Raw genomic sequence first — 115,343 nt, 5'->3', positions numbered from 1 at the left:
ATTAGGAATCCACTTTGTATAAAGCCTACTAGTACGCTCACAAACATATCCTTAATAGCCTCTGTATCATTTGTTACCCTAGATACGATGCTACCGGCAGGCGTTTTATCGAAATAGCGCATTCCTAGTCGATGCACCTTTGAAAAGACGTCTATACGCATTTGCTGTATTATCTTTAAGGCAATTTCCTGGAACTTCAATAATTGAAAGTAACTAACTATAATATTTCCTATTTGAATAAAAATATATCCTAGCGCTAGTCCAACAAGTGGACCCGTTGGGAATATTCTAGGAGTTAAATAATTGTCCATAAAGGTTTTAATCAAGTATGGTCCAAGAATATCTCCCGTCACTGTTAATATTAATAGAAACAAGGCAAGAGTAATCGCTTTTTTATGTGGTTTTAGGTAAGTGAGCAGTCTTTTGAGAACTTGCCATTGGTCTTTTCCTGTAAGCACTGGCTGCTTTTCATTCATCAGACACTACCTCCTTTTTCCACAAGTGTTTCTAGTTGCTGTAATTGATACATTTCATAATACATCCCTTTTAGCCTCATTAACTCCTCATGAGTTCCTTTTTCTAAAATAGTACCTTCATCCATTACAATAATTTGATGAGCGTGCTGAATAGCACTCAAACGATGGGAAGTAATAATCGTTGTTTCATCTGTTCGATTTTTCTTCAGTGCTTCTAATATTGCTTCCTCTGTCCTTGCATCTACTGCAGAAAGAGAATCGTCTAGTATAAGCAATTCAGGCTTCATCATAAGAGCGCGTGCTATGGATATGCGTTGCTTTTGTCCGCCCGATAATGACACGCCACGTTCACCGACAATCGTGTTATAGCCATCTGTGAACTGCAGTATATCCTCATGGATATTTGCTAACTTTGCGGCTTCATATACTTCCTCCATTGTTGCCCCAGCATTTGCAAATGCAATATTGCCCGCAACAGTAGTAGAAAATAAGAAGTGATCCTGTGGCACATAACCGATTGCTTCTCGCAGGTTTCTTTTCTTATATGCATCAATGGAATGATTACCATACATGATTCTTCCCTGATAGCCCTCAAACTCTCTCATAAGCAATTTTAAAATTGCTGTTTTTCCTGAACCTGTCTTTCCAACAATCCCAAGCGTTTCACCTTGTTTAAGGGTAAAATGAATGTCACGAAGGGCAACACGATCATCTCCAGTAAACTTGAACTGTTCGATATCAAAGTGAATATCGCCAGCAGGCTTAATCTCTAAAGCCCCAACATGGTCATCAATTTCGATTTCTTCCTCTAGGATATTTCGAATTCGGTCATAGGAAGCTCTCCCACGTTCAACAATGTTAAACAACCATCCGAAAGCAAGCATCGGCCACACCAATAAGCCTAAATACGAAGTGAATGCAAAGAGGTCTCCTACGCTCATCTCTTCTGCCAATATAAAACGTGTTCCGAACACAATCGATAAGAAAAAACACATTCCAACTACTAAAGAAATCGTAGGGTCAAACAGAGAATCCACTTTCGCAACATGCATATTTTTGTCTACAACTTCTTTAGAAAGGTGAACAAAGTCGTCTGTATCTTCTTTCTCTTGTCCAAAAGTTTTAATAACCTTTACACCTGAAATGCTTTCTTGAGCTTTATCATTTAAATTTGAGAAAGCCTCCTGCGCGAAACGGAAACGTTGGTGTAGCAGCTTCCCATAATAACTAGTAGAGATTGCCATCAACGGTAAAGGAAGCAAAGCAATGATTGTAAGTTTCCAGTTAATCGTAAAAGCCATTGCGGCAATTACAAAACCTCCAGTTGCTAAGGAATCAACCAATGTCAAAACCCCTGAACCCGCAGTTTGCTGCACAGCAGACAAATCATTAGTTGCGTGAGCCATTAAATCTCCAACTCTCTTTTTCTGATAAAAGGAAGGAGCCATTTTGGTGAAATGATGAAATAACTTTTCTCTCAATAATCTTGCGAGATAAATGGAAGAACCGAAAATCATAATTCTCCAATAATACCGCAAAACATACATGCCCAAAGCGGCAGCAGCCAAAATTGCAAGCCATTTTATTAAGAATTCGCTTGTCAGCGTACCCTCATGAATCTCATCAACTACTAAACCAATAATTTTTGGTGGAAAAAGCTGTAAAAATGCTACAAAAAGAAGCATTAAAATACCGAATAAGTATTGCTTTTTCCTTTGTTTAAAATACCAACCCAACTCCAAGAATACTTTCACTTTATTTCCCCCAAATTACAAATTAAGACTTTACTAGTTTAGCAAATGTTTGAACATTACGAAAGATGGGAAAACAAAATAATTCGAAATCTGAAATAATTCCAACGAGCTATATTAGAAGCTTTCGATTACGAAAACACAAAAAAAATAATTATGATACATTTAATAAAAACTACTGAAAGGTGGCATAAGCATGTTCAAAGACAAGGTGGTAATTATAACAGGGGCAGCTCAAGGTATTGGTAGAGGTTTGGCACTGGTATACGCGGAAAAAGGAGCTAATGTGGTTTTGGCCGATATCGACGAAACTCTAGGTAAAGAAACGGAGGTTTCATTGTTACAACAAGGTTACTCCTGCCTTTTTATACAGACAGATGTCCGAATTGAAAAGGATGTCATGAATCTAATGACACAAACTACTAGGAAATTCGGCACCATTGACATTCTAGTTAACAACGCTGGTAAGTTTAAGCCCAGCTCCCCTTATGATTTGTCTTTAGAGGATTGGGATGACATTATCAATACAAATTTACGCAGTGTCTTTCTTTGTTCTAGGGAAGCGGCCAAGGTAATGAGAAACAATGAGCATGGTGGCTCAATTGTGTCGATGGCTTCCACAAGAGCGTTCATGTCAGAGCCCAACTCAGAGTCCTATGCAGCCACAAAAGGCGGAATTATTGCATTAACACATTCTCTTGCCAGCTCGCTAGCTCCTGATCATATTATGGTCAATTGTATATCTCCTGGCTGGATCGAAACTGGGAACTATGACAAATTACGAGCAGTGGATCACAGCCAGCATTTCTCAGGCCGTGTAGGAAAACCTAACGACATTGCAAAGGCTTGTATATATCTGACGGACCCATCAAACGACTTTGTGACAGGTATTAATGTGACCGTTGATGGCGGGATGACGAAAAAAATGATTTACGAGGAGTAAATCAAGAGCAAGGAAGACACAGGGAACGTTCTCTATAAAAAATGTATATTCGAGCTACTTCTCTAGCTATGTACATTGCCTATAGAATTCAAAAAGGCAAAAACAATGCCTCTTATGAGATGCCTCATCGTTTTTGCCTAATTGTTTCACGGGACTAGACGCTTACGCTTTTTAAATAGTTTCTAGGTATTGTTTGCTTAAGACAGGATCCGAATATTTAGCCATTCCTGTCTTTACTTTTCTTAATCGCCATTTTTGATAGAATGCTTCGTCTCCCGTAGTCGATTTCAAATGGACACAGGACACATCTCTTAGCTGATAGAACAAACCCTCCATAATAACATTTGCAATTCCTTGCTTTTGAAAATCTTTATGCACAACTACATCATAGATGGCCGCATTAAATACCCCGTCGGTTAACCCTCTTCCAAAGCCGACAATTTGACCTTTCAATACAGCAATTGAGATCACATTGCTAGCTTCATATATTTGCTGAATGACTTCTTTAGTATGCTTTACCCAGCCTACAGATTGGTATACCTCCTTCATTTCATAAACGAAATCGCTTAAAAACTCCCTATGTCTCCTTACATTCACTTTTCAACCTCTTTCCTATAACTAATGAACTCTATTTTTTCACCGTTCATATAATAGAATTCTTTATGAGATGAGATTTTCTGGAATCCATTTTTCTCTAAAACTTTTTGAGAAGGGATGTTATTCGTTGTTGTCTTTGCATCTACTTGGTTAATCTCTTCCCATGAAATAGTCTGCAATAACATTTGCAAGGCCATACTGGCAATACCTTTGCCAGTGTTCACCTCTCCAATTCTGTAGCCTAACTCACCTCTTTTTTGTTTTTTATCAATATCTACTAAATTGATGCGTCCTATAATAGCATTATCTTGTTTGATGAGATAAAAATAAGACTCACCTCTTGCCTGTTCTTCTAGCAAAGTCTTGTTTCTACTATTAAAAATTTCTGGAAGATAGTATTCTTCTCCTCGAGAGGGGACCATCTGTTCAAAATATGCTCTGTTCTTCTGTTCAAAAAGATACAAATCTGTTAAATCATCCAAGCTTAGCATTTCAATACTAATATTCATATAAAACTCCTTTTTGTTGTAGACTAGCTCATTAGCTTACCGATAAAAAGTATGAAAATGACAATAATTGACAATCCTGTAGATACAGCCAGCGTAATAATACCTCTTGTCATCGCCGCCCAGCCCTTTATGTCCTTAAAACCAACAACTGCCAAAACAAAGGTAACTAGTGTTAAGCCGAGCACTATAAACAAGGGATGCCAGCCAAGTATTTGCATGGATAAATTTATCCAATAATTAGAAGATGTCAAGATTAGAATTAGGATTACGGAAATAAGCGCAATGATAAATGAAAAAAGGTTTACATTTACTCGCAAAAGCTAGTCCTTTCCGGTTTTGACTATTTTAGATTCGTTACTGTTTGTATTCGCTCTTTCTCTTCCAGTTTATTGATGTATTCAAAAAATCCTATTTGATTTCCCCATGGGTCTGAAAATGTAGCCCATTTAGCTCCAACTTCCTGTCGGGAATGAATATCAAAATAATCAACACGAAGCTCCTTCATTATTCTTTCACGTTCAACAGTTAGGTCTTTCACTCCTAATCGAAGTGGTCCGCTCCCTTGTGCGGGAACTCCTTCTGAGACTTGAAGCCAGCATCCAGGAATTACCTCCCATTCAACAAATCCACCATGCGGAATAAGATCTGCCTCTTTTTTCAACAAAGTTTTATACCATTTATGACCTTCTTGGAAATCAGAAACTCTAATTTGCACTGTCATCTCAAAAAACATAACTTCCCCTCCATATCAAACGATAAAATTAAAAACATAATTGGCTCGCTCTATCCGATAATCGGTCGGCTTCTTCAGTTAGCCTAAATGCTACTTACTCTTTTTTTCCCATTCACACCAGAAACGCTCGACCCCTGGGTATTTCTCACCAATGCTTGAAACAATAAATCCATAGTTTCTATAAAAGCCAACTGCGTCCTGGTCGGTTTCCGCAGTCAAACGGCTAATTCCCAGTTCCTTCACCACATAGTCCAACATTTTACTTCCTATTCGTTGTTCACGAAGATTTGGAGAAACAGCGATATGTTTGATCTCTGCCTCATTACTAAGTGTCATCTCAATGCCTATACAGGCCACATAATCGTTGTTTCTTTTCCAGCCATATAGCTTTCTTGTCTTAATTTGTTGATAAAGATTATATTCACGTAAAACTTTATCGCTTGAGGTAGCATGTTCAAGTAGGCTAAAAATGTACGGATCAATAGTATCCTCTTCAACTTTATTCATCTAAACACCTATCCTTTGTTGCTCGTAATGAGCGAACGGTTATAAATTTTTTTATCCGGTCATAAATCCTCGCTATCCGGTTATAAAAATTTTTATACGGTCATAAATTCTCGCTATCCGGTCATAAATAAATTCACGCTATGCAGTCAAATCCACTATCATTATTGATTTTGCTCCACGTATTTCAACATCAACCAATTAGTAGTCGGAAACTAGTTTATATAATCTACGAATCGTTTCCATATGTATACCTTCATGATAAAAGCTGAATAAAAGAGCCTCTGTACTAGTATTAAATGTAACGCCCATCTTGTTTGTAAAAGGCTTAGGTAGTGACTGTTCAATTGGAAATGTTTGTTTAATCCTATGTGATTGCTCTACTAGTACTTGAGCAATTTCCTCTAGCGTTGAAGGAGTTTCTCTCCACTCTGCAGGTTTTGTTCCTGCTGCAAAATAGGTTTCATAAGTATCTGGTACACCCATCTCTATCCCTAGCAGCATAAAGCATAACTTTTCTTGGGTATAAGCAATATGCCCAAAATTCCATCGGATGTTGTTGTTAAAGCCATTTGGAATTTCGTCTGCTAGGTTTTCTGGTATTTGCTTGATAGCCTTTAATGTGAGCTCCCGTACTTGATCCATATGTCGATAAAAAATTTTCTCCATTTTAATCCACCCTTACAGTTTTTTTAGTACGCATGCCCTTTAAAATTTTTAACTGCGAGCTGTTCTCCAATTGTTTGTAGTGCTCACTTCCTTTTTCATAGATAGCAATCTTCCCAGCCTCATTATAATGAATTCCCCAACCATAATTTTTAACGAGTGGGGAGGCTCTAAAGCATGCCTTAGATTTGCTGAAAAACTCGCTTCTCTTTTCTTCTAAATTATTCATTTCAATTTGATTTTTTATCAAGTAGGTTAAAAACTGCACATCCTCCTGGGTGTACTCGTATGGATTACGATAAATAAGATCATATTCTATAGAAGCAATTGTTGGCTTATTGTGTTTTGGTGTGGGGACTATTGCAGATATAACTGTCGAGTCCTCTGAAATGGTGATAAAGGTGTTTGCATAGCACATTTCATAGCAGCTCCTATTACGTTTGGTATGGTTTGTTTACTTTATTACTTTTCAGCATAATGATTAGACAAGTAACCCATACGTTGATGGGGAAAAACAGAAGCATGATTAACAATCCATTTGTCTCTTTTAGAAATTCGCTAGGGTTCTGTTGATAAAGAAATATAGAGGCCGACGCTAATAGGATGAAACTCGCTATAAAGTTGGTAATCATGGCCATCTGCCTGTTGCATCTTTTTAAGACAAAAAGGGAGAAAATAGTTACTAGTGAAAAAGAAGCTGCAATTACAGCTATATTAATCAAATACAAAAACATCCCCCCCTTAACTTCTTCCTATATATTCGCCTTTAGCAGTTTAATCACCTTCTCATTTCCAAAGGTTTCCCATTGCAATTTAAATAAAAATAAACTAACTTTATAGAAAAATAGGGAAAGGACTGAAAAAATTGAAATCAAATAAAATTACCTCCCAAGAGGATTTGAAAAAAGCTTTCGCAATTAGAGAAGAAGTATTTGTTAAAGAACAGGGTGTGCCTTTAGAGGATGAATTTGACCAATTTGATACCCTTGCCGGAGATTGTCAGCATATTCTAGTTTTCATTGACAATGTAGCAGTTGGGACAGGTCGCTTAAGAGTAGTAGATGAATTCGGAAAGCTAGAGCGTATTTGTATTCTTCCGCCTTATCGAAAATTAGGATTAGGGAAAGTAATTGTCAAAGCTCTGGAGGATGTTGCGAAAGAATTGAAGGTTTCGAAAGTGAAGCTTCATGGTCAAACCCATGCTGAAGGATTTTATACTGGACTTGGATACAAAACAACTTCGGATATCTTCATGGAAGATGGTATTCCTCATATCTTGATGACGAAAGAATTCACCTTAATTTAACTATTCTAAAAATAATGTTATATGTTATAATATTGTTAAATCTGTTTGGAGAAAGGATACAAAAACTCGTATGCCAACTTTTACTTTGTAATGGACCAACTAAATTGGATAGCACTTTCCCTTAAAAACATCTGTTTTAACCAAGGGATTAGTCTGCCCATCTACCATTACAAAGGGACAAGAGCAAACCAGTAGTTTCGTATGCTTTTTGAGGTCCTTTTTGGGGCCTTTTTTAGTGCAAATTAATAACGATCCTGCCAACATCCAAACGGATGCGATTGTTCCTTTATCTTATATGAGGTGAAGGAAATGACCGTTGTATGTCACAATTGGGAAATACTAAAAAAACAAACGATTCGTAGAGAAGTAAAGCACTGTAAAATGTGCGGGAAAAATTCCTTGTTTACTGATACAAATATTCGAAGACATAATTCAAATGGAAAGCATATATACCGTTTTGCCATTTATAAATGCGAAAAAAACCATACCTGGAATAAAAAATTAGATATTTATAAAACTTTTCGAAGACATGAAAGAGTCCATGGACGTGAACCTGTAAACAAAGAAAGCACGTTGACAGAGCTGCCTGTAAATCTTTATATGGAAAAGCTTATATCGGAAGTTCATGTAACGATTAAATCTGTAGAAGGAGTTTATCGAATTGATTTTCTTCTTTCTCAACAAATACCTGACTGGAGCAGAACAGCTGTCGTAGACAAAATAAGAAATGGTTTTATTTTAGTAAATGGTCTATCGATTAAGCCAAGCGCAAAAGTTATGCCGTATGACACCATTATGATCAAGCTGCTCTAACTGACCTTCCCTGTGAGAATATGATTAATTTTCACAGGGTTTTTTTATCGTATTTTCTCTCTAATATTTGTTCATCCTATTTCTTATGACCTCCGAGCAAGCCCGCTCGTTTCACTGCAGTGCCAGCTTCGGTATAGGAAACTGCGCGTAAAATAGCGGTTGAACCATACTTGCTACGCAGATAATCCATCGTCTTTCCAAGCTTGCGTTCCTTCCACTTTCCTTCTTCAAAAAGGCTAAGCTGCATAGAGTTCTCCGGCTCTAGATTAGTGATAGAAATGGATAGCCTTCTCACTGGACTACGGTCATAAAACTCATCAAATATTTTTTCGCAAATTTTATAAATCTTCATAGTCGCATTCGTCGGTTCATCTATGGAGCGTGAACGATTAAATCCTCCCCCAAAAGAGTCTTTACTATAGCCCACTGCAAGATGTATAGTGCGCCCCACCATATTAGCCTCTCTTGCTCGTCTTGCCACATCCTCACACATTTCCAATATGACTGCCATTACTTCTTTTTTTGTCCGGTAATCTCGAAATAACACCTGCCCCTTTCCATAGCTTATCTGGCCGTCTACAATGGGCGCTCCCAGTTCAGAGAGATCTATCCCCCAGGCATGGTGATACAATTGATTTCCCATCACTCCAAATTTATCCTCCAACAACTTCAAGGGAGTTTTTGCTAGCTGTCCTACATTGAAAATCCCCATGTTATTTAGTGTTTTTTCTAAACGAGAGCCAATTCCCCACATTTTACTTAAAGGTGAAACAGGCCATAGCTTTTGTTGAACATCTTCATACGTCCATTTGGCAAAACCTGTTTTTTTGGCATCCAAATCAAGCGCCAGCTTTGCCATAAGCATATTTGGTCCCAGTCCAACAGCACATGGAAGCTGAAACTGATAATGCAAACCGTCCTGTATACGTTTCACCGTGTTCTCAATTGGCCCCCAAAGCCTTTCTGTTCCCCCAAGGTCTGCAAAGCATTCATCCACACTATAGACATGAATCGCTTCACTTGGGACAAACTGATTCAAATAGCGCGTGATTTCCATTGAAACTCGAACAAAAAATTCCATTTTTGGTTTCAACAGATGGATAGAAGGATCGTCTGGTATTTCAAATAACCTCGTCCCGGTCTTTACGCCAAACCTTTTTTTCATTGGAGGAGAAGCAGCAAGCACAATGCTCCCCTTCTGCTCCAAGTTTCCAATAACAGCAATAGGCGTATTCATCACATCTAGTCCTGCTTCTGCCGCTGCACAGCTCGCAAAAAAGCTTCGAATGTCAATGCAAATAATATTTCGATTTTCTAAGCCCTCATACATAAAATCTACTCTCCTCCGAAAGGAACATTCGTTCTTCCTTATTATTATATTGCAAACGTACGTTCTTATTCAATGGTAATGTAGACCATTAGGAAGGAAAACACTTAATCGAATAAATTGAATAAATTCATTACTAATGAGAAACAATTTCAACAGGTAATTGGGACACTAATTCTAATAACAAAATAAAGACAAGCCTAATCACGATATAGGCTTGTCTTTATTAGCAAGATAAAATTTTTACATAGGTTCCTTTTACTGCTCGTTGCAATGCCGTTTGGTTTAATTTTTGAATCTGCTTAGAGCAGTCAGAAGCTCTTACTAAACCATTTTCCGAACAAACTAGAGGATCTATTAGTCTAACCTTCATTTTCTGATGAAAATCATAATTGGTTAGCTCGTCTATCACTTCAACAGAAGGATGAAGCTTTTGAAGAGCATGTTGAATTTCATCATCCTGTGAGCATACTACCAATTGGAGCAACTGATTATCCTCCAAAAGAAAATCCTCTAATGTGATGATTTGTTTATCCAATGCTGCCTTTAAAACAAAAGCTAACTGGTAGTTGCCATATAAATTTAAAGGATTCATAAAGAAATCAATTACTTCCTCATAGTAGACCGATGTAAACCACTCGGCGATTTCTATATTTGGAAGAACCATTTTACCGTCTTTCACGATTAGATTCTGTAAAAAATGTTGAACTTCTTCCATTGAAATATTTCCATAGGTATACAAATCGCGTAATGTGTAATCGACACGATCTGCACATAAATCAGGGGCACTTTGCTCGAGCAAGGACCATCTCGAATCATTAAATAGGATGTCTTTTAAGTTATATCCATATTTAGCTAGGATAGTAGGTATTGAGGAACCGTTAATTATTCTACTATATATTTTTTCATGATAGTCCTCGTCCTTATTTTCCAGAACAAAATCGACGACATGAGAAAAAGCAGTATGTGAAACATCGTGAAGAAGACCAGCAATCTGTTCTTCTAACGAACCCCCTATTTTTTTTACCAGAAGCATGACACCAATGGAATGCTCATATCGAGTGACATTCCATTCTTTCTTTACTAAATAGCTTGCCCCGCCTTGATGTATGCCCTTTAATCGTTGAACAGGCTTACTATTTATTAATTCTTCTAATACTCCATCTATATAAAATTCTCCATATAAGGAATCCACAATAAGCATTGAAGATATCCTCCTTAAGCTCAGACTTTTTGCTTTTCTTTATCCTTATAAAGAAGTTGCATCTTTTCTTGTAGTTGCTGCTGGTTCCATTCAATCATGTCCTCAGACAGAAACGCTACTTTCTTTCTCTTTGGAATTTTGACTTGTCCGTTCACTGCGCGAGTATAGCCCTCTATCATTGCGGAAATTGCCAAGATGAGCAATGCAAAGCATATAGCAGGCCCTAGTGGAAGCCATGGTACACCTTGCAGATATCGGAAAGATGAACCAAAAAGTCCTGCCCATTCATAGGCAATAGACTTTGGAGGATCTCCAAACATAGGGTCATAGCTAACTGCTGTACCTCCAATATACAATTGGAGCAACCCGAGATGCGTAAACACAACTAATGTTTCGACGACTTGTTGTCCATACAAAACGAATAATTTCTCTCTCATCATTGGAAATAGGTGACGGGTAATGATTCTCGGTCGACCAGCCCCTAACGTTTTAGAAGCCAGAATATATTCCTCCTGATAAAGCAGATTGGCCTCGTTGCCTATGAGAGAAGCCACAATTGGTACGGTGATAATGGCCATTAGCACAACCTGGATGATAATTCTCTCCCACACAGTTGTAGAAAATCCCTCCATAGGCTCCCATAGCACTGGGTAAAGCATAAGATAAGAAAAAATGGTCATAGGAATATAATGTAGAGGATCGATAGCGCTATTAATAATGGCCCGTCTCTTCTGCCAATAAGTACCGATTGCAAATCCTAGTGGTACTGCAATAAGCATTCGAACAGCTGCAACTCCCATGGCAGATATAATGGTATATTTTGCTCCAAGCATGATTTTAGCAAACATGTCATAGCCATATTGATCGGTCCCAAGTGGGTGCATCCAGCTTGGGGATAGTGGAGCTGCTTCTATTACTCTGCCATTTTCCATTAAAAAATAAGTTTGTTTCGGATCTGGCCCAAAAATCCACTCAAATATAAAACTGCCTATTAAAAAGAAGGCTAATATAGTAAATCCAAAAACAAAATATGGCTGTCTCCAAACTGATTTCATCTTCATCCGATTGCTCTCCCCTTGTTCAAATGACGTAGAAAATACCACTCGCCAAAACTATAAAGGAGAAACACTGGGAAAAAGAAGCTGCATACCGTGATTAAAAATAACTCTCCTGAAATGTTATTGCTCAAATAATACATAATACCGGGCATATTGAACATTCGTTCAAGAATGAATAAGTTTGAAAGCATGAACCACATAGTCTTTTTTGATTGAAAGAAAATACTAATAACTGCATTTCTAAAAATATGTATAAGTAGAATAGCCAATTTACCGAATCCAAGCGACCTTGCAAGCTCTGCATACATTTTACGTTCTTCAGCCTCGAAAGTAAGCATACTTAAACGATAGAGCTGAACCATTGGTAGAATCATCAGACAAACCACGGGAAGTAAATAAATTTTTTCCCCACCAGTAACAGCTATTTTCAAGAATATACCTGTATGCTTATGGATAATAATGATCAATAGCTGAATAAGCATAATAACCAATATGTCCGGAATCGATTCCAAAAAGAAAAAAACTGTTTTAATACGTTGTCTAACCCGTTCCTTACATAGCATAGTTAGCACTGTAAAAAATAACGCCAACAAAACAGCAACCAGAAGCGCCAAAAATAATACTTCTAACGAATATTGTACAAACCCCTCAATATGCATGCCAGCATATCGGTCCAGAAGTTCTCCTATAGAAAACAAGCCGAGTAAATGATTTCTATATTCTTCCCACCAAAATTCTCCTTGTTGGAAGCCGGTGATTAACAAAGGCAACCCACTAATCAGTAGGATACCAATAAATGCTACAGACAGCTGTAGCATCCATCTCCAAAAAGCCTTCATAAAAAATTCCCACGTTGTCTGAAAATTACGATGAAATTATCATATCACAATAATTAACAAATAAAAGAGAATTTTTAGAAGGTTGATATATTAATAAAGGAGCCTCTCTAATCGAAGCTGCTTCTCTAAATTATAAATGACCGTTATTTCTTTTTCTCCGCAGTTACAGAAAGAATCTTAGATTCTCCCCCATATTCTAATCGAATATTTTTTCTCGCCTCAATTGGAGATTTTGCGGTCACGGGCTTAACTTGAACAACCCCATTCACTTCCATCTCCACTAGAAAGCATTTTTCACCACATCTCATATAAATCCCTCCATATTGTTCATTTACAATGTAGCCAAAAAATAGCTATTAAGCAAAAAATAATGCTGTGATAGAATTTCCTAATAGTTAGATGTGGCTCTTGCCCCCTGTTGTTAAGAACGTTCCTCTGGTTAAGGGGAGTGTTCCTATAACTTATAAGACACTTCCCCCGTTAGGGGTGATTTCTACTCAATTAGAGGACAGATTCAACGTTTTACGTGACACTTCTTAGCACTTTAGGAGTGGTTCTCGACAAGCTCTAGCATTAACTAGCGTTTCCACATTTACTCCTCTGATTTCGAACACCAGTCTATGCAATATTATATTAACATGATTTTGGAAATGAATAACTTGAGGTCTTTTATCCAACTTATTATTACTCTATAACAAAGAAAAAGGTTTTTTGAAAATTCAGTAGAATACATATAAAAGTATCAAAATAATAGTCTAAATTGCTTTGCTCAAGGAGGACTTAATACATATATTATTAAATGGAGGTGACTTCAAATGAAAGAAGTAAAAGAGCAGCTTTTACATAGCTGTAACTATTTAGAGGAATTAGAAATGGAACAATTAAAAAAAGTAATGGAATTTGCTGAAAAAGCACATTTAGGCCAAACAAGGGCCACCGGTGAGCCTTACATTGTACACCCATTGGAGGTTTGTCTTATTTTATCGGAATATAAGGCTGACTTAACCACTCTAGTCTGCTCTTTACTTCATGATGTTGTAGAAGACACAACCATTGACCTGAAGGAAATAGAAAATTTATTTGGAGATGATGTTTCCTTTATCGTGGATGGATTGACAAAGTTCGAAAAAGGAAGCTTTGAAAAGGAAGAGTATAGCGCTATCAATATGGAAAAACTCCTCTCCTACGCTATCCAAGATATACGAATAGCTGCTATTAAGCTAGCGGATCGATTGCATAATATGAGAACCCTGGCCATTAAAAGAACGGAAAAGAAAATTCCCTATTCAAACGAAACACTCCTATTTTTTTCACCTTTAGCAGAAAGAATAGGATTATTTACACTCCAAAGAGAGCTCGAAGAATTAGCCTTTAGCTATTTACATCCGCAGCGTTATAAGCAATTTAAAGAAAAGATAAACAATTACACTAAAGTTTTTGAAGAATCATATAAAGAATTTATTACTAAATTAAAAAAAGAGGATACAACTAACATAATAATAAAATCTAGATGGATTAATATCCCCCTATTTCAAGGATATAATTTGTTAAGTGAGGGATTTTATCTTTCAGATATTTTCACCGTCCACATCACTATCAATTCGCCCTTCAATTGCTATACAGCTCTTGGTCTCGTACATTCCAACTTTGAAACTATGCCAGATCAATTTGTAGACCAGATTGCTATTGAAAAACATCCCTTTATCAAGCAGCTCAAAACTAAGGTAAGGGTAGCTGGAGTCCCTTTGACGATTGTTTTACAAGACCAACAGACCCAATATTTTTACCAAAATGGAATTTTTGCAATCTTAAAATCGATAGACTCCACTACATTGAGCTCGTCCCTATTAGGAAGCTCTATTCCTTTTGCTAAATCCATTGCTAATAATTCGATTGCCTTTTGCGAACTTGTCTCCCTAGAACTTTTTCATAAAGAAATGGAAATATACACACCTAAAATGGATATTATTAGGTTGCCGGTAAATTCTAATATTATTGATTTTGCTTATGCTCTAAACCCGAATATGGCAAGTAAAATGGCCTTTGCTAAAGTAAACGGCAAGGTAAGCTCACTTCAAACGATATTAAAAGACAAAGATATTGTGGAGATTCATATAAAAAATAAAATTACTGCAAATGCAAAATGGCTCCATTTTGTGAAAACCTCTAAGGCAGTCAAAGAAATAACTGATATTGTTAATGATGAAACGAACCATGCATAATAAATACTCCATAAGAGTGATCACTTATGGAGTATTTATTATGTTAAATTGCGATTAACACAACGCTGTTTAACGATTGCTCACCATGAGAAGTTGCCTTTTCTAACATAGAATAATTACTTTGAACCAGTGTGTTTATTTTGATTGATGAATTTTTGAATTTTTCCCTAATCGATTTTGCAAAGTCTATCTCCCATTTCCCGTCCTGCAGAAAAGAAGCATCTACTATTTTTGTGTCTAGTAATTTCCAACCTGCTTCTTTCATTATTTCTTTCAGTTGCTCCTTATGAAATAAATTTTGAATATTGCCCTCGTCATCAAACTGATCAGCATAAATCGCTAAAATGTTGGCTGCATAAAAGTGAGCAAGTTGCTCTTTCATAGACCATTCTAAATCCCATTCAGCGATGCATATGCGTTTAGCAATATGCTTGAGCTTTCTAAAATATGAAAGCAACAAAGCCGGATCCTGAAAATACCAAAGAGAGTGAGAGAGAACGGCTACATCATATTTTCCCTCTATATTCATCTTCAAAAAATCCGCCTCAAAAATAAAGGAAATTCTGTTGCCTATTGGAGAAGCCTTAATAAAATCAGTTGCTTCTCCGAGGGTAATAGGAGCACCGTATTCTCTGCTTGCAATATCGACTGCCTTTACAAATCCTGTTTCCCCTACAGCGTTTGCAAGCGCAACTGTTGTATCACCTTGTCCGCATCCAATTTCTAAAACTCGCATACCCTCTTCAATCTTAAAAGCTTGTACTAAATCTAGACGATGTTTAAGCTGTGTTCGTTGAATAGATTGATCCCCTAATGTTTTCATGTAAGTAAGTAATTCTTCCATTTCTCCCATCCCCCCCAGACTAATAAATGTTACATTTAAACAAATAAATGCTAATACAATTAAATATAATATACTTTAACTACTCTTGATATATTTTTTAAAGGAGGAAAACAATGATCCATCAGTTACTGGATGAGACACGCAACATTAACTATTTTGTTTATTTAACGAACAGATCAGATGCCTTCCCTAAAATAGGTGATAGCTTAAGGGAAATACATACAAATCTGAGAGAAGAAATTTCTATGGGGTATACAGATTTATGGGTACTAAAAAGAGCGGGATTAATCAGCCAGCAAAATGCTTTCTACTTTCCCGAAAATGATCAAAAAGCAGAAGATGAAAGCGACAAGTACCTCCCCGATAAAAAATATATAACATTCACATTCATACAAATTAACCAAGCGACTCCCCCGATGTACCCCAAAACAGATGGAATAGCTGCTCATCTTACTTACGAGGATGCTGAAGATTTTGCTGTTAAGAAAATTGATAAAATGAAACAGAAGTATCCCGAAAGAGAGTTTTATGTTTTATGTGCTCGTTTAGTAGAAAGAAATTATTGGCATTAAACACAAAAGATGAGGCTTAAACAAAAGGAAGCAATCAATAAAGAATGCTCCCTTTTGTTTTGCCATTTATACAAGCGGTGATAATTCTATTTCAATTTCATGGTCTCCTATCGACAGTTTTAAACCATGGACGGATGACTGAGTAACGATGAGTTCACGCATTAGTACGTTTTGCTCCAACATTTGGTGAAAATCCTTAATAATCCTATGCATCTCGTTGTCTGTACGGAGTATAATATCCACTCTCTGCTCTACGGGGAGAAGCAGCTGTTTTCTATAAGACTGTATAGCCCTTATCAGCTCACGCATCCATCCCTCTCGAACGAGTGCTTCTGTTAACTTCACATCTAAAGTAACAGTTGTTTCCCTATTTGTAGCTGAAGCAAAGCCATCCATTACTTTCTTTTCGATCATAACATCTTCCTTTAAAATAAAGGTATCCTCGAACATGATACCTCCTTTTTGAAATAGCTCCGAAACCTGACTAGACACTAGGCCTTTTAAATAATTATTGATAGTGTTGGATTGTTTTCCAAACTTAGCCGCTGATTTTTTAAAATCTAGTTTGACGGTATATGTGAAAAAATCTTCATCACTATCAGCCAAATGTAACTGTTTTACATTTAACTCTTCTTTTATAATACCTTCATATGTGAACCATTTTATTGACTTATTGCTCGTAACAAACAGTTGAGAAAGTGGCTGTTTTACTTTTATAGCCAAGCTATTTCGTATACTTCTTCCTAGCTCTACAACCTGGAGAACCTCCTCCATTTCCTGTTCGAGTGTTTGATCTATAAGCGATTTTTCTGCTTGAGGATAATCCGAAAGGTGAACACTTTTTTCTGTAAGCGATAAATAGATATCATCAGCTATAAAGGGAACAAACGGGGCAAGTAATTGGCTGGTTTTAGTCAAAACTTCGTAAAGTGTTTCATATGCTGCTACCTTATCCTCATCTATCCCACTTGACCAAAAACGTTCCCGAGACCTTCTCACATACCAGTTACTCAACTGCTCTACTAACTTTGCAATATCCCTAGCGGCACTTGTAAATTTATAATCATCTAAATGACTGTTGACTTTGCTGATAGTACTATGCAGGCATGAAATAATCCAATTATCTAATATTGTTTTCTTTACCTGTCTATCGCAAGTCACAATATATTTATCTAATTTCGTATATAAATCATAAAAAAGATAAACATTATCGAGCGTATCAACCAGTTTGGATTTTGCTTCCTGAACAATTTTTTCTGAAAACCGTTTCTCATTCCATGGGGCACTGTCAATTAGTAAAGCCCATCTAAGTGAATCCGCTCCATATTTTTGGATTAGGTCAACAGGATCCAACGCATTCCCTTTGCTTTTAGACATTTTTTGACCGTTCTCATCTAAAATATGTCCAGTGGAAAGCACACGCTTATATGGTGCTTTACCTGTAAATAGGGTAGAAACGGCCAATAAACTATAAAACCACCCTCTTGTTTGGTCAATTCCTTCGACTATAATATCCGCTGGAAACTGCTTGGAAAATAACTCTTTGTTCTCAAATGGATAATGATATTGGGCAAAGGGCATAGAACCACTGTCAAACCATACATCTATTACTTCTGGAGTTCTTTGCATCGGTCCACCACAGGAAGGACAAGATAGCTGAACCTTATCCACATATGGCTTGTGTAGCTCAATATCCCCTAGTACATTTAAAGAATATTTATTTAATTCATCGATCGATTTCGGCACTATTTCTACCTTACAATTATTACATTCCCACACATTAAGTGGTGTCCCCCAATAACGTTTGCGACTGATATTCCAATCCATCATTTGTTCCAAAAAGTTACCGAACCTACCATGCTTAATGTACTCTGGATGCCATGATACAGATTCGTTGTTATCAATTAATATTTCTTTTAGAGCTGTCGTTTGTATAAACCAACTTTCCATTGCGTAGTAAAGGAGTGGGGTGTCACAGCGCCAACAATGGGGATAGCTATGTTCATATTTTTCCTTATGGAATAGTAGTCCTTTATTGGAGAGAAATCGGACTATATCTATATCGCATTCTTTTACAAATCGACCTTCAAATCCTTTTATTGCTGAAGTGTATCTCCCTCTCTCATCCACCACACTGATAAAGGACAAGTCATTTTCCTTTACCACTTTATAATCGTCTTCTCCATAAGCTGGCGCGATATGCACAATTCCAGTACCGCTATCGCATGTGACATAGCTGGCGGTAACTACTTTATGACCAGACTCAACACTCATAAAGTCAAAAAGTGGAGTATAGGTAATGCCTTCTAATTCCTCCCCTCTAAAGGTGGACAGAATCTCATAATCATCTTGCATTACTTTTTCTAACAAAACTTTAGCAAGTATATAAACCTCTTCTCCCTTCTTCACACGAACATATTCCAGCGTAGGGTTAACTGCTAAAGCAACATTTGCTGGTAGCGTCCAGGGTGTGGTCGTCCAACCTAGGAAGTATTCATTCTCTGCATCTGTTAACTTAAATTTCGCTGTAGCCGATAGATCCTTCACCATTTTATAGCCCTGCGATACTTCGTGCGAACTTAAGGAAGTTTGACAACTAGGGCAGTATGGTGATACTCTATGACCTTTTTGTAGCAACCCCTTGTCGTGAATGGTACCAAGGATATTCCATACACTTTCAATATAGCTGTTGCTCATCGTCATATAGGGATTGCCCATATCCACCCAGTATCCTAACTTCTCTGTGAAATCACGCCATTCCTTCTCATAAACAAATACGCTTTCCTTACATTTTTCGATAAATGCTTCCACACCAAAATCTTCTATGTCATTCTTTCCAGAGATGCCAAGCTGTTTTTCTACACCTAATTCTACTGGCAACCCGTGTGTATCCCATCCCGCTTTTCGAATAACTTGATACCCTTTCATTGTTTTGTATCTAGCGATCAGATCCTTAATCGTTCTTCCGAGGGCATGCCCTACATGAGGCATGCCATTTGCTGTGGGCGGACCCTCATAAAATACAAAGGATGGCCTTCCATCTCGTTGGTTTATAGATTCTTGAAAAACATTTTTCTCTAACCAAACTTTTCGTACTTTTTCTTCCCGTTTTGAAACTATTTCCTTCTTGTTCTTGTTAACCAATTGGCATCACTCCTTATTAAGTTTAATAAAACATACAAAAAACCCGTCCCAGTAAAGGGACGGGTTTAACCGTGATACCACCCTAATTCTATGGAAAATTACATTCCAATAGCACTTAGCCACGTACAAGCATACGCGTTCCTTTTAACGGTAGACACCCGATCGAGCTTACTATGTTCAGCACGACTTCTCAGAGAGGATTTTCAAAAATGACCTGAACACCGACTTTCAGCAAAGCATCGGCTCTCTTTGGAGCAGGTTCATATTCTACTTTTTCTCATCAACGAATTTGTATGGTTTTATTGTGGATAAATTTAACATGTAAATAAAACTAATGTCAATAGGAAGTATAGAAAAATTTAAAAATCATATGGAGGATAACAATTCACTTTTCAACACGAGTATACATGATATGCTCTATTAAACGCGTAATTATCAGTCTTTAAAGACCGTACTTAGAACTAAACCTGCAAAAATAATAGACACTCACCTGAATTAAAAGTGAGTGTCTATAGTTAAATATTTATCAAAAGCCCATGACAAGACTTTTTTTAGATGTTCGAATTGCCTGTTGAAGTTGGTCTTGGTGCCTCTTCCTCTGCAGCAAATGTAGAAGTCCCAAAGCTAAACAATACTGTTAATGTTATCAAGCTAAGAATAAATATTTTTTTCATATTATAAATCCTCCCATTTTGAAATAGATTTTTGTCTGAATAATATCTCATTTGCCTTTTGATAAAAAATATTGGCTGCTTTAAAACGACTGTTCCTATAATAATAATCTGCTAATAATATAGAGTACTTTTGAACGTGTCGATCGTCATGGACCTTCTCAAAATAATTAATCCCTTTTTTAATGATAGCTTCGAAATCTTCAGAGCAACTATGAAACGCTTTATATATGTGAAAATGGTGTATGTAAGATAGAGTGGCCATTGTTTGATTGTCCTTTATTTCATCCAATTTACTTAACCCAGCTTCACACCAGCTTAGCACACGCAAATGATCCTTTTGCTTGGAATACTCCTTAATAATTGAAAGAGTAGTTATCATATACCCCTCCACTTGGTGTGGGCCCTCTTTATTTTCCAAGCTATGTTTATAATACTCGATTGCCTTTTCATGGTTTTCTTGAATGGCCTGAAGTGAACCAAGGTTTTGATAAAGCATACCTTTATACTGTGTCAGCCTATAATCCTTAGCCAGCTTTTTCGCAAGATTGTAGTTCTTTTCGGCCTCTACATAGTTTTTCATGTTTTTGTAGGCCATTCCTGTAACTATGTAACTGTCAATTGCTCTTTCAAAGAGTAAATTATCCTTATAATACTTCAGTGATTTACTAGAATGATTGATAGCATTGAAATATTCGTTGCATTTAAAGTAGGTCAAGCTTATAGCATTGTGAAAGTCTGCTAGTTCCCACTCCTCAAAAGAATTATTATTTAATAGCTTGAGAGCTTGCTCAAGCCTTTCTAAAGCCGCATAATATTCACCAATTAGATAGTTGTATAACCCGAGGTTCAAGTTTAAAAGGAATTTTTGTTTTTCATCAAAATCATCTTCCATTTTAATCAAAACTTGATAATATGGATAAACCTGAAGGACCTCCTCATCTACAACTAACATTAATCTAAACATATACAAATTGTAGCTATAAAAGTTTTTCAACATAGAGAAATTAACTTTACGGGCAGTATATTGTTGTATGCAAACTTTAAGTCTCTCTTTATCTCTTGTTAATATGGAGCTTTTATACAATTCATACAAGTTATTAATAATATTATTTTCTTCTTCCTGTGATATTTCTTCCAGCATCAAATTTAATCGATCTAACAAAGGCTCCATTACCTCTTTACTAGGCATGGTGGAATTATTTTCAATCTTGCTCAAGTAAGAAGTGGAACAAATACCTTTCGCTAATACTGTTTGTTTAATATTTCGATTTAATCTTTCCTGCTTAATAATGAGACCAATACTACTCATCGGAAGTCACCTCCTTACATGTAGTATAGTTTATAATTCTGCTTAAAACGCTGAATTCCTTTTTTATATTTTCGACTATTTTCAGCAAATTTCTCAATAAAAAGTAAAATTCTTTATAAAATCAATATATTATAATAAAAATGAATGAAAAGAAGAAATATTTATCAAACAATATTAAATAACAGTACTTTTTACTTTTAATTTCCCATTAATATTTTGTTTATTTTTCAACTAAAATTTAGTAATATTTAGGATATGGAAATACATTTTTTACTTTTTTTTCTAACCGAAGAATGGAGTTGTAAATTTTATAAAAAAAATACCTTTATAGTACAACACTATTTCACTCGCCTCGGTAAAATCCTTTTTCCATACCGCTAGCCTAGCAATACATTCTAAGATTTAGGGGGGAATGTTCAAGATGGGGACTGGTAATAAAAAGATAATAGAAGAGTTTCTAAGTTACCCTGACAACAAAAAACTATTTGAGGATTATCAGTACACCAAGAGCCAAGAGATCAAAAATCAATTAGATAATGAATTCAAAAAGTTTTATCAGAATATCCGAATTTTGTCTTATGTTATAAAGGTTTTACATTATGAAAGCAAACGGTTCGATCAGAAGGAGCGATTGCACAGATCAAAGAATATATTATCGCTAGACAGCGATGATAAAATTACAGTCATTTATCATGAAAGGTTTTTTACGGATTTCATTGGTTTTTCTGATGACATAGCCGATCATATATCATCTGAAAAATTATTTTTTAGTATTAGGAAACTTTCTGAACGTCAAAAGAAAATACTATCCCTAGTCTTTGTGAAGCAAATGACAGACCGAGAAATCGCATCGTATTTCGGCATCTCCCAGCAAGCTGTTTCAAAATCTCGACGCAATATAATCGATAACATTCGAAAGGAGCTTACTTATGATTGAAGCGGGTAATATTGTCCAAATGATTGGCAACTTCGGCTTTCCAATTGTAGTCTCCATCTATTTACTTCATCGATTTGAAAACAAGCTAGAAGCTCTAGAAAATTCCATGCATGACTTGTCTGATGCTGTTGTCCAAGGTACCGATAAAAAGAAAGGAGGGAAATTGAGTGGACGAAGCTGAGATATTAGCCTTAATAACGCAGCTAAAGCCAAAGATGCAAAGGGTTCTTCATCAAACTAGCTTTGAATATCGAGAGGATTTGGAGCAGGAGTTAAAGGAAAAAATTATAAAGATTATACAAAGTAAAATCTCATATAATACACCTAGCTTCTTTGATTTAAGTAATGAATAGGAGATGAAGATTTATTATTAACCATATTATCATTCTATTTAATAGCATTTGACACCCTCTTTAATAGCTGGGTGTCAAGTGTTTTTATATGACTAATTCTATTCATAGAACTTCATATGTAGTTTTTCTTGTTTATAATATTCTAATCTGTCCATTAAGCTTCCAGTATGAAATTCAAATTTATGTCCATCAGGGTCCGTAAAATATATAGATTTTTTATCCTTTTCTACCCTATCACGCCCCTTAAGAATAGTAACATTCAATCTTTTAAACTTCGAATAAATATGTTCCAAATCATTTTCGTCAATGGTAAAAGCGATATGTGTATATGATTCTTTTATCTCTTCTCGAGGTATACAAGGTTCCTCATTTAATGCAATCCAAATACCATTTAAGTCGAAATAGGCTGTGCTTCTTCCTACGACTAATAACTTTGCGTCAAACACATCCGCATAAAATTTAATAGATTTCTCCAAATTAGATACCGAAAATAAGAAATGATTTACCCCTCTAATGTTCATAAACTACGCTCCTCAATCTTCTTCCTCTTTAGCAAATGATTTTTTGATTACTGATTCTCTCTACATCTATCAAATCCTTACCTTTAAAGGATAGTTTGTAAATATCAGGCATTCCTAACTCTCTCCAAAAGTTATAATCATATTTCGCGTCAAAGTAATTCATTATTAGAACCATGATGTTTCCGTGTGTACCAATAGCTACGTTCTTTCCCTCGAAACGTTCTAAAGTATGGTAAACCACTTCGACCCCTCTTTTTTGTGCAAGATAATTAGATTCTCCACCTTCAAAAGCATAGGAGTAATTATCCCATACCATTTCTATAGCTTCACTAAAATTCTCAACCGGTTGTTCGCTTAATACTCGTTCTTTATAGTCTTCCATCAATTCAATGGGTAAGCCCAAAAATCGTGCAATTCCTTCTACAGTTTGAATAGCTCGTTTATAAGGACTAGAGATAACGTGATCAATTCCTTCCTCTTTCAGCAATTCAGTTATCCATCTTGCATCTTCTTTCCCTCTTTCTGATAAAGGGCGTTCGAGCTCGTTAGGTGTATAAGTGGAATGAGCATGTCTTACAAAGTATAAATTAGTTATCATTACTAGACCTCCTTTTGGCAATCAGTGATTTTACAAAGCTTTCTTTTAAATTCGTATAATTATTAATATTGATATTTCCTCTCTTAGAAAGTTCCTCTTTTAACACCATGTACTCTTTTTTCTCATGTTCATGAATATTTAAATAATCCCGAAAGAATATTAAATTTCTCCAATGCTCCCCTTTATATTTCACCAAATGAACAAAGTGAGTTTTAATCTCATATAATTCATCTTTAAATCGAGCCAGTACAATTTCCTTTGGTCTCTCTACTCGGAGTCGCAAAAAACCTACAGAATGCATAGCTTTAAAGAAATCCTTATCTAACGCATTTATATCTTCCACTCCTACTACAATATCAATGATTGGCTTGGAAGGCATATCAACAATAGCTGTGCTACCGATATGCTCTACACGACCTGTTTCTAAACCGGTTGAAAATAATATTTGTTTCTTTACCCTTTGGAATTCTTCGCTCCACTCTGCTGTGTATGGAACTAACTTAACCTCATCCTTATACATACCTAAATTCATTATATCCCTCCGTTTTCGTCGACAAATCGATACATGCATAAATGTGTTCATTTTTAGAGTTAGCTACAGTGCCAAAATCTCATACCTCTAGAAAACAAGACAGATTTTTCTCTATTTAAATTTTTTTCATGACCATCTCTTGTGCTCTTTAACTTCTGGTTATCTGAAATGTAATTTTTCCTCTTGTCCTCTAATATCCTTTTATTTTTATTTCGACAAGAAAGTTTAAATATCCTCTTAAACGGCAATTTAACTAGCAGTACACTAGCAAGTAAAAGCTCTTTATTAGTACGTTGTGTAATTTATTGTTAAGATTAAATAGTCAAACATCTTGGAAAAGGAGAGGGTTTACTTGATTAAAAAAGTAGAAATCGGTAAAACTGGCTTACACGTCTATCCAGTAGGACTAGGAACAAATGCAGTTGGAGGCCATAATATATTCCCTAATTTAAATGATGAGGTTGGCAAAGAAATTGTGAGAACTGCTATACAAAATAATATTAACTTTATCGATACTGCATATATGTATGGTCCCGAACACTCCGAAAGGCTTATCGGAGAAGTGATAAAAGAAGGCGGTAAAAGAAGCGAACTAGTTTTAGCTACAAAGGGCGCGCAGAAATATGTTGAAGGAAAAATGATTGTAGATAATTCACCTGCTTTTCTTAGAGAAAGCGTTGAAAATAGTTTAAAACGGTTACAAACTGACTATATCGATTTGTTTTATATTCATTTTCCAGATGAAGCTACACCTAAATATGAGGCAGTTGGAGAACTTCATAGAATGAAAGAAGAAGGTAAAATTCGTTCCATCGGTGTTTCTAATTTTTCATTAGAGCAGTTGAAAGAAGGAAATAAAGATGGCTATATTGATGTTCTTCAATCTGGCTACAACCTGTTTCAAAGAGATGCAGAACAAAATCTGCTCCCTTATTCAATCGACAATAATATTTCTTTTATACCCTATTTCCCTTTAGCATCTGGCTTACTCACTGGAAAATTTAATGCAAATAGTACCTTTGAGGATGGACGCTCAAAAAATTCTTTATTCCAAGGGGAAGCTTTTAAACAAAACCTAAGAAAGGTAGATGAATTGAAGACAATTGCTAAGTCTAAAGACGTTGCTGTTTCTCATTTAGTATTAGCATGGTATTTAGCAAACGATGCAATCGATGTCGTAATACCAGGTGCTAAGAAACCCGAACAGGTTTTGGAAAATTTAAAAACACAGGAAGTAAACCTCTCAAAAGAAGAGATAGAGAAAATAGATACCATATTTAAGTAAGAGAGGATGCAATAGTCAATGGATCAGTTTATAAAAACAGAGCAACAGTATGAATTATTATCTATAATTAATGATTTAAAACCAGTTTTCAGGCATCGAGAGCCTGACCTAGATAATTTAGGCTCTTTTCCTTTTGCCGACTTTCAAGACTTAAAGAATATAAATTATCATACGTTAACACTACCAGAGAAATATGGTGGTCAAGGGTTCGGTTTATATGAGTATATTCTTGCTCAGGAGGCAATTTCTGAAGGCAGTGGCTCCACAGGATTATCTATCGGCTGGCATAACGGAATTATTTTAGAGTATGCAGAAAATAACCATTGGAACAGAGAAACAGCAGAATGGCTGCTCGGGGAGATTGGTAAAGGAGCAATTATCAATAGTGCCGCAACTGAAAAAAATGCTGGAAGCCCTACACGTGGAGCACTTCCACGAACAACCGTAGTTCGTGATAAAAAGGAACTAATTATTAATGGGGAAAAGACCTTTACGTCCGCTTCACCTGTTTTGAATTATATTTTAGTAACATGTACGAATGAAGTTGGAATTATTGAAATGATTGTTATTCCCAAAGATAGTCCAGGAGTAACAATAGAAGAAACCTGGGATATGCTTGCTATGAGAGGAACTGCTAGTCACACTCTTGTTCTAGAAAATGTAAGGGTTCCTGAAAGGAATATACTAAAAACCTTACCAGCTACAAGACCAGAGGCTAAAGGATGGATGCTTCATATTCCTGCCTGCTACATAGGAATTGCTGCAGCTGCGAGGAACTATGCAGTTGAATTTGCAGCTACATATACCCCTTCCTCTTTAGGAAAACCAATTGCAGAGACACCAAATATAAAACAAATTATAGGAGAAATGGAACTAGAGTTATCCATCGCAAGACATATGCTCTATGGAACGGCGGAAAGATATGAGCAGGCGGAAGATAAAACAACTCTCCAAGAATCACTAGATATTACTAAAATAGCTGTAACCAATGGTGCCATAAAAATAGTCGACTTAGCCATGAAAATTGTAGGCTCAAGAGCACTATCGCAGTCTAATCCAATGCATCGCTATTACATGAATGTGAGAGCAGGTTTGTACAATCCACCAATGGAGGACATGATAAAGGCTAAACTAGCGAGTGCGTCGATTAACGCCTTTCAAATAGATTAAATAGTATAAAACGAATGGATTTCAGATTGCAATTCATTCGTTTTTACTATTAACTCACAACCCAATAATGGATTTTTCTTCTCTTTTTCACGAAACATCCGCTAGCTCAATAAGGGATTTATTACTCATAAACTTTTACATAAACACTTCCAGATAGTCTATCTCCAATATAAGCATCTTCCACATTCCACTTATAGGAAGCATCCTTTTTGTTGGACAGTGCTGATCAGCAACATTTCAACGATCTCTCACTCATGTACATCGGTAGTTGAAGAATAACTAGTTTCTCAAAAATACGATACTACCGCTTCTTTCTATTTTAAAATCTAAATGATCATTTTTTTGTAGCATAAAAACAGAATCACTATAATTACTAGATTTAAAAGATATACCATAACCGTTATTCTCAGGATACCCATATAAATAGCAAACCACTTTTCCATCATTCAAAAAAACAATTTGATTCATTCCTTCACTTACTGTTTCGCTGATAGTATCCCATTTATATCCTACTGTTTTATATATTTCATTTTTCGGGGTATATGGCTGAAAGGAATATACCAATTCCCACTCAAACGGTGTTATATCTAATAAATTTACTGTTTCATCTGAATGCTCAATTGATAACACTTTTTCTCTTAATAACGCTTCGTTTACATCCCATAAATCCTTCTTTAATAAATTAATTATGATTACAAGACACATTAACCCTATAGCAATAAATACTAATTTTTTTCTAGATTTCATACCTCTAGTCCCCCTCGAACAGAAAATTTTGGAACCGTAATTTACCTATTCTTTATAACTAGATATCCAAGAAAATTGTGCATCATTATTAAACTAAAATACAACGTTGGTGGAAAAAAAGTAATTTACTACTCTATTTCAAACAGAAAAGATTTTTTCACGAGAAAAGCACTACAATAATTTTGTGTAACATAGGGCATTCTCCGCTGTATCCATTCGTGAGATTCTTGGTTATTAACTACAAATCCAAAACCCCCAAAAATAGCTAAAAGAAAACCCGCACTTATTAGAATTTCGTCTTCTTCATTAAGATTTCTTAATGTTTTATATCCTTCTAACACTTTTTTTCTGTGATTAATTTTAAAGGTTGTGAGCGTAATGCCAATATCGAATAGATAATAACCATAACCTGAGAAACCAAAGTCAATAGGGATAACTGTATCATTATTCACAATTATGTTTCCACCTTGTAGGTCAGCATGAATAATTCCCCAATTATTATTCGTTTTTGGTATTCTATCAAAAATAACTTTTATATATTTCAGTGTATCCAATATCACATCATATTGTTCAGGTGTAAATAAGTTAATTTCAACACCATACTGTAATCGATCAGTCAAATTCCTATACTTTTCAATATCGTAGACTGGACGGATAAATGGTTGTGGAATAATCCAGTTATTTGAGAAATTATGTATTTTAGCTAATACAACTCCTACTTCATAAGAAATATTTTTTGAATTTATTTCCACCCCAGTATATACATCACCATCTTTCCAAGTGAGGAGTGTTGCCAATTGAATTAAATTATTATCAGTATCAACAATTGTAGTAACCAAGTTTCCTTTTTTGTTTTTAATTGGTTGTTGTAAAGTTAAAGAGGTTTGTTCGTTTAAACTATTTAGCAATTCCACTTCCGAGTTTAGTCCTTCAAAGGTATGCTGTACACCATATAGCCCAGGAGTAATAGGAGAATGAATCCGCAAAACATAACAATTGTTATTTTCATTATTTTCTATTTTTAATGTGATATTGTCGTTTTGTCTTATAAATATTGATGAAAAATCAGTAATCCCATAATGTCCTAAAGCAACTTCAATGAGTTTGTCGTAATCAATTGTATTTTTCATATAGGTGTTCTCCTTATTCTCCAAAATAAGAGATTACTTCTTCAGCGAACCTGATACGTAGTTCAAAAAAATAGCTTTACTTCTTCTTGAAGTAAAGCACCTGTAAGTTGAAAAAGAAATTTTATCTTCAAGTTCGAGTTTCATTGGAATAATTAAACTCTTCCTTTAAGATAGAGTACATTTTTAAATCTCGATGCATTCCTTTCACAAATATACCTTTTCTAATGATCCCTTCAAAAGACATTCCTGCTTTTTCCATTACTCGTGCTGATCCGATATTTTCTACATCACACCTTGCTTGTATACGAACTAAATCCATTTTTTCAAAACCAAATTTTATTATTTCTTTCGCTACTTCACTAGTTAAACCTTTTCTCCAATAATCTTTTGAAATAACGTATCCGATTTCAGCAGTTTTATTATTTGGTTGCCACCAAACAAAATCGATAGTCGCGATAAATTTTCCATTTTCCTTGCATTCAATTCCCCACGGTGAAACCTGCTTGTTTTCATATTTGTTCAATACAAATTCAACAAAGCCTTTTGTATCAGATATCGTTTCAAGGGTATTCCAAGTTACATACTTAGATACTTCTTCATCTGAACCATATAGATACATATCTTGAATATCTTCTAAAGTGACTTTTCTAAGAATAAGACGTTCTGTTTCTAAGATAGGTAAATCACCATATATTTTCTCAACATTCATTTAATCCCCTCCACTATTTTCTTGCTGAGAATACAACTTCTATAAAGAAGTTGTCTATCCCTCCTTCAACTACACTGCTGCTTTAGTTGAATAAGAAAATAGAGTTCCCAGTTATAAGGTCGGTTTAAAGACAAAATCTTTCTTTTTTTATAACATTTTCTGGGGTTGCTAAGGGGCGGGCGGAAAGGTAACTAATGGAGAGCAACAAAGTTTCATGTCTCAGTCTCACTAATTAAATTATAAATATAGTTATAGTCAAAAGTAGAATCCACAATTTTATAATATCCACTCTTGAATCCATCTATAGAAGAACTGATATGAAGGAGATTAGGCGAGTCTATAGATATATCCGAGATTAATATCTTATCCGATTCATTAAACGTCAACATTCCTGTATAAAAAGTGCTATTTTCATATTTAAACATCTCATATGCTGCTTTATCCTTTATAGGTACTAATTTTAGATCACTAAAATATTCCAAAACTAAGTCACAAGTATTTGTATCCTTACATTTTGTATTGATTCCTTCACCATCAGGGATATTTTTTGTCATAAAAAAATCAATCTTGGATTCAGATGCGTACTCTTTAATAGGGTTGAAAGGAATACTATAATATATGAAATTCTTATAAAGATAGAATGATAATAAAACTATACTAATCCCAAAGGCTAAATACTTAATTTTTTTCATCTTAAATACCAGTACCTTTCGTTCCATCTTTATTTTCAGCATATTGCGACAGTAGTCAATTACCATTTCCCATTTCAGAAATAATAATCCCCTTACAGGATTTAATCCACCAAGTTAAAATGATAACTAGAAAGTCTGACCACTCTTGCTCTGGAAAGTAACGATGATAATCAATAGTAAAGTTAATATTGCCATAATATTTGTCCTCTTTTCTAATGAGTCCAAATCAGCGTCTATTACTATTTCTTGCACCAAAAAGCAACCTCCTTGTTCAAGCATATAAATTAAAAAGGATTCGACCTTATTGAGCTAAGCTGCTTCATTAGTTTATAAAGGATAGACCATCGATATGATGACTATGTTTAACTTAAGCACACCATAGCTTAGTAAAAACAACCTATTAATTTAGGCACCAAATTTCTGTAATCGCTAAAAAAATTATTTATTGGAAGAACAGCAAAATAAGAAGAGACTTCTGCATTCGCTAATAGGCATTCATCATAAACCAAGCAAATATTCAACGTTCTTTGAGATTCTATCCCATTTTGCTTCAATGATTTTGCTAATTCTACATATAGCTTTTGGCCTCTTTCATCGATAGACTTTTCTACGCAAAACTGACCGGCAGTGCTTTCCCACCATACTAGATATGACTCGTAAATCTCAGTATATTTCTTAAAGTTTTCTGAATTAATTACGAATAATCTTTGATAAAATAAATCCATTTCTTCGTAAAATATCTTCATATCGTTACTTTGGGGTTTAGACTTACTTATAATTTCTGCAACTTCATCCCATAATTCTTTATATTTTAATTCAAAGTCATCATTATAAGTTATTTTTGATGGAAAAAAAGGGTATTTGCATTCTTTTATACTCTGACTTTGATTAAGATAAATATTTTGGATATATATCAGAAAATTCAATGTATAAGATGCACTAATTGTCATTAATAATGAATTCCCCATTCTTTTCCTCCAAACTATTGCACATATCTATGTATTCTGGAAGTTGTGATAATAATCTTTATACAACTCCCCTGCTACTTTGCTGAAATAGAAAAAGCTTAAAATCTTCTTGAAGTAAAGAACCCGTTTGCCATTCATGTGGTACACAATAATTATGCACCACAGAAAATGAAAATGGTTATAGGAGCCAATACTAGAAGTCCACTGAAATCAATAGACTTATTAAAGTCCTCTCTTCTCTTTTTCATAACGATTAAGCAGAGCTCTTTTTAAGCCCTGTAATTGATGAAATTACTTTTCATGGTAGTTCAATAAGGAATTTCATCTAACTTCAAAAATTTTACTAAGTTCATTCCATATATGCTTTATATAACATGTCATTAACTTTAATAGCTATGGACTCTTCGATATCAGTATTAATTATTTTAAAAATTTTACTGGGGCTTTTATATGGGTTTTCGTCTTCAGAGTACGACACAATTTCTTGTATTCGAGTGATCTTGCCTATTTGTACTTCAACCTCGTTAGTAGCTAAAACTTCATCGGTCATTAAATAGGTTAAATTTTCTATTTTAATTTTGGCAGGTGTAGTGTTAGTAAATTCAGCATTGCTTATTTTGTTCGTATTACATCCTGAAAGCAAAATAGAAACAAAAATAATACCTATTTTTATTGCTTTCCTCAATGTAACCGCCCCTTTCTACACAATTTACATTCAATGAATCCCCAAATGATATGACTTTAACGTACATTTTAAATACCTTCTTATTAAACTAACCCTGCACGATTTGTAAAACACCCTATGTTTATAATTCTATTAAATTGGGAATAATCCTTCGCTCATTTGACTAAACCATCCATTAGTACAAGGGAAATCTTCACAAAACAACTTCTTAATTCCCCTTATTTTTTGTTATTTTCATCGCTTTCGCCAATTGATGAGAATTCAAATTTTCTTCCTTCTGTAGTTGTTCAATGATGTTGCGGTAATCCTCTTCATTTCGATTCTGGCTTAGTTTATAAGCAGCTTGTATTTCTTGTACTTTAATCTTAAATCCCACAATACCTTTAAGTTCCCTTTCCAATAGCCCCGGTGAAAGTTTGTCCCATAAAATTGGATTTTTTCGATGTTTTTCATATTTTTCTAGTAACATAACCAGGTCATGTTCTAACTCTTCTTGCTCTAAAATAACCGGTTTTCCATATACATGTACAGCTTGGTAATTCCATGTTGGAACATTTTCATGACCATACCATGAAGAAGTAATATACGCATCCGGCCCCTGGTAAATAACAAGTGCGGTCTCACATGCTTCGAATGTTCTCCACTGAGGATTCCCGTATGCCATATGTCCAGTAATATAATATTCATCGCCTTTTTTTCTATACTCCAAAGGTATATGTGTAGCAATAGGTTTCCCTTGTTTTGTTGTAACGAGTGTTCCAAAAGAGTTCGCTTGAATAAACTCTTTGACTTCATCCATGTCTGTGACTTTAAAATATTTTGGAATAAACATATTTAAACTACTCCTTTATTGTTTTTATAAGTAACCTACTACACAATTTGACATCCAAAAATACTATTTTTGAAACTATTTCAATCCATCCATGTCTGTGACTTTAAAATATTTTGGAATAAACATATTTAAACTACTCCTTTATTGTTTTTATAAGTAACCTACTACACAATTTGACATCCAAAAATACTATTTTTGAAACTATTTCAATCCAGATCCAACTGTTACTAGATCAATTTCATAGTATTAAAAATGGGAAATTAGGCTTTTTCATTAGTCCATAATAGCGCTCTTTGACTAGAAGACTTTATAAATAATTGCCCTTCCACTACTCTCCCATTGAACAAGGAAAACTGCCACAAAATGAAAGAGAGCTGGATTTTCAGCTCTCTACTACACTGAAGCCATCGTCAGCACAATAAGAATGTAAACTATCAGAATAAGTATTGTTTGTTGTTTAGGCCTCAATCATGAAGGCTTTAAAACACAGTAGAATTGAAGCATTCAATAACATAACCTTTTTCAATGGGAGTGTATTATGCTAAAAGGATTGATAACAACACTTCGTTGCTATCCATATGATAACATAATATTCCAAAAACAATAGGTGTATTTCACATTAAACAAAACGCCCAGATAAATGAATATCTTGTTTAGTTATTGCCCCCTATTTCGTTATTTCTCCACCCACCATTTAAAAAATCTATTATTTCTCCTTATTTTAATGGACCCTATTGCCACTTTGTACTAACCTTCCTTTAATACGTTTAAAATAAATTTAAGTTGCAATTTTACTCATTTTTCCCATTTTTATTTAAAAAATCCAGTTTATTTTTAAGCTTATCTAAGCTTCTGCTTAGGTCAATAAATAAAGCTTTACTCCCTCTTGAAGTAAAGTACTCGGTAAACAACATAAAGAGTTATTTTCTTGGATTAACTCGCTTTCTAGTTTATTAATTCTTTAAAGTAAAATTGACTCTTTTTTCAATGTGTTTCATAATGAAATTGTTGTATATTTACTTTAAATACATAAGTTGGACATCATTTATACATATCAGGCGCAAACATTAAAAGGTTATCTTTAAAAGTTGTTGTATGTAACTCAAGAGGTTATCAAATAAATGTGACGTTCTTAAGCTGCGCTCGTTTGTTATAGATTTGTGCGTTACTTAAAGCGAGGAGGAAGAATTACATATGAAGACAAGATGGCGGATTGTCGCATTTTTCCTTGTTATCGTAGTATTAGGTGCTTCTATGAGCACGACGACAAAGGGAATCTTAAACGATATTAAATTAGGTTTAGACTTACAAGGTGGATTTGAAGTTTTATATCAAGTTGAACCTCTGAAAGATGGCCCCAAAATAACCGAAAAGGATGTAGCGGCTACTGCAAATGCGCTTTTAAATCGTATTGACGTATTAGGTGTTAATGAGCCGGTTATTGAAGTAGAAGAAGGAAATCGAATTCGAGTTCAATTAGCTGGCGTTGATGATGAAGCCTCTGCACGTAAATTATTATCAACAGAAGCAAATTTAACATTCCGTGACGCTGATGATAACTTAATGCTTGATGGGAATGACTTGAAAGAGGGCGGTGCAAATGATTCTTTCGATCAAAATGGAGCACCTATCGTGTCATTACAATTAAAGGACGCAAATAAATTTGCTCAAGTAACACAAGATATTCTTGCTAAAGCTCCAAACAACGTCCTTGTAATTTGGTTGGACTTTGAAGAGGGTGTTGATTCTTTCAAAGAAGAAGTATCAAAAGAAAAACCTAAATTTATATCTGCACCTCAAGTAAGTAAAGTTTTGAATACTTCAGAGGTTCAAATTTCAGGATCCTTCACAGTTGAAGAAACAAAGAATTTAGCAGGTGTTTTAAACGCTGGTGCTTTACCTGTTAAACTAACTGAAGTTTATTCGACATCCGTAGGGGCACAATTTGGTGAACATGCATTATCATCGACGGTCAATGCAGGAATTATTGGAGCAGTACTTATTTTACTATTCTTGATGTTCTACTATCGTCTACCAGGAATTGTAGCAAATCTTACGTTAGTTGTTTATGTGTATTTAAATTTATTAGTATTTGATTGGATTAACGGAGTTCTTACGTTACCTGGAATTGCTGGGCTTGTCTTAGGGATTGCAATGGCAGTTGATGCGAATATCTTAACTGCTGAAAGAATTCGAGAGGAAATTCGAATTGGTAAAACTGTTAAACAAGCTTTCGAAGAAGGAACAAAATCGTCATGGTCTGCCATTCTTGATGCGAATGTAACTTCACTAATTGCAGCAGTCGTATTGTTCTACTTCGGGACAAGTTCTGTAAAAGGATTTGCAACGATTTTAATTATCAGTATTTTAGTCAGCTTCATTACTGCTGTTTGGGGGTCTCGAGTTTTACTTGGATTACTTATTCGAAGTGGATATTTCGATAATAAAATTGGTTGGTTCGGTGTTAGAAATTCAAAAGTTCATTCGATTGAAGAAAATGTCAGTTCACTTGATCTTTCAACAAATTTTGATAGATTTGACTTCGTGCACTCACGTAGACGATATTTCACCTTCTCGATTATTTTTATTTTAATTGGAGTAATTATATTAAGTATATTTAAATTAAACTTAGGTATTGACTTTGCCAGTGGAACACGAGTTGAGGTATTAACAAACGAGCCACTAACTGAAGAACGAGTCTTAACTTATATGGAAAACTTAGGTTATCCATCTGACGATATTGTTATTTCTGGTGATACGAAAAATATCGCCGCTGTTCGTTATGTAGATGAGTTTTCTCAAGATGAAATTTTGAAATTGAAAAAAGAAATGAAGGCTGAGTTTGGAATTGAGCCAAATATAAGTGCAGTTTCAAATACAGTCGGTAAAGAACTTATAAGAAACGCGATTTATGCATTAATCTATGCAGCAATTGGAATTATTATCTATGTAGCAATTCGTTTTGAATGGAGAATGGGGATTGCTTCGATCCTTGGTGTTTTACACGATATCATTCTCATGGTAGCAATTTTCAGTTTTACTCGTTTTGAAGTTGACTTAACCTTTATTGCTGCTGTTCTAACAATTGTCGGGTACTCGATAAACGACAAAATCGTAACGTTCGACCGCATACGTGAGAACTTAAATCGAGTGAAGAAAATTAATAATGAAAATGAGTTAGCGGAAATTGTAAATAAATCACTTCGTCAAACGCTTGCTCGTTCAGTAAACATTGTGTTGAATATTGCATTTGTTGTTGTTTCCCTACTTCTATTTGGTGCAGAGGCAATTCGAAACTTCTCATTTGCACTGTTCTTAGGTTTATTGGCAGGAACATATTCATCCATTTATATCTCTGCACAGCTTTGGTTTGTCATTATGAAACGAAGCATGAAGAAAAAAGGTGGAGAAATAGACGTCGAGCAAAAGAAAAAACAATGGGGAACAGACGAACCGGTTGTATAACAGTTTGAACACGAAAAGAACGGGTATTATGCCTGTTCTTTCTTTGCTCATTTTTTTCATATCACGATATTAAGTCAAGGGGGGTAATCTCATGAAAAAGGTAATTGGATTAAGTTTTATTCTTTCTGCTGGTATCACATTACCTGGATGTTCAGGTGTAATAGAAAATTCTATAGATTCAAGTGAAAGAGCTAATTATGAAATTGCTATTAAACAAGAAACTGGAAACGGAAGTATTGAATTATTAACACCAACTATTACAACAAAAGATAATCAATTAAAATTTATGACGGAGGGTATTGATAAAAATGATACTCATACAGACTTTGTAACAATACATCCGATAGTTTGTTTATTTCTTCGTTAGTCAAGAATGATCCCTCCTCAATAATCAATATACATCACAAGAGAAAAAAATTCTTTATTTTTGCTTTCTCCATATAATGTTAATCATACAATGAGAAATAGTACCAAACCGTATGTTGACCAATATTGTTTACTAATTAGCTCATAAAACTAAACACATCATAAGTTAGTTATTGTGTTCCATGTTTATCTAAAGCAAAGGAAGCACGCCTTCGCACATACTCCTGTTCATCATTTAGAAAATCACTTAAATACATTCTTATCAATAAGTTATCTCCCTTGATTTCTCCGAGACCATAAGCAACTTGCCATTTTGCATCGGCATCACTATAAATTAAAGCATACTTAGTTAATGATAAAAGTTGATTAGGTATGTCTATAAGGTTTTCTATGATATTCTCGACTTCATTATCTCTTGCTAGTATATAAAGAAAATCTTCAATAAGTTCTTCGTTCCATCGCTCAACTGATAACTCTTTAAGTAAATTTCCTGTGTCGTGGTATTGCCAGTTCCAGTTTGGGTATTCTGTTTCCCATTCTTCAGAGGATTTATCAGCTTTGCGAGCCCATCTTTTAAAATCAGAAACTCCATTTTTAAAGAGTAATACAAGTTCCTCTTCTCCCATTCCATACATACCTCATCTACTTCATATTTTCATTGCAAAAAGTTTATCAGCTTGTTCAACTAACCTGTAACATTTCACAGTGGTTCAACGAATTCTACTTGTTATTTATAATGTAAAAATAGACCATCGATAATGATGGTCTTGTGTAACTTCAGCACCCGTTCGTGAAAAAGTATTATATATATAACTTCAAACTTTGAATGAACTCATAAACAAAATATCCCGCAAAACCTATTAATAATATCCCCGATATTATTGTTAACCATTTAATCATATTTCTATTTAGTGCTTTCCTTGTAATCGATATAATAGTGAGTAATCCAATGTCGTGTAGCAATATTCCACTTAAAATTCCTAATGCAACAATGAAAAAATGACTTTCATCGCTGGCATAGTTTTTAGCAAGTACTACTCCAAATACATTTACCCAAAAAACTAGATTCCCTGGAGATATGGCCACAAGAAGTCCGTTCTTAAATGAACTAAAAAAAGACTTTGTTACTTTTTCTCCAGATAAAGTAATATCTTTATCAGCATTTTTAATTGAATCGTAACCTATGTACAATAAAAACAGAGCACCAATAAGCCACATCGGAATTTGGATAATAGGCAGCGCTAAGATAGAAGCAAGTCCTGTTGATAGTAAAATGATTAGCACAAAATCAATTGTCATACCACCTAACCCTACTGCCCATCCATGTATAAATCCATTTTTCAATCCTTGCTTCGTCATTTCGACTGTAATTGCGCCTACAGGCATTGCAATGGCAAGTCCCACCATTACATAAGCAAAATACAAACTCACAATGAACACTTCTCTCAAAAGTAAAAATAAATACCCTCATATGTCCGTTTATATGAATTATTATACAGAATAAAGCATATTATATTCAACCTCTTATACTAAACTTTTTCGTTAGTAGAATTTTAATATTTCACACTGATAAACAAATCATCGAAATGAAACACATCTTCAATTAAAAATCACAATCTCAGTTATACTTCTACTTTTCAAAATTTCATATTTACTTATGCACCTATAATAGAACTAGAATGTTGGGAACAACTATTAATGCTATAGACCTTGGTAATAATACAAAAAAACGAGGCACCATTGCCAAATGATGCCTCGTTTCATCCTACGTTAATTTATTTTAAACAAATCTCCAAAAATATAATTCATCTGTTTCTTTATAAATTTTCGCCCCACATTTTTCTAAAACTCTATGCGATGGAATATTGTCTTTATCCGTATCAGCAATAACATACATAACATCGGCCTGATCTAGCAACCAGTTTTTCATGTTATTAATAGTTTCCGTCATATAGCCGTTCCCTTGATATTCTGGAAGAGTATAGTACCCTATTACTACTTCACCATTTTCATTAGGAAGACCTTTTAACATTACTCCACCAACACTACAGTTTTGATCTTTCGAAACGATTAACCAATTGGTATACCAAATATAATTTTCTTCATCACTTAACAGTTTTGAAAGTCTAATTTCCATAGCTTGTTTAAGATCCGAACTAAGAAATCTATTTGATTCATTGATAGATAAACTCTGTTCCATTTTCTTTGGATTATCAATTAGTAATCTTAGATTTTCTGCAGTCAGTGGAATTAATATTAATCTTTCTGTGTCTAATTCAATCATTATTACACTCCTATCATAATTTTGTACGTCATTTTATAGACAAAAACAAATTTAAAAATAGGTATATGTTATTGGCAGCTACTCCCATTAAAATTTATCCAAAATAAAGGTAGCATTACACTTTGCCGTCCAATATTGTATGGTCATTAAAGTTTATCATTCCAGAAATATCCTGTCTATTCCAATATGTTTTTACTATTAACTTCTAACTAATTCTTATATAGTTCTATTAATTGTTTACCGTCCGTAGCACCTATTATTGTATTAAGTGGAATTAGATTGATTAAAACAGTTAGATACGATACAAAAATAAAACTATCCAAATAGTTTCTAAAAACTAGGAATTCATAACCAGTTAATAAGTGAAGTACTATAGCAGAAATAAAGTTAAAGAAAACTCCCCCTAAGTAATAAAATGTTTTTTGGCTTTTACTTAATTTCTCATGGTTTTCTGAAAAAACTCTTCCTCCAAAGAAGTAAACTTTTTTTATGAGAAAATTATTTATCTGTAAAAGTGTATTACCATTCCCTATAGAGAACTCACTTACTTTCGCACCAAATATTTTCAAAAAAAATGCGTGTCCAGCTTCGTGAATGAGTGCAATAATTGGGCTAATAAACAAAGTAATAATTATGAAGTTTATTAAAAAGTCCATCTTTTCATCCCCTTTCTAACATTTACGGAGAAAGGGTTATAATGTTTCGAATATTTCTGAATATTAATTTTCAGCCATATTATTTCATGAAGTAAGAGTCGTCTAAGTAGTTCACTGAACATTAAATGATAAATCAACCTTTTTTATGACTATTGTCTTACAACTGGTTTATTCGGCTATAAAATTTCTTTCCGGTCATAAATTTTTTTATCCGGTCATTAACCTGGTCTATCCGGTCATAAATTTTTCTATCCGGTCATAAACTTGGTCTATCCGGTCATAAAGTCCATTCTTCACACAAATGAAAAGCTCTGAGTGATTTACTCAGAGCTTTTTTCAATTTAATCTGATCGAGTCATGTTTTTTGCGTAAAAGATTTCGTCCATTTCTGTTTTTAGCTTTTTCGTTATCAATATTTTTTCTTCTTCTGAAAGTTCATCTTCGTTGTAGCCAAATAGGTAATTATTCAAGTCAAACTGCTTTAGCTTACATTTAGTATGAAAAATATTTTCCTGATAAACGTTAACATCGATCATATGGTAAAATTCCTGCAAAGCATCTGGGATATAATTTTGAATGGAATTAATATCGTGATCTATGAATAATTTATGGCCTTTCACATCTCTCGTGAACCCTCTCACTCGATAATCCATGACCATCACGTCAGTTTCAAAGGAATGAATCAAATAATTTAGTGCTTTTAATGGAGAAATTTCTCCGCAAGTAGAAATATCTATATCTGCTCTAAAAGTACTGATTCCTTCATCCGGGTGATATTCCGGATAAGTATGAACAGTAATATGGCTTTTATCTAGGTGACCAAGTACAGTTTCTGGTATTGGCCCCGGAGATTGCTTAAATGATTCTATCGGTGTTTGATCGACAGGTCCTTCCGATACTAAAATGGTTACACTTGCACCCTGCGGCTCGTAATCCTGCTGTGCAATATTTAATATATTCGCTTCTATAATTTCGGATACTTTGGTTAGTATATTAGTTAAGCGTTCAGCGTTATATTGCTCATCAATATATTCTATATATTTTTCCCTTTCTTCCTTGGTTCTCGTATAACAGATATCATACATATTAAAGCTTAATGTTTTCGTTAGATTATTAAACCCATGTAACTCGATTCTTTGTTTTGGTGTCAAACTCATAGACTTAACCTCGCTTCCAATAAAGTGTAAATCAATACCATTAAAAATATGTTTCTTTGTATAATACAATGTCTCTTCTCTTTTGTTTTCCCTAATATCTGAATAAATAAAACTAAAAATAAGAAAAACTCCTGTTTATTTAAACAGGAGTTCAATATACAAGACAAATATTACTTTCTTTCTGACTGTTCAATAGAACATTTTATTCCCAATCATAAGGAGTAGCTTGGTATACATAGTAATTTAACCAGTTTGAAAATAACAGATGCGTATGGGCTTTCCATGTATTCAATGGTTGACTAGAAGGATCATTATTTGGGAAATAGTATTTAGGCATCTCAACCTCTATTCCTTTGTTGAGATCTCTATTATATTCCTCTGCCAAAGTATGTGCATCATACTCTAAGTGACCAGTCACCATCACAAATTTGTTGTCATTCGATTTCACAAGAAATACTCCAGCTTCCTCAGAATTGGCAAGGATGGTTAAGTGTTCATTCCTTTCAATTTCTTCCCTTGAAACAGATGTATAACGGGATACTGGGGCATTAAATTTGTCATTAAATCCTCTTACTAGATCCTCCACCTGATTAGTTAAAATGTGTCTAAACACTCCTGAACACTTTTGAGTAAGAGGAAATTTATCAATTCCATAATGATAATAAAGAGCTGCTTGGGCACCCCAGCAAATGTGTAACGTTGAGGTCACATTCAATTTAGACCATTCCATGATTTCCTTCATCTCTCTCCAGTAATCTACCTCTTCGAATGGAAGTTGCTCAATTGGAGCACCAGTAATAATCATGCCATCATACTTTTTTTCCTTAATTTCATCAAATGTCGAATAAAATGTATTTAGATGAGTTTTACTAGCATTTTTAGATTCGTATGTTGCTGTATTCATAAATGTTATATTTACTTGTAATGGTGTATTACCTAAAAGTCTTAATAACTGTAGCTCTGTTTTTTCTTTTTCAGGCATTAGATTGAAAATAACGATGTTGAGTGGACGAATATCTTGTGTATATGCTCTTTCTTGATCCATTACAAAGATTTTCTCTTCTTTTAATAATTTTGTTGCCGGTAATTGTTTTGGAATATTAATAGGCAATTTATTTCCTCCTTATAGAAAAGCACTAGAACTAACGTTTGTACAGTGAAAACATAGGTACAATTACAAAGCAATTCAGATTTTACTTGAACCTTGTGGGTAAACTCTGAGCTAGACAACCAAAAACCAGATACTTTTTTTCAAACAAAAATGCCCCTCTTTCCATGTAAGAAAAGAGGGGCAAAAATTTGCTCTTTAGCTCTTATCTTCCAAGATAATGTCTTGTAGGAGTTAGCACCTTTCTGTATAACAGAGGTTGCTGAAGCTTCAACGGGCCTAATCCCTTCGCTTCTCTTGATAAGAATATTTAATTGTTATAATTATTTGTCAATAAATAATATTAGCATGGTCTCTTATTTATATCAACCCATTTTCAAGAATAGCCTATTAATCTCATAGTTCTAACCACTTCTCCATTAATTGTTCCAACTGCTCTTCTGCGTGTAATTTCTTCAAGCTTAATGACTCATAGATTGACCAGTCTGCCTCTACGTTAATCTGATTTTCTAAGTCACTTATTATCTTCTCTAACTCATTTATTTGGTGTTCTAGTGGAACCTTATTTTCTTGTTTAGTGGTTGGTGATTTTTTTATGGGCAGCTGCTCCTTTATTTCTTTCTCCGAATTTTGTTTAGAGCTAAATTCAACCCATTTTTCTCTTGCCCATTCAAACGGTCCTTCATAAGTTGTAAGCTTGCCATTCTCTAGCCAAACAGTTCTTGAAAATAGTTTATTTAAGAAATATCTATCATGGGAAACAGCAATAATTGTTCCACTAAAATCATCGAGTGCTTCTTCTAACACCTCACAAGAATCAATGTCCAGATGGTTAGTTGGTTCATCTAATATTAAACAATTGATGTCTTGATGCATTAACTGTGCTAGACGAAGACGCATTCTTTCTCCACCGCTTAAATCAGCAACTCTTTTGAAAACATCGGGTCCGTAGAACATAAACTTCGCTAATATGTGGCGCGCTTCTCCTTCACTAACGTTCACTTCACCTCTGAAAATATCTATCAATCGAGCTTTTGGATCTCCTATCTCAAAATGTTGAGATAGGTAGCCAAGTCTTACATTACTCCCAAATCGAGCTTCCCCTATATCAATTGTTTCTTCCCCTCTGAGAATATTTAATATGGTTGTTTTACCCGTTCCATTTCTTCCTACTATAGCAAGTCGATCTTTCCAATAAACATGCATATCTGTGTCATTTAAAATCTTTTTATCTCCAAAGCATCTGGAGACGCTCTCCATTATTACTACTTCTTTTCCACTTCTAGGTGCTGCGTCAAATGTCAGGTTCATTTTTTTAGGATCTATCAAAGGCTTTCGAACCTTTTCCATACGTTCTAGAGCTCGTTCCATATTTCTCGCTTGTCGATGAAGTCCTGCATTTGGAGGAACAGCCTGATTAGCCCAAATTTTCAATCTCTTAATGGCTTCTCTCATTTTTTTTATCTTTTTTTGTTGTTCCTCATATTGCTGGAATTCACGAGTCAGCTTTTCTTCCTTCTCTATTAAAAACGAAGAATAATTACCATGATAAAGTGTTAACATCCCGTCCTCAAGATCGGCAACATTAGTGACAACCGTATCTAGGAAATATCGGTCGTGTGAAATTAAAACTACAGTCCCTGAATAGTTAACCAAATATTCCTCCAGCCACTCTATAGCATACAAATCCAAATGATTGGTCGGCTCATCCAAAAGTAATAACTGTGGTCTGGTTAGAAGAAGCTGTCCAAGCATTATTTTTGTTTGCTCACCCCCACTTAAACTTGAAAAAGTCTGATTGACAAAGCCACTTAGCTGTAACCCTTGAATTACTTTATCAATTTCCGAGTCAATACCGTATCCACCCTGTAAAGTGAATTTTTCCTGAATATCCCCATACTGTTTTAAGAGCTTTTCTAATATCTCAGAATCAGCTACTGCAAGCTCATGTTCTAGTTCGCTCATCTTTTGCTGAAGTAGCCTTATATCCTCAAAAGCATCATATAGCAGATCTTTCCCTGTAATATGATTTTCAAAAGTGGGGATTTGAGCAAGATAACCTATTTTTGTCCCCTTTTTGAAGGTTATCGTACCTTGATCTGGTTTTTCTATACCTGCAATCATTTTAAAAAGAGTTGTTTTACCGCTTCCATTTCTACCAACTATCCCTAATTTGTCTCCAGACCTTACATCCAAGGTTAAATCCTCAAATATTGTGTTTCCACCAAGCATTTTACTAATTTCCTGTATTTTACATATCATTATAATTCGCTTCCTCTCCAAAATATAGCTGGAAGCATTTTTCTGCATACAAAAAGACTGCTCCATAAGCGGGCAGTCTCCTAAATGTGGTTCAGAAAGAATGGCTTATCAGCTGTGAATTTCATGTAATTGTTTAAAAAAGGACAGACTGGTCCCGTTCTTAGTAAATCCATGAGTAATCGCACAGGATATGGATAAAAATCCCAAAATAAATCCATGTGCATTCACAGCGTTTTTCATTCCTTCTTCACCTCCGGTCATTAATGTAAGACTATTTTAACATATTCCACTATTTTGTACAATGTGAATTTTTATTCGTCACCTTTTAAGCCCTCTAAGCCAGGATCGTTAAGCTCGTTCGTGTTTGGCATTCCTTCATCATTTTCTTTATTAACTTCTTCATTCCCTGATTCCGGGGTAATACTATCCCTTGTATTATCGATCGTTTCTGGCGGTGGGACATCATTTGAAGTACGATCTTCTCCACAAGCAGTTAAAGGCAACAAAACTAATATTAACAAAACAATTAACTTTTTCATCGGTTGCTCCTTTATGATGCAGATATCACTTGTAAGCAATAATCTGCAGTCTCTTTTCACATAGAGTGGTCTTCAAATAGAATTTTATCCACAAAAAAACCAGCAATAAATGCTGGGATTCTTTGCTTTTTATTCCTCAATATCAAAATGTATTTCATCTTCATCATTGTATTCGGAACCATTTTCAAACAAGACGGTCGTTCTTAAGATAAGTGTAGTCATTTCTTCTTCACCATCTGGAAGCCATCTTTCATCTGGCATTATTTCAAAAGGAATCATTTGCATATCCTTAGATGCGACAGTACCAACCAGTTCAATAGAATGCTTGGAAACAACCTTTGGTACTTTACCATTAATCACTTTAAAGACTTCTAATTTAATATTTTCAATTTGCTCATAGTCATGTACGCCATCAATATAGATAGTTCCTGAAAGATTTATACCGTGTTCGATATAAGGATGATCCACAATTGTATCAATCTTTATTGATTTTACTTCTATACTGGAGTTAAATTTTTTGGCCATTACTCTCATTCCACCTTGTTATTTGTGTACTCATAATGTTTTTCTACAACCGGTTCAAATTTATTGTACCTCTTTTTAAACAATGTGTAAAAATGGGAAACTATAACTTTTAAAATGGCATACCCCGGAATACCTAATATAACTCCAGGAACTCCGAATAATGCACCAGAAGTAATCAATACAAAAATAATAGTAATTGGATGCACATGTAGTGATTTACCCATAATTTGTGGGGATATAAATTTCCCTTCAATCAGTTGAACAACCGTCCATACAACAGCGAGCTTAATCAACATAAATGGCGATGTGACTAAAGCAATAATAGCTGCTGGAGTAATAGCTATAACTGGCCCTAGATAAGGGACAACACTTGTTACCATAGCCAATACGCCTAACAATAATGCATAATCCATTCCAATAATGGTGAAACCAATAAAAATCATTATTCCTATGCACATGGAAACTAGTATCTGACCTTGGATGTAAGAGCTAATTTGCTTGTCTATGCTAGTAAATACCGATTTTAAATCCTCTCTCATACGAGGTGGAAATATTTTAAGAATATATGCAGGAAGCTTTTCTCCATCCTTTAAAAGGTAAAATAAGATAAAAGGCACAGTGACAATTGCTAATATGAAGCTAGTAAGTATACCGATAAAAGATGAAATACCAGTTGCTATACCAGTGAAGGTATTTTGGAAGAATGCTCCTAGTTCCTTTGGTAAATCATATAACAGATTAGCAACATCATTCTCTATTTGTAAATAATAAGAGCTAATAAAAGTATTTGTTCTCAAAAATGAATCTAATTGACTCAATACTTCTATAAAATAACCTGGGAGCTCTTCTGCCAATCTAAAAAATTGAGCTTTTAAAAAGGGAAACACAAGAAATACCAATAAGGTAACAATTCCTACTAAAGCTAAAAAGATCAGGAGTATTCCGAGCACTCTTTTAACTTTAATTTTTTCTAGCATTCGCAATATCGGTCTAAGTAAATAATAAACAATGACCGCTAAAATGATTGGTAGTATAACATTCCCCAAAAAAACTGTGAGCGGGACAAAAATAAAGGAAATTTCATCATAAATCATAATGATTAACCCAATCATCAACAGCAATATAAGGGTGAATATAGTATTACGCCCACCTAAAAACTTTATGTATCTCGTTGAGAAAAAAGAAGGCTTTTCTGGTTCCACTTTTACCAAACATCCTTTCCTATACCCTTATTTTACGAGTGTAAAGATTCAATATCAAATGTAGAAGCTACTAATTTGATAAAAAATCTTCTATTGCTTTCCTATTTTGCTCTTTATCAATGACAATTACAGAACCAGCATGCTTATAGCTCTTAAAAGAATAACTCCCTTCTACAGGAATCGTCATTTTGTCTATTTCTAATTTTCCACTAACGATTGCATCCATCACTCGAATAGCTTTATCTTTTCTTGAATAATCTGTTTGGATATATCCCTCTGCTGCACCTAAGAATTGAGGAACATTAGAAATATTATCTATAGATAGCACTTCATCCTTTAAAGCTTCCATCACTTTTTGTTGTCGGGCAACCCTCCCAAAATCGCCTTCATTATCTGCACGGAATCTTGCATAACCTAGTAATTCCTTCCCATCTAATTGTTGCTCCCCTTTAGTTAAGGACACACCAATTTTTTCGGACATATCTTTTTCCACATCCATTTTTATCCCTTCGGGCGCAAGAATATCAACTAGTGACTCAAAGCTCCTAAAATCGATAAGGGCATAATGATGTATCGGGATATCAAACATATTCTTCAATGTTGCCTGAAGAGTCGGGACACCGCCCAAATAGTATGCAGTATTTAACTTATATGATTGATAGTTTGGAATATCTGCATAGATGTCTCGCATGAACGAGATAATTTTCACATCATTACTTTTCTTATCCCAGGAAATAACCATCATCGTGTCAGTTCTGGATTTTTCTTTCCCTCCTGCTCCTGAATCGGCACCAAGGACTAAAATATTTTCTCGCTCGCCTTTAGACCAAGAGTCACCCTCGAAGTCGATTTCTTGATGAACTTTTGTTTCCTTCGCTAAATTATATCCTGCTCTATATTGTAAAAATGAATAAGTACCTATAACTAATACAAATACGACAAGTATAGTTAATATCACTCTACCTTTTCGTAGCTTCTTCTTCGGTTTGTATCTTCTTTCTTTTACTTGTTCTTCATCCATTATAAATCTCCCCTTAAGTTCCTCAGCTATATGAAAAGGCACTTAAATGCCATTAGTAGCCTACTCTTATAATAACGTATTTTCATAAACTTGGTTTCAGAATTTTGTACAACTTCAAAAGTAATGGTAAAATCATTTTACTATATTAGGAGGTATATAAAAATGATAGAAAAAGCTACGTTTGCCGGAGGCTGTTTTTGGTGCATGGTAAAACCATTTGATACATGGGACGGAATACATAAAGTAACCTCAGGTTATATGGGTGGGCATATTGAAAACCCTACGTATGAACAGGTAAAAAAAGGTGATTCTGGGCACTTAGAGGTAGTAGAAATACAATATGATTCATCTATCTTTTCCTATGAAAAGCTATTAGAAATTTATTGGCAGCAAATTGATCCCACAGACGCTGGAGGGCAATTCCAGGACCGTGGAGAAAGCTATAGTACTGCTATATTTGTTTATAATGAGAACCAACGAGAGCTAGCAGAAAAATCGAAACAGGAGCTAGCAGAAAGCGGTAAATTTTCTAAGCCAATCGTTACCACAATAAGAGATGCCAAGGTCTTTTATATTGCTGAGGATTATCACCAAGACTTTTATAAAAAAAGTCCTGATCACTATAAAGAAGATCGTGCACAATCCGGAAGAGATGAATTCCTCGGCAAGCATTGGAATAAAACTCAAAGCTAACTACAGACTGAGCTTATGCTTAAGGGATTAAAATTTTTTCAACATAATATTGATTTTAGTATTAAAATGTGTATAATACAAAGTAATTATATACTTTAAATGTTTTCTAGGGTTCCGTAACAGTTACGTTAGTCTGGACCGAGAGAAAACTCACAGCTTTGCTGTGTCACGGAAGGATAAAAGCCTGGGAGAAACTGTTAAACAGTTATCTTCTAGGCTTTTTTATTTTTGGTAATAATAAATTTGGAGGTGCTTTTAGATGAATAAAGACTGGATTAAGGTATTTGTTGCTGCTATCTTTGAGATTTTTTGGGTTATTGGTTTAAAACATGCGGATGACTTTTGGACATGGGCTGGAACCGTCATTGCTATTTTTATCAGCTTTTATTTAATGATTATGTCTGGACGTAGACTTCCAGTAGGAACTGTATATTCAGTTTTTGTTGGTTTAGGTACGGCAGGAACTGTCTTCTCTGAAATACTATTTTTTGGCGAACCGTTCCAAGTAGAAAAAGTACTTTTGATATTATTTTTGTTAGCAGGAGTAATTGGCTTGAAACTAGTTACACCCGACAAAGTTCAAGAAGGGAATGAATCCTAATGGCCTGGATTTCTTTAATCTTAGCAGGATTGTGTGAAATGTTTGGTGTTGCAATGATAAGTAAGTTGCATAAAGATCGAAATTGGCAAACGCTTGTGATATTAATTTTAGGGTTTGGAGCAAGCTTTATACTTCTTGCTTATTCAATGAAAACACTTCCTATGGGTACAGCTTATGCTATTTGGACAGGAATTGGTGCTTCTGGTGGAGCAATTTTGGGTATGGTTTTATACGGAGAATCCTCAGATTGGAAAAGAATTGTTTTTATAAGCATGGTTTTAGGGGCTGCAGTAGGTTTAAAACTTGTAGCCTAAAGTTATTGTTGATGGGTTGTAGGAGGAGAATTTATTTATTAAATAAAGTTAGAAGATAAAAATTACTCGGTAGAAAATTCTTTTTGATCTTTGATTTTATCAATATTCTACTGTTAGTTTTCTTATCTATTTATTTCTCAACACCCTCTCCTTCTATTTACTTATTCTTCTTAAATTCATTTAGTTTAATCCATAATCGTAACATCTACTATTTCATCTATTTTTATTGATAATAAATAAAATGGGTCCTGTAGCTGAATCACCCTGTGCTTTAAGTCAACTTCCTCGATAATTCCCCTATTATAAACAAATTGTCCATTTTTCCATCTTTTAATTTTTGTATCACTTTTGGATGTATAAGCTATATCCAAATTCTCTGATAATGTTACGTAATCATATTCTGTTAACTCTGGTTTCGGCTCTCTTTTTACTTCCTCGTAATAATCACGTAGCAATGCCACATGCTCTGGAAGCATCATTGAAGTTCCCCACTTAATATTTCTTCGTGGATCAATATTATATTTTGATTTCTTTGCTTCTTCGAAAAAGGCATCATGAAAACCCATAAGTCAAACTCTCCTTTAATGTAATAAATAAGGTTCAATAAAAATGATTAGCCTTTCTTTTTTAAATGTTAAATTGACTATTAATTAGCTAGCTAGAGAATATCTAAAGCCATCTGCTTTTGTTTTTCTTTCAATGAATTAGTATATTGTTCTTCAGACAGCTTCCTACAACAAGTAGTTTTGTTAAATAACCGTCCTTTCTTTATAAAAGACAGGGACAAATGCTAATACGTTGTTAATTTTAAAAATCCTTTTAGTACCCCTTAAAAAGCAGTAGGCTTGGAATGTCTCCTTTGAAACACTCAATACTTTTACTCTCCTCTTGCTGATTTCACCGTTGTTTTTCATATAAATCATTTCAAATACTTGTTTTGTTTTCATTGAATTCAAAATTGTAATACGCACATTCGTTCCCTCCTTTTTATTTATTATAAGAACATTTGTTTGTTTTTACAACTTGAAATTTCAGGAAAAAATAAATAGCCATTTTTATTTATTACGTCCTGCTTTATCGCCATTTTCGGTTCAAATTACAAGCTTAAGTCAAATTTTTTTATTCTATTTGTAATTTGAACAATAATAAGTAAGTTTGTTTCAGAAAATTTTACAATTAAGTATGGCCAAAATTGGGGCACTCCATTAATTAATTCAGCTCTAAACCCCAACATATCAACGTTTGATAGCTTTTGTTTAAACTACATGCTATAATAAGAGCATTGTGAATTTTAGGAGGTATAGTATGATTGCAGTAAGTAATGTAAGTCTTCGATTTGGCGATCGTAAATTATTCGAAGATGTAAATATAAAGTTTACACCAGGTAACTGCTATGGGTTAATCGGTGCAAACGGAGCTGGTAAGTCTACATTTATCAAAATCTTGTCAGGTGAAATTGAGCCACAAGAAGGTAATGTGATTATGAATCCAGATGAGCGCTTAGCGATTTTGAAGCAAAATCACTTTGAGTATGAAGAATATAATGTGTTAGAAACAGTTATTATGGGTCATAAGCGTTTATATGAAGTAATGAATGAAAAAAATGCAATTTATATGAAAGAAGACTTTTCTGATGAAGATGGTATGCGTGCAGCCGAGCTAGAAGGCGAATTCGCCGATCTAAACGGTTGGGAAGCTGAATCAGAAGCAGCAATCCTTCTACAAGGTTTAGGAATTCCAGATAGTATGCACCAAAAGAAAATGTCTGAATTAACAGGTTCAGAAAAAGTGAAGGTCCTTTTAGCACAAGCATTGTTTGGTAAACCAGACGTACTTTTACTAGATGAGCCTACCAACCATTTAGATATAAAAGCAATTCAATGGCTAGAAGATTTCTTGATCAACTTTGAAAATACTGTTATCGTAGTTTCGCATGACCGTCACTTTTTAAACAAGGTTTGTACACATATTGCAGACTTAGACTTTAGTAAAATTCAAGTTTATGTTGGAAACTATGACTTCTGGTATGAATCGAGTCAGCTTGCAACTAAAATGGCACAAGATCAAAACAGTAAAAAAGAAGAAAAAATTAAAGAATTACAAGCCTTCATTGCTCGCTTTAGTGCTAACGCATCTAAATCTAAGCAAGCAACTTCACGTAAAAAAATGTTAGATAAAATCGAGTTAGATGATATTAGACCATCTTCTCGTAAGTATCCATATGTTAACTTTGCTATGAAACGTGAAATTGGAAATGACGTTTTACAAGTTCAAGATCTTGGTTACTCATTAGAGAACGAAAAACTATTCTCTGGCATGAATTTCACTATGAATAAGGACGACAAAATTATTTTGCTAGGTGATGAGCTCGCTAAGTCTGCTCTACTTCGTCTTCTAGCTGAAGAGGAAGAGCCACAAGAAGGATCTATCAGATGGGGCGTTACTACATCTCGTGCTTATTTCCCTCTTGATAACGCAAAATACTTTAACGGTTCAGAAACGTCTCTAGTTGATTGGCTTCGTCAATATTCACCAGATGATGAAAGTGAGACATTCTTACGTGGATTCCTAGGACGTATGCTATTCTCTGGTGAAGAAGTAAAGAAAAAGCCTTCCGTACTATCTGGAGGAGAAAAAGTTCGTTGTATGCTATCCAAAATGATGCTTTCTGAAAGTAATGTTTTGTTATTAGATGAGCCTACCAACCACTTAGACTTAGAATCAATCCAAGCCCTAAACAATGGCTTAATCGCGTTTAAAGGTGCTATGATCTTCACCTCTCATGACCATCAGTTCATTCAAACGATTGCAAATCGTGTAATCGAAATCCGCAAGGACGGCTCTATCTTAGATAAGCAGCTGACATACGATGAATTTTTGGAATGGAAAGAAGCTCAAAAATTATAATATAGAAAAGCGCAGTGCTAGATAAAATCTTCATTTTCTTATCTTAAAAAAGGGTATTCGTGATAATTCACGGATACCCTTTTCTCATCTATATTGCAGAGGATCTAAATCTCTATTAATTGGTCCATAATGTACCAGACCCCACTCGATTATACGATCTATAATACGATCATACAATTCGTCATCAAAAACAGGTGAAACTGAATTTCGCAACTCGTCTACATCATTTTTGATCTCTTTTAACTCATCATGCTTAAAAACAACATCATCATTTAGAGAATCCCATATATAATCACAGAATCGAACAAATTCAACATCCCAATTCGCATTGCCATTATTCTGTGCCTCATATCTTAACTTCTCAATAGCTCTAATTAATTCTCCTTCTACGGTTTCCGATTGTCCATTCCGCGGAACATATTTTTTCCAAATAGCTTTTGCTTCTTCAAAATATTCCACTATTACCACCTCAAACAAAAATAGTTACTATTATCAATTTTTAAAAAAGCATGAGACAATTATTGTCTCATGCTTTTTTTGAAGTTTTGATAAATCGGCCAAGCAATGAACGAGCCGGTAATTTTCCTAAAACAGTATCTCCAGTTTCCGATACCTTTTTCAACGTGTTTAAAAGTTTGTCTTCTCCAGCCCAATGCTCTTCTACAATTTCAGGTGAAAATTTATTTAATAGCATATTGACGATAAATGCTGCAACTATAATATCATCGATGAAACCACCAGGTCCCACTAGGCCCTCTGGTAAGATATCGATTGGAGTAATAAAGTAAAGAATACCACTCCCTATAAGTGTTTTACTTTTCGAGTCAATGCGGTCATCCAACATTGATTTAATAAGTAAATGAAAAAAATCAGGAGCAAACAAAAGATACGGAGTAAACTTTCCCATCTTATTTGATTTTGAATCAACGTAATTTGTTATTTTAGCGCGTAATTTCGTATAAAAATCTTGTTGTTCATCATAGGAAGGCAATTCCTTTTTTAACTCTAAGTCCATACAAAACTCCCCCTTCTTTTTATCACTATACCAAATATTTAGGTAAATGAAACATATATAGTACTACTTAAATGAAATAATTGATTTCCACTACAGCTTGCGTACTTTGTTACAGGTGCCAGGCACCTGTAACAAAGTACAGGATGAATGATAAGCCATTAAATATCCCTGTTCCATGCATGTTCTGTTTATGAGATAAACTTATTTTAATGTTATTTCACCTATATTTAAATACTCATTTAAAGCTTGTTGTAATGTGCCATAGGTTTTTGTATCTTTATCAAACATCATTCCTAATCGGATCATTTGACGAACAACCTCTGGTCTTAAGCCGGTAATTATTGTTTGACACCCCATCATGGCAGTTCCATATAAAGTTTTCATAAGATGCTCTATTACGTCATTTTCCATTTCAGCAATTCCAGATAAATCTATGATTAAAGTTTGTATTCGTAGTCTTCCTATTTCTGTCAATACTTTCTCTTCTAAAATTGCTGTTCGATATGTATCAACTGAACCAATTAAAGGTAAAATACAGATAGAAGGTGTAATTGGTATAATTGGTACTGAAAGATTTTCGACAACCTTTCTTTGAGAGAGTATCAATGCATCTTTATAAGTAGAATAATTTATGAAAAATGCGTTTAAGAAATTATCTATTCGATTATTTAGCAGTTTTTCTATTTCAAAGAAATCTTCCATATTCCAATAGTCTTCAAGATCATTCATTTCTTTTATAAAGGCCCAGACTGTTCTACGGATAGCCTGCACCCATTCAAGTTTGAAGGCTAAAGTTAAGGAATGAGTTGCCCAAGCGATTCCTTCTTGCTTAGCAAATAAGTCTAACTCCTCATCATTACCTTCGATAATATTCTTAATAAGACTATGTGCATTATTAATTAAATCAATATCTCCAACTCTTAAAATGTCATTAATCTTGTCACGGACATTTACAGCTTCAGAAAGAAGATTTTCTTGAACACGATTCTTGTTCTCTTTAAAGTACTCTATAATTCTTTCGTCTAAAAATAGCTTTTCCAAGTTGCTTCCCCCTAGATATTTTAATGATAATTTGAACACTCGTCTTATTTACCCATATAGTTTTAAAGTTAAACACTATGCGGATAGTGTTTTCATAAACATTTTTTATTTTGAGACAAAAAAAAATAGCCCATCTAAATGATGGGCTTTCTAACTTATAGTTTTGTAACATTTGCAGCTTGAGGTCCGCGATTTCCTTCTACTACTTCAAATTCTACACTTTGTCCCTCTTCAAGTGATTTGAAGCCTTCACCTTGAATAGCAGAGAAGTGTACGAATACGTCATTTTCTCCTTCAACTTCGATGAATCCAAATCCTTTTTCTGCGTTAAACCATTTTACAGTACCTTGTTTCATGTTATTACCTCCAAAAATAAAATTAACAATATGTAAATCTAAAAATTCACATATTCCATGAAGTACCGACATCACATCATCGATCACTACATGGGATATGTGAATTGCTAATACGGTTTATCATTTTAATTGTTATCTAAATTATAGCATTTGGATAAATATAGTCAACAAACTTTTACATTATTCTAAATCGTTTATTCGATAGTTTTCCAGATGATACCATGAAATATTTGTAAATCATCCTCACAGGACTCACAATAGCATTGCTCCTTAACAGACCAAAAAGCCCAGAATTTATCCTCTCTAGATTCTTCTTTTGGAAATTTTCTACGAAATTCTGTTAGCCTGTTATCAAGATACAATCGTGCATCTTCTTCCTTTTCAAACGAAACTCTTTCTAAAATATGATCTTCCCATCCTTCAAAAGCCCACCATGGTTCATAATCTGCTTTCATATAAATTACCTCATACATAATATATCGCCTCTAATACTTTATAATAATTCATATTTTACTGCTCTAAATTATTTTGTCTACTGTTACGACTTACTTGAACTGTTTAAATTGAAAATCTTCTCTCTTTGGGTTAAGTTATAATTAACAACTACAAACAAAATGGAGAAATTGGGTAAGCTTATAAAGGCTCTTCCCATATTGTTTATTTTTGCAAAATGAAACCTTCTTTTCTCTCATTCGTATAATGTAGTGTATATATAAGGAGGTCTTGACTATGACTGAAGCAGTTCAAACCGTCATTCGTCATTTTATAAATATTCCAATCATGATTGCATCATGGTTTACATTCTTTTTTCCTCTCGATTTTGGATTTTTAGGGAGTTCCGGACTAGCTGTTATCGTTTATGCAGCCTCTAACTTTACGATTAAAAAAATACAACAAAAATCCATTATGAAGAAATATGATTTAACAGCATCTGAATATTTCCACATTCGAAATCAAATCAAGGAAGCTAATGCAAAGGTCCGTACTCTTAATAGTCATTATTTGAAAGTGCGATCTATAAGTTCCTTTAAACAGCTTTTTGAACTAAATAGATTAGCCAAACGAATTATTGCATTGGTTAAAGCAAACCCTAAAAAATTTTATCAAGCAGAAAACTTCTTCTACGCTCATCTAGATTCAGCTGTAGAACTTACTTCTAAGTATACTTTCTTAGTTTCTCAACCTTCTAAAAACAGAGAAATGAAGCTAGCTTTAGAAGATACACGAGAGACTTTAGAATCCATCAACACTGTAATGGAAGATGACTTAAAAAATGTTCTAGCAAGCGACATGGAGCATTTGAGAATGGAATTAGACTTTGCTAAATTATCAGTATCTAAAAAAGCTAAACCTTTATATTTAAAAGGAGAGACAAAAGATGAGCGAAAATACCTCGAATAAAACAGATGATTTTTTAATGGACGAACTACTAAATAACCCATTTGCTCTAAATGAAGCTAAGCCTCAAGCAGTTTCCGAACAAACAAAAGATGCATTACCAACGAAATTAATAGATCGTTTATCGGAAGAAGAAAAACAGAAAGCTCAACAATTAGCTGATCAAATACCAGCTGGAAACTATGAGGCGATACTAACATATGGTGCCAATGCTCAAACAGAGCTTACTCGCTTTTCCCACCAAATGTTAGATCATGTTCAGAAAAAAGATATTGGGCCAGTTGGTGATATTTTAGGCGATTTAATGAAAAAGTTATCTGAGCTGAATCCCGAGGAGCTTTCCACAGAAAAGAAATCAGGTATCCGAAAACTCTTTAATCGAGTTAACCGTTCTGTACAAGAAATGATGACTAAATACCAAAAGCTAAGCACTCAGATTGACAGAATAGGCATTCAATTAGAGCATTCCAAACGTGGACTTGTGGAAGATGTTCAAATGCTAGATAAACTTTACGATCAAAACAAAACATATTTCCAGGCTTTAAATGTGTATATTGCTGCAGCTGAGCTTAAAAGAGATGAAATTGTAAATGTAACAATACCAGAATTAAGAAGAAAAGCGGAAATGTCTAACGATCAAATGGCATATCAAGAAGTTAATGACATGGCACAGTTTGTAGACCGCTTAGAAAAAAGAGTATATGATTTGCAACTTTCACGTCAAATTACCATCCAAAGCGCTCCGCAAATCCGAATGATTCAGCAAACCAACCAAACGTTAGCTGAAAAAATTCAATCGTCAATTATGACATCTATTCCATTGTGGAAGAACCAAATTGCTATCGCTCTTACATTAAATCGTCAGCAAAAAGCAGTGGCGGCCCAAAGACAGGTAACGAAAACAACAAATGATTTGCTCTTGAAAAACTCAGAAATGTTAAAAGTAAATAGTATTGAAACTGCTAAAGAAAATGAACGTGGCATCGTAGAAATCGATACATTGAAGAAAACACAGGAAAATCTTCTTCAAACAATCGAGGAAACAATGCGTATCCAAGCCGATGGAAGAGTAAAACGTAAAGCAGCAGAAATAGAAATTAGCCGTATGGAAGAAGAACTGAAACAACGTCTACTTCTCATCGCTGACCAATCTAAAAACAGATCCGTACAACCATAATATAAAAAGGCATAGCTTTTATTGGCGATGCCTTTTTATATTATATGCTTATAGAAAAACCTAGTAGTTCCTATTCAATTACACAATTTACAATAAAGCCTCTCTCCAATTTCTCCTCAAAGCCACACCAAAAAAACACAACGCTATAGTTTTGTTTTCACTAATCAGCTTTTAACGATATGATGAAGCATTTTCCGTAGCAACCGTAAAGTTTCATCTGAGAACTTTTCCAAAGATGCAGCAGTAGCAGTTTTCTTACCAAATATCAGATGAAAAAGCTCTATCTGTTCTTCAGTGGCTTCCTCATCATTTAGGAAAAGATGAAGAATGGATATCTTTTTTCGTTCAACCTCCAATACAGCCTCTGCAGTGTCCATAATGCCGTTTTGTGCATAACCAAACGCAGAAGGCTCTCCGTCAGAGAAAACAAGTAAGAATTTATGATTTTCTGGTCGTGCCTCTAGTCGTTTACCAATCCAGCGGATAGCAAATCCATCACGATTATCCTCATGTGCTTCCATAGACAAAATACTTAAACCACTATCTTTTTGACCATCCTCTAAACGATGAACCCATTCAAAGGTGTTTGGTTGCTTAGTTTCAGATGCTTCGAAGGCATCTTCATAATGAAGAACGATTTCATGTACAATCTTCAACTCTCTTAGAACATCATGAAATAATAAAACGGCTTTTTGGGTTTCCTCCATTTTATCCTGCATAGAAGCTGAACCATCCACAAGTAAACCAAATACAGCATTTAACTGAGTACTTGGAGCATTTTTTTTATAAAACGGTTTTGGTCTTTCTTCAGTCCAAATGGATGTCATTTGTGTGGAAAGCCTGCCTTTAGAGAGGTTTGTTCGTCGGTCTATCTTCTTTTGTTCCATTCGTTTTTTCATTTCTTGTACAAATGCTTTTACAAAGGGAGCCTGGTCCTGTCGAATAGCTTGTAGTTGTGTTTTTTGAATGAGGTTAGGAACAATTTCTATCCTTTTTTCTTCATAAACCACATTAGTATGCTCGTTTCCAAAATTCTTGCCCGCTTTTTTGCTATAACCACTTTTTTCTTCTTCATACTTGACGTCCTGAACTTCACTGTTATTTCCAGTGGAGTTTCCCCGTCCCGTTTCGGTAATCTCATGATTTTCCTGTCCTTGTTCTGCATTTACGTTTTGCTCGGCCTTTCCATCCCGGCCATGCTCCAATTCATATTGAAGATGGACTCCATCCTCCTGCTCATTTTCCCTATGCCACGATCTAAATACTTCTTCAATCGTATCTTTTTTTGCTTCCTCCCCCATCTCAGAATCCTTCAACCCTTGATGGTAATGAAAATCTATATTTGCTATATTAGAAGGCGATAGGATGGCATAAAACTGGAGAAGGGTATCGTCAAAAATAAACTCTGATAAAATATTTATAATTTGGAACGCAAGATCAATCGAATCCTGAGTAGATTTATTGTCATATACCTTTTGAATAATTCGGTTTGTTTCGATAAAGGAATCTGGACCAGTAGCATAAATGGTTCCCTCATACAAACAGATATACATATAACTGAGGTAAGCATCTGCTAGAAATCCTTTTTGCAAATTTACTATTAACTGCTGCTTATGAAAGGCTAAATATGTTTCTATTCTAATATCAAAAGTTTTCCTCATACCAATCCGTTTTTTTTGAATACTTTCCATCAATCGAAACTCTTCCAGACAAAAGATGATCTGATCCATGAACTTTGGTAGGATACTATTCCTTTCATCAAGGTAATGTGACCATGCAAGAACACTAAAATGCTTCCAAAATCCTTCTGTTAATAAATAAATATCAGATAGTCTACCTTTATGCATAACCTCTTCACTACGATGTCTCCAAAATACACTTATAGAAACAGTCTGTTCCTCAGGTTGAAACTCAATTAGCTTTCTTTCATTAATTGTAATATCCATATTTTTCGTCATAGCCTTAGCAATTGTTTCGTAATGCATCAGTTGCCTTGCATCAATCGTTTCGTTATTGAATTGGATAAAGCGATTTACCGAAGACAATTACATCACCTCACTTAATCCAAGAGGAAGCAAGCTCTAAAACAAGTCTCTTCTCTTGTTCATCCTCTAACTTTTCAGCAATCGCATAGTTTATAGCTCTCAATGGTTCCATGTAGTGTGCTAGCTCCATTGCATATTGGAGGCTTCGAATAGAGGCAGCGTCTTCAGCTAATAGACCTTGCTTCACTTGTTCCATTAAATCTGATGCAAGATTAAGCATTAGAGTGTGAAGCTCTTCTTGTGCATCAGGAAATAAATTATGAAATAGATTCGCAAGTAAATCTCCAGAAATATATGGAATAGTAAATGAGACAAAACGATTTTTCAATGCTTCATTCATAGGAGTTGTTCCGATATACCCTTCATTAATGGCAGCTATAACAGAAAAATCTGGGTGAGCCTTGATGACCTCACCAGTAAAGGGATTTGTAAGCATACGGCGATAATCTAACACGCTATGTAAAATCGGTAAGGTTTCGGACTTTGCCATATTTATTTCATCAATATATAGGATATGCCCTTTTTTCATCGCCTCCACTACAGGACCATCTACAAACTCAATAACATTAGTTCCTTCTTTAATGACAATAGTTTTAAAACCTAGTAAGGATTCTGCGTCCAAATCTACCGAACAGTTAATGCTCTGTACAGGCTGAGAAAAGAAGTGAGACACTGTTTCAGCAAGCTTTGTCTTCCCTGCTCCTGTTGGACCTTTTAATAAAACAGGCTTTTTTAAGGAAACCGCAATCAATACATCCTCATACAAAAAGTCGATTGGTGAAACATATCCTCCAGAGCCAATCAAATCTATATCTTTCTCACTGTGCAACCTTTTAGTCCTTATTTGTCTTTCTCTCTCTATTAAATCAATCATGTTGTTCCTCCTTAATAAGAAAAGTTCAAGCGCCTATGACTGCCTACATGCTCAAAACGCGAAAACTATCTTGTTTTCAAAAAAAAACTGATGAAGAATCATCAGTTTTTTATTGAAAATATTCCTTATAATAGCCGCCGACCTTACCTGTATTGTCTATGACAAATAAAAATTCTTCGGTTTCATTTTTAACTTCATATGTGTTTCCAACTGTCAGTACATTGCTAACTAAGAATTTTTTAGCGTCTGTATGGATACATGTTACTGTCTTAATAGTTGGCTTCACTGCCCAATTTGTATGTATCATTTAACCACTTCCTTTAAATATAGTATACGATTGAATGAAGGAAAATTCAATCACGATACTAATTTAACTAGTTACGCAAAGCAGGACATATACTTTGAAAACAGTATATGTTTTCTTAACTAAAAAAAGAGCAGACAAATTAAATGTCTGCTCTAAATGATTAAGAATTTAGCATTAAATCTTCAGGGTTTTCAAGAAGTTCTTTAACTGTTTTTAGGAATCCAACAGAATCTTTTCCATCGATTACACGGTGATCATAAGAAAGCGCTACATACATCATTGGACGAATTTCAATTTCATTTCCAACAGCAATTGGACGCTTTTGAATTGTATGCATTCCAAGAATACCAACTTGTGTACCATTTAAAATTGGTGTAGACAGTAGGGAACCGAATACTCCACCGTTTGTGATAGTAAATGATCCACCAGCCATGTCTGAAAGAGCTAATTTGTTGTCACGCGCTTTTTTAGCTAGGCCCGCAATGTCTCCTTCAATTTCTGCAAAGTTTTTGCGGTCAGCATCACGTACAATCGGTACTACTAATCCACCTTCTGTAGAAACAGCTATACCAATATCGTAGAAATTGTTTTTAACAATGTAATCCCCGTCAATTTGAGAATTCACATATGGGTATTTTTTTAATGCAGCTACAACTGCTTTAGTGAAGAAAGACATAAATCCAAGACGAACATCATTGTCCTCAAAGAATTTGTCTTTTTTACGAGAACGTAATGCCATAACATTAGTCATGTCAATTTCGTTAAAAGTTGTTAGCATTGCTGTACTTTGTCTTACTTCTAATAGACGAGAAGCAATTGTTTGACGACGGCGTGACATCTTCTCACGAGTAGTACGGCCATCATCCTCTTTAGCTGGTGTTGTTGTTTTAGCAGACTCTGCTTTTGATGGTGCAGGTTTAGAACCATGCGCAGATACATCTTGAACTCGAACGCGACCCATAGGATCTACAGGTGAAATTTCACTTAAGTTAATGCCTTTTTCGCGAGCTAGTTTGCGAGCAGCAGGACTTGCAATGGTACGATCTTGTTCATTAGAAGCCTCTTCATTTGCTTTTGCTACTTCTTGTGCTTTGTTACCATTAACTTCAGGAGCTTTCGCTTCTTCTTTTGGTTGTTCCTTTGCTTCTGCCTTAGCTGCTGGTGCACCTGAACCAGCACCTACTATAGCAATAACTTCACCAACTTGAACAGTATCACCTTCTGCAAATAATAGTTCACTTACTACTCCAGCTTCTTCAGAAATAACCTCTACGTTAACTTTATCTGTTTCTAATTCAACGATAAATTCGCCTTTTTCTACTGTATCACCTGGTTGTTTTAACCATTGTGCAATGGTACCCTCTGTAATCGATTCTGCTAGTTCCGGAACAATAATTTCTGCCACTTGATTTTCCTCCTCTAATGCTTTTCTTACAAACTTTTTAATGCTTCTTCAATAATTCTTGCTTGTTCCACTTTATAAGTGTCGATATCACCTTCTGCAGGGCTAGAACGATGAACACGCCCTACATATTTAATATCTTTTCCTTTAGCAATATCCAGTAAATATGGAAGTGCAAAATTCCATGAACCCATGTTCTCTGTTTCTTCTTGAGCCCATACAAGCTGTTTCAGGTTCGGATATCGATCTACAATTGCTTGAATTTTTTCTTCTGGGAATGGATATAGTTGTTCTACACGAACAATATGCATAAACTCATGGCCATCTCCATCTTTGACTTTGTCTGCTAAGTCAATTGCTAATTTACCACTAGCAAATACAATTTTTTCGACCTTGTCAGTTTGTTGACCTAAACCTGGTTGTTCAATAATTGTTTCAAACTTACCTTCAGTCAATTCTGCCACATCCGCACCTACTAATGGGTGACGAAGTAATGATTTCGGTGAAACGATTACTAATGGTCGAATTGCATCTTCTTTTAACATTTTAGCTTGTCTGCGAAGAATATGGAAATAATTTGCCGCGCTAGAAAGGTTGGCAACTGTCCAGTTGTTTTCAGCAGCAAGCTGTAGATAACGCTCTAAACGTGCACTTGAATGCTCTGACCCTTGCCCCTCAGCACCATGTGGTAACAGCATTACAAGCCCTGATTTTAGTCCCCATTTAGATCGAGCAGAGCTGATAAAGTTATCAAACATCACTTGTGCCATATTCGCAAAGTCACCATATTGTGCTTCCCAAATAGTTAATGAGTTATTATCTTCTAGGTTATAACCAAACTCAAAGCCTAGTACAGCAGCTTCTGTTAAAGGACTATTATGCACAGTAAAGGACGCTTTTGCATCGCTTATACTATGGATAGGAGTCAACTCCGCACCAGTTTTTTCGTCATGCAATACTAAGTGTCTATGAGAGAAAGTTCCACGCTGAGCATCTTGTCCTGTTAAGCGAACAGAGTTTCCATCTTGAATAATGGTTGCTAAAGCAAGTGTCTCTGCATGACCCCAATCAATTTTCCCTTTTCCTTTAAATGGTTCTTCACGGCGTTTCAAAATTTTCTCCAATTTTTTAAACGCTGTAAAATCAGATGGCCATGTTAAAAGTTCTTCATTGATTTTCTTCAGTCTGCTTTCCTCAACTCCCGTTGGAAGCTCAGGCATACCTTCTAGAACTACTTCTGGAATAATAATTTCATGTGCCGTAGTTTGTGGAAGCTCTTTCACGCGATCGTATGCTTCCTGCATTCCACTGAAAATAGTTTCGTCAAGCTTGGTAACCTCATTATCTTGGATTACCTTTTCATCCACTAATTTTTGTCCATAAATTTTACGCACAGTAGGGTGCTTGTGAATAATATGGTACATCTGAGGATTAGTCACTAATGGCTCATCCATTTCATTATGACCGTATCTACGGTATCCAAGTAAATCAATAACAATATCTTTACCAAATTTATTGCGGTATTCATGCGCTAGCTTCGCAACACCGATAACTGCCTCTGGATCGTCCGCATTTACATGAATGACTGGAACCTCATATCCTTTAGCTGGATCAGAAGAATAGAAAGTTGAACGTGAATCATAATGTTCAGTTGTAAATCCAATCATATTATTAGCAATGATATGAATAGACCCACCTGTTTGGAAGCCTCTTACTCTACTATAGTTTAATACTTCCGTTACAATCCCTTGCCCTGGGAAAGCAGCATCTCCGTGAACTAAAATAGCATACGCAGCATTCTTATCCTGAACCGGCATTCCTGACTGATCAGTAGCTTCCTGAGCTGCACGAGTTTGCCCAGTAACTACTGGACTTACTACCTCTAAGTGAGAAGGATTGTATGCCAATTTTAAAGTTAACCCAGACGGAGAATGATAAGCAGCCCCCTTATGGTACTTAACATCGCCATACCACCCCTCTGACAACTCTAAAGAACCGTCTTTTGGTAGGAAGGATTCTGAAGGGACATGTGCAAATTCAGCGAACATCATTTCGTACGGTTTCTTCAGAACATGTGTCAACACATTTAAACGTCCACGGTGGGCCATCCCGATGTTAACTTGTTTTGTTTTTGTAACGTTAGATTGTCTTACCAATTCATCGATTAGCACTACTAAAGTATCTAATCCTTCAATTGAAAATCGTTTCGCACCTACAAACGTACGATGGATAAATTTCTCAAATCCTTCTATTTGTGTTAAACGTTTCAATAATTCTTTCTTTTGCTCAGTAGATAAACCCTCTAATACAACACCTTTTTCAATCTTGCTCTGTAACCATTTACGCTCTTCTACATCAACAATGTGAGAAATCTCAAAAGCAATTTTATTCGTATAAACTGACTTTAAATACTCTATAGCCTCTAAACCATTGTTAACCGTACTCGGTGCATCTTGTAGTAAAAAGCCTACAGGAACATCTTTTAAATCGGCAGGAGTAAGACCATACGTCTTAAAATTGATCCGAGAATCATTTTTTTCTCTGTCATTTAAAGGATAGATATCTGCAGTCAAATGCCCGTGTGCACGAATTGCATCAGCCAATTCGATTGCACGAACTACTTTTTCAAAATTGTTTGACTCTACTGCTGGGGAGTTTGTTCCTGTTGCAGTAGAATTTCCTGTCAAAACAGGTGCACCATACTCTTCAAATAAACTAACTAATTCTTGATCTACTTCTTCAGGTGATTGAAGGTATAGATCATACTGCTCCATCACATAACCAAGATTGGGCCCCGAAAAAATGGACCAAGGTGTTTGCTTGTTCGACATTTAAAAAAACCTCCAACATATTGTGCCAATTCTGGCATTAATGAATAGTACATTAAAAATAAATGCAAAAGCCTGAATACGAAAGATATACTTATTTATTCATTAAATCTTCACATTTACAGTTTACCACTCTTTTAGTTAGACTGAAAGAGTTCAACTATAAGAACAATTTTTCCATATCCATCTTACTACTCTCTCAAAAAAATACAATCCTTTTTGGCAAATTAAATTACTATTTCCATAATTTTTTTATACTTTAAAAATGAATGATTATTCACTTGTAAATTTAGGGAAAAATAGCAAGAAATTTGAACCGTTACTGTTACTTTGAACCTGGATATTACCTTTATATGCACCAACCAATCTTTGTACGATGCTAAGGCCTAATCCAGATCCACCTTTCGTTTTTGTTCTTGCCTCGTCGGCTGTATAAAAACGATCAAAAATTCTAGGAAGTGACTCTTCTGTTATACCAACTCCGTTATCTGAAACAATAATTACAGTCTGGTCAGACTCTTCCTTAGCTTCAATAATAATGGAAGGCTTTTTTTCATTGTATTTTATCGCATTTTCAATTAAGTTCCTTAGAATCTGCTCTAAGGTTGTATTAGGCATATTTACTACTATACTTTCACTACCTTGATAAACTATTGATGCTTCTGGAGATAAAACCTGAAATTTTTGTTCAAGTTCTTTAACCACTAGAAAAACACTTGTCCTAGCTTCTTGAATAGTTCTTTCGTTTTTTGCAAGTTTTAGCATTTCTTCTATTAGTGTTTTCATTTTTTGTACTTCTAAAAGAGAAATGTCCAGTGATTCATCTAGGACCTCTCGCTCTTCCTTCCCCCATCTATTAAGTAGAGCAAGATGCCCTTCCACTACTTGTATAGGAGTCCTTAGCTCATGAGATACATTATGGATGAATTCATCTTGTCTAGAGATAGTTTCATTCACCTCATTCATTAGCTCTTTATAGATCTTCATCAGTTCTCCAATTTCATCATTAGAGATTTTCTCAAAATTTACTTCTTTAGAAAACCTAGTATCCTTGGCAAGCTGCATTTCATCGCGTAGCTCTTTGATAGGTTTAAGTAAAAATGCGGACAAAGAATAGCCAATAAACGCGGACAGAATAAGAGCGATGAGCGCAAAAATTATCATGGCCAATTTGATGTATTGCATGAGCTCTTTAAAATTAGCTAGGCTATGAGAAATTTCTATATAACCCTTAAATAAACCAAAATCTAATTGTGCGGACTTTAGGTAAATAGGCTGGCCCTTTACTTCGTCTTTCTTGAATTCTTCGATTGTAGAAGCTGAAAATTCTTTAAAGGGGCTGGCATCATTAATACGAAGTAATTCAATCCCATCTTCATTTAAAATTCTTACCGATTGCTCTTGGTTAACAAGCTGATTAATAAGAGTACGATTTCTTTGAATGTCCTGTACACTTATAACTGGCCCTTGCGACTCGAAGAAGCTAACCACTTCATTAAGTGTGTTTTGAGCAACTTTTTTTTCGGACATTAGCATCCAGCTAAAGATGGAGAAGTATAATATAATACACATCATTAAAAAGCTTAGAAAGATGGATAATGCTGCGGAATATGTCCATTTCTTTTGCAATGTCCACTTAATCATGAGCGCATCACATATCCTACTCCTCGAACTGTTTCTATTAGAGAAGCAATTTCTTCGGGCAACTTTTTTCGTAGATGTCTAATATAAACATCCACTACATTTGTCTCCACTTCCGTTTCAAAGCCCCATACCTTTTCTAAAATATGATCTCGAGTTAATACGATGTCGCAGTTTTGCATAAAGCATACTAAAAGATCATATTCGGTTTTAGTAAGGTTTATCTCCTTCTTATGGAAAGATACCTTATAAGCCTGTTGATCAATCTCCAAACCTTTTATACCTAAAATATTATGCACGCTTGTTGCTAATGGTATTGCTCTTCTTAAAACGGCACGTATTCTTGCAAGTAACTCTTCTATTGCAAAGGGCTTTACGACGTAATCATCTGCTCCTGCTTCTAAACCAGATACACGGTCAATCACAGCATCTCTGGCAGTGATTAAAATAATGGGAACATCCTTTATTTTTCGGACTCTACGACATATTTCTAGACCGTTTAAATTTGGTAGCATGACATCTACTAACAACAGGTCATATGTGTTATTTAAAGCCAGTTCAAATCCCTCTCTACCATCATAGGAAACGGTGACATCAAAATTTTCATGTTTAAGTTCAAGTTCTACAAACTTCGAGATATTTTTCTCGTCCTCTATCAATAAAATATGTTGTTTCATTTTTACACTTCCTTTAAAAAAATACCGCTCATAATGAACGGCATTTGTGGTATATGATTGTTTTTATCGATGTTATATTAATATACAATATTTGTTCTATAGAAGCTCGTTAACTGTATAGCAGTTCTATGACATACTTGATTTCGATACATTCTAATGTATTTATCATAGTACTCTTTAATCAGTGCCTTAATTTGAGAGAAAAGATATATGACAAAGCAGTTGTGAGATTATATAATAGTAAAAACTGCTATTTAGTAATAACAGGGAGACTAAGAATTTTCAAGCGAAAAACATTTCCCTAAATACATATAATTTAATCATATGTATTTATTGTGAAACATACAAGTGTGTAACATTATTATTTTTTAAAAATGTAAAATTTAACACTATGCAAAACGACAAACATCAAGTATATTATTCTATGCAAATAATTTTATAAGGCAAAGGTTACTTTGCCGAGGGAAGGCAAATGGTGCGCCACCAGTAATTAAACTGGTTCTAGTAGGTTCGATTCCTACCCCGAAATTTTTTATGCAATTCGAAATGAAAAATTTCAGGGGAACTAGAATGACTATGTTCATTGTTAGTTCTGGAGGAGGCGTTTTTTTGTGTTGAAAAAAAGAGAATTACATGAGTGTACTATTCTATTTGAACTCATGTCTGAACCTACTATTATGCCATTTGTTCGTCATAAAGCTTATTCTGCAGACGAATACTGGTTCCTAACAAAACAATTAATGGAGGAAGAGCTTGCTGGAACAGCAATTTCTCGCACAATTATGAGTGACTATGGGCAACCTATTGGCACAATAAACCTTTTTGATATTAAACACGGGTCAGGCTTCTTAGGCACTTGGATTGGATCACAATTTCAAGGTCAAGGCTACAATAAAAAAGCTAAAGAACAGTTTTTAGAAGAATTGTTCTTTGACCTAGATATTCACACCGTATTTTTACGCATAAGAAAAAATAATGTTAAGAGCATTCGCGCAACGGAAAAACTGGGATACGCTCTAAAAGCAAATGAATCCCATACAGTGATTTATGATGAGATCAATCAAGGTACTGACCAATTCGATTTGTACTATATACCAAAGGACCTCTTCCACATGAAAAAGCTACATCAAAACAGAGAAGAAGAACAAGCGATGTAACCAAAAAACTCCCGTCAAATATTTTGACGGGAGTTTCATTAGTTTTTGTAGGTTAGTAATAACTCTGTAAACTGCTCTGGCGTCTTTGAAGAATTAGCCATGCACTGAGCATCTATTATTTTCTCTTTGTTCAAAGCAAGAGCAGAAATTGAGCTCATAAAAGTCTCGGATGTTAGATTCTCCTCTTCTAGTACGATAGCGTATCCTTGCTTCTCAAAGAAATTTGCATTTAAAACTTGATCCCCTCTACTTGCGTTCTTAGAAAGAGGAATTAACAACATAGGTTTTTTTAGCTCTAAAAATTCAAAAATGGAGTTAGAGCCCGCTCTACTAATAACATAGTTAGTGATTTTCAGTAAATGGGGCAATTCGTTTGTTACATATTCAAAAGCTACATAATTAGGGTTATTCTTTAAAGTAGGATCTAAGTTTCCTTTACCGCAAAGATGAATAATTTGAAATCTTTTTGTTAAAGATTCAATATTGTCCTTGATTGCAGTATTAATATTTTTTGAACCTTGGCTCCCTCCCATAATAATAATCGTTTCTTTAAGAGGACTAAAGCCTGTTAGCTCTCTGGCAATTTTTTCGTCTCCTTGAAATAAATCAGGGCGTATTATTGCACCGATAGAAGAGGATTTATCCTTAGGAAGATACTTTAAGGTTTCTTCGAATACAGAAAAAATATGTTCTGCAAAAGGGGTAGCAATTTTATTTGCTAGACCTGGAGTAATATCGGATTCGTGTATAACTACAGGTATATTCGAAAGTTTAGCTGCAACCACGACTGGTACAGAAACAAAACCCCCCTTAGAAAATACAATAGAAGGTTTTACCTTTCTTAAAATTCTAAGAGCTTGCATAGTTCCATACAAAACTTTGAAGGGATCTGAAAAATTTTTTACAGAAAAATATCTCCGAAGCTTTCCATTTGAAATGGAGTAATATGGTAAGGTAGGAAAGCCTTTTTCAATGATAGTTTTTTCAATACCATCGGATGATCCGATATAATGGACCTCGTAGCCCTTTTTTAACAATTCGGGAATAATCGCTTCATTTAAAGATACGTGACCAGCAGTTCCCCCACCAGTCAGCACTATTGTGTTATTATTCATTTTAATCTCCTAACTATTTATCTAAAGGATGTATGCCAAAATGCAAGAAACGAAAACCTTAAAAGAAAAGACTAAGTATATGATTAAAATAGTGCTTCCTATCTTAATCACACAGGTCGCACTCTATTTAATGACTTTTTTTGATATTTTAATGACAAGTAAATATAGTATCGAACATTTAGCAGGCGTTTCTATAGGTTCGTCTTTATGGGTGCCAGTATATACTGGATTAACCGGAATCCTACTAGGCATCACGCCAATTGTAGCACAATTAATCGGTGCAAAAAAGCATGAAGATGTAAGATCCTTTGTCCAGCAGGGTTTCTATATTGCAATTCTACTAGCCTTTTTTATATTCATAGGTATTATAGTACTCATTGATCCCATTTTGAATATTATTCCCCTTGAAGCTAATGTACGCGAAGTGGCGAGAAAATATTTATTGATGATGTGTATAGGTCTGATTCCTTTATTTCTTTATAGTGTACTACGTTCTTTTATTGATGCTTTAGGAAAAACTCGTGTATCGATGTTTGTCACACTTCTTTCCGCACCTATTAATATAGCGTTAAATTACGTACTGATATACGGAAAATTCGGTTTACCAGCCTTAGGTGGCGTGGGGGCGGGATTAGCTTCTTCATTAACCTATTGGCTTATTTTATTTATTACTATTTTGATTGTAAAAAACAATAAACCATTTGCAGACTTACATATATTTCAGGGCTGGACTATGCCTTCTCTTTCAAAATCCAAAGTGTTAACAAAAATAGGTTTGCCTATTGGGCTATCCCTTTTTGCTGAGACTACTATTTTTTCTGCGGTTACTATTATGATGAGTGTGTATTCTACTGCAGTAATTTCAGCTCACCAAGTAGCGATGAATTTTACTTCGTTGTTATATATGATTCCTTTGAGTATTGCAATGGGGGTAACTATATTAGTTGGACACGAGGTAGGAGCAAAAAAATATCAAGATGCCAAGGTATACAGCTGGCTTGGAGTATGTACGGCAGTAGTATTCAGTTTCGTCTCGGTTTCTATTTTAATCATTTTCAGAGAAGCAATAGCAGGTATTTATACAAATGATTCTGAAGTAATTAATTTGGCCGTTCAATTTTTCTTTTTTGCAGCACTCTTCCAATTGTCTGATGCCATACAAGCACCGGTTCAAGGTGCATTGAGAGGATATAAAGATGTGACAATCACTTTTATAATGGCAATTATATCTTATTGGGTTATCGGGCTGCCAACTGGCTACTTACTAGGAACCTACACCTCCTACGGACCATTTGGTTATTGGATTGGATTAATTGTTGGTTTAACAATAGGAGCAATTACGTTAGGAACTCGACTTGTATATTTACAGAAAAAATTTTCGATAGTCAGTTAAGCATATATAGAGCTGTTTATCATTAAAAAAGGTGTAAGTGAAATCAATCACTTACACCTTTTAATATTATTTACTAATAAATTGTTGTGTCCAGTAATATCCGCTATCTGACAAACCTACTCCGATATGAGTGTAGCTTCCGTTCATAATATTAGCTCTGTGTCCAGCAGAATTCATCCATCCTTGGACTACTTCTTCTGCACTTCTTTGACCCATTGCGATATTCTCAGCTGCTGATTTGTAGTTAATTCCTAATGATTTCATTTGATCAAAAGGAGAACCATACGTAGGACTTGTATGTGAAAAATAATTATTATCTTTCATATCCTGTGATTTAAGCTGCGCTGATTTAGTTAAAGCAGAATCGATTTGTAGTGGTGCTAGACCTTCTTTTGCACGCTCTGCATTTGTTAAGTCAACCACTTGTTGAATAACAGAAGAAACCTGAGCTTTTTCTGAATTAGTATTACTTTCAGTTTTTTCAGTAGCTTGAGCTTGCTGAGTAGGTTGAGGAGTTGTTGCTGCCTCTTCTTTCGCTTCAGCTTTTGGTGCTGTTACTTCTTCTTTTGCTTCAGCCTTTGGTGCTGCTACTTCTTCTTTTGCTTCAGCCTTTGGTGCTGCTACTTCTTCTTTTGCTTCAGCTTTTGGTGTTGCTACTTCTTCTTTTGCTTCAGCCTTTGGTGTTGCTACTTCTTCTTTTTTCACATCTTTAGGTTGAGTAACTTCTTTTGTTGTTTCTTTTGAATCTTTCTCTACCTGTTGTGTTGCTTCATGTTTCTTCTCAGCTTCTGCTTTGATGATTTTTGCTAGGTTAGCAACGATTAAATCTTTATTTATATTAACCTCTTGAAGTAATTTATCACTTGCTTTGTCACTCCAAGCCAATTCTTTAGAGTTTATCTTTAGAGACTTCCATTGGATGGATGTTTTTGCCTCAGAAGTAGTTTTTGAATTGCTAGCATTTGTTTCTGCAGATGCTGTAGTAACAGTAAATAATAATCCTCCTGCTAGGACACCCGCCATGATTTGCTTTTTGTTCATTTTCATTTCCTCCTTCTTTTGTGCTCTCTCATTTTAAACACAAAATCAGTAGAAAAAATTTTATAATATATTCCAATTTGACCAACTCTATATAAAAATACCGAAGTAATAAAGGATTCTCTTTCAATGAAATGGAAACACTATCCAAACAATTAAAATATTAGTTTTTCAAACCTATTGACAGTTTCACATATTCCTCATTTATCACAGATAATATCATCTCTTTTTGTATTTGTGATAGATTACTATTATTCACACGTGCCAATGCCATCGATAGCTTCCTTTCTATAGAAAGCTTTGCACGTGGATGAGTGTATTCATCTAATAGTTCTGACTTTATAATACTTCGCACGTCTTCTTCAGTTATATCTCTTACTAAAGAAATACGATTCTTATATATCATTTTAAATGCCTCAATCATTCCCCGTATCTCCAACTATCTGTAATTTATCTATTTGCTCACCGATAATTACAATCTGAGGAGCCATTTTCATGTATTCTGGCAGCCATTGAATCATTCCGTAAGCATATTGAAAGAGAAAAGGATTCTTATGTCCCTCAAGCGGCACGTATCCTTTCATTCGATAAACTGTATCTGGGAGATTTCTTATCCATTCCTCAAAGGTTTCCTGATTAATAGGTTCCTTGAATGTGTGTAATCTAGATGATAAGAATAGTTGCTTACCTATTGATACTTCTTGAACTTCTTTTTGATGAAATGTAGCTTCAAGATTTTGAATAGCATTTATAGAGATTTTGCTATTAGATGTCTGAATAATGGGCGCACTACTATTAATAGCTTGTAGCTGCATAGAGACATTAAATACCTCTTCCTCAGTTAACAGGTCCACTTTGTTTGCTACTATTAAATGAGCGTGTCTAATTTGCTCAAGGAATAACATGCGCGTCTGAGGACTAAGCTTCTCACGTTCTAGCCATCTTTTGCAATCTGCTACCGTGATAATACCTTTAATGTTTAATTCATTTGCAAACAAAGGTGAAAAAACAGCATCTAAAGCTTCTACTGGATGTGCAGCTCCAGTAGTCTCTATTAGTAACACATCAAAATCTTCTCCTGCCAACAAGGTTTGGAGCTGTGCTTCCATTTTTTCAGAACCGGTACAGCAAATACATCCCTCTAACATTTCCTTAAGAGGTATATCTTCGTCTACTGCCCTGCTGTCAAATGCTAATTTGCCGAGCTCATTCATAATAACTGCAGGTTTAATCCCTTCTGCCTTAAATTGAGCAATAAGATTAGATAGAAGAGAGGTTTTGCCACTTCCTAAAAAACCACTCAATAAATATACATCCTTCACTTGCTCATACACCTCTTTCTATATATTAGAAGAAAAAGCTGACCATAATAGGTCAGCTCTTTTCCTCACTAAATTAAATATTATAGTTGGTAAAGATAATAATTTACTTTTTGATCAAATCTTTCGCTACTTCTTCAGCTTTTGACAATTGTGGATCTTCGTTTAAAAGCTTCTCGCGAAGTTTATCCATTAATAGATATGCTGTTTCACCAGTAATTTCACCAGTAGTTTCAAGCTTATTATCTGATTGGAATTTTTTAACCGCCGAAACCATTTGATCATTGAAGCTACTGTCTATTTTCCCAACCTCGTAGCCTACAGCCTTCAGCATTTCCTTGGCATTTTGAACTGCTTCTGAAGTCATCCCTGACTTTAAGACCTCAGCACTATTTAAAGGAGAAAGCATAGCATAGGATGGATAAGCTACTTCATAATCTGGTGCGATACCTTTATCATGAATCCAGTTACCTTCAGGTGTTAGCCATTTAGCAGTTGTAATTTTAATATTGGATCCATCAGGTAGGTTATTCACAGATTGAACAGTACCCTTACCAAATGAGTTTACACCCACTATAGGTACATTTGAAGATTCACTTAGCGCTCCAGCTAGTATTTCTGAAGCCGAAGCACTACCCTCATCAATTAAAATTGTTACAGGAATATTTACACGAAGCCCTGGAGAAGCAGCGATTGGTTCTTTTACAAGTTTATTTTTATCTGTTTTAGTTTCAATTTGAACAATATTTTTACCTTCTTCGATGAAGAGGTTAGAAATGTCCACCGCTGATTCGAGCAAGCCACCTGGATTTTGTCTCACATCCAATACAAGTGCCTCCATACCTTCTTTTTCCATTTCTTCTATTGCTGTAACAAGTTCATCATACGTATCATCTGAAAAACTAGAAATAATAATATGGGCAACATTGTCATTTAGCATTTCAGCGTAAACTGTTTCTATAGGAATATCATCGCGAACTATCTTCATTTCCATCAATGCACTATCTCCACGTTGGATAGAAAGAGTAACCTCTGTCCCCTTTTTACCACGTATTAATAATACTGCTTCGGAAACACTGTAGCCTTGAATATCCTTACCGTCGACCTTTAATACTTTGTCATTTGGTAGTAACCCAGCTTTTTCAGCAGGTGAATTTTTTATAGGAGAAACAACTGTAATAGTGCCATCTTGCTCTTGAATCTCTGCACCAATTCCCTGAAAGCTTGAGTGTATACTATCGTCAAACATCGAAGCTTCATCTTGATTCATATATTCTGAATAAGGATCTTCTAGAGCATCTATCATTCCATTGATTGCTCCGTTAATAACATCATCCTGATCAATTTCTTTATAATATTCTTTTACTAATTTATCATAGGCCAAATATAATTTCGTAAATTCAGCTCTTTCACCCACATATTCTGTCTGTGAATTTTCTGTATTGACTTTACTTCCCTCATCCTTGTTATTCAAAAGAAAAAGGGTTGTAATTCCAGATGATACTATAACGAGGGTAAAAATCATTATCCATAACACGAAAGGCTTCATTTTTATATACTTAGAAGCATCAGTTGAAATTTGTTCTTGTTCCTCATTGTTTCGTTGCTCTTGTTCGTCCAAAATCTTCACCCTTTTCACACAGTTCATCTTTTAAAAATAGACTGCCAAGAATGACAGTCTATGTTTAAAGATTTTATTTAAGCGCTGCCTCTAAAGCTACAATAATCATATCATTAAATGTTGTTTGTCTTTCCTCTGATGAAGTAACTTCACCTGTAATGATATGGTCACTCACTGTTAATACAGACAAAGCTTGACGTCCAAATTTAGCAGCTAAAGTGTAAAGTGCTGCTGATTCCATTTCTACTGCAAGAACACCGTAGCTTGCCCATTTTTCATTTTGTGCATTTTCGTTGTAGAATAAGTCTGCTGTGAAGACATTACCTACACGAAGATTTAACCCAGCTTCTTTACCAGCGTTATATGCATTATATAATAGGTCAAAATCTGCTGTAGGAGCGAAACTAATATCATCTAAAAGTACTTTGTTCATAGAAGAATCAGAAGATGCTGCCTGAGCTAAAATAACATCTCGAACTTTTACATCTTTTTGAATTGCTCCACAAGTTCCAACACGAATTAACTTTTGTACATCATAATCATTCATTAACTCAGTTGCATAAATAGAGATTGATGGAACACCCATCCCCGTACCTTGTACAGAAACTCTTTTTCCCTTATATGTACCTGTGTAGCCAAACATATTACGTACTTCATTATACTGCACAACATCCTCTAAGAATGTTTCTGCGATATACTTTGCACGAAGTGGATCCCCTGGTAATAAAATTGTGTCTGCAATTTCACCTTTTTTTGCGTTAATATGAATACTCATTATAATAACCTCATTTCTAAACTTATCGAGTTAATAATACCTTTTTTTACTAGGAAATGCAATGCTGAAGCCTATCTAATGTGATCTTCGTATAACCCCCATATTTCATCAAAAACGATTGCCGTCATTTCAGGATGAGCCAGTTCTTCGATGTATTCAGATATTTCCTGAAAAGACGTTTCTGCCTTAGGAAAATCATGCTGTAAAAACATATGTTCCGCAAACTGGGCTTTAGCATCGTTCTTTTGTCCTCCCCGGAACTTTAAAGCAAATAAGTAAAACGATTGATGCATACTTTTCTTCCTCCTTTAGTCATGAAGTAGCACTTTAATAAAAAAATTTGTAGATAATTCCAACTAAAACAATTAAACTAAAAATTATGAAGATAAAACCTATAGAAAGGATTGGTTCGTTTGACCTCTTTTATTAAAAAGAAGAAAGCTCCTAAATCACCTAAATTACCAAAACCAAAGAAACAGAAAAAACCATTTGTTTTTTCACTTTCCCGTTTAACAAAAGATACAAACAAGAGAAAGAGCTTTCAAAAGACAAATCTGTTAAATTCAATCCGTGGAAGAGTACTAATTATTTTTTCCGTCCTAATTATTATTCTATTTTCCATGCTTCTTCTTACTTCAGGCAACATGCAGTCGTCTCAGAAGGAATTAGAAACTTTTATGAACGTGGATATTAAAGAGCAGCTTATGGTCAACCAATTGTCAGCAGATATAGCGAAACTTTCAAACGCGGAGCAAAGTTATATCATAACAGGTAAATCAAATTATATGACAAGTTATAGAAGTTATAAAGATGCAATCATTACTCGTTTTAAAGAATTAGAGGCGATCTATAAGAACAGACCAGAAGAACTAAAAAAAGTGACAACAATTAATGAGCATTTTAATACATATCTTCAATACTCGGAACGTGCCCTTAGCTTGAGAGATAAAAATGGCTTCGAAGCTGCGCAAAAGCTAGTTAATGCAGGAAATGGACGTACAGCTATGAGTCATGTTGATGTCCAAATAGAAGCAATGAATGAAGTGTTAGCAAAAAAGAATGCTAATCAAATTACACTACTTGAAGAAAAGAATCAAAACTCCTTGTACTTGTTTATAGGATTAACAATTTTCTCTGTATTGTTAACTTTAATATTTGGAATTTTGTTATTTAATTCGATTAAACGTAGCACTTATTCTATTAACCGTTCTATTTTAGATATTGCTCAAGCAGGTGGCGATCTGACAAGAAGAGTAAAAGTTAGAACAAAGGATGAATTCGCTGAGATTGCTTCTAATACAAATGTTTTAATAGCATCTATTGCAGATTTGGTTAAACGAGTTAGTTTGTTAACTGAAAACGTATCAGCAAGTGGACAGCAGCTCATGGCTTCTTCTGATGATACATCAATCACAATTCAATCCATAGCCGACTCTACAAACGAAATTGCATCCGGAAGTGAACAGACCTTGAAAAGTATGACACTGGCTATTCAAAAAATGAATTCACTAGAGGAAGCAACTAGATATTTGAACGATGACGCTCAAGCTGTAAAATCAGCAACAGATAATATGACCTCTGCTGCTAGATTAGGTGTAAAATCAGTACAGCACTCGTCTAATGTCATGCTAGATATCGAAGAAACGATGGCTAACACATCTCAAACAGTACAAGCTCTAGGGGTAAAGTCATATGAAATCACTTCTATTATTAAAACGATTACCGCTATAGCCGAGCAAACTAATCTGCTTGCATTGAATGCAGCAATTGAGGCTGCTCGTGCGGGTGAGCACGGACGAGGCTTCGCAGTAGTCGCCGATGAGGTAAGAAAACTTGCCGAACAATCTCAAAATGCTGCAAAAGAAGTGACAGGAATTGTAACTTCTATTCAATCTGAGGTCACTTCTATCGTTAAGCAAAATCATGAAGGGGTAGAGAGCGTTATCAAAGGTGTAGAAGTTGCCAATGAGACAAATGCTTCCCTGGAACAAATAATGAAAAATACAGAGGAAACAATCAGTATTATTGATAAAATGGTAAATCAAATCGGACAAACACTTGAATTTAGCCAGGAAGTAGCTGCCTCCTTTATAGAGGTTACTCATATTGCTGAGAATACTGCGTCCAACACAGAAAGCTCTGCTGCAGCTGCTGAGCAAGGCAGCGCAGCGATGCAAGAAATCAATGCATCTGCTGTTGAATTGTCTCATCAAGCGGACGAACTACGAAAAGTAGTCAATGAATTTAAGCTTTAAGATTTGGCTATGTTAAAGGTTGATTTAAGACACAAAAAATGAGCTTAGGTATTTTTCCTAAGCTCATTTTATTTTGATTTCCTTTTTTACTAAAGCACCCGTTAGTTTAAGTACATTATTTCACAAAGACCCTTTATAAGTAACAAGAAAAGGTGCCAACAAAGAACCAATTATTAAAATAAAGATAGCTATGCCAAGTGTCAAAAGACCATTGCTAAAAGGAGACAGAAAATAACCGAAGGTGAGCATTGGAAGAATAGTTAAAGAAACAAAAATTAACCTGCTTGGTGTTGTTATCTTATGTGTTGTATCGCATTCGTTACAATTAATAGGTTTATAATTTAGCCAGAAGGATTCATAGATTTTACTCCAACTAAAATGTGTATTGCATTTCTCGCATTTTTGCAAAGCTAATAACCTCCATTATATTTTTTGAATTTTCTGTTGTTTTATTATCCTACCGCGTTAGTCCAATAAGAAAAAAGGCTTTACCCTTCTTGAAGTAAAGCACGACGTTTATTGAAGAAGGATTAAAGTTTAAAATTTTCTTCAAGTTCTTTTTAAATATCTGAATTATCCAATCACAAATCAAAAAGTCTTTCTCCTGTTAATATTTCAAATAAAACAGTAGAATTTTCCTCGTTTAGTTGAACATACTCATTATCACCTTTTACAACTTCCACTTTATCTATATTTGGACTTATCCAAATTTCATATAACACTGCTTTTGCCCCTTTTTCAGGATTTTTAAACTGAAATCCAAACCTATAATCAGCAGGACGTACCATATCCACTTTGGCGTTTTCCCAATCAGCTTTATCTAATATACTTTTTACCTTTTGAACTTTCTTATTATCAGTAATTTCTTTGAAGTCTTCATATTTATTTTCATCACCAATACGCTTTTGAACTTTTATGCTTTGTTCTTCATTTTCTATTCCACTAGAACACCCTGTAATAGCAAATAGAATCATTGTTAATGAAACAAATAAATTCTTTGTAAATCTCATCTGACCCCCCCTTCATTTAATAAGTCGAATTTCGTGTTAAAAAGTTCCATTTAATGTGTCTACGGTATATGTCTAACAAAAGCGTTGATACGTGAGCTAACAAATTCCTTGTTCAAATATAATGCACCGTTGGTTTAAATGTAACATTTCACATTGCATATCTGAGATCAACTTAATGTTTTGGACATAAAAATAGACCATCGAAACGATGGCCAGATTTTGCTAACGCACCTGTTAGGTTAAGTAGAAAAAATAAACGCATATTCAACAATCGCGCCAGTTCTCCTTCACTTAATTTAAATTAGAGACGGTGCATAAAGAAATTATTTCAATAACCCATTAGCGATTCGCTACAACTAGAGTGTCTCATCCAATTTCTGAATCTTTGAGTTGGAAATTAAATAAACATTGCCAAAAACGTCGATTTTGTCTCCTTTTACACGTATAGCGCAATCTTTGTTCGACGCATAAATATTTATTTCTTCCGATAGGGGAGATAGTTCGCTTTGAACCAGTGCCATGTTATTTTCAAGATCAAAATGAGACAGGACGGAAAAATTGTCAAGACCGATTCCGTCGTAAACAGAGCTCATTTCAACTTCATCTCCAAAGTTTTTCGAGCATAACCATTTAGCGGACATGTTGATTGCTCCAGCACTGGCTCCCATCACAACGGCGCTGCTTTTTTTAATCGAATCCGATAATTCATATTGCATCAAAAAACCATTTTGATTAAGAATATTGCCACCCAACAAGAAAATGACTGAAGCATTTTGAATTATCGTTTGGGCTTCCTCCTTCTGTACGCGGAAATTAATTAAATGATACTCATCAAACATAATGCCAGCCTGATCGAGCCACGAGCGTTCACTAGCACCATCATCTTCATAAATAGATGGATTCGAGCTAATCATAGCTAGCGATTTTCTATCAGTTATATCCTCCTGTAACACCCTACCCAGATTCTCTGGAAAAAAATTGTCAAACCAACCTAAATAATAGTGAATTTTCATAAGTACCCCCTCAGCAAAGTGTAAATAACATTTATTCCTTGCGTCACTCATTCTGTTTTCTTGTCAATCTCAATATGCCCGATTGTTAAACACAATTTAAACAACACGCTTCAACTATCCTGCTGCTATAGTTTAAGTGTAACATTTCACAATGCATTTCTGGGATCAATTTAATGTTTTGGACATAAAAATAGATCATCGAAATGATGATCAAATTTTACTAAGCACCTGTTAGCCATCCATACAGACCCAAAAAACTGCTCCACAGAGGATGAAATTGTTGCAGAGTGGGTATAGATTAGTATGGCAGGCGAAGAAGTCGATGAACTATGGGCCATAGAGCCCGTCCGTTAGTCTGACTCCATCGACTACTGTGCATCACAGACTGTCGCACTCTATACGAGTAGCACTCATGGGAGATTAATCCTACTCTGGTTACTGCACCAGCCTTGCCTTCCACTCTAAAGGCTCAGCGTTTTTAATTTTGTGGCCTTTTAATGTACTCCCAAACTTTCATTTGGGAATTCACACTCGTTTCCCCATACTTTACTTAATCTCAGAAACCTATCTACAACTAGTGAATTCAGTATATAATTTCTTAAAGCATAATAAAAAAGCATGGAAAATTAATTCCATGCTTTTGTGTTCATTAAAATAATTTTAAAAATTCTCCATAGCCTTCTTCTTCTAGCTTGGCTTTTGGAACAAAACGCATAGCAGCTGAGTTGATACAGTATCGTAAACCTGTTTCTTCCTTAGGACCATCAGGAAAAACATGCCCTAAATGAGAGTTAGCTGTTTTACTTCTTACTTCTACCCTTCTCATGCCATGAGAATCATCAAAGTGCTCTATCACTTCATGTGCTTCTATGGGTCTAGTAAAGCTTGGCCATCCACATCCCGCATCATATTTATCCTTAGAATGGAATAATGGTTTTCCAGAAACAACATCTACATAGATTCCCTCTTCAAAATGCTTATCATATTCTCCTTGAAAGGGTGGCTCTGTTCCATTTTGTTGTGTAACATAATATTGCATTTCAGTTAGTTTATCCTTCATTTTGAAGCCTCCTATTGTTCTCTACGAACGCCGCTCTTCCTGATCCAACAAAGTAACGGTTATAATGTGTCGGATTCTTTTTATAGTAATCCTGATGATATTCCTCTGCTTCATAAAATTCTGAAGCAGGCAAAATTTTTGTAGCTATTTTCTTTGGGAACCTTCCAGAAGCATCAAGTGCATCTTTCGATTGCTCCGCTTTCTTTCGTTGCTCCTCCGTATGGTAAAAAATAGCCGTTTGATAGGACGAACCTTTATCAAAAAATTGTCCTTCTTCGTCTGTCGGGTCGATATTTAACCAAAATATTTCAAGTAATTGATCATAAGAGAACTTGCTTGGTTCAAATGTTATTTGAATAGCTTCATAGTGTCCTGTAGCATTTGAGCAGACCTGTTCATAAGTTGGATTTGGTACAGTCCCACCCGTATATCCAGAAACTACTTTTTCAATGCCGTCATACGAATCAAACGGTTTTACCATGCACCAAAAGCATCCTCCTGCAAATGTTGCTTTTTCCATTATATATCCCTCATTTCGATGGAACTATTATTTCTAAAACAATTTTATCTTCCTGAAGATTTAATTCTTTAGCTCGGACATTGACTCCGGAAGCCATTGGAATGCTAGCTAATTGAATTAATACTTCCTCCTCGTCAGGCTTAACCACCATCCAGCGTGGAAGATCAATGGAATCTCTTAATAACTTTAACACAGTTTCTGGTGGTAATTGAAGCTGACCGACTTCTACAGAAGATTGCTCGAGACGAATATTGCCATTCTCCTCTACAAAAGGTTCGAAATACATTTTAACTGGGAGAGTTAGTGAAAATATAGTTAACTCCGAGCTTAAAATAATTTGATCATCTACACTCAATTGAAGGGGTATAGGTTTATTATCCATTGCTTTCGCTATAAATGTGTTTGCAATGCCCTGAAAATCCTCCTTAGAGGCATTTACAGTTAATACATGCCCAGAGGGATTAGCCTCCTCAGCGCTTTTTACCTCTACAGATTCTGTTGGAGCTGTTATCCAATATAATACCGTACCAATACTTCCTACAATAACTAATAACAATAAAAAAAAGGCAATCTTCCACTTATTCATCTAACCAACTCCTCAAAAGAACAATTCCCTACTTTGCTCATCTATCAAACCACAATTTTCTAAAGAATTTACTACATTCTCGACTATTAACTCATATCCCTTGCTATTAGGATGGAAGAAGTCGGTATGATAAACTAAGTTTGCATTAGAATCAAACAAAGTATCAATTGGTGCAAAACATGCATTCGTATTACTATATGAGAGTGATTCAATGGTGTCATTCCAATCAGTGATAATTTGGTCTACCTCACTCGTTTCATCTGTAACAATGGTAATAGGGTTATAAATTCCTATCATTAGTATTGGAGCACTGCTATTAACCTCTCGAATTTCTTCAAGGATATCATCATAATTTCTTTCGAAACGTTGAAGTTCCTTTTCAAAAGCCTCAATTTGAAGATTAAAAAGGTCCTTTTTAAATACCTTCATAACATCGTTACCACCAATGGTAATTGTTATTAAATCTGCTTTTCGAATTTGATGGTCTATTTCACCATCTCTTAACAATTTTAAGAGTTGGTCACTACGTCTTCCTCTTTTAGCAGTATTGGTTAAGACAACATCTTCTATTCCTTTGTATTCTAATATTTGATTTTTTAGCCTTCCTACATAACCATTTCTTTTTAATTCGTCTCCCACCCCTTGAGTTAGAGAATCACCAAGCCCAACCAACTCAAGTGTTCTTGGAAAGAATTCAGATGGAATTATATATTCTTCAAATAAGATTGTCTCCTTTTCAGAAAAGCTTACTTCTTGTATTTTTTCTGGAGCACAACTTGATAAAAGAAAAACAAAAACAAGAATTATTAAATACTTATATTTCATATCTAACCCCTTTATTTATACCCATTAATAATCTGGATGGAAAAACCTTTATTTTTTTGAAGTACGCCCTTGCTATTTAACTGTACGAAAACTTAATGTCCTAGGCAAACTTCACAAAATCTATAAATAAAAGCAGGGAAATATTGAGCCTCCCTGCTTTTAGCATTATTCTGTCATATACATAAAACCAATAGCACCGGGACCAGTATGTGTACTAATCACTGGAGAAGTAAAGGAAACTTGAATATCTTTAAAACCAGAGTCTTTAATTAATTCCATTAAAGGTGTGGCCATAGATAACCCATGGGCATGAGATATTCCAACTGCTTTTACGATTTTACCTTTAGTGTCTTCCAAATACTGTTTAAACAAATAGTTGACTACTTGCTTATGACTTCTAGCTTTTGCTACAGGAGTATAAACCCCGTCTGCAAGGCTAGCAATTGGCTTAATAGAAAGTAATGATCCAATCATTGCTTTCCCTTTTCCAATGCGTCCACCTTTAACTAAATTATCCAAAGTATCTACAACAACATATAAATCGGTTTTAGATCGAATATCAAAAACCTTTTCAATAATAGCCTCTTTTGTTGAACCGTTTGCCGCCATCTTTGCTGCTTCTTCTACTTGGAAGTATAGGGCAAAAGAAATAAACTTTGAATCAATAACTGTAACATCAGAATCCGTTAAATCAGCTGCATTCTGTGCCGATTTAACCGTACCACTCATGCCTCCGGTCATATGAATAGAAATAACTTGATCTCCATTTTTACCAAGCCTGTCATAAAGTTCTTTAAAAACACCTACTGCAGGTTGGGAGGACTTTGGAAGATCTTTTGAAGAGCTCATTTTATGTAAAAATTCTTCTGGTTGTATGTTAACACCGTCAATGTATGACTCTCCATCAATCTGAATTGTTAAAGGTACAACATGTATATTATATTTTTCAATTATCTCTTTTGTTAGGTCTGCTGTCGAGTCTGTAACTATATGAACCTTAGGCACTGTGTATCCCTTCCTTCCTCTATAGTACTATTATAAGAAGAAAGACGCCACTCTGTAAACTATTTGTGTCTACTTTGGAGCTCAATAATTTTATTTGAGATAACTGTATGTAGGTCTTCCATAGTTTGTTTTGAATCATTTTCTTGAATCATCTCTTTACTATATGAAGGAAGTATACTAATTTGAACGTGAGCTGGGCAAATTTTGTTATTATTTTTCTCCATAATATTTGAGGTTCCGTGTATGGCTATTGGAACAATCGGCACGTTTGCCTCTTTGGCAATACGCATGAATCCTGATTTGAATGTACCAATGCCTTGTCCTTTGCTTCGTGTACCCTCTGGAAACATCAAAATAGAATGTCCTTGTTGCAATTGTGACACTGTATCTTGTATCGAACGATAACTGCTTTTTCTATTAGACCGATCCAAAAATACACAATTCATTTCCTCCATCCATTTAGAAATCAAAGGAATTTTTTTTACCTCTATTTTTGAGATAAATCCAAATGGTTTAGGTATATGAGTTAACAGGGTCGGTATATCAAAGTTTCCTTCATGGTTGCTTATAAACAACACAGCTCCCTGAGGGAGGTTTTCTAATCCCTCTACAGTAAATTCACTTTTTGTTCTTTTAAGAATGCCGCCTGCCCATTTTTGAGGTACCTCATGAATTAATTGATCGTATTCCTCTACTGAAATCTCATTTTTTAGAGATTTAATCTTGTTTAATTTTGGAAGACTAAATGGTAAATAACCAAATAAAAATCCAAATGTCCTTAAAGAAGAAAACAACTTATTCACTAACCTTTCTATCATAAACCAAATATACATAGGTTATTCCGTCAGGAGTCGTCATTTCTTCTGACTTTTCCGTAAGAACCCACTCATCATAACTATAAGGCGGAAAAAAAGTATCTCCTGTAAACGTTTGTTGAATAAATGTAATATATAATCTATCTGCTTTTGGCAAGATTGCTCTAAATATTTGTTCTCCCCCGATAACCATTACTTCGTGATGATGAGCTTTCGCTAATTCAACAGCATCAGTCAAATTACCTACTACATCTGCTCCCTCGACTCTGTATGAAGGATTTCTAGTAACAATGATACTCTTTCTCCCTGGTAATACTCTTCCAATCGACTCGTATGTGTTTCTACCCATAACCATTGCTTTGTTCATTGTTTTCTCTTTGAAATAAGCCAAATCACCTGGTATATGCCATGGTAAATCTTTGTTATAGCCAATTACACGATTTGGATCATGTGCTACGATAAGTGATATCATTATTCTTCTCTCCTCTAAACAGCAATTGGTGCCTTGATTTTTGGATGTGGGTCATAGCCTTCTATAGTAATATCTTCGATTTCAAAGTCAAAAATAGACGATTTTTCTTCATTTAATAATAATGTCGGTAAAGGACGAGGCGATCTTGCTAACTGAGTTTCAACCTGTTCAAAATGATTCGAATAAATATGAGCATCACCAAGAGTATGAACGAATTCACCTACTTCTAACTTACATTCCCTAGCTATTAGATGAACAAGTAAAGCGTAGGATGCAATATTGAAAGGAACTCCTAGGAAAACGTCCGCGCTTCGCTGATACAACTGACAGGATAGCTTTCCATTAGCTACATAAAATTGCATAAAACTATGGCATGGTGGCAATGCCATATCATCCACCTCTGCAGGGTTCCATGCAGTAATAATATGTCTTCTAGAATCAGGATTGTTTTGAATGCCCTCTATTAGGTTTTCTAATTGGTCAATTGTTTCACCATTTTGAGTGGGCCATGAACGCCATTGTCTACCATAAACTGGGCCAAGGTCGCCAAACTCTTTCGCAAAAGATTCGTCTGAGAGAATTTTATCACAGAAGAGTTTCATTTGCTCTTTCAACACTACCTTGAATTCAGGATCCTTTGAAGCTCTTACGCCAAAATTGCTCATGTCTGGACCAGTGTACTTATCACTATTCACCCATTTTTCAAAAGCCCATTCATCCCAAATATGATTATTAGCCTCTATCAACGTTTTAACATTCGTATCTCCTTTTAAGAACCATAAAAGCTCACTAACTATAAGTCGAAAGGCAGTTTTTTTAGTAGTCATTAAAGGGAAACCTTCAGATAAGTCAAAGCGCATTTGATAACCAAAAACGCTCTTCGTGCCTGTTCCAGTTCGATCCCCTTTTTCTACTCCATATTCAAGAATGTGTTTACATAAATCTAAGTATTGCTTCATTTTATTACTTCCTTTCATCCGTAAAAAAAGCTCTCATCTAAGAGAGCCATTTAGGTGGTGTATTCTTGGACCAAAAAATCTCACCTAGAGCATAATGCTTTGTATATTTATCTTCTGCCAGGTGATAATGAAAATTAAAGTAGTAACCATCAAGCGGTTTTTTATCTGTTCTAACGTGGAAACGCATTATGTCTTTTTTAGAAATGTCATCATAAATATTAAATATTTTTTCATGATATTCCCCAGATGGTCTCTCTGATATAGCTAGTTGAGATGCTTTATCACTGTCTAGATTAATAATTGTAGCATCAATAGCTTCTTGAATCCTTGGGAATATAATATCATCAAATTCATTTTGTATAACTGGCCCTATTCTTGTCCCAAATTTTATGTATGCTTGCTCTTTAGCTGCTATGGTAATACTTTCACTGTAATCAATAGGTTCTTGAAGACTGACATGGTCATACTCCCGGGTATTGCTTTCAGAAGTGACCGATTTCAACGGAGCTTTATTGTCTAATAATTGCTCCCAAATGACATGGTTTGGCGATATTAATCCAAAGGTAAGCAAAGCAACAGTAATTATAATCGACTTTTGGAACCATTTTTTCATCTTTTTCACCTTCAATTATGTACAAATTTGGTATAACCGGATATTAAGATATACGAAATCGAGAACAAAAGGTTTCATCTTCCTTGTATTCATTGTACAATAAATAGGGTAAACAATCAGTAGGTTTTTTAAACTAAGGAGGAAATTCTTATGAGCACAGATATAATCATTGGAATTGGATTTTTATTTTTATTAGGTTATTTAACTTCATTAAACTTCACGCACTGATTTTTAAACTGTTAAAAAAGAGGGAAGCGACATTAGTCACTTCCCTCTTTTTATTTTTCAATCACTCCGAAGTGAAATTTAGAGGTGGGTCTGGTTATTTGCTTAAAACCAAAGCTTTCGAACATTGGCGACCGGAAATGAGCTTTTAAAACTACTCGTTTTCGAGCAACTCTTGTTGCTTGTTCCACCCACTCATTACTCAAGCCTCCATGTACCCCTATATCTCTCAACGATTGAAAGTTGGTGGATTCAATAATTTCCTCTTCAAACATTGGATCCATATAAACTACATCATATGAATTATCCTCAGCTCTTTTTAAAAAATTTAAAGCGTCGTCATGAAAGATGCTTATTTGGCGCATTGTATGTTGTAGAATAGAAAAATCAGTATTATATTTTTTTAAACCTTGTTGCACCATGTAAGCAATAATTCTATCTTTTTCTAATGCATTCACTATTCCAGTATCTCCTATTGCATAAGCTGCAATTAGACTATCTGAACACAATCCCGCAGTAGTATCTAGAAATTTATCTCCTTTAGATAGCTCTGTTGCGAGTAAAAAAGGATCTTTATCTCCCTTGATCAATCTTTTCATTCGGAATGCAGCGGAATTTGGGTGAAAGAAAAAAGGGGTTAAGGAACCATAAGGAAAATACTCTAACCGCTCCTTCCCCACAACCATTACATTTGCCTGATGCTCTTGTTGTATTTTTTCAACAGATTTTTTGTTTCTTTCTACATATGAAATTTTTAAAAGAGATGCTATTTCTTTTGCGGTTTGAATCATACTTATATTTGTTCTACCAGCAGTGGTAATAATACTTTCCATTAGATAATATCTGCAAGAACACCAGCTAAATGATCTTTAATAGTATCCATAGAATTACTTTCAATTTGTTCTCTAGGAATGAAATAAGCCAATTCCCCATCTTTCCAAATAGCAATAGAAGGCGAGCTTGGAGGAACATCGCTAAAATAATCTCGCATAGTTGCAGTTGCCTCTTGATCTTGACCAGCAAAAACAGTTACTAAATGCTCAGGTTTTTTGTCTAGCTCCGCAACGGCTGCTGTTACTGCGGGTCTAGCAAGCCCAGCTGCACATCCACAAACTGAGTTAACTACAATTAAAGAAACCCCAGTCTCCTTCATATGGCTATGCACCTCATCAGGAGTAGTCAATTCTTTAAAACCAGCGTCTGTTAACTCACTTCTCATTGGTTTAACTACTTGCTTCATATATTCATCGTACGCGTTCATGGTTTCGCCCACTTTCATTTATGTTCATATTCCCATTATTTAAAGGGTTTTATATTTCCTATTCTACTTCTCTTTTTAAATTTTTTCACTTCATTTAACTTTTAATATTAATTTTTATCCTTATTATTATGAATCATCGAATATATCAATAGTTCCGTTCAATAAAAAATAGTATGATTATTAAACATCATAAGGCAAAGGGGAAGAGAAAAGTGATAGATTACAATGGTCGATGCTTTGTTTCAATTGAAAATACAGATAACGGTGAAGTTTCTTCAAAAACTATTTTTGAATACAAACAAGAGGGACATATTATCTCAGCAGCATATAGTGGTGGGGAAATTGTAAAAGGCACATTGATTGGAGTTATAAATGGCGACGGTTGCTTAGAGTTTCGATATAACCACGTTAACAACAAAAATGAAATTAGAGGTGGCCAATGCACTTCTACTCCTAAAATTTTACCTGATGGGCGAATTAGATTATATGAAAAATGGAAATGGCTTGATTCTGAAGCTACTGAGGGAAATTCAATCATTGAGGAAGTTAGAAACTTTTAAATAGAAATAATAATTAGGATATCAATTTACTGAAATGAGGTAATTATGTGGGAGAAAGCTTTGTTCATCATTTATGCATTCAAACAAATACATATTATGAAACGTTAAATTTTTACACCGAAGGACTAGGTTTTAAATTAGTAAAAGAATCATTCGGTTTTCATGACAGAAATTTTAACACATGGATACAATTAAATAACTTTTATATCGAATTACAAACCGGAAAACTAAATGAAATACTTAGTCATGGAGACTCAAATTCACAAGGGTTAGTTCATTTCTGTATATGGGTTGATGATTTAAATTCAGAAGTGGCTCGTCTACGTGAAATAGGAGTTAAATTTCTGATGAAAAACAATGAATTCATTTATCAAGTTGAGAACGGTAACTTATGCAAATTACAAGCTCCTGAAGGAACAATTATAGAACTTCGAGACAATAAAGGAATTTAGTTAAAGAAAATACTGAATAACGCAAAATAAGTCCTTCTGAAAATCAGAAGGACTTATTTTGTTATTTCTAAAGTATTAATCTCCAGCTAATTTCTCACTGATAACTTGCCAATTGAACTATATTTTTTCTCATTAGAAACAACAATTGTCAAATTGACCCCTTTCTATTAAAAATTTAAGGGAAAATGGTATCATTTTTGCATTAAACTACTCTTATTTTTAGAGATAGAAATTTAACTATGATAATATTAGAAATATCATAAAAATCGACTTTTTCAGACAAATTTCAACAAAAATAAAACAAGGTAATTCAAAAAGCATAAACGTCTAATATCTGTTAAAGCTATTTACAAAAAGATACCTTCATGTATTGAAACTAAATCTTACGATGGATTAGCTCCCTCGTAATACACACAAGTTAATTTGATGGGGAGCGAAATAAAATGATGATGTTAAATGAATTGTTAACAGCAATAAACGTAAAAGCTACTCAAATGACACAAAATATTTTGGTAAGTGGTCTCGCCTTCAACTCTAAGAAAGTTGAAAAGGGTTTTTTGTTTGTGGCTATTTCTGGCAACCATATGGACGGTCATTCATTTATTGAAGATGCCATCCAAAATGGTGCAGTCGCAATCATCGGGGAAAAGTGTTTGGAAGTAAGAAATGTTCCTTACTTTCAAGTAAATGATTCTAGGACAGCCTTGGCATATTTGGCTAAGAAATATTTTCAAAACCCAACTAAAGATAAAATCCTTATTGGCATAACTGGAACTAACGGTAAAACGACTACCTCTTACATGATTAAGCATATTTTAGAAAGCCAAGGCTTTTCTTGTGCCCTGTTTGGAAGTATTTCCGTTATCTTAAACAATGAAGAACAAGCATCCTCTCACACTACATTGGATCCTTTAACATTTCATGAGCTCGTTGCAACTAGTAATGATCAGGTCATTATAATGGAAGTGTCCTCACACGGGCTTATTCAACAAAGAGTCGAAGGTCTTGAATTTGATTTTTGTATTTTCACAAATATAGAACAAGAGCACTTAGATTATCATAAGAATATGGAGTCTTACTATTTAGCAAAACAATCATTGTTTGCGCTTTTAAAAAATAGCGGTACTGCAATTATTTACTCAGGCAATGACTGGAGCGAAAGATTAAATACATACGTAGAGTCTATTGGTAGAAAGGTAATTAAAATTAATGGCCTGTTCCCCACCTATTCAGTACTGGATTCAAGTCTTATAGATGAAACCACTCAAGTTAAAGAGACATTTTCTCTTGCGACTACAATGCAAGGTAAACATAATATTGAGAATGCCTCTGTCGCTTTCGCAACTTCTGTACAACTAGGTATTGATGCAAGAGCTGTCGAGGAAGCACTGAATGACTTCAAAGGTCTACCTGGTCGATTTCAATTATTTTCCCATCCTACAGGAGCAACAATTGTTATTGATTACGCCCATACTGCAAACGCGTTTCAACATATTTTGGAAACAGTCAAATCTCAAAATGCTAAAAATATATATCATGTTTTTGGTTTCCGGGGGAATCGAGACGTAAATAAAAGAGCAAAAATGATTGAGATTTCTTTAAGGCACTCTAATCAATGCATTTTGACATTTGATGACTTGAATAATGTATCACCAGAGCAAATGATTAATGAGCTCCAACTTTTAGGAACACATGAAAAGTGTATTATTATCCCTGATCGTACGGAGGCAATCAAGCATGCATGGAAAATGGCTCAAGCAAATGACTGGATTGTGATAACAGGGAAAGGGTGTGAAAGTTATAAACAAAGTTATACGCTCTCCACTACCTCTGATATGCAAACCTTAGATTATCTATTAAAACAATCATCACAATTCAAGCAAGAGGCAGAAAGTTGTTGACTAGACTTAGTTTTAAAGCTAAGTCTTTTTATGTAGAAATAATTAAATGCATAATTCCACTATTAAGGCTCACGCTATCTATAGCATTAGAATTTAGAGAAGTGAGGGAAATAGATGTATTACTATAAAGAAGAGTTAATAAATATTATTAAACCAGACAAGCCAGACCCAGCGGCTGCTCGTGTCCTACAAGAAATATTAGGCGGTCACTACGGGGAAATGAGAACAATGATGCAGTACTTTTTTCAAAGCTCCAATTTTAGAGGTAATGAAAAACAGTACCGTGATTTATTAAGAGGTGTATTTTTAGAAGAAATCGCACATGTCGAGCTTGTACAAAACACCATAAATGCACTTCTCGATGGCTCTGGAGATACTAATTTGGCTGGAAACAGCGGACCTGATCATGCACCATTACATGACCCTGTACAACATGGGAACCCACATCATTATATTATTGGTGCTCAGGCATCGCTACCAGTAGACGCTTCAGGTAACCCTTGGAATGGTTCTTGGGTATATTCCCATGGAAATCTGATTGCTGACTTGCTTAATAATGTGGTACTAGAGTCTACTGGTGTACTTCAAAAAACACGTATTTATGAGATGAGTTCAAACCAAACTTTCCGTGAAACGCTGGCATTTTTAATCGTTCGAGATAATGCACACCAAAATGCTTTTGCAAAAGCATTAGAAACTTTAGGAGTAGAATGGGGAAAAATCTTCCCAATTCCGAATTATGATATTAATAAATATCCTGAGTGTAAAAAGTTTGTGGATTTGGGCTATCATAATGCTCAATTTAACTTTAGACTGGACCCAACAAGAATAGGAGAAATATTTAAAGGTGCAAGTCCAAGTAGAAACAAAGGTGATTTACAAGTAACCCCACCACCAACAGGTTTCCCAGTACCTGTACTACCTCCAATGCCAAACGAACATAGTCCAGGCTTGAATGACATGAACATGTAGAACTGTATAACAACTAAGAAAGGAGACTGTGGTAAATTCACAGCTCCTTTTTATTGATATTGTTCTGTTTAATTTGTTAGGGGAAATGCTAATCTACTCTTTCCAACAGATTTCTCATTCTCCTCCCAAATAAAAATTAGCTCATATATTTTATTGTAAGAAGTGTCCGTAACTTCTATGTAAAAACCATTCTGCTCATCGGCAATAATTTGTGTATCGCCAATTTGATGAAACTCGTTCGTATATTCTTTAATTTCCACCTTGTTCGGAGCCGGATTCATATTATCCCATTTAACTCTTATTACATCCCCAATTTGTGCTTGTCCTTGGTTATTAAACTGATGATTTAATCTATCTTCTGCAGAACAATCCAACCAACAAATTTCTTCATAAATAGAATCAAACCCTATTTGATTATTTAGCGAAAGAATTGGCTTTTCAATTGAATCAAATGAAGGTAACTGTATTTTTTCTTCTACTAAAACAATCTCTTTAGGTTTTTCTTTGATTTCTATTTCATTAGAACATCCTGCCAAAACAATTATTAAAAATAATGGTACAAATATTTTCTGCATATTATACTCCCCCCTTAGTAGGACAACTACTGATTATCTTAAAAAGTCCCTCTACCCTCGTCTTCATACTTCTCCAATAGATATATGTATAAAGAACTTTTATCACAAGTTCGTGTGCATCTTTATTTTATTATACATTTTTATTTCTACAAATATTTCCAAAACCCTTATTGTGTTCTCGAAATCGATAAAAGCAGACCCACATTAATAATTAATGTTCAGGTCTGCTTTCTTTTACTGTTGAATTACGCTTGTATTTAACTTTTGTTAGCGAGAGTTTGTAATCGATAAAGGCTCCTATAAATCCCATTGGTAGTCCACCAGCTAAAATAGATAAAACTACAATGAAAAGGTTAATGTCTTCTACTTTAAATGTCAGTAAATATAAGGTTATAAGAGTACCTACGATTAGAAAAATAATAGTAAAATAATACGTAACATGACTATTTCCCTTAGAGTTGGCTCCTTTTTGCTTAACTTGATCCTTACTCATTTTGATCCCTCTCTTCGGCTTTAAATTATATTTATATTATTCACCCATTTTCCTGAATTTACACATCTCATAGTGGAATATTTTTTTTATTTTTACAGGACGAGGCTATTATATTGATTACTTAAAAATTACCCGAATCTGTACAAATAAAACATTTCTATACAGCAGGTATCAAACTTTTCAGTTTATTATCACAAAAAAGGAAGCACAGGATATCTCCAATGCTCCATAAAATTGTCCGATTATTTTCTTGCTTCACTCATTTGTTTCCAGACGGAACCTTTCGCCTCTTCCCCACCTTCAATTCGGGCAATCGCCATACGAATTTGAAGCTTGACCTCGTACTCTTTATCGTCTTTTGCTTCTTTCAGAGCTGGTAACGCATCCACATCTCCTACTTCATAAAAATACATTGCTGCTCTCCAACGAACTAATTTGTTTTTGTCAAAAAGAGCTTCCTTCATAGCGCCAGCAAATTGTTCAAAACCTAAATCACTCATTGCATCCCCAGCAGTACGCCGCACTGAGGAACTTTTATCCTTTAACGCCATCTCTAGATAAGGTACAACGGATTCATCTTCTATAAGGCCAAGGTAAACTGTTGCAAGTCGTCTAATGGAAACTTGCTCATCCTGAATAGCTCGTGCAAGCACAGGGATATCTTCAAGTTCCGGGTTGATAAGATTATTAAGAAGCTGGAATCTCTTTTCCCAATCACTTACCTCGAACTCTTCTATAGTAAAAGGAACCCGAATTGGTTTTTTATCTTCTTCAGCTTTATCCTTATCAGCTATTAATTGCTGCAGTTTACTTTCTGGAAAGCTGGCTTCCAGTTCTTTTACTAACTGTTCCCCAATTTCCTTTTGTTCTCCATAGCGAACACCATAATCTACCCATTTACGAAGCATGATATAGTTTTCTTTGTCACCTTCCATTGCTTCATCTAATGCTTTAGTAAAACGTTCAGATAAACCAAATCTAGATTCTGATTCACCATCAAATACCTTTACCTGCAGAGGAATTCCCTTGAAGGATTGTACATGGACATACACTTCACCGTAATGATCTAATGGTTTATCTCCTGTTTCTGCTTCGTTTTCTCCACCAAATACATTTTCAACTGATGCTAAAATGGATTCCCAGCTAAATTTAGCGATTCGTTCAATCGCTAAAAAGTCGGCAACATGATATACCCCTTTTACTCCTTCAATTTCAAAGAGACTTTGAATCTCTTTTGGGGCATCTGTTATGTTGTCCTTCTTATAGTTATGACTTTTACCAAAGGGTAACTCCTGGTCGATGACTATCTTCATTGTATTCGGGCTTGGTGTTGGTTCAATCGTTAATATTTTCAAAGTTCATACCTCCAGTATTATAAATCATGAAGAAGCAATTTCTTCTAAATAGGACCATCTTTCAATTAGCTTCTCATAAGCTACGTTCGCTTGGTCTAATTGTTCAGTTAGTTGCTGTAACAATGTAAAATCAGAACCAGTAGTTAAAAGTTTTTGCTCGAGCTCTTCTATTAACTGCTCGGTTTTTTCAATCTCGCCACCTATCCCTTCCCATTCTCGTTGTTCTTTATAGGATAGCTTTTTCTTTTCCTTTATACTTTTTACTGGTGTTTCTTCCTTTTTTATTTCCACCGCTACTTTAGATACATCTTTAAGATCATCCAAATAATCTGAATAAATCCCTAACCACTCTTGAACTAAACCATCTCCATTAAGGATCCAAAGCTTTTTGGCAATCCGATCTAAGAAGAAACGATCATGAGAAATCGTAATAATAACGCCTGGGAAGGATTCCATAAAATCCTCTAATACAGATAATGTTTGAATATCCAGGTCATTTGTAGGCTCATCCAGGAATAGAACATTTGGCTGCTCCATTAACATTTTTAAAAGGACAAGTCGCTTTTTCTCTCCTCCAGACAGTTTGCCTATCTGAGTACCGTGTGTATTTAGTGGAAATAGAAACCGTTCAAGCATTTGAGCTGCCGAAAATTTCTCTCCAGAACCTGTTTCTATCAGGTTGGAAGATTCACGTACATATTCAATCATTCTCGTTTGTTCATTTAGTTTTGGAAGCTGTTGCGAAAAATGCATTAATTTTACGGTAGACCCAACGACAATTTCTCCAGAGTCCATTGGAACCTCTCCTGCAAGCATTTTTAGCAATGTACTTTTCCCGACCCCATTAGGGCCTACAATACCAACTCGATCTCCTGCCTGTAGGATAAAAGAAAAATCGTCTACAATTACTTTAGAATCAAAGCGTTTAGAAATATTTTTGCCTTCTAACACTTGTTTACCTAACCTTGTAGTAGCCATTTCAAGCTCAAGATTAAGTGCAGAATTGTCGCGATCCAGCTTTGCATCGATTTCTTCAAAGCGATCCTTTCTCGCCTTTTGCTTTGTGGATCTAGCCTTTGCCCCCCTGCGAATCCATTTTAGCTCGTTTCGATATAAATTTTGTAGCTTTTGCTGAGAAGCAGCATTCATTTCTTCACGAATCGCTTTGGATTCAAGGTAATTAGCATAGTTTCCAGTATGAGTATAAAGAGTTTTATCAGCAAGCTCATAAATATGAGTCGCTACTGCATCTAAAAAGTAACGATCATGTGTAACAAAGATAATGGCTCCCTCAACTCTTTGCAGCATATCCTGCAACCAGTCTGTGGATTCTTTATCCAAATGGTTAGTAGGCTCATCTAATAACAATAAATCTGCTGGTTCTATTAATACTTTTGCTAGTGCCACTCTTTTTTGTTGGCCACCAGACAAATGTAAAATTGAATCTTCAAACTGAGTAATACCGAGTTTAGTTAATGCTGTCTTAGCCAAAGCATTGACATCCCAAGCCTGAAGTTCATCCATTTTCTGTTGCAAATCCATCAATCTATTTTGTAAATCAGTTGAATCGGAGTTAGCCATTAATGCTAGCAGTGCTTCCTCATATTCTCTGTTAATCTTAAGAATAGGCGAGTCTCCGCTAAATACAGTTTGAAGAACTGTTTCATCTTTTTCAAATACTGGTTGCTGCTCCAAATAGGCGATTCTAAATTTGTTTGGATGATCTCGATCAATTGCATCTGCCTCTAGCTCTCCTGCAATAATCGATAAAAAAGTAGATTTTCCCGTTCCATTGATGCCGATTAACCCTGCTCGATTTTGATTGTTAATCGTAAATGAAATATTTTCAAACAGCGTCTTCTCTCCCACTGTTTTCGTTAGATTGGAAATGATTAAATGGCTCATATAGATTCCCCTGTTTCTTGTCTTAAGTTTTCTAGAAATAATTCCATAAAGGCATGTCTTTCTTTGGCAAGTTCTTTACCTGTTCTAGTTTGCATACCGTCCGCCAATTTAAGTAGCTTTTCATAGAAATGAGTAACGGAGGCTGTTTGTTTAGAGCGATAATCTTCTGCAGACATATTGTCTCTTGGCGTTTCAGTCACATCGTATAATTTTCTGCCCTTTGCTCCACCGTAAGCAAACGTTCTTGCAATTCCGACTGCTCCTATGGCATCTAGACGATCTGCATCACGAACAATTTTAGCTTCGATAGTATCTGCAGTTATTTCATGCCCACCGTTGAAAGAGACAGCTTGTATAATGTTTTTAACATGTTCTGTTGTTTCTTTTGAAATGTTAAGCTGCTGAATGATATGATCCTCCATATATTTTCCTTCTGTCGTAACATATTTAGGATCGCTCACATCATGTAGCAACACTGCTAACTCTATAATTTCATTGTCTGCATCAACCTCAGAAGATGCTATATATAAAGCATTTTTTCGTACTCTTTCTATATGCAAAAAATCATGACTTGCATCAAACTTGTTATAGACTTCTTTTACTAATTTTTCGCATAGTTGTATTGTTTTCATATATTTTTTTCTCCTTAAACTATTCGTCCACTTCATTATAACGAAAAAAAGAAAAAAAGACTGCTATAGTGCAGTCTTTTCAATGGAAAGAAGTGAATGGCTTAAAATAGACCAATAGCTTGCCCATCATTATCCACATCCATATTTAATGCAGCAGGTTTTTTGGGTAATCCTGGCATTGTCATTATATCGCCTGTGAGACAAACAAGAAATCCTGCACCAAGCTTAGGAATTATTTCTCTCACTGTAATAGTAAAGTCAGTAGGTCTACCAATTAGTTTTGGCTGATCAGAAAGTGAGTATTGGGTTTTTGCCATACATATAGGAAGTGAATCCCATCCATAATCCTCTATTTGACGGATTTGTTTCAAAGCATTCTCTGTAAATACTACTTCTTTTCCTCCATAAACCTTCTGAACGATTGTTCTAACCTTTTGTTCAATCGAATCCGCTAATTCATATAGCGGTGAAAAGTTAGAAGGTTTATCTAGCTCGCTCAAAACTAATTTTGCTAAATCTTCTCCTCCAGCGCCTCCCTTCGCCCAAACGTCTGTCAAAGCAATGGAAATGTTATTTTCTTTACACCAATTGAGTAGCGTATGTATTTCCTGCTCAGAATCTGTTATAAACTTGTTCAAGGCAACCACTGGTTCTACTCCAAATGCACGAATAGTCTCTACATGCTTCATAAGATTTTTGGTCCCCTCTAACAGAGCCTCCACATCTTCATCCTTCAATTCATTTTTATGTTTTCCACCCTGTAACTTTAAAGCCCGAACGGTTGCTACAATAACTACAGAGCTAGGAATAATATTTGCTTGTCTAGATTTAATATGCATAAACTTCTCGGCACCTAAATCAGCCCCAAATCCTGCCTCAGTTATGACAATATCAGCTAAATTCATTGCTGTTTTAGTAGCAATGATTGAATTACAACCATGAGCTATATTCGCAAAGGGGCCGCCATGTATAATACTGGGTGTTCCTTCGATTGTTTGCACAAGATTTGGCTTAATCGCTTCTTTTAATAAAAGTGTTAGAGCTCCCTCGACTCCCAAAGAACGAACATTTACTGGTTCGTTTTCATATGTATAACCAATAACTATCCTCGATAGTCTTTCTTTTAAATCTTCTAAGTTCTTTGCTAAGCACAAAACAGCCATTATTTCTGAAGCCACTGTGATGTCAAATCCATCTTCTCTAGTTATGCCATGAGAAGGTCCACCAAGTCCGACGATTATATTGCGCAAAGATCGGTCGTTCATATCAAGTACACGCTTCCAAGTAATTCTTCTTGGATCTATATTAAGTTCATTGCCTTGGTGAAGATGATTATCAATAAACGCAGAAAGAGCATTATTTGCAGTTGTAATAGCGTGAAGATCACCATTAAAGTGTAGATTTATCTCTTCCATCGGGAGTACTTGAGAATAACCTCCACCAGTTGCTCCTCCCTTTACTCCCATGACTGGTCCTAAAGAAGGTTCTCGTAGTGCCACTACAACGGATTGTCCCATTCGCTTTAAAGCATCTGATAGTCCTACCGTTACAGTAGATTTACCTTCACCTGCAGATGTTGGACTAATAGCGGTCACTAAAACTACCTTTCCAGGTGATGTTCTCTCAGGGATTTTAGTAAAATCAATTTTCGCTTTAAATTTACCATACAACTCCAATGCTTCATCCGAAAGACCTAAATTTTCTGCTATCCTAACGATAGGTTGCATTTCCGCATTTTTGGCAATACTCAAGTCAGTTAGTGGTTCTACATGTAGATTCAACTAAATCACAGCCTTTTTATTTTTATTTTACATCATATAATTGATAGAAAGTTAGCTATAATTCGACATTTTATTGACGATAGCAAGCATTTCATGTATAGTTTATTTTATCCATTTAACTGAATTTTTAGTGGATTGAGGGAGGAACAGTTATGCAACAGGGGAAAGTAAAATGATTTAACAACGAAAAAGGTTATGGTTTTATCGAGTACAATGACGGGGAAGATGTGTTCGTCCATTTTACTGGTATTCAAGGCGAAGGTTTCAAGGCTTTAGAAGAAGGTCAGGAAGTCACTTTTGAAATCGTTGAAGGAAACCGTGGACCTCAGGCTGCAAACGTTATAAAATCGAAGTAAAACGGTTCTTCCCGCGGCAACTGGTCGTGGGACTTTTTTTATTTTCCGTATAACTTATTCCCAGCCTCTTTGATCTCTTCTCCTACCGTACACTCATTTATACAAAACTGGTGGGCCTTCGACTTGCCCTTTTCTTTTCTGAGCTGATTTTTTACAAAACACCCTTCACAATAATTCTCTAATAGCTGATCAATTTCATTTATAATTTGCGAATTTTTCATACATTTAACTCCTTGCGGTATGTCATATGGAACTGTACAATTATTTTACTCCTATACAAATTAAATATCATAATTAATATACGTAAAAAATGATCTACCGCTTTAGCGACTTTTACGATCACTTAATTACTTGTGTAACTTTCTATTGCATTGCTCTATAAAGTGTTTGTTTTATTAATCAAGCACTATTTATGAATATAGCTCACGTAAAAAAGAAAAGTACTTACAATTATTAAAAGGATGGTAGCAATGATTGAATTATATATCGATGGCTCTACAACTGGCAATCCTGGACCTAGTGGAATTGGAATTTTTATAAAGGGAGAAGGCCATCAAATTAAAATGAGTGAATACATAGGTATCTATTCGAACCATATAACTGAATTTAAAGCTTTGTTGAGAGGGCTGGAAGAAGTTCAGAAGCTTTCACCTACTATCGTATCCATTCGAACAGATTCTCAAATAGTGTATGCTGCGGTTGAAAAACGTTATGCAAAAAATGCAGAATTTGCTGCCTTATTAGAGAAAATACTAGTCATTACAGATACCTTCGATCTATTCTTTATAAAATGGATCCCGGATGATCAAAACAAAGCAGCCCATGCTTTAGCTAGAGAAGCTGTAAGGAAGAACCTACCTTAAAAAAATGACACCTCCAGCAGCTAAATCGGTTGGAGGTGTGGTTAACTTAAAACTTTTGTTAGTGCCTTATTCTGTTTTCTCTGCATAGCCCTCAACAGTATCAATCTCGTCTTGTGCTTCCTCTTTATCCAAGTTATAGTCATTTTCAATACTATTTTTAGTACGATCCATGAATCGAACAATAACGTCATCTTTACCAAAAAGTTGAAACAAGCTTAACAAAGGATTTCTTGGGCGATTAACGGATAAATAAGTAAACTTCGTATTCTGTTCATCCACCTGATGTAGTTCATAATCTACCTTCATTTTAAAAAGATTGTTTAAAATAAATGTTTCCTGGACCAGCTTGTGATTAGGCTCATTTATATATTTTTTTAAGGTGAGATTATAATATTCGTCAAGTGATCCATTTTTATACGACTGTCTTATTACTGTTCCAACAACTTCCTCAGTTTCTTTTATTATCTCTTCATCAATTATCTTTGGAAAAATTACTTTCTTTTTCTCTAAGTCCCCGTAAAAATAAGGCCATACAAATTCGATTGGTGCATTAATAACTATCTCTTTTTTCCATTTTTTCATCTAAACTACTCCCCTGCATATCAATATGTTAACCTTTCTATATATGATAACACAAAAAAACAGACCCTCGAAATGAGAGCCTGTTAAAGTTTAGGTTTAAAATTAAGCTTTAACTACGTTAGTAGCTTGAAGACCACGTTGGCCTTGCTCGATTTCAAAAGTTACTTCTTGACCTTCGTCAAGAGATTTGAAACCTTCGCTTTGGATAGCTGAGAAATGTACGAATACATCGTCTCCGCCTTCGCGTTCGATAAATCCGAATCCTTTTTCTGAGTTAAACCATTTTACTTTACCTTGTTCCATGTGTGTATCCTCCTCGTATGCAAATTGTGCATACATTGTGTTACTATCCTTGCTCAACACTGTTAAGTAAAAGTGTTGCCACCTACTAACTAACCGAACAAAAATAATCCTCTTTAAATATAACATGGCATTTTTAATAATGCAACAAATATACATAATCTTTTTTTAATTGTTTTCCAATAATGCACCAATTGCTCCACTATAACCATGTTTTTCTAAAAAGATTGGATTTTTATTTTTTAAAATTGTATAAGACTCTATTATTTCTTGAAGTAAACTATTTTCTTCTAATGTTGAGCCTATATATATTATATCTTTCACTCCGTGGGCTTCTGCTGCTTGTATGCATAATGTAGCGACAACTTCGCCAATTATGCCTTGAATACCTGCTAGTAAATCGGCACGAGACCGAGCTTGCTCTGGCTTTAATGTAACGCCACCAAAGTTACTAGCTGTAAGTGAACCAGTTATCGGAAGTTTGTTATCCTTATAAATGTCACTTACTAGTACATCTATCGTAGATCTCTTCCCGTCTTTGGAAAGCGCAATCATTTCTTTATAATTTGTTAGGCCTGTTAATGCCATTCCAAGGCCTAATAATGTACCTCCACCAATTCCAGAACCTGCTATACGTGAATGTGTTTTGTCATGCATAATATGTATTGAAGTACCTGTACCAATATTTGCTATGATTGCCGAGCTACTGCTAATAACTTCCTGTTTCATCTGATACATCACGCCATTCATTGTCGCATCAAACTCAACCATATAAGGAAGGTCCTGTTTAGATAATAGGAATTTTTTTAATTGCTCTGCTCGACCACCAGTGAGGCAGATAGCACTTGACGAATGCTTGTTTTCTATCCACTCTCTTACTCCTTGAAAATCTGAAGAAAGAAAGCTTTTAAAGGACATCTTATTTTCTCTATCCCAATAAGCTATTTTCGTTAAAGTTCCACCTGCATCAATACCAATTCTAGTAGTCATACTTAGTCCCCTTTTACATTACAACCCTTATTTAATCCATGATCCCACTATAGGGTAATTAAATGCTTCACCATTGATTGCTTTAATTATACCTATAATTGGGACAACAAAAGCCATTATAGCAAAAATTATTACTAATGGGATACCTATTATGATAAATATTAAAAGAAACGATATAAAAAGCAGAACTGACATCACTAACTGAAAAAGAACTGCCTGCACAGAGAGCTTCTTCACTTCATGGTCATCTACAACTAAATATAATACGAATGGTACTAAAAATGGAGCGAACCAAGTGCTCGCATGCAATAATACCTTAAGTCCTTTATTATCCATTAAATATAACCTCCTTTATCTTATTATATATACGAATACTTAGGGTTTTAGTTTCATATTTTTCTTTCGTAAACAATCTTTCCATTCACTACTGTTTTGCTAACAAACACCTGTTGGATATTATCTACGTTAAGTGGTTCATTTAGGATAGTAAAATCAGCATCAAACCCTTGAGCAATTTTCCCTCTCTGAAATTCTTTCCCAATCGCTTTTGCACTACCAGTAGTATATAGGGATAAAGCTTGAAATATGGATATTGACTGACTAGGATTCCATCTATTATTAACAGCTGCATCTATCGCCACAAATGGATCTGCACTCTCTACTGGTGAATCTGATCCTCCTGAGCATTCAAAACCAGCTCTCAACAATGACTTCCAAGCGTAGGCCCATTCCATTCTTTCCTCTCCAAGTCGTTCTTTTACCCAAGGAAAATCAGATGGAACAAATATTGGCTGAATATCTAAAACAATAGGTAGCTTGTGCATTCTTTCTATTAAATCAGCTCGAAGAACATTTACGTGAATGAGCCTATCTTTTTTTCCCTTAGGAGCAGGGTATTTTTCAATTTTATCTAATATCAGCTCAGTCGCCTTATCTCCTATTACATGAACAGCAATACATTCATTATGAACTCGCGCCATTTGGACTAACTGTCCAAGTTTTTCTTCTGTATGAACTGCAACTCCACTTGTGCCACTTTTATCCGAGTAATCCTCAGATAATAATGCAGTACGACCACCTAATGAACCATCTACAAAAATTTTCATCGCACCAAATTCTAGAAATTCATTGGACATCTCTTCTTGCATTTGTTCGAATACTAAATGATGTCTTAATAGATGAACTTTAAATTGATCTTCCACTACCTCGCGATATGCTTTTAAGGGTATTTCGTATGGACCGTAATATGCCATATCTTCCGTGTGGACACCTGTAAACCCTTTCTTATGTAAGTCCTTAATACTTAAACGAATTACTTTTGCTAAATATTCTGAGGTGACTGGGGGTATGTGGGACGTTATCAGCTGCTGAGCTTCATCAAAAAAAAGCCCGTTTAATCTACCATCTTCATCCTTCCCTATCCTCCCACCTATTGGACTAGGTGTATCTTCAGTTATTCCTGCTATCTCCATGGCCCTAGAATTCGCCACAAGGACATGGCGGCATATTCTCTTTAAAACGATCGGACTTTCTTGAATTACATCTAAATCATTCTTACTGATGAATCTTCCATCTATTAACTGATTATCGTTCCATCCCTCTGTTATGTACCATTGACCAGGAGTGACTTTTTTACATACTTCAGCCATTATTTTCTCTATAGATGTAAAGGAAGAAAGGTCGAGATAAGACAGCTTCTCCCCATGTCCAATTAAATGAATATGACTATCCACAAAACCAGGATACATGGCTGCACCTTCAAGGGAAATAATCTTGTCCGCATGAGGAAGAAGCTCTTCTTTACTTCCTATTTGAATAATTTTACCTTTCTCGATTAATACCGCTTCTACCATAGAATCTTCTGATTGCATTGTAAAAATACTTCCATTTGTCCAAAGAGTTTTCATTATTTTTTCTCCTTTTCTTTTGGAATAAGCTCATCAACGAGCAATTCTGCTGCCCTTCTATAGAGATTGCTCATGTTCGCTAAAGAAGAGATTAACAAAAGCTTTTGCAGTTCTTCCTCCCCCTCTAATTTTTTTGTTTCCTTATCCAATACTTGAATTTCTTCTTTAAAGACAAGTTTATTATTTTGCTGAAGGGAAATAAAGTTATCATAAAAATCATTTAAAGTGAAGTCCCTTGAGCTCATTTTTTCTTTTAAAGGGGATAACGTTTCTTTCACATCATTTATAGATAGGGATCCTTTTAAATGGTAAATGAGATTAATCAACATAATATGCTGCTTAGAGTATTTTTTATTTTTAATTGGAACGAAAAGCTTGCCCTTCGCGTAATTGTTTATCATTGTTTTTGTTAATACCTTATCTTCATCATTTCTAATGGTGGATCCATATTTTGCATCAAAAAGCTGTATAACCTGATCCATATATAAGTCTATTTCTGGTATGTCATCTTCTTTAATCGCGGTATCCAATGCTAAACGTTCGATCAAGCTATTTATATCATTCATAAATAAACCCCCTCGTAATACTTTAAAAATATAGTAACTTAAAACTCATTAAAGGTAAACCTTGACTACTAACAATTATAGTTATATCATTATATGTAGTTATTAAAACTACTTAATGAGATGGAGGTATTTACTTCGTGCTAAAAAATTATATAAGAGAGCCATTCAATTCATTATCACATCTATTGGGAGCTGTTTTAGGTTTAATAGGGCTCACTCTCATGATTATGAAGGGAATCTCACAAAATACTACTAATCTTACATTAACGGCACTTTCTATTTTTGGCGTTAGTATGATTTTACTGTATATGGCTTCTGCTACTTACCACGCAGTTTTAGCTAAAGATCGTGTTATCCAGTATTTACGTCGTTTAGACCATTCTATGATTTATCTACTGATTGCTGGTACATATGCTCCATTTTGTCTTATAACATTAAAAGGTTCTACAGGTTATGTATTGTTTAGTTTGATAACTCTTTTAGCTATCTCAGGAATATTATTTAAAATGGTTTGGTTTGAATGTCCAAGATGGGTTTCTACGGCACTTTACATAGGAATGGGATGGATAATTATTTTCCTTGCTCCTGCCCTGTCAGAAAGTCTAGGTACTCAAGGTCTACTATATTTAATTGCAGGAGGCATATTCTACACTATAGGTGGTATAATTTATGGGCTAAAGCCTAATCTTCCTTTTATTAAAAAGCTAGGTTTCCACGAAATATTTCACATTTTTATATTGCTAGGCACATTTTCCCACTTCATATGTGTGTATGTATACGTATTATAAAAAGTTTTAGAATATATAATGAGGGCGTCCAATTACTTAATGGACACCCTTTTATTATTTAATGTAAACTCACTTTGCGTTGGAGCAAGTGTGTTACTTCAGCTTTTTAGCAAAAGCAATAATACGATTAACCTCTTTAAACCCTAATTTTAAATGAACTGCTAAGCTTTCTTCATTGTCCAGTTCGCAGTCACTAGCAAATTCTTCACAGTCTTTTGTAATCGACCACTGTTCGCATTTTTCGACCAGCTGCCTTGCAATACCTGTATTCCTGAAGTCCTCCTGTACAAAAAGTCCTTCTAAATAGCCTACAGGTGTTGTACTTGTCCCCTCCACATAGTCTTTTCGTATTTGGCACTGTGCAAATCCAATTGGACCTCCTGATGGTTCATAGGCAAGAAAAACAACGGCGTCACTGCTCGTAATTAGTTGTTCCATTTCTTCTAGAAATTCTTCTTTATCATGCCCTGGCCATAATAGTGAAGCTAGAGTTGCCACATCGAGAGCATCTTTTGTTTCAGCTCGTTTAATCATAAAAAAGCACCTTTCCTAGAAAGCTAGAATTCTTTTTTAGTTAAAGTAAAATCTATATTTGATGGTGGAGACTGTAATCTCATTGTTTCAAGTTCGATTCTCATCTTTTCTGTTTCCATAATAAAATTTTCTTGTTTAAGCTTTTCTAACTCTAAGGCATCTTTAACTGCTCCAGCTTTTATGCGTGCTTTTTCTTCTAAATGGTCAGTTACAGACCTAATAACTGGAACTAAAAAAATAAGCGCCGGTATTATAATCCATTCCACTGCATTCACCCTTCCCTAGTATTACCTGATTAGAATATACATTAAAGCAATTAGGAAATAAATAACTAATTAACAATATTTACGGAAAATTCTAATTCTATATCTACATTTCCTCGCAAAGCCTTACTAATCATACAGTTTTCCTCTGCCTTGATGGCTAGCTTTTCTGTCTTAGCTATGTCTTTTGAATTTTTAAGTAAGATACTTGGTCGATGAATAATTTTTTTGTATGTAAATACACCTTTCGTAACATCAACAATCGCAGTGGACTGCATTTCTAAACTTTCTTTTTCTATTTTACTCCGTTCCATCATTGCTGCTAGTGTGATGATATAGCAGGTAGCAGCAGCTCCCAGGAGCATTTCATCTGGATTAGTTCCTACACCAGGTCCATCCATCTCTTTTGGTATGGAAATATTAGTTTGTAAATTTCCAGAACTAATATCTCCAACGTCATTTCTATTCCCTGGCCAATTTGCTTTCAATTGAAAAATGTGTTCTGTCATAATTTTCATCAAACCTTTCAAATGGATGTATTGGAAATTTCATTGATTTCCTATATTATTGAAGAGAAGGTAGGCGTTTAGATTGCTTAAAAATTACGGAAAAATTGCTGGTTTTATCATCGTTGCTTCTCTTTTTCTACTCATTCTTGGAGTAAGATACGTGTTGGGTCAAGATTTAGTTGTTATGAACTTTATTGCATTTGCAGCTTTTTCAATTGTAACTGGAGTCATAGCAGGAGCTATGCTTTTTTACAATCTTCATAAAGCATTTTATTTATTTACGTTTGGGTTAGCAATAGGTTTCATTGATCTTTTCCGCTCTTTTATCATTAATACCGGAGGTAATGGAGACCTACTCGGAATTCTTTCCCTCTTTATCTTCACTGCATTTGGATTAGTATTAGGAATGATTGTTGAGGCAATATTTTACCTCATTAAAAAAACAAACAATCAATAAAAGAGGCTAGAACAAAATCCATCTTAGGAATTAAAAAAACCTAGAAATTTTACCATTCGTAAAATTTCCAGGTTTTTTTATCTACTTTATAGCAGTTGTCCGCTAGCAGACACAACAGAAGTAGGTACGGGAGTAGCCATCCCTGCATTTTCAAAATAAAACAAAAAAGTGAAATTGAAGTCTCAATTTCACTTATGCATGGCATGAGACTACTTAAATTCTCATGATTCTTTATTTTTCTATTGATCAGTTGGATTTCATAGTATTATTTCGTCCATTTGACTTTGCTTTATAAAGCGCGCGATCAATTCGTTCTATAAATGAAGTAATTGGCTCATTGAAATCTACGTATTCTCCTACACCTGCAGAAATAGTGATGAGCTTTCTTGTAGGTGGCAAAGTTGTTTCGATGTCTTTTCTCAGTATTTCTGCGAGTCTGTAGGCCTCATCTAAATGAGTATTTGGGAAAACGATTGCAAATTCCTCTCCACCTAAACGGATGCAAAAGTCATTATCACTGGCAACGAGATTCATACGAGAAGCTAAAAACTGAAGGACTTCATCACCCGCATTATGCCCAAATTCGTCATTAACTTTTTTAAAGAAATCAATATCTACCATTAACATGGAAAAATATTGTTTTTCCTCTATTAGATTACTATATAAATATTCAGCGAACCTTCTATTCTTTAGACCTGTCAAGGGATCTGTTAAGGATTGCATTTTAAAGTCTGCTACTGTTTCCTCCTGATGCCTGCGATATTCTTCCACCGTTTCGGTCAGCTGTTTTGCTTCAAAATACCATGTAGGAATTCTTAACTCTTTCTTATTAAATCCCTTATTCATAGTATACATAGCCAGCTTCTGCAAAGGAAATGCGAGCTTATTAGAAATAATAAAAGCTACTACTAAAAACAAAGCAACAAAAGGAAGTGCATATAAAAATATCTTCAAGATAATCCCAATTAGAGGCTCCAAGCTAGACTGATATGGAGTCTGTGAAACAACTCCCCAGTTACTTGCTTCTATAAAAGAGTAACCAGCTAAGTAAAGATCACCTTTCGTGTTTTCAGTTAAGCTAGAACCACTATTACCCTTTATAAGTTTCTCCACTACTTCATTACTTTTTACAACTTCGCCTATTCGTTCTTCATCAGGATGATAAATAAGTGTACCTGAATGGTCTACTACATAAACATAGGATCCATCCTTGGAGTAATGCTCGGCCAATATATTTCTTATAAAATTATCCTCTTCCAAATATATCGTTCCGTTAAGCATGCCTAAGTATTCATTTTGTTCATTAAAAAGCGGAGTAGATACAAGGATTAATAATCTCCCAGTCGACGCCATATATGGTTTTGTAATAATATTCTCTTTTTTATCTAACGCTTCCCTAACGCCTTCGGATTCAATAATATTACCGGCAATCCCAACGTTAGGTGAAGTCGCTATCGCTAGACCATTTTTGTCTATAACAGAAACTGAATTAAAATTTCTGCTTGTGACAATTAGCTGGTCAAGAACTACTGTTAACTCCTCTGGCTGATCCAGTAACTTTATTATATCTGCTTTTCTTCCCTCTAAATTCAATTGCATAGAGGCAAATAGCTCCTCAGACATTTGAGCAAGCTTTTTTGAATAGACTTGATTTTGCTCTAATGAGTTCTCAATTAGGCTGTTTTTAGTCACTAAATAGCTCGAAAAAAGAGAACTAGTAAGTATGCCAATTATAGTAAACGAAATTAATGTTAAAATCCAAAAACGTAACGTTTTTATCATACTTCCTCCAAAATTATACAATATTAATATCACATTTTCTGATTATAGCACTATTAGTATAGTAAAAACTATAGTAAATTGGTAGTTTTGCTATAAATTTATAATTTAAGAGAAAGATTCATTAAAACAAACAAAAAGAGGATACCAAATGACAACGGTCATTCATATCCTCTTAATCGATTGTAATTATTTCTGTTTAATAAACATTTTGTTTAATGCAATCCTTAATTTTAATAAATAAAATTCATTACCCAATTATCCACCTAAATATGCGAGCTTAACTTCTTCACTAGATTGAAGCTCAGCTGATGGACCGGAAAGTACTACTTTCCCTGTTTCAATTACATAGCCTCTGTTAGCTACAGAAAGTGCCATATGGGCATTTTGTTCAACAAGCAGGACAGTTGCTCCATCATTATTTATTTCTTCTATTACTTTGAATATTGTTTGCACCATAAGTGGAGCTAAACCCATGGAAGGTTCATCTAATAAGACAAGTTTAGGCTTTGCCATGATTGCTCGACCGATTGCAAGCATTTGCTGCTCACCACCAGACAACGTACCAGAAAGTTGTTTTTTCCTTTCTAATAGCCTAGGGAACGTTTCGTAAACTTTGTTTAAATCCGAAGAAATTCCAGCTTTGTCTTTACGTAGAAATGCTCCTAGCTCTAGATTCTCCTCCACAGTAAGATTGGAAAAAACTCTTCGACCCTCAGGTACATGAGAAATACCAGATTTCACTATAGTTTGAGCTGCTTTCCCGGAAATTGATTTACCTAAAAACTCTATTTTCCCTTTTTTTGGCTTTAACAATCCTGATAAGGTTTTAAGCAAGGTGCTTTTCCCCGCTCCATTTGCCCCTATTAACGTAACTATTTCGCCTTCATTCACTTCAATCGTTACATTATGTAGCGCCTGTATATTTCCATAAAATACATCTATATTTTCTACTTTAAGCATGGATGCCCGGAACCTCCTCTCCTAAATATGCTTCAATAACTTTAGGATGGTTTCTTATTTCCTGTGGAGTTCCTTCTGCTAAAAGCTGTCCATGATCTAACACATATATCCTCTCACAGACACCCATCACCAAATTCATATCATGTTCAATCAATAAAATGGTCAGGTCAAATTTCTCTCGGATAAATCCTATTAAGTCCATTAGATCCTTAGTTTCTTGAGGATTCATACCTGCTGCTGGCTCATCTAATAAAAGCAGCTTTGGACCTGCCGCCAATGCTCTAGCAACCTCAAGTCTTCTCTGTTGACCATAAGGAAGGTTTTTTGCAAGCTCATCTTTATACTTATCTAATTTAAAAATCTTCAGAAATTCGATTGATTTTTCTTCCATCTCTTGCTCACCTTTAAAATGAGAAGGAAGCCTTAAAATTGAGCTAATCATCGAATGTGTTGCTAAAGAATGATATGCAACTTTAACATTTTCTAAGACAGTCAATTCATTAAACAGACGAATATTTTGAAAGGTTCTGCTGATTCCTTTTCTAGTTACCTTGAACGGTGGCAATCCATTGATACGCTCTCCATTAAACACAATATCACCTGTTGTAGGTGCATAAACGCCAGTCAACAGATTAAAGCTCGTTGTCTTACCAGCTCCGTTAGGTCCGATTAATCCTACAAGTTCACCTTGTTTTAAAACTATATTTAAATTTTGGACAGCTTTTAGACCGCCAAACTGTATCCCTACGTTTAGAACCTCTAGTAAAGGCTTATTTACCATATTGACTGCCCCCTTTCGGTGCTCTCCAGCTTTTAAAGTAATCCGTAATTTCCATAGTTCCCATTAAACCTTTAGGTCTATATAACATTACGATTATCAATACAAGACTATATATAATCATTCGCGTTTCAGGATAACCTTGCAAGTAAGTTGATACAACCGTCAAAAGAATAGCTGATAAAACAGCTCCTGATAGGCTGCCCAGCCCTCCTAAAACAACAAGGATTAATATATCAAATGATTTTAAAAATCCAAATTGACTTGGTTGTATAATATAAAAATTATGAGAGTATAGCGCCCCTGCCACCCCCGCAAAAAAGGAGCCAATGGCAAATGCCGCTACCTTGTAATACGTAGTATTAATCCCCATTGCATCAGCTGCAACTTCATTCTCTCTTACAGAGATAGAAGCTATACCATGGCGTGAATTGGTGAAGTTGACTATAACTATAATTGTTATGGCTAAACAAATAAATGTATAGGTCCATGTTGTCATATGCTCAACCTGCATGCCTGAAGCCCCACCGACATAATCGATATTCAAAAAAATTATACGAATGATTTCAGCAAAGCCAAGAGTGGCTATCGCTAAATAATCTCCCTTTAGCCGTAGACTAGGAATACCTACCACTAAACCGGCTAATGCTGCAACAATTCCCCCTACAATAATCGCTAAAAAGAATGGTAGTCCCAGCTTCATCGTTACAATAGCAGAAATATAGGCACCAACAGCCAAGAATCCAGCATGACCTATAGAAAACTGCCCTGTAATACCAATAATCAGATGGAGGCTTACAGCTAAAATAATATTAATTGATATGAGAATAATCGTATTGCTATAGTATTGATCTAACATTCCATTCATAATAAGAAACTGTATAACGGCAAATACAACTATTCCCAAAGCAATAAATAGCCAAAATTGTTTAGAAGTTTTCTTCATTTAATACACCTACACTTTCTCTCGTGCATTTTTGCCGAAAATACCTGATGGTCTAAAGATGAGTATTAATATTAGAATGACAAATGCTGCAGCATCTCTCCACAAAGAAAATCCTACTGCACTGACAACAGATTCAATCACTCCTAAAAGAAGTCCCCCTACCATTGCTCCTGGGATGATTCCAATACCTCCTAGAACCGCTGCAATAAATGCTTTTACTCCTGGAATAACTCCCATTAGTGGATCAATCTTTGTATAATACACTCCGAAAATAACTCCAGCAGCACCTGCTAAAGCTGAACCAATAGCAAAAGTTGCAGAGATTGTGTTGTCTACGTTGATGCCCATTAATTTTGCTGCCTCTGTATCATGAGAAACAGCTCTCATTGCCTTCCCTGTTTTAGTTTTATGTACAATAAATTGTAGAATAATCATTAACACAACAGAAACAGAGAGGATTAAAATTGATTGCATGCTTATTTGAACACCATAAAGTTCAAAGGTTTTCTTAAAGAAGTCTGGATACGCTTCAGATTGAGCGCCCCTAATATAAATCACTCCATATTCGATTAATAAGGAAACCCCTATAGCAGTAATAAGCGCAGCTATACGCGTAGCGTTTCTTAGTCGTTTGTAAGCAATTCTTTCTATAATCACACCAAATAGTGCACAAGCTGTCATTGAAATAATAAGTGCTGGGAAAAAACCTAATCCAAATACTGTAATAGAATAAAAACCAATAAAAGAACCTACCATGAACACGTCACCATGCGCAAAATTTATTAACTTGATAATTCCATATACCATCGTATATCCAAGGGCGATTAAGGCATATATACTTCCGAGTGAAATACCATTAATCAACTGCTGAATCCATTCCATGTAGTTCCACTCCCTTATATGTTAGTACAGTACAAGTCTAAACCCACTTTCATAAAGTAACAGAAAAGGAGGGAATGAATCCCTCCATTATTAGTAACAATATTTTAAGGATTTACCTTTGTATTAAAGACTTGTTTTCCATCTACAAACTCAATAATTGTTGCTGATTTCACTGGGTGATGATTTTCATCCATGGAGTATAGTCCCGTTACTAAATCCAGATTATCAGTTGCTTCTAATGCTTCTTTAATTTTTTCACCATCGGTTGATTTTGCTCTTTCAATTGCATCCTTTAATAAGTAGACAGTGTCATATCCTAGAGCATGGAACGAGTTAGGAGCTTCACCGTACTTTTCATTAAACTTATCTGAGAATGATTTTGCTTTTCCATCTGGGTCTTCTGAAGAGTAAGCAGTAATGATAAACGTGTTATTTAAAGCATCAGCCCCAGCTAAATCAACGATTGTTGGTGAATCCCATCCGTCAGCACCCATCAACGGAACCGTAATTCCCATTTCACGAGCTTGCTTAACGATTAGACCAACTTCTTCATAGTATCCAGGGATAAAAATGAAATCTGGGTTACTAGATTTGATACTGGTTAAGGTAGATCGGTAGTCAGAATCTTTTGCTGCGTAAAATTCCTCCGCTACAATTTTACCGCCAGCCGCTTCAAAATCCTTTTTAAAGGATGCCGCTAAGCCTTTTGCATAATCACTACCGTTGTCCGCGTAAATTGCAACATTTTTAACTTTTAATTCATTGGCAGCAAAGTTTGCTGCGACAGTTCCTTGGAAAGGATCAATGAATGCTGTTCGGAAAGCATATTCATTAACTTTCCCATCATCATTTACTGTTACAGTAGTGCTAGTTCCTGATGGTGAGATTAGCGGCACCTTGTTTTTCCCGGCAACTTCTACTTGTGCTACAGAGTTACCACTAGTTGCTGCACCTATGATTGCTACTACCTTATCTTTGGTAATTAGCTTAATAGCTCCATTGGTTGCTTCACCTGCATCTGATTTATTGTCGACTTTTACAAGTTCAATTTTCTTACCATCAATTCCACCGTCTTCATTAATTTCATCCACAGCCAAGTCAATAGCCTTGTCTTCTGATTGGCCATAAGATGCTGTGCCACCAGAAAGTTCCAAGTTAATACCAATTTTTACCGTATCCCCACCGTCACCCTGACTACCTTCACTAGAGCATCCTGTCAAAACCCCTATTAAAAGGGATGAGGCAAGGAACAATGAAGCAAATTTTGATTTTTTCATAAAAAATATACCCCCTTATAATGTTTGAAAATTTTGAAATTTTAAAGCGTGCTATCCTCTCTTTTTAATAGCAACTTATTCCAAAATTAACATTTCTTTAATACAATTACATTGTAAAACAAAGTAATGATTCAGTCTATAGAAATTTGACTAATTAGAATTTTTATAATTTTTGATATACTATTGTTATTGCATTAATAATATTATGTATAAAAGTTTTACCGAATCTAGAGATGATGATGGACATCCCTCCCTGCTTAAACACTGCATGTATAAAATAACGAAATTATTTTTGTACTGCGTCTGTCAGTTCCAACAAGAGATGAACAGTGTTTCAAACAACTTCTGAACTGAGTTGATGCTTATCGCTCGCCTCCTTTAAAATACAGTCCATTAAACTTGATTGTTATATTAATCAATTAAATTAATTGAAAATAATAAAAATAATTACTTTTCTATCTTTCTCCGCTATAATTATTTATAGTTCGAAAACCGTAATATTAAGGAGAGATGAAAATGGTACAAAGCTTACCAAAAAGATCAGACGTGAAAGTAGAAGAAACATGGAATTTAAAAGATTTATATGCTACGGAAGAGGATTACAATAATACTTTAGAGGAAATAGAAAAAAGCATCCCTATGTTTGCCGAGAAATTTAAAGGCAAAATAGATAGCGCTAAAGCAATCGTAGACGCTTTAAGCGAATACAAGACTCTTTTTGAGAAGTTCAATTTATTAGGAAGTTACGCAAGACTAGCTATAACCGTGGATCAGACAAATACTGAATCACAAATGAGAGCTGGTAAATTTGGTTCTTTAGCAGGAAAAGTTGCAAGCCAAACTTCATTTGTTGATAGTGAACTTTTAGAATTACCAAAAGAACTAATAGAAGAAGCTATAAAACTAAATTCCGAGTATGAGAATTATTTAGTTAAATTACTTGAAAAGAAAAAATATACTCTACATCCTGAGGTTGAAAAGGTTTTAGCTGCCTACTCCCCTACCTTTGATGCACCTTATAACTTATACGAAACTACTAAGCTATTGGATATTGCTTTTCCAAATTTCGAAGTAAACGGGAAACAGTATCCATTAAGCTACGTTTCCTTTGAAAATGATTGGGAAGCTGAAACTGATACGGTTCTTCGTAGAACAGCATTTGAAGCTTTCTCTTCAAAGCTTAAGGAATATCAACACACAACTGCAAAAACATATGATATTCATCTACAACAAGAAAAAACGACAGCAGATTTACGAGGATATGACTCAGTATTTGAATACTTACTTTTTGACCAAGATGTAGATATTTCTCTATATAACCGTCAAATTGATTTGATCACAAAAGAGCTAGCACCACATATGAGAAAATACGCGAATTTACTTCAAAAGATACATGGACTAGATAAGATGACGTTCGCTGATTTAAAGATTGCTCTTGATCCGAACTATGAACCAACAATTACAATAGAAGAATCAAAAAAATATATCAAAGATTCTCTATCTGTTATGGGTGACGAGTATCTTGAAATGGTTGATCGTTCTTACAAAGAACGCTGGGTAGACTTCGCTCAAAATGAAGGAAAATCAACTGGTGCCTTCTGTTCTAGTCCTTATGGTAGCCATCCATATATTTTAATATCCTGGTCGAGTCGCATGAATGAGGTTTTTGTATTAGCACATGAGCTTGGTCATGCCGGTCACTTCTATTTTGCACACCAAGAACAAAATCTATTTAATTCTCGTCCGTCTTTATATTTTATAGAAGCACCTTCTACCATGAACGAAATGTTAGTTGCTAACCATCTTTTAAAAAATTCAGATGACCCTAAATTTAAACGCTGGGTAATTTCATCTATAGTGGCTAGAACTTATTATCATAATTTTGTTACTCATTTATTGGAAGCAGCTTACCAACGTAAAGTTTATGAGCGAGTGGATCAAGGTCAAAATGTAAATGCTGAAATATTAAATGCTTATAAGCGAGAAGTATTAGAAGATTTCTGGGGAGATGCAGTGGAAATAACAGATGGAGCAGAGCTTACATGGATGCGTCAGCCTCATTATTATATGGGCTTATACCCATATACGTATAGTGCAGGATTAACTATCTCTACACAGGTAGCTAAGCGTATATTAAACGAAGGCCAAACAGCCGTAGATGAATGGGTAGAAGTTTTAAAAGCTGGTGGCACTAAAACGCCAGTAGAATTAGCAAAAATGGCTGGTGTTGATATCACTACAGATGAGCCACTTAAAGAAACTATTTCATACATTGGTTCACTGATTGATGAACTTGAAATCTTAACAGAGACAATTGAAAACAAATAAAGAAAGAAGCTATCATAATGTATATTGCAGTGACCTAAAGAAATGAGACAAATAAAAACACCTTTCGTTGAAAAACGGGTATACAATACCTAACTTATCAA

The 115,343-nt window shown here is 35.0% G+C and carries 127 protein-coding genes, 2 pseudogenes, 2 riboswitches and 1 other annotated feature (1 of these 132 running past the window's edge); of the genes and pseudogenes, 30 read left to right on the top strand and 99 right to left on the bottom strand.

Going from position 1 to position 115,343, the window contains the following annotated elements:
* On the bottom strand, positions 1 to 476 hold the start of the coding sequence (locus H9650_RS09870) for an ABC transporter ATP-binding protein (protein ID WP_151109895.1). The gene continues 1,309 nt to the left of window position 1, outside the view; 476 of the gene's 1,785 nt are visible here — the first part of the coding sequence; it begins with the start codon at positions 474 to 476; its stop codon lies off the left edge, out of view.
* Entirely contained in the window at positions 476 to 2,230 is a 1,755-nt protein-coding gene (locus H9650_RS09865; RefSeq protein WP_154310843.1) for an ABC transporter ATP-binding protein, read from the bottom strand. The genes H9650_RS09870 and H9650_RS09865 overlap by 1 nt, the downstream gene beginning before the upstream one ends.
* Positions 2,231 to 2,423: 193 nt before the next feature.
* Here H9650_RS09865 and H9650_RS09860 point away from each other — a divergent pair, with 193 nt between their 5' ends.
* Complete coding sequence (locus H9650_RS09860; protein WP_144536499.1) at positions 2,424 to 3,170, top strand: SDR family NAD(P)-dependent oxidoreductase; 747 nt, start codon at positions 2,424 to 2,426, stop codon at positions 3,168 to 3,170.
* Between the two features lie 171 nt (positions 3,171 to 3,341).
* Here the strand turns inward: H9650_RS09860 and H9650_RS09855 are convergent, their stop codons facing one another.
* From H9650_RS09855 to H9650_RS09820, 8 genes are all read right to left on the bottom strand, one after another.
* On the bottom strand, positions 3,342 to 3,719 hold the full coding sequence (locus H9650_RS09855) for a GNAT family N-acetyltransferase (RefSeq protein WP_151109899.1): 378 nt from the start codon (positions 3,717 to 3,719) through the stop codon (positions 3,342 to 3,344).
* A 44-nt stretch (positions 3,720 to 3,763) separates the two neighbouring features.
* Positions 3,764 to 4,276 (bottom strand): GNAT family N-acetyltransferase, encoded by a 513-nt coding sequence (locus H9650_RS09850; protein WP_151109901.1) that lies wholly within the window; start codon positions 4,274 to 4,276, stop codon positions 3,764 to 3,766.
* A 23-nt stretch (positions 4,277 to 4,299) separates the two neighbouring features.
* Complete coding sequence (locus H9650_RS09845) at positions 4,300 to 4,494, bottom strand: hypothetical protein (protein ID WP_191697088.1); 195 nt, start codon at positions 4,492 to 4,494, stop codon at positions 4,300 to 4,302.
* 122 nt (positions 4,495 to 4,616) lie between these two features.
* Positions 4,617 to 5,009 (bottom strand): VOC family protein, encoded by a 393-nt coding sequence (locus H9650_RS09840; RefSeq protein WP_151109905.1) that lies wholly within the window; start codon positions 5,007 to 5,009, stop codon positions 4,617 to 4,619.
* 90 nt (positions 5,010 to 5,099) lie between these two features.
* The gene (locus H9650_RS09835; protein WP_151109907.1) at positions 5,100 to 5,516 is read right to left on the bottom strand and encodes a GNAT family N-acetyltransferase; all 417 of its coding nucleotides are present in this window, start codon (positions 5,514 to 5,516) and stop codon (positions 5,100 to 5,102) included.
* A 198-nt stretch (positions 5,517 to 5,714) separates the two neighbouring features.
* A complete protein-coding gene (locus H9650_RS09830; protein ID WP_151109909.1) occupies positions 5,715 to 6,182 on the bottom strand; it encodes a DinB family protein in 468 nt (155 codons plus the stop codon).
* 1 nt (position 6,183) lies between these two features.
* Complete coding sequence (locus H9650_RS09825) at positions 6,184 to 6,597, bottom strand: DUF6157 family protein (protein ID WP_151109911.1); 414 nt, start codon at positions 6,595 to 6,597, stop codon at positions 6,184 to 6,186.
* A 16-nt stretch (positions 6,598 to 6,613) separates the two neighbouring features.
* Positions 6,614 to 6,907, bottom strand: a complete 294-nt coding sequence (locus tag H9650_RS09820; RefSeq protein WP_144536514.1) for a hypothetical protein — start codon at positions 6,905 to 6,907, stop codon at positions 6,614 to 6,616.
* Positions 6,908 to 7,044: 137 nt separating this feature from the next.
* Between H9650_RS09820 and H9650_RS09815 the strand changes: the two genes are divergently transcribed.
* Positions 7,045 to 7,485 carry a GNAT family N-acetyltransferase gene (locus H9650_RS09815; RefSeq protein WP_151109915.1) on the top strand — a complete coding sequence of 147 codons (441 nt, stop codon included), beginning with the start codon at positions 7,045 to 7,047 and terminating at the stop codon, positions 7,483 to 7,485.
* Positions 7,486 to 7,794: 309 nt separating this feature from the next.
* Positions 7,795 to 8,298 (top strand): cytoplasmic protein, encoded by a 504-nt coding sequence (locus H9650_RS09810; RefSeq protein WP_191697087.1) that lies wholly within the window; start codon positions 7,795 to 7,797, stop codon positions 8,296 to 8,298.
* Between the two features lie 76 nt (positions 8,299 to 8,374).
* Here H9650_RS09810 and H9650_RS09805 read toward each other — a convergent pair whose 3' ends face one another.
* The 5 genes from H9650_RS09805 to H9650_RS09785 form a co-directional block, all read right to left on the bottom strand.
* The gene (locus H9650_RS09805) at positions 8,375 to 9,628 is read right to left on the bottom strand and encodes a Y-family DNA polymerase (RefSeq protein ID WP_191697086.1); all 1,254 of its coding nucleotides are present in this window, start codon (positions 9,626 to 9,628) and stop codon (positions 8,375 to 8,377) included.
* A gap of 223 nt (positions 9,629 to 9,851) precedes the next feature.
* Positions 9,852 to 10,829, bottom strand: coding sequence for an HD domain-containing protein (locus H9650_RS09800; protein ID WP_191697085.1), 978 nt, complete (start codon positions 10,827 to 10,829; stop codon positions 9,852 to 9,854).
* A 20-nt stretch (positions 10,830 to 10,849) separates the two neighbouring features.
* Positions 10,850 to 11,890, bottom strand: a complete 1,041-nt coding sequence (locus H9650_RS09795; protein WP_225216009.1) for an ABC transporter permease — start codon at positions 11,888 to 11,890, stop codon at positions 10,850 to 10,852.
* A complete protein-coding gene (locus H9650_RS09790; RefSeq protein WP_144536524.1) occupies positions 11,887 to 12,726 on the bottom strand; it encodes an ABC transporter permease subunit in 840 nt (279 codons plus the stop codon). Before H9650_RS09790 ends, H9650_RS09795 begins: the two co-directional genes overlap by 4 nt.
* Positions 12,727 to 12,869: 143 nt before the next feature.
* Positions 12,870 to 13,034, bottom strand: a complete 165-nt coding sequence (locus H9650_RS09785; RefSeq protein ID WP_191697084.1) for a hypothetical protein — start codon at positions 13,032 to 13,034, stop codon at positions 12,870 to 12,872.
* Between the two features lie 507 nt (positions 13,035 to 13,541).
* Between H9650_RS09785 and H9650_RS09780 the strand changes: the two genes are divergently transcribed.
* Positions 13,542 to 14,948: an HD domain-containing protein gene (locus H9650_RS09780; RefSeq protein WP_191697083.1), complete on the top strand. Its 1,407-nt coding sequence runs from the start codon at positions 13,542 to 13,544 to the stop codon at positions 14,946 to 14,948.
* 43 nt (positions 14,949 to 14,991) lie between these two features.
* On the opposite strand, the gene H9650_RS09775 is transcribed toward H9650_RS09780, so the two are convergent.
* Positions 14,992 to 15,792: a class I SAM-dependent methyltransferase gene (locus H9650_RS09775; protein WP_191697082.1), complete on the bottom strand. Its 801-nt coding sequence runs from the start codon at positions 15,790 to 15,792 to the stop codon at positions 14,992 to 14,994.
* A 113-nt stretch (positions 15,793 to 15,905) separates the two neighbouring features.
* On the opposite strand from H9650_RS09775, the gene H9650_RS09770 reads away from it, so the two are divergent.
* Positions 15,906 to 16,364, top strand: a complete 459-nt coding sequence (locus tag H9650_RS09770; RefSeq protein WP_144536530.1) for a hypothetical protein — start codon at positions 15,906 to 15,908, stop codon at positions 16,362 to 16,364.
* 66 nt (positions 16,365 to 16,430) lie between these two features.
* Here the strand turns inward: H9650_RS09770 and ileS are convergent, their stop codons facing one another.
* From ileS to H9650_RS09760, 3 genes are all read right to left on the bottom strand, one after another.
* On the bottom strand, positions 16,431 to 19,508 hold the full coding sequence (ileS, locus tag H9650_RS09765) for an isoleucine--tRNA ligase (protein WP_191697081.1): 3,078 nt from the start codon (positions 19,506 to 19,508) through the stop codon (positions 16,431 to 16,433).
* A 52-nt stretch (positions 19,509 to 19,560) separates the two neighbouring features.
* Positions 19,561 to 19,801: a binding site (T-box leader), on the bottom strand.
* 258 nt (positions 19,802 to 20,059) lie between these two features.
* Complete coding sequence (locus tag H9650_RS20650) at positions 20,060 to 20,182, bottom strand: hypothetical protein (protein ID WP_260866579.1); 123 nt, start codon at positions 20,180 to 20,182, stop codon at positions 20,060 to 20,062.
* Between the two features lies 1 nt (position 20,183).
* Positions 20,184 to 21,491: a tetratricopeptide repeat protein gene (locus tag H9650_RS09760; protein ID WP_144536534.1), complete on the bottom strand. Its 1,308-nt coding sequence runs from the start codon at positions 21,489 to 21,491 to the stop codon at positions 20,184 to 20,186.
* 421 nt (positions 21,492 to 21,912) lie between these two features.
* Here H9650_RS09760 and H9650_RS09755 point away from each other — a divergent pair, with 421 nt between their 5' ends.
* The 3 genes from H9650_RS09755 to H9650_RS09745 are packed head-to-tail and all read left to right on the top strand — an operon-like array spanning position 21,913 to position 22,781.
* The gene (locus H9650_RS09755; protein WP_191697080.1) at positions 21,913 to 22,428 is read left to right on the top strand and encodes a sigma factor-like helix-turn-helix DNA-binding protein; all 516 of its coding nucleotides are present in this window, start codon (positions 21,913 to 21,915) and stop codon (positions 22,426 to 22,428) included.
* Complete coding sequence (locus H9650_RS09750) at positions 22,421 to 22,609, top strand: YvrJ family protein (protein ID WP_144536538.1); 189 nt, start codon at positions 22,421 to 22,423, stop codon at positions 22,607 to 22,609. Before H9650_RS09755 ends, H9650_RS09750 begins: the two co-directional genes overlap by 8 nt.
* On the top strand, positions 22,596 to 22,781 hold the full coding sequence (locus H9650_RS09745; protein ID WP_144536540.1) for a hypothetical protein: 186 nt from the start codon (positions 22,596 to 22,598) through the stop codon (positions 22,779 to 22,781). Before H9650_RS09750 ends, H9650_RS09745 begins: the two co-directional genes overlap by 14 nt.
* 98 nt (positions 22,782 to 22,879) lie before the next feature.
* Here H9650_RS09745 and fosB read toward each other — a convergent pair whose 3' ends face one another.
* Genes fosB through H9650_RS09730 form a run of 3 tightly spaced genes read right to left on the bottom strand, consistent with a single transcriptional unit; the run spans position 22,880 to position 24,432 of the window.
* Entirely contained in the window at positions 22,880 to 23,302 is a 423-nt protein-coding gene (gene fosB / locus H9650_RS09740) for a metallothiol transferase FosB (RefSeq protein ID WP_191697079.1), read from the bottom strand.
* A 28-nt stretch (positions 23,303 to 23,330) separates the two neighbouring features.
* Positions 23,331 to 23,900 carry a histidine phosphatase family protein gene (locus tag H9650_RS09735; RefSeq protein WP_191697078.1) on the bottom strand — a complete coding sequence of 190 codons (570 nt, stop codon included), beginning with the start codon at positions 23,898 to 23,900 and terminating at the stop codon, positions 23,331 to 23,333.
* The gene (locus tag H9650_RS09730) at positions 23,890 to 24,432 is read right to left on the bottom strand and encodes a GrpB family protein (protein ID WP_191697077.1); all 543 of its coding nucleotides are present in this window, start codon (positions 24,430 to 24,432) and stop codon (positions 23,890 to 23,892) included. The genes H9650_RS09735 and H9650_RS09730 overlap by 11 nt, the downstream gene beginning before the upstream one ends.
* A 352-nt stretch (positions 24,433 to 24,784) precedes the next feature.
* Between H9650_RS09730 and H9650_RS09725 the strand changes: the two genes are divergently transcribed.
* Both H9650_RS09725 and H9650_RS09720 read left to right on the top strand, forming a co-directional pair.
* Positions 24,785 to 25,717 (top strand): aldo/keto reductase, encoded by a 933-nt coding sequence (locus H9650_RS09725; protein ID WP_191697076.1) that lies wholly within the window; start codon positions 24,785 to 24,787, stop codon positions 25,715 to 25,717.
* A gap of 18 nt (positions 25,718 to 25,735) precedes the next feature.
* Complete coding sequence (locus H9650_RS09720) at positions 25,736 to 26,887, top strand: acyl-CoA dehydrogenase family protein (RefSeq protein WP_191697075.1); 1,152 nt, start codon at positions 25,736 to 25,738, stop codon at positions 26,885 to 26,887.
* A gap of 279 nt (positions 26,888 to 27,166) precedes the next feature.
* Here the strand turns inward: H9650_RS09720 and H9650_RS09715 are convergent, their stop codons facing one another.
* From H9650_RS09715 to H9650_RS09685, 8 genes are all read right to left on the bottom strand, one after another.
* Positions 27,167 to 27,634 carry a hypothetical protein gene (locus H9650_RS09715; RefSeq protein WP_191697074.1) on the bottom strand — a complete coding sequence of 156 codons (468 nt, stop codon included), beginning with the start codon at positions 27,632 to 27,634 and terminating at the stop codon, positions 27,167 to 27,169.
* 128 nt (positions 27,635 to 27,762) lie between these two features.
* The gene (locus H9650_RS09710; RefSeq protein ID WP_191697073.1) at positions 27,763 to 28,764 is read right to left on the bottom strand and encodes a phosphotransferase; all 1,002 of its coding nucleotides are present in this window, start codon (positions 28,762 to 28,764) and stop codon (positions 27,763 to 27,765) included.
* 127 nt (positions 28,765 to 28,891) lie between these two features.
* Positions 28,892 to 29,473 carry a GNAT family N-acetyltransferase gene (locus tag H9650_RS09705; RefSeq protein WP_191697072.1) on the bottom strand — a complete coding sequence of 194 codons (582 nt, stop codon included), beginning with the start codon at positions 29,471 to 29,473 and terminating at the stop codon, positions 28,892 to 28,894.
* A gap of 212 nt (positions 29,474 to 29,685) precedes the next feature.
* On the bottom strand, positions 29,686 to 30,165 hold the full coding sequence (locus H9650_RS09700) for a hypothetical protein (RefSeq protein ID WP_191697071.1): 480 nt from the start codon (positions 30,163 to 30,165) through the stop codon (positions 29,686 to 29,688).
* A gap of 126 nt (positions 30,166 to 30,291) precedes the next feature.
* Positions 30,292 to 30,420: a hypothetical protein gene (locus H9650_RS20645; RefSeq protein ID WP_263619332.1), complete on the bottom strand. Its 129-nt coding sequence runs from the start codon at positions 30,418 to 30,420 to the stop codon at positions 30,292 to 30,294.
* 128 nt (positions 30,421 to 30,548) lie between these two features.
* Positions 30,549 to 31,133, bottom strand: a complete 585-nt coding sequence (locus H9650_RS09695) for a hypothetical protein (RefSeq protein ID WP_191697070.1) — start codon at positions 31,131 to 31,133, stop codon at positions 30,549 to 30,551.
* Positions 31,134 to 31,482: 349 nt separating this feature from the next.
* Positions 31,483 to 31,818: a hypothetical protein gene (locus H9650_RS09690; protein WP_191697069.1), complete on the bottom strand. Its 336-nt coding sequence runs from the start codon at positions 31,816 to 31,818 to the stop codon at positions 31,483 to 31,485.
* A gap of 208 nt (positions 31,819 to 32,026) precedes the next feature.
* On the bottom strand, positions 32,027 to 32,650 hold the full coding sequence (locus tag H9650_RS09685; RefSeq protein ID WP_191697068.1) for an FMN-binding negative transcriptional regulator: 624 nt from the start codon (positions 32,648 to 32,650) through the stop codon (positions 32,027 to 32,029).
* Positions 32,651 to 33,844: 1,194 nt separating this feature from the next.
* On the opposite strand from H9650_RS09685, the gene secDF reads away from it, so the two are divergent.
* Together secDF and H9650_RS09675 are read left to right on the top strand one after the other, a co-directional pair.
* Positions 33,845 to 36,115, top strand: coding sequence for a protein translocase subunit SecDF (secDF, locus tag H9650_RS09680; protein WP_154310864.1), 2,271 nt, complete (start codon positions 33,845 to 33,847; stop codon positions 36,113 to 36,115).
* Between the two features lie 91 nt (positions 36,116 to 36,206).
* Positions 36,207 to 36,425 (top strand): annotated as a pseudogene (locus tag H9650_RS09675) (hypothetical protein); the annotation flags it as partial.
* 226 nt (positions 36,426 to 36,651) lie between these two features.
* On the opposite strand, the gene H9650_RS09670 reads toward H9650_RS09675, so the two are convergent.
* The 12 genes from H9650_RS09670 to H9650_RS09620 form a co-directional block, all read right to left on the bottom strand.
* Positions 36,652 to 37,107 (bottom strand): hypothetical protein, encoded by a 456-nt coding sequence (locus H9650_RS09670; protein WP_191697067.1) that lies wholly within the window; start codon positions 37,105 to 37,107, stop codon positions 36,652 to 36,654.
* A gap of 175 nt (positions 37,108 to 37,282) precedes the next feature.
* On the bottom strand, positions 37,283 to 37,912 hold the full coding sequence (locus H9650_RS09665; protein WP_144537198.1) for a LysE family transporter: 630 nt from the start codon (positions 37,910 to 37,912) through the stop codon (positions 37,283 to 37,285).
* A 349-nt stretch (positions 37,913 to 38,261) separates the two neighbouring features.
* Entirely contained in the window at positions 38,262 to 38,765 is a 504-nt protein-coding gene (locus H9650_RS09660; protein WP_191697066.1) for a GNAT family N-acetyltransferase, read from the bottom strand.
* Between the two features lie 209 nt (positions 38,766 to 38,974).
* Positions 38,975 to 39,421 carry a site-2 protease family protein gene (locus H9650_RS09655; RefSeq protein ID WP_151109967.1) on the bottom strand — a complete coding sequence of 149 codons (447 nt, stop codon included), beginning with the start codon at positions 39,419 to 39,421 and terminating at the stop codon, positions 38,975 to 38,977.
* A gap of 341 nt (positions 39,422 to 39,762) precedes the next feature.
* Complete coding sequence (speD, locus tag H9650_RS09650; protein WP_144537200.1) at positions 39,763 to 40,578, bottom strand: adenosylmethionine decarboxylase; 816 nt, start codon at positions 40,576 to 40,578, stop codon at positions 39,763 to 39,765.
* A gap of 202 nt (positions 40,579 to 40,780) precedes the next feature.
* The gene (gene metA / locus H9650_RS09645; protein ID WP_191697065.1) at positions 40,781 to 41,689 is read right to left on the bottom strand and encodes a homoserine O-acetyltransferase MetA; all 909 of its coding nucleotides are present in this window, start codon (positions 41,687 to 41,689) and stop codon (positions 40,781 to 40,783) included.
* 199 nt (positions 41,690 to 41,888) lie between these two features.
* Positions 41,889 to 41,993: riboswitch (SAM riboswitch) on the bottom strand.
* A gap of 89 nt (positions 41,994 to 42,082) precedes the next feature.
* Positions 42,083 to 43,948, bottom strand: coding sequence for a ribosomal protection-like ABC-F family protein (gene abc-f / locus H9650_RS09640; RefSeq protein WP_191697064.1), 1,866 nt, complete (start codon positions 43,946 to 43,948; stop codon positions 42,083 to 42,085).
* 108 nt (positions 43,949 to 44,056) lie between these two features.
* Positions 44,057 to 44,188, bottom strand: a complete 132-nt coding sequence (locus H9650_RS20760) for an RAxF-45 family protein (RefSeq protein WP_318245402.1) — start codon at positions 44,186 to 44,188, stop codon at positions 44,057 to 44,059.
* Between the two features lie 71 nt (positions 44,189 to 44,259).
* Positions 44,260 to 44,487, bottom strand: coding sequence for a hypothetical protein (locus H9650_RS09635; RefSeq protein ID WP_144536592.1), 228 nt, complete (start codon positions 44,485 to 44,487; stop codon positions 44,260 to 44,262).
* Between the two features lie 129 nt (positions 44,488 to 44,616).
* Positions 44,617 to 45,012 (bottom strand): sporulation protein, encoded by a 396-nt coding sequence (locus tag H9650_RS09630; protein ID WP_191697063.1) that lies wholly within the window; start codon positions 45,010 to 45,012, stop codon positions 44,617 to 44,619.
* Positions 45,013 to 45,017: 5 nt separating this feature from the next.
* Positions 45,018 to 46,214 carry an AI-2E family transporter gene (locus H9650_RS09625; protein WP_144536596.1) on the bottom strand — a complete coding sequence of 399 codons (1,197 nt, stop codon included), beginning with the start codon at positions 46,212 to 46,214 and terminating at the stop codon, positions 45,018 to 45,020.
* Positions 46,215 to 46,284: 70 nt separating this feature from the next.
* Positions 46,285 to 47,235 carry an LCP family protein gene (locus H9650_RS09620; protein ID WP_151109975.1) on the bottom strand — a complete coding sequence of 317 codons (951 nt, stop codon included), beginning with the start codon at positions 47,233 to 47,235 and terminating at the stop codon, positions 46,285 to 46,287.
* A gap of 162 nt (positions 47,236 to 47,397) precedes the next feature.
* Here H9650_RS09620 and msrA (H9650_RS09615) point away from each other — a divergent pair, with 162 nt between their 5' ends.
* The 3 genes from msrA (H9650_RS09615) (at position 47,398) to H9650_RS09605 (ending at position 48,843) form a co-directional block, all read left to right on the top strand.
* Positions 47,398 to 47,928 carry a peptide-methionine (S)-S-oxide reductase MsrA gene (msrA, locus tag H9650_RS09615; RefSeq protein ID WP_191697062.1) on the top strand — a complete coding sequence of 177 codons (531 nt, stop codon included), beginning with the start codon at positions 47,398 to 47,400 and terminating at the stop codon, positions 47,926 to 47,928.
* 95 nt (positions 47,929 to 48,023) lie between these two features.
* Positions 48,024 to 48,121, top strand: a riboswitch (guanidine-I (ykkC/yxkD leader).
* Positions 48,122 to 48,187: 66 nt separating this feature from the next.
* Positions 48,188 to 48,529, top strand: a complete 342-nt coding sequence (locus H9650_RS09610) for a DMT family transporter (RefSeq protein WP_191697061.1) — start codon at positions 48,188 to 48,190, stop codon at positions 48,527 to 48,529.
* Positions 48,529 to 48,843, top strand: coding sequence for a DMT family transporter (locus tag H9650_RS09605; RefSeq protein WP_144536601.1), 315 nt, complete (start codon positions 48,529 to 48,531; stop codon positions 48,841 to 48,843). Before H9650_RS09610 ends, H9650_RS09605 begins: the two co-directional genes overlap by 1 nt.
* Positions 48,844 to 49,028: 185 nt before the next feature.
* Here the strand turns inward: H9650_RS09605 and H9650_RS09600 are convergent, their stop codons facing one another.
* Complete coding sequence (locus H9650_RS09600; protein WP_191697060.1) at positions 49,029 to 49,409, bottom strand: YolD-like family protein; 381 nt, start codon at positions 49,407 to 49,409, stop codon at positions 49,029 to 49,031.
* Between the two features lie 183 nt (positions 49,410 to 49,592).
* Positions 49,593 to 49,814, bottom strand: coding sequence for a transcriptional regulator (locus H9650_RS09595; protein ID WP_229654077.1), 222 nt, complete (start codon positions 49,812 to 49,814; stop codon positions 49,593 to 49,595).
* 334 nt (positions 49,815 to 50,148) lie between these two features.
* Between H9650_RS09595 and H9650_RS09590 the strand changes: the two genes are divergently transcribed.
* Positions 50,149 to 51,750 (top strand): ABC-F family ATP-binding cassette domain-containing protein, encoded by a 1,602-nt coding sequence (locus tag H9650_RS09590; protein WP_144536605.1) that lies wholly within the window; start codon positions 50,149 to 50,151, stop codon positions 51,748 to 51,750.
* Positions 51,751 to 51,834: 84 nt separating this feature from the next.
* Here the strand turns inward: H9650_RS09590 and H9650_RS09585 are convergent, their stop codons facing one another.
* The 5 genes from H9650_RS09585 to H9650_RS09565 form a co-directional block, all read right to left on the bottom strand.
* Positions 51,835 to 52,218: a hypothetical protein gene (locus tag H9650_RS09585; RefSeq protein WP_318245407.1), complete on the bottom strand. Its 384-nt coding sequence runs from the start codon at positions 52,216 to 52,218 to the stop codon at positions 51,835 to 51,837.
* A gap of 58 nt (positions 52,219 to 52,276) precedes the next feature.
* Positions 52,277 to 52,765 carry a YkvA family protein gene (locus H9650_RS09580; protein WP_144536607.1) on the bottom strand — a complete coding sequence of 163 codons (489 nt, stop codon included), beginning with the start codon at positions 52,763 to 52,765 and terminating at the stop codon, positions 52,277 to 52,279.
* 201 nt (positions 52,766 to 52,966) lie between these two features.
* Positions 52,967 to 53,806 (bottom strand): STAS domain-containing protein, encoded by an 840-nt coding sequence (locus tag H9650_RS09575; protein ID WP_144536609.1) that lies wholly within the window; start codon positions 53,804 to 53,806, stop codon positions 52,967 to 52,969.
* 155 nt (positions 53,807 to 53,961) lie between these two features.
* Entirely contained in the window at positions 53,962 to 54,162 is a 201-nt protein-coding gene (locus H9650_RS09570) for a cold-shock protein (RefSeq protein ID WP_144536611.1), read from the bottom strand.
* A gap of 194 nt (positions 54,163 to 54,356) precedes the next feature.
* Complete coding sequence (locus tag H9650_RS09565; RefSeq protein WP_229654078.1) at positions 54,357 to 54,617, bottom strand: DUF1033 family protein; 261 nt, start codon at positions 54,615 to 54,617, stop codon at positions 54,357 to 54,359.
* 274 nt (positions 54,618 to 54,891) lie between these two features.
* Between H9650_RS09565 and H9650_RS09560 the strand changes: the two genes are divergently transcribed.
* Complete coding sequence (locus tag H9650_RS09560; protein ID WP_144536615.1) at positions 54,892 to 55,563, top strand: 5-bromo-4-chloroindolyl phosphate hydrolysis family protein; 672 nt, start codon at positions 54,892 to 54,894, stop codon at positions 55,561 to 55,563.
* Positions 55,541 to 56,737 carry a toxic anion resistance protein gene (locus H9650_RS09555; protein WP_151109990.1) on the top strand — a complete coding sequence of 399 codons (1,197 nt, stop codon included), beginning with the start codon at positions 55,541 to 55,543 and terminating at the stop codon, positions 56,735 to 56,737. The genes H9650_RS09560 and H9650_RS09555 overlap by 23 nt, the downstream gene beginning before the upstream one ends.
* Positions 56,738 to 56,901: 164 nt before the next feature.
* Here H9650_RS09555 and H9650_RS09550 read toward each other — a convergent pair whose 3' ends face one another.
* The 7 genes from H9650_RS09550 to H9650_RS09520 form a co-directional block, all read right to left on the bottom strand.
* A complete protein-coding gene (locus tag H9650_RS09550) occupies positions 56,902 to 58,782 on the bottom strand; it encodes a vWA domain-containing protein (RefSeq protein WP_191697059.1) in 1,881 nt (626 codons plus the stop codon).
* A 10-nt stretch (positions 58,783 to 58,792) separates the two neighbouring features.
* On the bottom strand, positions 58,793 to 59,656 hold the full coding sequence (locus H9650_RS09545) for an ATP-binding protein (RefSeq protein WP_144536621.1): 864 nt from the start codon (positions 59,654 to 59,656) through the stop codon (positions 58,793 to 58,795).
* A gap of 109 nt (positions 59,657 to 59,765) precedes the next feature.
* Complete coding sequence (locus H9650_RS09540) at positions 59,766 to 59,963, bottom strand: DUF6501 family protein (RefSeq protein ID WP_144536623.1); 198 nt, start codon at positions 59,961 to 59,963, stop codon at positions 59,766 to 59,768.
* A gap of 160 nt (positions 59,964 to 60,123) precedes the next feature.
* Positions 60,124 to 61,368: a 2-oxoglutarate dehydrogenase complex dihydrolipoyllysine-residue succinyltransferase gene (gene odhB / locus H9650_RS09535; protein WP_191697058.1), complete on the bottom strand. Its 1,245-nt coding sequence runs from the start codon at positions 61,366 to 61,368 to the stop codon at positions 60,124 to 60,126.
* A 26-nt stretch (positions 61,369 to 61,394) separates the two neighbouring features.
* Positions 61,395 to 64,196: a 2-oxoglutarate dehydrogenase E1 component gene (locus tag H9650_RS09530; RefSeq protein ID WP_191697057.1), complete on the bottom strand. Its 2,802-nt coding sequence runs from the start codon at positions 64,194 to 64,196 to the stop codon at positions 61,395 to 61,397.
* 270 nt (positions 64,197 to 64,466) lie between these two features.
* On the bottom strand, positions 64,467 to 65,837 hold the full coding sequence (locus H9650_RS09525; protein WP_151109995.1) for a HAMP domain-containing sensor histidine kinase: 1,371 nt from the start codon (positions 65,835 to 65,837) through the stop codon (positions 64,467 to 64,469).
* A complete protein-coding gene (locus tag H9650_RS09520; protein ID WP_191697056.1) occupies positions 65,834 to 66,511 on the bottom strand; it encodes a response regulator transcription factor in 678 nt (225 codons plus the stop codon). The genes H9650_RS09525 and H9650_RS09520 overlap by 4 nt, the downstream gene beginning before the upstream one ends.
* A 611-nt stretch (positions 66,512 to 67,122) precedes the next feature.
* Between H9650_RS09520 and H9650_RS09515 the strand changes: the two genes are divergently transcribed.
* Positions 67,123 to 67,668, top strand: a complete 546-nt coding sequence (locus H9650_RS09515) for a GNAT family N-acetyltransferase (RefSeq protein ID WP_191697055.1) — start codon at positions 67,123 to 67,125, stop codon at positions 67,666 to 67,668.
* Positions 67,669 to 67,706: 38 nt separating this feature from the next.
* Here the strand turns inward: H9650_RS09515 and H9650_RS09510 are convergent, their stop codons facing one another.
* Positions 67,707 to 68,783, bottom strand: a complete 1,077-nt coding sequence (locus H9650_RS09510; RefSeq protein ID WP_151110001.1) for an undecaprenyldiphospho-muramoylpentapeptide beta-N-acetylglucosaminyltransferase — start codon at positions 68,781 to 68,783, stop codon at positions 67,707 to 67,709.
* Between the two features lie 40 nt (positions 68,784 to 68,823).
* On the opposite strand from H9650_RS09510, the gene H9650_RS09505 reads away from it, so the two are divergent.
* A complete protein-coding gene (locus H9650_RS09505; RefSeq protein ID WP_151110003.1) occupies positions 68,824 to 70,176 on the top strand; it encodes an MATE family efflux transporter in 1,353 nt (450 codons plus the stop codon).
* Positions 70,177 to 70,242: 66 nt separating this feature from the next.
* Here H9650_RS09505 and H9650_RS20755 read toward each other — a convergent pair whose 3' ends face one another.
* The 6 genes from H9650_RS20755 to H9650_RS09475 all read right to left on the bottom strand — a co-directional run bounded on the left by H9650_RS20755 (position 70,243) and on the right by H9650_RS09475 (position 75,222).
* Positions 70,243 to 71,217: a CAP domain-containing protein gene (locus H9650_RS20755; RefSeq protein WP_318245401.1), complete on the bottom strand. Its 975-nt coding sequence runs from the start codon at positions 71,215 to 71,217 to the stop codon at positions 70,243 to 70,245.
* A gap of 160 nt (positions 71,218 to 71,377) precedes the next feature.
* Entirely contained in the window at positions 71,378 to 71,638 is a 261-nt protein-coding gene (locus tag H9650_RS09495) for a hypothetical protein (RefSeq protein WP_151110004.1), read from the bottom strand.
* Positions 71,631 to 72,536, bottom strand: coding sequence for a CobW family GTP-binding protein (locus tag H9650_RS09490; protein WP_191697054.1), 906 nt, complete (start codon positions 72,534 to 72,536; stop codon positions 71,631 to 71,633). Before H9650_RS09490 ends, H9650_RS09495 begins: the two co-directional genes overlap by 8 nt.
* Positions 72,537 to 72,639: 103 nt before the next feature.
* Entirely contained in the window at positions 72,640 to 74,154 is a 1,515-nt protein-coding gene (locus tag H9650_RS09485; protein ID WP_151110008.1) for a S41 family peptidase, read from the bottom strand.
* 73 nt (positions 74,155 to 74,227) lie between these two features.
* Complete coding sequence (gene deoD, locus H9650_RS09480) at positions 74,228 to 74,929, bottom strand: purine-nucleoside phosphorylase (RefSeq protein ID WP_144536644.1); 702 nt, start codon at positions 74,927 to 74,929, stop codon at positions 74,228 to 74,230.
* Between the two features lie 71 nt (positions 74,930 to 75,000).
* A complete protein-coding gene (locus H9650_RS09475) occupies positions 75,001 to 75,222 on the bottom strand; it encodes a YozE family protein (RefSeq protein WP_144536646.1) in 222 nt (73 codons plus the stop codon).
* A 120-nt stretch (positions 75,223 to 75,342) separates the two neighbouring features.
* On the opposite strand from H9650_RS09475, the gene H9650_RS09470 reads away from it, so the two are divergent.
* Positions 75,343 to 77,184, top strand: a complete 1,842-nt coding sequence (locus tag H9650_RS09470; RefSeq protein ID WP_225216006.1) for a methyl-accepting chemotaxis protein — start codon at positions 75,343 to 75,345, stop codon at positions 77,182 to 77,184.
* A 120-nt stretch (positions 77,185 to 77,304) separates the two neighbouring features.
* Here H9650_RS09470 and H9650_RS20885 read toward each other — a convergent pair whose 3' ends face one another.
* From H9650_RS20885 to H9650_RS09400, 14 genes are all read right to left on the bottom strand, one after another.
* The gene (locus tag H9650_RS20885; protein ID WP_151110010.1) at positions 77,305 to 77,592 is read right to left on the bottom strand and encodes a TIGR04104 family putative zinc finger protein; all 288 of its coding nucleotides are present in this window, start codon (positions 77,590 to 77,592) and stop codon (positions 77,305 to 77,307) included.
* 173 nt (positions 77,593 to 77,765) lie between these two features.
* Positions 77,766 to 78,194: a hypothetical protein gene (locus H9650_RS09460; RefSeq protein WP_191697053.1), complete on the bottom strand. Its 429-nt coding sequence runs from the start codon at positions 78,192 to 78,194 to the stop codon at positions 77,766 to 77,768.
* A gap of 356 nt (positions 78,195 to 78,550) precedes the next feature.
* A complete protein-coding gene (locus H9650_RS09455; protein WP_191697052.1) occupies positions 78,551 to 79,207 on the bottom strand; it encodes a Type 1 glutamine amidotransferase-like domain-containing protein in 657 nt (218 codons plus the stop codon).
* Between the two features lie 649 nt (positions 79,208 to 79,856).
* A complete protein-coding gene (gene msrB / locus H9650_RS09450; RefSeq protein ID WP_144536655.1) occupies positions 79,857 to 80,267 on the bottom strand; it encodes a peptide-methionine (R)-S-oxide reductase MsrB in 411 nt (136 codons plus the stop codon).
* Positions 80,257 to 80,787, bottom strand: coding sequence for a peptide-methionine (S)-S-oxide reductase MsrA (gene msrA, locus H9650_RS09445; RefSeq protein ID WP_191697051.1), 531 nt, complete (start codon positions 80,785 to 80,787; stop codon positions 80,257 to 80,259). Before msrA (H9650_RS09445) ends, msrB begins: the two co-directional genes overlap by 11 nt.
* Before the next feature lie 10 nt (positions 80,788 to 80,797).
* The gene (locus H9650_RS09440) at positions 80,798 to 81,373 is read right to left on the bottom strand and encodes a YpmS family protein (RefSeq protein ID WP_144536659.1); all 576 of its coding nucleotides are present in this window, start codon (positions 81,371 to 81,373) and stop codon (positions 80,798 to 80,800) included.
* 12 nt (positions 81,374 to 81,385) lie between these two features.
* Positions 81,386 to 82,198: a GDSL-type esterase/lipase family protein gene (locus tag H9650_RS09435; RefSeq protein WP_144536661.1), complete on the bottom strand. Its 813-nt coding sequence runs from the start codon at positions 82,196 to 82,198 to the stop codon at positions 81,386 to 81,388.
* A gap of 165 nt (positions 82,199 to 82,363) precedes the next feature.
* Positions 82,364 to 83,203, bottom strand: coding sequence for a DegV family protein (locus H9650_RS09430; RefSeq protein WP_144536663.1), 840 nt, complete (start codon positions 83,201 to 83,203; stop codon positions 82,364 to 82,366).
* A gap of 59 nt (positions 83,204 to 83,262) precedes the next feature.
* The gene (locus H9650_RS09425; RefSeq protein ID WP_318245400.1) at positions 83,263 to 84,006 is read right to left on the bottom strand and encodes a lysophospholipid acyltransferase family protein; all 744 of its coding nucleotides are present in this window, start codon (positions 84,004 to 84,006) and stop codon (positions 83,263 to 83,265) included.
* The gene (locus H9650_RS09420; RefSeq protein ID WP_151110022.1) at positions 83,999 to 84,490 is read right to left on the bottom strand and encodes a dihydrofolate reductase; all 492 of its coding nucleotides are present in this window, start codon (positions 84,488 to 84,490) and stop codon (positions 83,999 to 84,001) included. Before H9650_RS09420 ends, H9650_RS09425 begins: the two co-directional genes overlap by 8 nt.
* 14 nt (positions 84,491 to 84,504) lie before the next feature.
* Positions 84,505 to 85,449 carry a thymidylate synthase gene (locus H9650_RS09415; RefSeq protein WP_144536670.1) on the bottom strand — a complete coding sequence of 315 codons (945 nt, stop codon included), beginning with the start codon at positions 85,447 to 85,449 and terminating at the stop codon, positions 84,505 to 84,507.
* Between the two features lie 37 nt (positions 85,450 to 85,486).
* Positions 85,487 to 86,062, bottom strand: coding sequence for a YpjP family protein (locus tag H9650_RS09410; RefSeq protein ID WP_144536672.1), 576 nt, complete (start codon positions 86,060 to 86,062; stop codon positions 85,487 to 85,489).
* A gap of 278 nt (positions 86,063 to 86,340) precedes the next feature.
* Positions 86,341 to 87,120, bottom strand: a complete 780-nt coding sequence (locus H9650_RS09405) for a class I SAM-dependent methyltransferase (RefSeq protein WP_144536674.1) — start codon at positions 87,118 to 87,120, stop codon at positions 86,341 to 86,343.
* Positions 87,120 to 87,548: a BrxA/BrxB family bacilliredoxin gene (locus H9650_RS09400; protein ID WP_144536676.1), complete on the bottom strand. Its 429-nt coding sequence runs from the start codon at positions 87,546 to 87,548 to the stop codon at positions 87,120 to 87,122. Before H9650_RS09400 ends, H9650_RS09405 begins: the two co-directional genes overlap by 1 nt.
* A 212-nt stretch (positions 87,549 to 87,760) precedes the next feature.
* Between H9650_RS09400 and H9650_RS09395 the strand changes: the two genes are divergently transcribed.
* The 4 genes from H9650_RS09395 to H9650_RS09380 all read left to right on the top strand — a co-directional run bounded on the left by H9650_RS09395 (position 87,761) and on the right by H9650_RS09380 (position 91,433).
* Complete coding sequence (locus H9650_RS09395) at positions 87,761 to 88,108, top strand: n-acetylglutamate synthase (protein WP_191697050.1); 348 nt, start codon at positions 87,761 to 87,763, stop codon at positions 88,106 to 88,108.
* 47 nt (positions 88,109 to 88,155) lie between these two features.
* A complete protein-coding gene (locus tag H9650_RS09390) occupies positions 88,156 to 88,560 on the top strand; it encodes a VOC family protein (protein WP_144536678.1) in 405 nt (134 codons plus the stop codon).
* A gap of 443 nt (positions 88,561 to 89,003) precedes the next feature.
* On the top strand, positions 89,004 to 90,461 hold the full coding sequence (locus tag H9650_RS09385) for a UDP-N-acetylmuramoyl-L-alanyl-D-glutamate--2,6-diaminopimelate ligase (RefSeq protein WP_191697049.1): 1,458 nt from the start codon (positions 89,004 to 89,006) through the stop codon (positions 90,459 to 90,461).
* 114 nt (positions 90,462 to 90,575) lie between these two features.
* Positions 90,576 to 91,433, top strand: a complete 858-nt coding sequence (locus H9650_RS09380; RefSeq protein ID WP_191697048.1) for a manganese catalase family protein — start codon at positions 90,576 to 90,578, stop codon at positions 91,431 to 91,433.
* 68 nt (positions 91,434 to 91,501) lie between these two features.
* Here H9650_RS09380 and H9650_RS09375 read toward each other — a convergent pair whose 3' ends face one another.
* The 6 genes from H9650_RS09375 to H9650_RS09350 form a co-directional block, all read right to left on the bottom strand.
* Complete coding sequence (locus tag H9650_RS09375) at positions 91,502 to 92,008, bottom strand: YajG family lipoprotein (RefSeq protein WP_191697047.1); 507 nt, start codon at positions 92,006 to 92,008, stop codon at positions 91,502 to 91,504.
* A gap of 211 nt (positions 92,009 to 92,219) precedes the next feature.
* Positions 92,220 to 92,501, bottom strand: a complete 282-nt coding sequence (locus H9650_RS09370) for a hypothetical protein (protein ID WP_144536686.1) — start codon at positions 92,499 to 92,501, stop codon at positions 92,220 to 92,222.
* Positions 92,502 to 92,743: 242 nt separating this feature from the next.
* Positions 92,744 to 93,856, bottom strand: coding sequence for a conserved virulence factor C family protein (locus H9650_RS09365; RefSeq protein ID WP_151110038.1), 1,113 nt, complete (start codon positions 93,854 to 93,856; stop codon positions 92,744 to 92,746).
* A 24-nt stretch (positions 93,857 to 93,880) separates the two neighbouring features.
* On the bottom strand, positions 93,881 to 95,761 hold the full coding sequence (locus H9650_RS09360; protein WP_151110040.1) for an ABC-F family ATP-binding cassette domain-containing protein: 1,881 nt from the start codon (positions 95,759 to 95,761) through the stop codon (positions 93,881 to 93,883).
* Positions 95,758 to 96,393: an HD domain-containing protein gene (locus H9650_RS09355; RefSeq protein WP_191697046.1), complete on the bottom strand. Its 636-nt coding sequence runs from the start codon at positions 96,391 to 96,393 to the stop codon at positions 95,758 to 95,760. Before H9650_RS09355 ends, H9650_RS09360 begins: the two co-directional genes overlap by 4 nt.
* Before the next feature lie 101 nt (positions 96,394 to 96,494).
* On the bottom strand, positions 96,495 to 98,174 hold the full coding sequence (locus H9650_RS09350) for a formate--tetrahydrofolate ligase (protein ID WP_225216005.1): 1,680 nt from the start codon (positions 98,172 to 98,174) through the stop codon (positions 96,495 to 96,497).
* Positions 98,175 to 98,326: 152 nt separating this feature from the next.
* On the opposite strand from H9650_RS09350, the pseudogene H9650_RS09345 reads away from it, so the two are divergent.
* A pseudogene (locus H9650_RS09345) lies at positions 98,327 to 98,530 on the top strand (cold-shock protein).
* A gap of 38 nt (positions 98,531 to 98,568) precedes the next feature.
* On the opposite strand, the gene H9650_RS09340 reads toward H9650_RS09345, so the two are convergent.
* Positions 98,569 to 98,751, bottom strand: a complete 183-nt coding sequence (locus H9650_RS09340) for a zinc-finger domain-containing protein (RefSeq protein ID WP_144536696.1) — start codon at positions 98,749 to 98,751, stop codon at positions 98,569 to 98,571.
* Between the two features lie 249 nt (positions 98,752 to 99,000).
* On the opposite strand from H9650_RS09340, the gene H9650_RS09335 reads away from it, so the two are divergent.
* A complete protein-coding gene (locus H9650_RS09335; protein ID WP_144536698.1) occupies positions 99,001 to 99,393 on the top strand; it encodes a reverse transcriptase-like protein in 393 nt (130 codons plus the stop codon).
* Between the two features lie 66 nt (positions 99,394 to 99,459).
* Here the strand turns inward: H9650_RS09335 and H9650_RS09330 are convergent, their stop codons facing one another.
* The 6 genes from H9650_RS09330 to H9650_RS09305 all read right to left on the bottom strand — a co-directional run bounded on the left by H9650_RS09330 (position 99,460) and on the right by H9650_RS09305 (position 103,738).
* Entirely contained in the window at positions 99,460 to 99,975 is a 516-nt protein-coding gene (locus H9650_RS09330) for an SRPBCC family protein (RefSeq protein ID WP_151110042.1), read from the bottom strand.
* Positions 99,976 to 100,077: 102 nt separating this feature from the next.
* Positions 100,078 to 100,278, bottom strand: a complete 201-nt coding sequence (locus tag H9650_RS09325; RefSeq protein ID WP_053589685.1) for a cold-shock protein — start codon at positions 100,276 to 100,278, stop codon at positions 100,078 to 100,080.
* Between the two features lie 165 nt (positions 100,279 to 100,443).
* A complete protein-coding gene (gene coaW, locus H9650_RS09320; RefSeq protein ID WP_144536702.1) occupies positions 100,444 to 101,265 on the bottom strand; it encodes a type II pantothenate kinase in 822 nt (273 codons plus the stop codon).
* Positions 101,266 to 101,292: 27 nt separating this feature from the next.
* The gene (locus tag H9650_RS09315) at positions 101,293 to 101,601 is read right to left on the bottom strand and encodes a DUF4870 domain-containing protein (RefSeq protein WP_144536704.1); all 309 of its coding nucleotides are present in this window, start codon (positions 101,599 to 101,601) and stop codon (positions 101,293 to 101,295) included.
* A 53-nt stretch (positions 101,602 to 101,654) separates the two neighbouring features.
* On the bottom strand, positions 101,655 to 103,172 hold the full coding sequence (locus H9650_RS09310) for an amidohydrolase (protein WP_191697045.1): 1,518 nt from the start codon (positions 103,170 to 103,172) through the stop codon (positions 101,655 to 101,657).
* Positions 103,172 to 103,738: a DUF1836 domain-containing protein gene (locus tag H9650_RS09305; RefSeq protein WP_191697044.1), complete on the bottom strand. Its 567-nt coding sequence runs from the start codon at positions 103,736 to 103,738 to the stop codon at positions 103,172 to 103,174. Before H9650_RS09305 ends, H9650_RS09310 begins: the two co-directional genes overlap by 1 nt.
* A 137-nt stretch (positions 103,739 to 103,875) precedes the next feature.
* On the opposite strand from H9650_RS09305, the gene trhA reads away from it, so the two are divergent.
* Positions 103,876 to 104,526, top strand: coding sequence for a PAQR family membrane homeostasis protein TrhA (trhA, locus tag H9650_RS09300; RefSeq protein ID WP_144536710.1), 651 nt, complete (start codon positions 103,876 to 103,878; stop codon positions 104,524 to 104,526).
* Positions 104,527 to 104,619: 93 nt separating this feature from the next.
* Here the strand turns inward: trhA and aac(6') are convergent, their stop codons facing one another.
* From aac(6') to H9650_RS09285, 3 genes are all read right to left on the bottom strand, one after another.
* On the bottom strand, positions 104,620 to 105,060 hold the full coding sequence (gene aac(6'), locus H9650_RS09295) for an aminoglycoside 6'-N-acetyltransferase (RefSeq protein WP_191697043.1): 441 nt from the start codon (positions 105,058 to 105,060) through the stop codon (positions 104,620 to 104,622).
* A 23-nt stretch (positions 105,061 to 105,083) separates the two neighbouring features.
* Positions 105,084 to 105,326: a hypothetical protein gene (locus tag H9650_RS09290; RefSeq protein ID WP_191697042.1), complete on the bottom strand. Its 243-nt coding sequence runs from the start codon at positions 105,324 to 105,326 to the stop codon at positions 105,084 to 105,086.
* Positions 105,327 to 105,391: 65 nt separating this feature from the next.
* Positions 105,392 to 105,832, bottom strand: coding sequence for an OsmC family protein (locus H9650_RS09285; RefSeq protein ID WP_191697041.1), 441 nt, complete (start codon positions 105,830 to 105,832; stop codon positions 105,392 to 105,394).
* An 82-nt stretch (positions 105,833 to 105,914) separates the two neighbouring features.
* Here H9650_RS09285 and H9650_RS09280 point away from each other — a divergent pair, with 82 nt between their 5' ends.
* Positions 105,915 to 106,289, top strand: a complete 375-nt coding sequence (locus tag H9650_RS09280; protein ID WP_144536716.1) for a hypothetical protein — start codon at positions 105,915 to 105,917, stop codon at positions 106,287 to 106,289.
* A 246-nt stretch (positions 106,290 to 106,535) separates the two neighbouring features.
* Here the strand turns inward: H9650_RS09280 and H9650_RS09275 are convergent, their stop codons facing one another.
* The 6 genes from H9650_RS09275 to H9650_RS09250 all read right to left on the bottom strand — a co-directional run bounded on the left by H9650_RS09275 (position 106,536) and on the right by H9650_RS09250 (position 112,914).
* Positions 106,536 to 108,071 (bottom strand): sensor domain-containing diguanylate cyclase, encoded by a 1,536-nt coding sequence (locus H9650_RS09275; protein WP_191697040.1) that lies wholly within the window; start codon positions 108,069 to 108,071, stop codon positions 106,536 to 106,538.
* Between the two features lie 255 nt (positions 108,072 to 108,326).
* On the bottom strand, positions 108,327 to 109,031 hold the full coding sequence (locus tag H9650_RS09270; RefSeq protein WP_151110056.1) for an ABC transporter ATP-binding protein: 705 nt from the start codon (positions 109,029 to 109,031) through the stop codon (positions 108,327 to 108,329).
* On the bottom strand, positions 109,024 to 109,812 hold the full coding sequence (locus H9650_RS09265) for an ABC transporter ATP-binding protein (RefSeq protein ID WP_144536722.1): 789 nt from the start codon (positions 109,810 to 109,812) through the stop codon (positions 109,024 to 109,026). The genes H9650_RS09270 and H9650_RS09265 overlap by 8 nt, the downstream gene beginning before the upstream one ends.
* Complete coding sequence (locus H9650_RS09260; protein ID WP_151110060.1) at positions 109,802 to 110,755, bottom strand: branched-chain amino acid ABC transporter permease; 954 nt, start codon at positions 110,753 to 110,755, stop codon at positions 109,802 to 109,804. Before H9650_RS09260 ends, H9650_RS09265 begins: the two co-directional genes overlap by 11 nt.
* A 9-nt stretch (positions 110,756 to 110,764) precedes the next feature.
* Positions 110,765 to 111,637, bottom strand: a complete 873-nt coding sequence (locus H9650_RS09255) for a branched-chain amino acid ABC transporter permease (RefSeq protein ID WP_144536727.1) — start codon at positions 111,635 to 111,637, stop codon at positions 110,765 to 110,767.
* A gap of 104 nt (positions 111,638 to 111,741) precedes the next feature.
* Positions 111,742 to 112,914, bottom strand: a complete 1,173-nt coding sequence (locus H9650_RS09250) for an ABC transporter substrate-binding protein (RefSeq protein ID WP_191697039.1) — start codon at positions 112,912 to 112,914, stop codon at positions 111,742 to 111,744.
* Positions 112,915 to 113,430: 516 nt separating this feature from the next.
* Between H9650_RS09250 and pepF the strand changes: the two genes are divergently transcribed.
* Positions 113,431 to 115,242: an oligoendopeptidase F gene (pepF, locus tag H9650_RS09245; RefSeq protein WP_191697038.1), complete on the top strand. Its 1,812-nt coding sequence runs from the start codon at positions 113,431 to 113,433 to the stop codon at positions 115,240 to 115,242.
* Positions 115,243 to 115,343: the final 101 nt, after the last annotated feature.

The sequence above is a fragment of the Psychrobacillus faecigallinarum genome (genome assembly GCF_014836595.1).
GTDB lineage: Bacteria > Bacillota > Bacilli > Bacillales_A > Planococcaceae > Psychrobacillus > Psychrobacillus faecigallinarum.
This window is presented reverse-complemented; position numbering and strand designations above follow the sequence as displayed.

Coding starts and splice junctions, on each gene's coding strand:
- H9650_RS09860 (WP_144536499.1), top strand. CDS start 2,424: ATGTTCAAAGACAAGGTGGTAATTATAACAGGGGCAGCTCAAGGTATT.
- H9650_RS09855 (WP_151109899.1), bottom strand. CDS start 3,719: ATGAAGGAGGTATACCAATCTGTAGGCTGGGTAAAGCATACTAAAGAA.
- H9650_RS09850 (WP_151109901.1), bottom strand. CDS start 4,276: ATGAATATTAGTATTGAAATGCTAAGCTTGGATGATTTAACAGATTTG.
- H9650_RS09845 (WP_191697088.1), bottom strand. CDS start 4,494: ATGCAAATACTTGGCTGGCATCCCTTGTTTATAGTGCTCGGCTTAACA.
- H9650_RS09840 (WP_151109905.1), bottom strand. CDS start 5,009: ATGTTTTTTGAGATGACAGTGCAAATTAGAGTTTCTGATTTCCAAGAA.
- H9650_RS09835 (WP_151109907.1), bottom strand. CDS start 5,516: ATGAATAAAGTTGAAGAGGATACTATTGATCCGTACATTTTTAGCCTA.
- H9650_RS09830 (WP_151109909.1), bottom strand. CDS start 6,182: ATGGAGAAAATTTTTTATCGACATATGGATCAAGTACGGGAGCTCACA.
- H9650_RS09825 (WP_151109911.1), bottom strand. CDS start 6,597: ATGTGCTATGCAAACACCTTTATCACCATTTCAGAGGACTCGACAGTT.
- H9650_RS09810 (WP_191697087.1), top strand. CDS start 7,795: ATGACCGTTGTATGTCACAATTGGGAAATACTAAAAAAACAAACGATT.
- H9650_RS09805 (WP_191697086.1), bottom strand. CDS start 9,628: ATGTATGAGGGCTTAGAAAATCGAAATATTATTTGCATTGACATTCGA.
- H9650_RS09800 (WP_191697085.1), bottom strand. CDS start 10,829: ATGCTTATTGTGGATTCCTTATATGGAGAATTTTATATAGATGGAGTA.
- H9650_RS09795 (WP_225216009.1), bottom strand. CDS start 11,890: ATGAAGATGAAATCAGTTTGGAGACAGCCATATTTTGTTTTTGGATTT.
- H9650_RS09790 (WP_144536524.1), bottom strand. CDS start 12,726: ATGAAGGCTTTTTGGAGATGGATGCTACAGCTGTCTGTAGCATTTATT.
- H9650_RS09785 (WP_191697084.1), bottom strand. CDS start 13,034: ATGAGATGTGGTGAAAAATGCTTTCTAGTGGAGATGGAAGTGAATGGG.
- H9650_RS09780 (WP_191697083.1), top strand. CDS start 13,542: ATGAAAGAAGTAAAAGAGCAGCTTTTACATAGCTGTAACTATTTAGAG.
- H9650_RS09775 (WP_191697082.1), bottom strand. CDS start 15,792: ATGGAAGAATTACTTACTTACATGAAAACATTAGGGGATCAATCTATT.
- H9650_RS09770 (WP_144536530.1), top strand. CDS start 15,906: ATGATCCATCAGTTACTGGATGAGACACGCAACATTAACTATTTTGTT.
- H9650_RS20650 (WP_260866579.1), bottom strand. CDS start 20,182: ATGAAAAAAATATTTATTCTTAGCTTGATAACATTAACAGTATTGTTT.
- H9650_RS09760 (WP_144536534.1), bottom strand. CDS start 21,491: ATGAGTAGTATTGGTCTCATTATTAAGCAGGAAAGATTAAATCGAAAT.
- H9650_RS09755 (WP_191697080.1), top strand. CDS start 21,913: ATGGGGACTGGTAATAAAAAGATAATAGAAGAGTTTCTAAGTTACCCT.
- H9650_RS09750 (WP_144536538.1), top strand. CDS start 22,421: ATGATTGAAGCGGGTAATATTGTCCAAATGATTGGCAACTTCGGCTTT.
- fosB (WP_191697079.1), bottom strand. CDS start 23,302: ATGAACATTAGAGGGGTAAATCATTTCTTATTTTCGGTATCTAATTTG.
- H9650_RS09735 (WP_191697078.1), bottom strand. CDS start 23,900: ATGATAACTAATTTATACTTTGTAAGACATGCTCATTCCACTTATACA.
- H9650_RS09730 (WP_191697077.1), bottom strand. CDS start 24,432: ATGAATTTAGGTATGTATAAGGATGAGGTTAAGTTAGTTCCATACACA.
- H9650_RS09720 (WP_191697075.1), top strand. CDS start 25,736: ATGGATCAGTTTATAAAAACAGAGCAACAGTATGAATTATTATCTATA.
- H9650_RS09715 (WP_191697074.1), bottom strand. CDS start 27,634: ATGAAATCTAGAAAAAAATTAGTATTTATTGCTATAGGGTTAATGTGT.
- H9650_RS09710 (WP_191697073.1), bottom strand. CDS start 28,764: ATGAAAAATACAATTGATTACGACAAACTCATTGAAGTTGCTTTAGGA.
- H9650_RS09705 (WP_191697072.1), bottom strand. CDS start 29,473: ATGAATGTTGAGAAAATATATGGTGATTTACCTATCTTAGAAACAGAA.
- H9650_RS09700 (WP_191697071.1), bottom strand. CDS start 30,165: ATGAAAAAAATTAAGTATTTAGCCTTTGGGATTAGTATAGTTTTATTA.
- H9650_RS09695 (WP_191697070.1), bottom strand. CDS start 31,133: ATGGGGAATTCATTATTAATGACAATTAGTGCATCTTATACATTGAAT.
- H9650_RS09685 (WP_191697068.1), bottom strand. CDS start 32,650: ATGTTTATTCCAAAATATTTTAAAGTCACAGACATGGATGAAGTCAAA.
- secDF (WP_154310864.1), top strand. CDS start 33,845: ATGAAGACAAGATGGCGGATTGTCGCATTTTTCCTTGTTATCGTAGTA.
- H9650_RS09670 (WP_191697067.1), bottom strand. CDS start 37,107: ATGGGAGAAGAGGAACTTGTATTACTCTTTAAAAATGGAGTTTCTGAT.
- H9650_RS09660 (WP_191697066.1), bottom strand. CDS start 38,765: ATGATTGAATTAGACACAGAAAGATTAATATTAATTCCACTGACTGCA.
- H9650_RS09655 (WP_151109967.1), bottom strand. CDS start 39,421: ATGGACTTTTTAATAAACTTCATAATTATTACTTTGTTTATTAGCCCA.
- speD (WP_144537200.1), bottom strand. CDS start 40,578: ATGAGTTTGACACCAAAACAAAGAATCGAGTTACATGGGTTTAATAAT.
- abc-f (WP_191697064.1), bottom strand. CDS start 43,948: ATGATATGTAAAATACAGGAAATTAGTAAAATGCTTGGTGGAAACACA.
- H9650_RS20760 (WP_318245402.1), bottom strand. CDS start 44,188: ATGAAAAACGCTGTGAATGCACATGGATTTATTTTGGGATTTTTATCC.
- H9650_RS09635 (WP_144536592.1), bottom strand. CDS start 44,487: ATGAAAAAGTTAATTGTTTTGTTAATATTAGTTTTGTTGCCTTTAACT.
- H9650_RS09630 (WP_191697063.1), bottom strand. CDS start 45,012: ATGGCCAAAAAATTTAACTCCAGTATAGAAGTAAAATCAATAAAGATT.
- H9650_RS09620 (WP_151109975.1), bottom strand. CDS start 47,235: ATGGATGAAGAACAAGTAAAAGAAAGAAGATACAAACCGAAGAAGAAG.
- msrA (WP_191697062.1), top strand. CDS start 47,398: ATGATAGAAAAAGCTACGTTTGCCGGAGGCTGTTTTTGGTGCATGGTA.
- H9650_RS09610 (WP_191697061.1), top strand. CDS start 48,188: ATGAATAAAGACTGGATTAAGGTATTTGTTGCTGCTATCTTTGAGATT.
- H9650_RS09605 (WP_144536601.1), top strand. CDS start 48,529: ATGGCCTGGATTTCTTTAATCTTAGCAGGATTGTGTGAAATGTTTGGT.
- H9650_RS09600 (WP_191697060.1), bottom strand. CDS start 49,409: ATGGGTTTTCATGATGCCTTTTTCGAAGAAGCAAAGAAATCAAAATAT.
- H9650_RS09590 (WP_144536605.1), top strand. CDS start 50,149: ATGATTGCAGTAAGTAATGTAAGTCTTCGATTTGGCGATCGTAAATTA.
- H9650_RS09580 (WP_144536607.1), bottom strand. CDS start 52,765: ATGGACTTAGAGTTAAAAAAGGAATTGCCTTCCTATGATGAACAACAA.
- H9650_RS09570 (WP_144536611.1), bottom strand. CDS start 54,162: ATGAAACAAGGTACTGTAAAATGGTTTAACGCAGAAAAAGGATTTGGA.
- H9650_RS09565 (WP_229654078.1), bottom strand. CDS start 54,617: ATGAAAGCAGATTATGAACCATGGTGGGCTTTTGAAGGATGGGAAGAT.
- H9650_RS09560 (WP_144536615.1), top strand. CDS start 54,892: ATGACTGAAGCAGTTCAAACCGTCATTCGTCATTTTATAAATATTCCA.
- H9650_RS09555 (WP_151109990.1), top strand. CDS start 55,541: ATGAGCGAAAATACCTCGAATAAAACAGATGATTTTTTAATGGACGAA.
- H9650_RS09545 (WP_144536621.1), bottom strand. CDS start 59,656: ATGATTGATTTAATAGAGAGAGAAAGACAAATAAGGACTAAAAGGTTG.
- H9650_RS09540 (WP_144536623.1), bottom strand. CDS start 59,963: ATGATACATACAAATTGGGCAGTGAAGCCAACTATTAAGACAGTAACA.
- H9650_RS09530 (WP_191697057.1), bottom strand. CDS start 64,196: ATGTCGAACAAGCAAACACCTTGGTCCATTTTTTCGGGGCCCAATCTT.
- H9650_RS09525 (WP_151109995.1), bottom strand. CDS start 65,837: ATGATTAAGTGGACATTGCAAAAGAAATGGACATATTCCGCAGCATTA.
- H9650_RS09520 (WP_191697056.1), bottom strand. CDS start 66,511: ATGAAACAACATATTTTATTGATAGAGGACGAGAAAAATATCTCGAAG.
- H9650_RS09510 (WP_151110001.1), bottom strand. CDS start 68,783: ATGAATAATAACACAATAGTGCTGACTGGTGGGGGAACTGCTGGTCAC.
- H9650_RS09505 (WP_151110003.1), top strand. CDS start 68,824: ATGCAAGAAACGAAAACCTTAAAAGAAAAGACTAAGTATATGATTAAA.
- H9650_RS20755 (WP_318245401.1), bottom strand. CDS start 71,217: ATGAACAAAAAGCAAATCATGGCGGGTGTCCTAGCAGGAGGATTATTA.
- H9650_RS09495 (WP_151110004.1), bottom strand. CDS start 71,638: ATGATTGAGGCATTTAAAATGATATATAAGAATCGTATTTCTTTAGTA.
- deoD (WP_144536644.1), bottom strand. CDS start 74,929: ATGAGTATTCATATTAACGCAAAAAAAGGTGAAATTGCAGACACAATT.
- H9650_RS09475 (WP_144536646.1), bottom strand. CDS start 75,222: ATGCATCAATCGTTTTACTTATTTGCTTTAAAGTTCCGGGGAGGACAA.
- H9650_RS09460 (WP_191697053.1), bottom strand. CDS start 78,194: ATGAGATTTACAAAGAATTTATTTGTTTCATTAACAATGATTCTATTT.
- H9650_RS09455 (WP_191697052.1), bottom strand. CDS start 79,207: ATGAAAATTCACTATTATTTAGGTTGGTTTGACAATTTTTTTCCAGAG.
- msrB (WP_144536655.1), bottom strand. CDS start 80,267: ATGAAGGATAAACTAACTGAAATGCAATATTATGTTACACAACAAAAT.
- msrA (WP_191697051.1), bottom strand. CDS start 80,787: ATGGAAAAAGCAACATTTGCAGGAGGATGCTTTTGGTGCATGGTAAAA.
- H9650_RS09440 (WP_144536659.1), bottom strand. CDS start 81,373: ATGAATAAGTGGAAGATTGCCTTTTTTTTATTGTTATTAGTTATTGTA.
- H9650_RS09435 (WP_144536661.1), bottom strand. CDS start 82,198: ATGAAATATAAGTATTTAATAATTCTTGTTTTTGTTTTTCTTTTATCA.
- H9650_RS09420 (WP_151110022.1), bottom strand. CDS start 84,490: ATGATATCACTTATCGTAGCACATGATCCAAATCGTGTAATTGGCTAT.
- H9650_RS09415 (WP_144536670.1), bottom strand. CDS start 85,449: ATGAAGCAATACTTAGATTTATGTAAACACATTCTTGAATATGGAGTA.
- H9650_RS09410 (WP_144536672.1), bottom strand. CDS start 86,062: ATGAAAAAATGGTTCCAAAAGTCGATTATAATTACTGTTGCTTTGCTT.
- H9650_RS09405 (WP_144536674.1), bottom strand. CDS start 87,120: ATGGAAAGTATTATTACCACTGCTGGTAGAACAAATATAAGTATGATT.
- H9650_RS09400 (WP_144536676.1), bottom strand. CDS start 87,548: ATGAACGCGTACGATGAATATATGAAGCAAGTAGTTAAACCAATGAGA.
- H9650_RS09385 (WP_191697049.1), top strand. CDS start 89,004: ATGATGATGTTAAATGAATTGTTAACAGCAATAAACGTAAAAGCTACT.
- H9650_RS09380 (WP_191697048.1), top strand. CDS start 90,576: ATGTATTACTATAAAGAAGAGTTAATAAATATTATTAAACCAGACAAG.
- H9650_RS09375 (WP_191697047.1), bottom strand. CDS start 92,008: ATGCAGAAAATATTTGTACCATTATTTTTAATAATTGTTTTGGCAGGA.
- H9650_RS09370 (WP_144536686.1), bottom strand. CDS start 92,501: ATGAGTAAGGATCAAGTTAAGCAAAAAGGAGCCAACTCTAAGGGAAAT.
- H9650_RS09360 (WP_151110040.1), bottom strand. CDS start 95,761: ATGAGCCATTTAATCATTTCCAATCTAACGAAAACAGTGGGAGAGAAG.
- H9650_RS09355 (WP_191697046.1), bottom strand. CDS start 96,393: ATGAAAACAATACAACTATGCGAAAAATTAGTAAAAGAAGTCTATAAC.
- H9650_RS09340 (WP_144536696.1), bottom strand. CDS start 98,751: ATGAAAAATTCGCAAATTATAAATGAAATTGATCAGCTATTAGAGAAT.
- H9650_RS09335 (WP_144536698.1), top strand. CDS start 99,001: ATGATTGAATTATATATCGATGGCTCTACAACTGGCAATCCTGGACCT.
- H9650_RS09330 (WP_151110042.1), bottom strand. CDS start 99,975: ATGAAAAAATGGAAAAAAGAGATAGTTATTAATGCACCAATCGAATTT.
- H9650_RS09325 (WP_053589685.1), bottom strand. CDS start 100,278: ATGGAACAAGGTAAAGTAAAATGGTTTAACTCAGAAAAAGGATTCGGA.
- coaW (WP_144536702.1), bottom strand. CDS start 101,265: ATGACTACTAGAATTGGTATTGATGCAGGTGGAACTTTAACGAAAATA.
- H9650_RS09315 (WP_144536704.1), bottom strand. CDS start 101,601: ATGGATAATAAAGGACTTAAGGTATTATTGCATGCGAGCACTTGGTTC.
- H9650_RS09310 (WP_191697045.1), bottom strand. CDS start 103,172: ATGAAAACTCTTTGGACAAATGGAAGTATTTTTACAATGCAATCAGAA.
- H9650_RS09305 (WP_191697044.1), bottom strand. CDS start 103,738: ATGAATGATATAAATAGCTTGATCGAACGTTTAGCATTGGATACCGCG.
- H9650_RS09285 (WP_191697041.1), bottom strand. CDS start 105,832: ATGACAGAACACATTTTTCAATTGAAAGCAAATTGGCCAGGGAATAGA.
- H9650_RS09275 (WP_191697040.1), bottom strand. CDS start 108,071: ATGATAAAAACGTTACGTTTTTGGATTTTAACATTAATTTCGTTTACT.
- H9650_RS09270 (WP_151110056.1), bottom strand. CDS start 109,031: ATGCTTAAAGTAGAAAATATAGATGTATTTTATGGAAATATACAGGCG.
- H9650_RS09265 (WP_144536722.1), bottom strand. CDS start 109,812: ATGGTAAATAAGCCTTTACTAGAGGTTCTAAACGTAGGGATACAGTTT.
- H9650_RS09260 (WP_151110060.1), bottom strand. CDS start 110,755: ATGAAGAAAACTTCTAAACAATTTTGGCTATTTATTGCTTTGGGAATA.
- H9650_RS09255 (WP_144536727.1), bottom strand. CDS start 111,637: ATGGAATGGATTCAGCAGTTGATTAATGGTATTTCACTCGGAAGTATA.
- H9650_RS09250 (WP_191697039.1), bottom strand. CDS start 112,914: ATGAAAAAATCAAAATTTGCTTCATTGTTCCTTGCCTCATCCCTTTTA.
- pepF (WP_191697038.1), top strand. CDS start 113,431: ATGGTACAAAGCTTACCAAAAAGATCAGACGTGAAAGTAGAAGAAACA.